The 95,867-nt window shown below is 34.1% G+C and carries 80 protein-coding genes, 1 tRNA gene and 4 pseudogenes; 49 read left to right on the forward strand and 36 right to left on the reverse strand.

The window, feature by feature from the left end:
• Together tnpC and BMW37_RS08500 are read left to right on the forward strand one after the other, a co-directional pair.
• The coding region (tnpC, locus tag BMW37_RS08495; RefSeq protein ID WP_143047621.1) for an IS66 family transposase at positions 1-671 on the forward strand (671 nt) is incomplete at its 5' end.
• Positions 672-1,178: 507 nt separating this feature from the next.
• Positions 1,179-1,544 (forward strand): MGMT family protein, encoded by a 366-nt coding sequence (locus BMW37_RS08500; protein ID WP_093319696.1) that lies wholly within the window; start codon positions 1,179-1,181, stop codon positions 1,542-1,544.
• Between the two features lie 156 nt (positions 1,545-1,700).
• Here the strand turns inward: BMW37_RS08500 and rpmE are convergent, their stop codons facing one another.
• The 8 genes from rpmE to recQ form a co-directional block, all read right to left on the reverse strand.
• Positions 1,701-1,916 carry a 50S ribosomal protein L31 gene (gene rpmE, locus BMW37_RS08505; RefSeq protein WP_093319699.1) on the reverse strand — a complete coding sequence of 72 codons (216 nt, stop codon included), beginning with the start codon at positions 1,914-1,916 and terminating at the stop codon, positions 1,701-1,703.
• A gap of 293 nt (positions 1,917-2,209) precedes the next feature.
• Entirely contained in the window at positions 2,210-3,142 is a 933-nt protein-coding gene (gene xerA, locus BMW37_RS08510; RefSeq protein ID WP_218139492.1) for a site-specific tyrosine recombinase/integron integrase, read from the reverse strand.
• Between the two features lie 16 nt (positions 3,143-3,158).
• Positions 3,159-3,962 carry a DUF484 family protein gene (locus BMW37_RS08515; RefSeq protein ID WP_093319704.1) on the reverse strand — a complete coding sequence of 268 codons (804 nt, stop codon included), beginning with the start codon at positions 3,960-3,962 and terminating at the stop codon, positions 3,159-3,161.
• Between the two features lie 109 nt (positions 3,963-4,071).
• Positions 4,072-4,869: a Cof-type HAD-IIB family hydrolase gene (locus BMW37_RS08520; protein WP_093319707.1), complete on the reverse strand. Its 798-nt coding sequence runs from the start codon at positions 4,867-4,869 to the stop codon at positions 4,072-4,074.
• 57 nt (positions 4,870-4,926) lie between these two features.
• Complete coding sequence (locus BMW37_RS08525) at positions 4,927-5,910, reverse strand: alpha/beta fold hydrolase (RefSeq protein ID WP_093319711.1); 984 nt, start codon at positions 5,908-5,910, stop codon at positions 4,927-4,929.
• Positions 5,911-5,985: 75 nt separating this feature from the next.
• The gene (locus BMW37_RS08530) at positions 5,986-6,774 is read right to left on the reverse strand and encodes a LysE family transporter (RefSeq protein WP_093319713.1); all 789 of its coding nucleotides are present in this window, start codon (positions 6,772-6,774) and stop codon (positions 5,986-5,988) included.
• A gap of 16 nt (positions 6,775-6,790) precedes the next feature.
• Positions 6,791-7,330, reverse strand: coding sequence for a lipid IV(A) palmitoyltransferase PagP (gene pagP / locus BMW37_RS08535; protein ID WP_093319887.1), 540 nt, complete (start codon positions 7,328-7,330; stop codon positions 6,791-6,793).
• A gap of 246 nt (positions 7,331-7,576) precedes the next feature.
• The gene (gene recQ, locus BMW37_RS08540) at positions 7,577-9,415 is read right to left on the reverse strand and encodes a DNA helicase RecQ (protein WP_245711050.1); all 1,839 of its coding nucleotides are present in this window, start codon (positions 9,413-9,415) and stop codon (positions 7,577-7,579) included.
• A 330-nt stretch (positions 9,416-9,745) separates the two neighbouring features.
• Here recQ and BMW37_RS08545 point away from each other — a divergent pair, with 330 nt between their 5' ends.
• The 3 genes from BMW37_RS08545 (at position 9,746) to BMW37_RS08555 (ending at position 12,627) form a co-directional block, all read left to right on the forward strand.
• Complete coding sequence (locus BMW37_RS08545) at positions 9,746-10,840, forward strand: hypothetical protein (protein ID WP_093319718.1); 1,095 nt, start codon at positions 9,746-9,748, stop codon at positions 10,838-10,840.
• A 109-nt stretch (positions 10,841-10,949) separates the two neighbouring features.
• Positions 10,950-12,479 (forward strand): cryptochrome/photolyase family protein, encoded by a 1,530-nt coding sequence (locus BMW37_RS08550; RefSeq protein ID WP_093319720.1) that lies wholly within the window; start codon positions 10,950-10,952, stop codon positions 12,477-12,479.
• A gap of 10 nt (positions 12,480-12,489) precedes the next feature.
• Positions 12,490-12,627, forward strand: coding sequence for a DUF2256 domain-containing protein (locus BMW37_RS08555; RefSeq protein ID WP_093319723.1), 138 nt, complete (start codon positions 12,490-12,492; stop codon positions 12,625-12,627).
• 129 nt (positions 12,628-12,756) lie between these two features.
• Here BMW37_RS08555 and pyrD read toward each other — a convergent pair whose 3' ends face one another.
• Entirely contained in the window at positions 12,757-13,776 is a 1,020-nt protein-coding gene (gene pyrD, locus BMW37_RS08560; RefSeq protein WP_093319725.1) for a quinone-dependent dihydroorotate dehydrogenase, read from the reverse strand.
• A 182-nt stretch (positions 13,777-13,958) separates the two neighbouring features.
• On the reverse strand, positions 13,959-14,168 hold the full coding sequence (cspE, locus tag BMW37_RS08565) for a transcription antiterminator/RNA stability regulator CspE (protein WP_093319728.1): 210 nt from the start codon (positions 14,166-14,168) through the stop codon (positions 13,959-13,961).
• Positions 14,169-14,802: 634 nt separating this feature from the next.
• Between cspE and BMW37_RS08570 the strand changes: the two genes are divergently transcribed.
• The 7 genes from BMW37_RS08570 to BMW37_RS08600 all read left to right on the forward strand — a co-directional run bounded on the left by BMW37_RS08570 (position 14,803) and on the right by BMW37_RS08600 (position 24,509).
• Complete coding sequence (locus BMW37_RS08570; protein ID WP_218139494.1) at positions 14,803-16,182, forward strand: MATE family efflux transporter; 1,380 nt, start codon at positions 14,803-14,805, stop codon at positions 16,180-16,182.
• A gap of 75 nt (positions 16,183-16,257) precedes the next feature.
• Complete coding sequence (locus BMW37_RS08575; RefSeq protein WP_093319730.1) at positions 16,258-16,905, forward strand: YchE family NAAT transporter; 648 nt, start codon at positions 16,258-16,260, stop codon at positions 16,903-16,905.
• 35 nt (positions 16,906-16,940) lie between these two features.
• The gene (locus BMW37_RS08580; protein ID WP_093319733.1) at positions 16,941-18,473 is read left to right on the forward strand and encodes an ABC transporter permease/substrate-binding protein; all 1,533 of its coding nucleotides are present in this window, start codon (positions 16,941-16,943) and stop codon (positions 18,471-18,473) included.
• On the forward strand, positions 18,470-19,129 hold the full coding sequence (locus BMW37_RS08585; protein WP_093319735.1) for an ATP-binding cassette domain-containing protein: 660 nt from the start codon (positions 18,470-18,472) through the stop codon (positions 19,127-19,129). The genes BMW37_RS08580 and BMW37_RS08585 overlap by 4 nt, the downstream gene beginning before the upstream one ends.
• 72 nt (positions 19,130-19,201) lie before the next feature.
• Positions 19,202-20,440: an exonuclease SbcCD subunit D C-terminal domain-containing protein gene (locus tag BMW37_RS08590; protein WP_093319738.1), complete on the forward strand. Its 1,239-nt coding sequence runs from the start codon at positions 19,202-19,204 to the stop codon at positions 20,438-20,440.
• A 28-nt stretch (positions 20,441-20,468) separates the two neighbouring features.
• Entirely contained in the window at positions 20,469-21,083 is a 615-nt protein-coding gene (locus tag BMW37_RS08595) for a YcxB family protein (RefSeq protein ID WP_143047622.1), read from the forward strand.
• 180 nt (positions 21,084-21,263) lie between these two features.
• Complete coding sequence (locus BMW37_RS08600; protein ID WP_093319743.1) at positions 21,264-24,509, forward strand: AAA family ATPase; 3,246 nt, start codon at positions 21,264-21,266, stop codon at positions 24,507-24,509.
• A 66-nt stretch (positions 24,510-24,575) separates the two neighbouring features.
• On the opposite strand, the gene BMW37_RS08605 is transcribed toward BMW37_RS08600, so the two are convergent.
• The 11 genes and pseudogenes from BMW37_RS08605 to BMW37_RS08655 form a co-directional block, all read right to left on the reverse strand.
• Positions 24,576-25,409 carry a DUF4846 domain-containing protein gene (locus BMW37_RS08605; protein ID WP_093319745.1) on the reverse strand — a complete coding sequence of 278 codons (834 nt, stop codon included), beginning with the start codon at positions 25,407-25,409 and terminating at the stop codon, positions 24,576-24,578.
• Between the two features lie 91 nt (positions 25,410-25,500).
• On the reverse strand, positions 25,501-26,220 hold the full coding sequence (gene ubiG, locus BMW37_RS08610; protein ID WP_093319748.1) for a bifunctional 2-polyprenyl-6-hydroxyphenol methylase/3-demethylubiquinol 3-O-methyltransferase UbiG: 720 nt from the start codon (positions 26,218-26,220) through the stop codon (positions 25,501-25,503).
• A complete protein-coding gene (locus tag BMW37_RS08615; RefSeq protein ID WP_093319750.1) occupies positions 26,217-26,951 on the reverse strand; it encodes an electron transport complex subunit E in 735 nt (244 codons plus the stop codon). Before BMW37_RS08615 ends, ubiG begins: the two co-directional genes overlap by 4 nt.
• 22 nt (positions 26,952-26,973) lie before the next feature.
• Positions 26,974-27,594: an electron transport complex subunit RsxG gene (gene rsxG / locus BMW37_RS08620; protein WP_093319753.1), complete on the reverse strand. Its 621-nt coding sequence runs from the start codon at positions 27,592-27,594 to the stop codon at positions 26,974-26,976.
• A 57-nt stretch (positions 27,595-27,651) separates the two neighbouring features.
• Complete coding sequence (rsxD, locus tag BMW37_RS08625; RefSeq protein ID WP_218139495.1) at positions 27,652-28,686, reverse strand: electron transport complex subunit RsxD; 1,035 nt, start codon at positions 28,684-28,686, stop codon at positions 27,652-27,654.
• 60 nt (positions 28,687-28,746) lie between these two features.
• The gene (rsxC, locus tag BMW37_RS08630; protein ID WP_245711048.1) at positions 28,747-30,975 is read right to left on the reverse strand and encodes an electron transport complex subunit RsxC; all 2,229 of its coding nucleotides are present in this window, start codon (positions 30,973-30,975) and stop codon (positions 28,747-28,749) included.
• Positions 30,976-31,121: 146 nt separating this feature from the next.
• Positions 31,122-31,646 (reverse strand): annotated as a pseudogene (gene rsxB, locus BMW37_RS08635) (electron transport complex subunit RsxB); the annotation flags it as partial.
• A complete protein-coding gene (gene rsxA / locus BMW37_RS08640; RefSeq protein ID WP_093319759.1) occupies positions 31,646-32,227 on the reverse strand; it encodes an electron transport complex subunit RsxA in 582 nt (193 codons plus the stop codon). The gene rsxA and the pseudogene rsxB, both read right to left, overlap by 1 nt.
• Before the next feature lie 153 nt (positions 32,228-32,380).
• A complete protein-coding gene (gene bamD, locus BMW37_RS08645) occupies positions 32,381-33,112 on the reverse strand; it encodes an outer membrane protein assembly factor BamD (protein ID WP_425441777.1) in 732 nt (243 codons plus the stop codon).
• Positions 33,113-33,610: 498 nt separating this feature from the next.
• Positions 33,611-34,591, reverse strand: a complete 981-nt coding sequence (locus tag BMW37_RS08650) for an ABC transporter substrate-binding protein (RefSeq protein ID WP_093319761.1) — start codon at positions 34,589-34,591, stop codon at positions 33,611-33,613.
• Between the two features lie 407 nt (positions 34,592-34,998).
• Positions 34,999-35,976 (reverse strand): ABC transporter substrate-binding protein, encoded by a 978-nt coding sequence (locus BMW37_RS08655; protein WP_093319763.1) that lies wholly within the window; start codon positions 35,974-35,976, stop codon positions 34,999-35,001.
• Positions 35,977-36,233: 257 nt separating this feature from the next.
• Between BMW37_RS08655 and rluC the strand changes: the two genes are divergently transcribed.
• The 3 genes from rluC (at position 36,234) to mdtI (ending at position 38,626) form a co-directional block, all read left to right on the forward strand.
• Positions 36,234-37,205, forward strand: coding sequence for a 23S rRNA pseudouridine(955/2504/2580) synthase RluC (rluC, locus tag BMW37_RS08660; RefSeq protein WP_093319766.1), 972 nt, complete (start codon positions 36,234-36,236; stop codon positions 37,203-37,205).
• Between the two features lie 658 nt (positions 37,206-37,863).
• Positions 37,864-38,205, forward strand: a complete 342-nt coding sequence (mdtJ, locus tag BMW37_RS08665) for a multidrug/spermidine efflux SMR transporter subunit MdtJ (RefSeq protein WP_093319770.1) — start codon at positions 37,864-37,866, stop codon at positions 38,203-38,205.
• Positions 38,206-38,296: 91 nt separating this feature from the next.
• Complete coding sequence (gene mdtI, locus BMW37_RS08670; protein ID WP_093319773.1) at positions 38,297-38,626, forward strand: multidrug/spermidine efflux SMR transporter subunit MdtI; 330 nt, start codon at positions 38,297-38,299, stop codon at positions 38,624-38,626.
• A gap of 119 nt (positions 38,627-38,745) precedes the next feature.
• Here the strand turns inward: mdtI and BMW37_RS08675 are convergent, their stop codons facing one another.
• The 4 genes from BMW37_RS08675 to fae form a co-directional block, all read right to left on the reverse strand.
• Complete coding sequence (locus tag BMW37_RS08675; protein ID WP_093319776.1) at positions 38,746-40,194, reverse strand: NAD-dependent succinate-semialdehyde dehydrogenase; 1,449 nt, start codon at positions 40,192-40,194, stop codon at positions 38,746-38,748.
• Between the two features lie 75 nt (positions 40,195-40,269).
• Positions 40,270-41,277, reverse strand: coding sequence for an aldo/keto reductase (locus BMW37_RS08680; protein ID WP_093319778.1), 1,008 nt, complete (start codon positions 41,275-41,277; stop codon positions 40,270-40,272).
• Positions 41,278-41,406: 129 nt separating this feature from the next.
• The gene (locus tag BMW37_RS08685; protein WP_093319782.1) at positions 41,407-43,014 is read right to left on the reverse strand and encodes a BCCT family transporter; all 1,608 of its coding nucleotides are present in this window, start codon (positions 43,012-43,014) and stop codon (positions 41,407-41,409) included.
• 145 nt (positions 43,015-43,159) lie between these two features.
• Entirely contained in the window at positions 43,160-43,669 is a 510-nt protein-coding gene (gene fae, locus BMW37_RS08690) for a formaldehyde-activating enzyme (protein WP_093319784.1), read from the reverse strand.
• Between the two features lie 442 nt (positions 43,670-44,111).
• Here fae and BMW37_RS08695 point away from each other — a divergent pair, with 442 nt between their 5' ends.
• The 4 genes from BMW37_RS08695 (at position 44,112) to BMW37_RS08710 (ending at position 47,674) form a co-directional block, all read left to right on the forward strand.
• The gene (locus BMW37_RS08695; RefSeq protein ID WP_093319787.1) at positions 44,112-44,891 is read left to right on the forward strand and encodes an IclR family transcriptional regulator; all 780 of its coding nucleotides are present in this window, start codon (positions 44,112-44,114) and stop codon (positions 44,889-44,891) included.
• 312 nt (positions 44,892-45,203) lie between these two features.
• Positions 45,204-45,590, forward strand: coding sequence for a DUF805 domain-containing protein (locus tag BMW37_RS08700; protein ID WP_093319790.1), 387 nt, complete (start codon positions 45,204-45,206; stop codon positions 45,588-45,590).
• Positions 45,591-45,963: 373 nt separating this feature from the next.
• Positions 45,964-46,344, forward strand: coding sequence for a DUF805 domain-containing protein (locus BMW37_RS08705; protein ID WP_093319792.1), 381 nt, complete (start codon positions 45,964-45,966; stop codon positions 46,342-46,344).
• Positions 46,345-46,510: 166 nt separating this feature from the next.
• Positions 46,511-47,674, forward strand: a complete 1,164-nt coding sequence (locus BMW37_RS08710) for an HD domain-containing protein (RefSeq protein WP_093319795.1) — start codon at positions 46,511-46,513, stop codon at positions 47,672-47,674.
• A 214-nt stretch (positions 47,675-47,888) separates the two neighbouring features.
• On the opposite strand, the gene purH is transcribed toward BMW37_RS08710, so the two are convergent.
• The gene (gene purH / locus BMW37_RS08715; protein ID WP_093319797.1) at positions 47,889-49,541 is read right to left on the reverse strand and encodes a bifunctional phosphoribosylaminoimidazolecarboxamide formyltransferase/IMP cyclohydrolase; all 1,653 of its coding nucleotides are present in this window, start codon (positions 49,539-49,541) and stop codon (positions 47,889-47,891) included.
• Positions 49,542-49,567: 26 nt separating this feature from the next.
• Positions 49,568-51,034, reverse strand: coding sequence for a serine-type D-Ala-D-Ala carboxypeptidase (gene dacB / locus BMW37_RS08720; protein WP_425441775.1), 1,467 nt, complete (start codon positions 51,032-51,034; stop codon positions 49,568-49,570).
• Positions 51,035-51,853: 819 nt separating this feature from the next.
• On the opposite strand from dacB, the gene greA reads away from it, so the two are divergent.
• On the forward strand, positions 51,854-52,336 hold the full coding sequence (gene greA, locus BMW37_RS08725) for a transcription elongation factor GreA (RefSeq protein ID WP_093319800.1): 483 nt from the start codon (positions 51,854-51,856) through the stop codon (positions 52,334-52,336).
• Between the two features lie 450 nt (positions 52,337-52,786).
• On the opposite strand, the gene yhbY is transcribed toward greA, so the two are convergent.
• Positions 52,787-53,080, reverse strand: a complete 294-nt coding sequence (gene yhbY / locus BMW37_RS08730) for a ribosome assembly RNA-binding protein YhbY (RefSeq protein ID WP_093319801.1) — start codon at positions 53,078-53,080, stop codon at positions 52,787-52,789.
• A gap of 573 nt (positions 53,081-53,653) precedes the next feature.
• On the opposite strand from yhbY, the gene rlmE reads away from it, so the two are divergent.
• From rlmE to folP, 3 genes are all read left to right on the forward strand, one after another.
• Complete coding sequence (rlmE, locus tag BMW37_RS08735) at positions 53,654-54,280, forward strand: 23S rRNA (uridine(2552)-2'-O)-methyltransferase RlmE (RefSeq protein WP_093319804.1); 627 nt, start codon at positions 53,654-53,656, stop codon at positions 54,278-54,280.
• 170 nt (positions 54,281-54,450) lie between these two features.
• Positions 54,451-56,400, forward strand: coding sequence for an ATP-dependent zinc metalloprotease FtsH (gene ftsH / locus BMW37_RS08740; RefSeq protein WP_093319806.1), 1,950 nt, complete (start codon positions 54,451-54,453; stop codon positions 56,398-56,400).
• A gap of 57 nt (positions 56,401-56,457) precedes the next feature.
• Positions 56,458-57,312, forward strand: coding sequence for a dihydropteroate synthase (gene folP, locus BMW37_RS08745; RefSeq protein WP_245711049.1), 855 nt, complete (start codon positions 56,458-56,460; stop codon positions 57,310-57,312).
• Positions 57,313-57,754: 442 nt separating this feature from the next.
• Here folP and BMW37_RS08750 read toward each other — a convergent pair whose 3' ends face one another.
• Together BMW37_RS08750 and BMW37_RS08755 are read right to left on the reverse strand one after the other, a co-directional pair.
• Positions 57,755-58,432 carry a helix-turn-helix transcriptional regulator gene (locus tag BMW37_RS08750; RefSeq protein ID WP_093319809.1) on the reverse strand — a complete coding sequence of 226 codons (678 nt, stop codon included), beginning with the start codon at positions 58,430-58,432 and terminating at the stop codon, positions 57,755-57,757.
• A 336-nt stretch (positions 58,433-58,768) separates the two neighbouring features.
• Positions 58,769-59,500: a glutathione S-transferase family protein gene (locus tag BMW37_RS08755; RefSeq protein ID WP_093319811.1), complete on the reverse strand. Its 732-nt coding sequence runs from the start codon at positions 59,498-59,500 to the stop codon at positions 58,769-58,771.
• Between the two features lie 369 nt (positions 59,501-59,869).
• Here BMW37_RS08755 and glmM point away from each other — a divergent pair, with 369 nt between their 5' ends.
• The 4 genes from glmM to BMW37_RS08775 all read left to right on the forward strand — a co-directional run bounded on the left by glmM (position 59,870) and on the right by BMW37_RS08775 (position 64,045).
• Positions 59,870-61,207, forward strand: a complete 1,338-nt coding sequence (gene glmM, locus BMW37_RS08760) for a phosphoglucosamine mutase (protein WP_093319813.1) — start codon at positions 59,870-59,872, stop codon at positions 61,205-61,207.
• A gap of 422 nt (positions 61,208-61,629) precedes the next feature.
• A complete protein-coding gene (secG, locus tag BMW37_RS15945; RefSeq protein WP_093319906.1) occupies positions 61,630-62,040 on the forward strand; it encodes a preprotein translocase subunit SecG in 411 nt (136 codons plus the stop codon).
• 443 nt (positions 62,041-62,483) lie between these two features.
• Positions 62,484-62,570, forward strand: a tRNA-Leu gene (locus tag BMW37_RS08770).
• Positions 62,571-62,776: 206 nt separating this feature from the next.
• Positions 62,777-64,045, forward strand: a complete 1,269-nt coding sequence (locus BMW37_RS08775; protein WP_093319815.1) for a tyrosine-type recombinase/integrase — start codon at positions 62,777-62,779, stop codon at positions 64,043-64,045.
• Between the two features lie 17 nt (positions 64,046-64,062).
• Here the strand turns inward: BMW37_RS08775 and BMW37_RS08780 are convergent, their stop codons facing one another.
• The gene (locus tag BMW37_RS08780) at positions 64,063-65,595 is read right to left on the reverse strand and encodes a hypothetical protein (RefSeq protein ID WP_093319816.1); all 1,533 of its coding nucleotides are present in this window, start codon (positions 65,593-65,595) and stop codon (positions 64,063-64,065) included.
• Between the two features lie 440 nt (positions 65,596-66,035).
• On the opposite strand from BMW37_RS08780, the gene BMW37_RS08785 reads away from it, so the two are divergent.
• The 9 genes and pseudogenes from BMW37_RS08785 to BMW37_RS08825 all read left to right on the forward strand — a co-directional run bounded on the left by BMW37_RS08785 (position 66,036) and on the right by BMW37_RS08825 (position 75,084).
• Positions 66,036-66,248 carry a helix-turn-helix transcriptional regulator gene (locus tag BMW37_RS08785; protein ID WP_093319819.1) on the forward strand — a complete coding sequence of 71 codons (213 nt, stop codon included), beginning with the start codon at positions 66,036-66,038 and terminating at the stop codon, positions 66,246-66,248.
• An 87-nt stretch (positions 66,249-66,335) separates the two neighbouring features.
• Positions 66,336-66,560 (forward strand): helix-turn-helix transcriptional regulator, encoded by a 225-nt coding sequence (locus BMW37_RS08790; protein WP_093319822.1) that lies wholly within the window; start codon positions 66,336-66,338, stop codon positions 66,558-66,560.
• An 18-nt stretch (positions 66,561-66,578) separates the two neighbouring features.
• Positions 66,579-67,454 carry a phage recombination protein Bet gene (gene bet / locus BMW37_RS08795; RefSeq protein WP_093319824.1) on the forward strand — a complete coding sequence of 292 codons (876 nt, stop codon included), beginning with the start codon at positions 66,579-66,581 and terminating at the stop codon, positions 67,452-67,454.
• Positions 67,451-68,722, forward strand: coding sequence for a YqaJ viral recombinase family nuclease (locus BMW37_RS08800; protein ID WP_093319827.1), 1,272 nt, complete (start codon positions 67,451-67,453; stop codon positions 68,720-68,722). The genes bet and BMW37_RS08800 overlap by 4 nt, the downstream gene beginning before the upstream one ends.
• A gap of 153 nt (positions 68,723-68,875) precedes the next feature.
• Positions 68,876-69,853 (forward strand): AAA family ATPase, encoded by a 978-nt coding sequence (locus tag BMW37_RS08805; protein WP_093319831.1) that lies wholly within the window; start codon positions 68,876-68,878, stop codon positions 69,851-69,853.
• Between the two features lie 256 nt (positions 69,854-70,109).
• Positions 70,110-70,925: pseudogene (locus BMW37_RS08810) on the forward strand (DUF3150 domain-containing protein); the annotation flags it as partial.
• 368 nt (positions 70,926-71,293) lie between these two features.
• Positions 71,294-73,132 (forward strand): VWA domain-containing protein, encoded by a 1,839-nt coding sequence (locus BMW37_RS08815; RefSeq protein ID WP_093319836.1) that lies wholly within the window; start codon positions 71,294-71,296, stop codon positions 73,130-73,132.
• A 470-nt stretch (positions 73,133-73,602) separates the two neighbouring features.
• Complete coding sequence (locus BMW37_RS08820) at positions 73,603-74,247, forward strand: hypothetical protein (protein ID WP_093319839.1); 645 nt, start codon at positions 73,603-73,605, stop codon at positions 74,245-74,247.
• A 237-nt stretch (positions 74,248-74,484) separates the two neighbouring features.
• On the forward strand, positions 74,485-75,084 hold the full coding sequence (locus BMW37_RS08825) for an EcsC family protein (protein ID WP_093319841.1): 600 nt from the start codon (positions 74,485-74,487) through the stop codon (positions 75,082-75,084).
• Between the two features lie 224 nt (positions 75,085-75,308).
• Here the strand turns inward: BMW37_RS08825 and BMW37_RS08830 are convergent, their stop codons facing one another.
• The 4 genes from BMW37_RS08830 to BMW37_RS08845 all read right to left on the reverse strand — a co-directional run bounded on the left by BMW37_RS08830 (position 75,309) and on the right by BMW37_RS08845 (position 78,537).
• Positions 75,309-75,503, reverse strand: coding sequence for a hypothetical protein (locus BMW37_RS08830; RefSeq protein ID WP_093319844.1), 195 nt, complete (start codon positions 75,501-75,503; stop codon positions 75,309-75,311).
• Positions 75,504-75,755: 252 nt separating this feature from the next.
• Entirely contained in the window at positions 75,756-76,451 is a 696-nt protein-coding gene (locus BMW37_RS08835; protein WP_093319846.1) for a hypothetical protein, read from the reverse strand.
• A gap of 370 nt (positions 76,452-76,821) precedes the next feature.
• Complete coding sequence (locus BMW37_RS08840) at positions 76,822-77,442, reverse strand: hypothetical protein (RefSeq protein ID WP_093319849.1); 621 nt, start codon at positions 77,440-77,442, stop codon at positions 76,822-76,824.
• A gap of 102 nt (positions 77,443-77,544) precedes the next feature.
• Positions 77,545-78,537, reverse strand: coding sequence for a GTPase family protein (locus tag BMW37_RS08845; RefSeq protein ID WP_093319851.1), 993 nt, complete (start codon positions 78,535-78,537; stop codon positions 77,545-77,547).
• A 197-nt stretch (positions 78,538-78,734) separates the two neighbouring features.
• Here BMW37_RS08845 and BMW37_RS08850 point away from each other — a divergent pair, with 197 nt between their 5' ends.
• The 12 genes and pseudogenes from BMW37_RS08850 to BMW37_RS08905 all read left to right on the forward strand — a co-directional run bounded on the left by BMW37_RS08850 (position 78,735) and on the right by BMW37_RS08905 (position 93,564).
• Positions 78,735-78,980, forward strand: a complete 246-nt coding sequence (locus BMW37_RS08850) for a helix-turn-helix domain-containing protein (RefSeq protein WP_093319854.1) — start codon at positions 78,735-78,737, stop codon at positions 78,978-78,980.
• A gap of 1,046 nt (positions 78,981-80,026) precedes the next feature.
• Positions 80,027-80,137: pseudogene (locus BMW37_RS15950) on the forward strand (type I restriction-modification system subunit M N-terminal domain-containing protein); the annotation flags it as partial.
• Between the two features lie 163 nt (positions 80,138-80,300).
• Positions 80,301-83,315 (forward strand): type I restriction endonuclease subunit R, encoded by a 3,015-nt coding sequence (locus BMW37_RS08860; protein ID WP_093319856.1) that lies wholly within the window; start codon positions 80,301-80,303, stop codon positions 83,313-83,315.
• A 213-nt stretch (positions 83,316-83,528) separates the two neighbouring features.
• A complete protein-coding gene (locus BMW37_RS08865) occupies positions 83,529-85,187 on the forward strand; it encodes an HsdM family class I SAM-dependent methyltransferase (protein WP_093319859.1) in 1,659 nt (552 codons plus the stop codon).
• Complete coding sequence (locus BMW37_RS08870) at positions 85,180-86,358, forward strand: restriction endonuclease subunit S (RefSeq protein ID WP_093319861.1); 1,179 nt, start codon at positions 85,180-85,182, stop codon at positions 86,356-86,358. Before BMW37_RS08865 ends, BMW37_RS08870 begins: the two co-directional genes overlap by 8 nt.
• 95 nt (positions 86,359-86,453) lie before the next feature.
• A complete protein-coding gene (locus BMW37_RS08875; protein ID WP_093319864.1) occupies positions 86,454-86,786 on the forward strand; it encodes a YobI family P-loop NTPase in 333 nt (110 codons plus the stop codon).
• A gap of 405 nt (positions 86,787-87,191) precedes the next feature.
• Complete coding sequence (locus BMW37_RS08880) at positions 87,192-87,476, forward strand: hypothetical protein (RefSeq protein WP_093319866.1); 285 nt, start codon at positions 87,192-87,194, stop codon at positions 87,474-87,476.
• Between the two features lie 14 nt (positions 87,477-87,490).
• Positions 87,491-87,760, forward strand: a complete 270-nt coding sequence (locus BMW37_RS08885; protein WP_093319868.1) for a hypothetical protein — start codon at positions 87,491-87,493, stop codon at positions 87,758-87,760.
• 180 nt (positions 87,761-87,940) lie between these two features.
• Positions 87,941-89,173 carry a DUF4297 family anti-phage-associated protein gene (locus BMW37_RS08890; protein WP_093319871.1) on the forward strand — a complete coding sequence of 411 codons (1,233 nt, stop codon included), beginning with the start codon at positions 87,941-87,943 and terminating at the stop codon, positions 89,171-89,173.
• Complete coding sequence (gene herA, locus BMW37_RS08895) at positions 89,170-90,939, forward strand: anti-phage-associated helicase HerA (RefSeq protein ID WP_093319875.1); 1,770 nt, start codon at positions 89,170-89,172, stop codon at positions 90,937-90,939. Before BMW37_RS08890 ends, herA begins: the two co-directional genes overlap by 4 nt.
• A 745-nt stretch (positions 90,940-91,684) precedes the next feature.
• Positions 91,685-92,629 carry a retron St85 family effector protein gene (locus BMW37_RS08900; protein ID WP_093319878.1) on the forward strand — a complete coding sequence of 315 codons (945 nt, stop codon included), beginning with the start codon at positions 91,685-91,687 and terminating at the stop codon, positions 92,627-92,629.
• 5 nt (positions 92,630-92,634) lie between these two features.
• Positions 92,635-93,564 carry a retron St85 family RNA-directed DNA polymerase gene (locus BMW37_RS08905; protein WP_093319881.1) on the forward strand — a complete coding sequence of 310 codons (930 nt, stop codon included), beginning with the start codon at positions 92,635-92,637 and terminating at the stop codon, positions 93,562-93,564.
• A 239-nt stretch (positions 93,565-93,803) separates the two neighbouring features.
• Here the strand turns inward: BMW37_RS08905 and BMW37_RS08910 are convergent, their stop codons facing one another.
• Positions 93,804-94,613, reverse strand: a complete 810-nt coding sequence (locus BMW37_RS08910) for an HNH endonuclease (RefSeq protein WP_093319884.1) — start codon at positions 94,611-94,613, stop codon at positions 93,804-93,806.
• 995 nt (positions 94,614-95,608) lie between these two features.
• Between BMW37_RS08910 and BMW37_RS08915 the strand changes: the two are divergent.
• A pseudogene (locus tag BMW37_RS08915) lies at positions 95,609-95,867 on the forward strand (IS982 family transposase); the annotation flags it as partial.

The following is a 95,867-nucleotide window of genomic DNA, read 5'->3' on the forward strand; positions in this document are numbered from 1 at the left end:
GTGAAGGTAAGCACGCCCAAAATATTTTGAGCACATTTAAGGGCACACTTGTGGTCGATGATTACTCAGGATATAAAGCCTTGTTTGATAAATATGAATCGATTATTGAAGCAGGTTGCTTTACCCATGTCCGCCGTAAGTTTGCTGAAATAGTTAAAGTCGCACCGCATCCATTTGCTCAATATTTCATTAATGAAAGTGCTAAACTTTATCAGATTGAGGATAAATTAAAACTCCTAACACCTGAAGACAGAAAACGGGGACGAAAGAAATTTGCTAAACCCATCCTCAAAAAGTTAAAAACATGGATAATGCACCACTTATCTAAAGCATTGCCCAATACAACTTTTGCTAGAGCATTAAAGCATGCCATTAATCGATGGAAATCTCTAGAAATTTATCTAAACGATGGCAATGTCCCTATCGATAATAACCATATTGAGAGAAACATCAGGCCTATCGCTTTAGGCAGAAAAAACTGGCTATTTGCGGGTTCACTTGCTGCTGGACAACTGATGACTAATATCATGAGTTTACTTGCCACAGCAAGAGCCAATGGTATCGATCCAGAGCAATGGTTAAGAGAAACCTTAGCAGTGTTGCCAACTTGGAAATACAAAGATATAGACAAACTCTTACCGATCAAATCAATTCAAAAAACTGAGAATTAAAGAATCTCAGCCTCAATAATGCCTATTATACTTGACGAAATCGAATAAACGACATGTGTTTGTCGGATGCTTACGTCGATTTAACTAATAAAGCATAATATTTTGCACAATTGCAACAGCATCATAAGTAGAAAGTAAGATATACCAAATGAAAGTCAATAGAATAATCGTTGGTATTACTTAACGCGAAGTTCGACTTTTATTACAACTGAATTAGGTGGTTAATTCTAGACCAATATTAAGTTGGATGAGTCTAAAATCACTCTCAGGATCTTAATTTTAAAAAAGCTAGGCATCGCGTTACCTATATATCAATATTATTATGCTATAAGAAATCTAGATTATCTGATATTCTAATTTTAACGGATGTGAATTGTCTATTGTACTGTTATTAAATGGATAGAGTTACTATACGACATTTGCAAACGTAATTACTATTACCATTATTTAGCACTGAATTTAATGAAAATAATTCATAAATTCACTTATAACAAATGGAATAAAGGCATGGCTAAAACATTTGATAATGAGTATAAAAATATTGTATTGCAAATAATTAGCTCAATACCACAAGGTAAAGTAGCAAGTTATGGAGAAATTGCTAAATTAGCAGGAAAACCAAATGGCGCTAGACAAATTGGGTTTATTCTTAAAAATCTACCTAAAAACACAACCCTACCTTGGTATCGTGTAGTCAATAGCCATGGAAGGATCTCATTAACAGGTGAAAATTATACACGTCAATACACTTATCTAATAAATGAAGGTGTTATTTTTAAAAAATGTCACATGACTACAAAATATCAAAATCATTTTTTGTTAATTGGACTGGCTCATAAATTCACTCCGAAGACTCATCCCCTACTTAGGTAATGACCCTAGTATAATTTTAGTATGTGAATTGTCGAACAGGAAATTTTCGCTAGAGGAGCATTATTTTCTCATTTCAAATAAAAAACCCAAGGATTAGCTTGGGTTTAATCATCTCACAAGCTACCATTCAGTAACTTGCCACTAGTATTGAAGTGTTTAGCCTTTCATACCAGGAATTGAAAAACGTTGTTTAAATTTATCTACACGTCCACCAGAAGCAACATCACGTTGTTTACCAGTATAAAATGGGTGGCACTCGCCACAAACGTCTAGATTCAAATTACGTCCAACCGTAGAACGAATTTTAATTACATTACCACATGAACAGTTAGCAGTAATTTCTTCATATTTAGGGTGTATATCTTTTTTCATGGAAACCTCTTACGAGTCGTACCGCCAAACAATACGAGCAAACGCCCTACTGAATACCATACGCAATAATTAAATTTATACTTACCTTAGTTCGAGCAATGATGCTATGAAAATAAAAGCAAGCAACTAGTTATAACAGTGCATAATACACGATCATACACTGTGCTATTACAGTGCTAGAATAGGTTTTATAAAAATATCATCCATGATACTCAACCTAAACTAGCACTTTGTAATATACGCGGCGCATTATACGCATTTTATTTGATTTTGCTATGCTTCTATGATTTTTTTTACGTTTTTTGCGGATCTTTTTTTGCCCTTGGATGCGCACTATCATATACTGCAGCAAGGTGACTAAAATTGAGGTGCGTATAAACCTGGGTTGTCGATAAATTAGCATGGCCTAATAATTCTTGAACAGCTCTTAAATCTTGGCTAGATTCTAACATATGAGTTGCAAATGAGTGACGTAATCTATGTGGATGAACATGTGACCTGAGCCCTTGGATTTGTGCAAAATTAGCTAACCTCTTTTGTAGAGTCCTTGCGTTAATTTTATTACCAGTCGTACCTATAAATAGCAGATCATCCCCCTTAATTGGAGAGCCTATCCATTTTTTACGGACATCTAACCATTGATTTATTGATTTTAACGCGTAAGAACCAAATGGAACAATTCTTTCTTTATCTCCCTTACCGATTATTCTTAAGCGCATTTCGTCCATATCCAAATCTAGGTATCTTATTTCTAAAACCTCACTTAACCTTAAACCTGAACTATAGAGTAATTCGTAAATAGCCAAATCACGGAATTCTTTTTCATCAAATGATGAGCTTTTAAGCAATTGCTGCATATCATCAGTATTGATATCTTTTGGTAATCTTTTGGGTGTTTTTGGCGCTTTTATTGCTGAAGCTGGATTAACTAATAGTTTGTTAGACTCCACTAGCCAAGCTAAAAATGTTCGAATAATCGTTAACCTTGAAGCGATAGTACTGCTGCTGATATTATTTTTTTTACTCAGCGACATATACTGCTTGATATGGTTACTCGTTAAATCATGCCAATTAAGCACCTCATTTTCAACCAGAAACAAACTAAACAGAGTTAATTGATATTCATATGTACGTATCGTATTTAAACTCGCTTTTTTTGACTCTGCTAAAGAAGCATAGTAAGCACTGAGCTCAGCTGTTAACAATGCAGTAGAATTATTTGTCACATTTAGAACCATTATGTCATTTGATACAGGTTGATTTTAACTCTATCCATTGGCGTAATAATCTCGGAATAATCTGGCTAATTTGGGTCAACAAATCTGTATTCATGTTTGATTGATAGTGGTGGGGATTTGGACTAACAAACATAATTATACCACTTGGAGATTGATGAGTACTTTTGTTAGATATGTTATTATCACTTGTCAACCCATCTGAATGCGATAAACAATTTTGGTCGTCTTTTTCTAAATTGTCAAGTAAAGAGAGTGCAATTGAACCTACCAAGGTTTTATCAGTCAAAATAATATTTAATTCTGTAGGGTTTAATTGCCCTAAAAAATGATTTGAGTGACTAAATCGTTTTATTCTTATACTTTCAAAAGTATTTCTATCTATTCCTAATTGTACCTGTTCAAATGGCGGCTCCGTATGCCAATTATCATCAAATAATCTTACAACAACATGCGACAATCCTAATTTGCGAGCCCATGATGTTAATCTTCTAAAGAAATTATCTAAAGAAGATGCATTTGTTAAAGAAAGCACTAATGTCAGAAGTTGGTTAAAAAGAAACTCATTAGTTGTTGCTCTTTCAAATAAAGCTGTGATCTCTTCTTCAAGCTGGAGTATTCTCTCTCTTTGCCGTTTCATTTGCCATTCAACCAAAGAGACCGTGCCATGAATTGCATGGGGTACTGAAATAGAATCAATCGCCTTTGCATTTCTTATAAAAAAGTTTGGCTGATCAAGCAAATAATTCAATACTAATTCATCATCAAGTTTAAGTGTTTTAGGTTGATATCTAGATTTTTTTTTACTCATTGAGGAACTATCCTTACAACGCAGGTAAAGACCTGTTTATAAATTAAGTATTGCTTATTAAGGTAAGCTATTTACCTACCTGAATAAGCTGAGATTTATAGAAAAATGCTTAATCGAAGTATTCAATAATTTTTTGAATAACAGCGTCCTCAGAATTACTCCCGATAATTTCAAGATGAGGTAATTTAGCAATCAATCTTGGATCAGCATTTTTCATGATATGTCCTTTACCAACAACAGATAACATCTCGACATCATTCATTCCATCGCCAAATGCGATACAATCTGCCAAAGTATATCCTTTTAGTGCTAAGACTTCTTTTAAAGCTGCACCTTTAGAAACACCATTTGCCATTAATTCAAAACAATTTAAAGATGAATGCGCCATACTTAGCATCCCTTTAAAACGCGATTCAATAATAACTTCAACCGGCCTGAGTGATTTAGGATCTTGTGCCGTATAAAAAATCTTGAATATATCCTTTTTATCTACTTTTTCATCTGCATAAATCTCATAACTAAATTTAGAGTCTTTAAAAAAATCTTCCTCTTCATAGATATCTCTATCAACATACCACTTATCGCCAGTATATACATGCGTATAAATATCATCATACCCCTTCGCTACAGATAAAAGCTCGTCAATAAGAGATTCATCTATATTGTGCGCAGCAATTAACTCACCAGCTTTATTATGTACTCTAGCCCCATTTGAAGTAATCATAAAGGCATCAAAACCAAGTCCTTCTCTTATACTATTAACATCTACATGATGCCTACCCGTTGCAAAAATAAACTTAATGTCTTTCGCTACCATACGCTGTAAAGTTTGTCTTGCAAATGGTGTAAGTGTATGTTCATTAGATAAAAGCGTTCCATCTAGATCGGATGCGATAACTGAATACATAATTTTCCTTAATTCACTAATTTTTCCAGAAATTTAAACTTAATATCAGGGTTATGATCAATCTATTTTAAAAAAATTAAAAATATGATCGAGCACAAACACCCTAATATCATCTGATTCCATCAATAATTCATGACGGGCATTTTCCACTAAAATAAACTTAGGCTTAATAGCACATTTTGCAACGAAGGCTTGCTGCGATTCATTACATACTAAAAGTTCATGTTCAGCTTGTAATACTAAACTTGGCATTTGCCATTTATCAGCTTGTGCCTGTAGTGCAAGTGTTGCAGCTTTTGATTCTTTAACCCAATGATAAGTCGGCCCTCCCATTTTAAGTGAGGGAATTTGATTAAGTAAGCTTAAGTTAGCTTCATAACGCACTTTGCTGTGAGTTAAACGATTTAGCGCAAATGGTAAAGCTCGCCATCTACCTGTGCCTAATGCATAATAGTCTCTTATCACAGGATACCGTTCAGCTACATTCAAAATAGTATTTGCCACACCGTCTGGTAGTGGAATATTAATACCGAACATAGGGGCACAAAATGCGGCACGTTTAAACATATTAGGCATCTTTAATATGCTATGGGCTAAAATTCCGCCTCCCATCGAATGAGCTATGGCATACACGTAATTATAGCCATTTGGAAAAATAATATTTTGATAAAATTCAATTAAGTCATCCACATAGTGTCCAAACTGTTCTACATGGCCTCGCTCAGAGTCTTCATGAATTCTATCTGAAAGTCCTTGACCTATATGATCTAAACAATAAACATCGTAACCTTCATGGAAAATGTCATAGATAAGCTCTTTGTATCTTAAATAACTTTCAACTCGGCCAGTAACTAAAAAAATCGCTTTGTTATTACTTTTGTGCCTAATCCTAGCAAATGCAAGTCGATTACCTCTGCTATTATTAAAAGAAAGTTTTTCGACTTTTTCCCAAAAAGGATCTAATATTTCTTTTGAGAAAATCTCAAACTTTTCTTCTCTAGCGCTTTTATAATGTAGGTTATCTGATATTATTTTGCTCATCGCTTACAACTCTTCGCATAAATTAAACGTCTCTCATTTGAATATGGTCACTCAATCATATTAGTATAGACCATATTAGGGTGTTAAAATAGACGAAAATGAGGTTAAATTTAACGACACGATTAAGTGAGAACCAAACCCTGCAAAAAAAAGACCAGCTAAGCCATCAATCCAAACACTTTGCTTTTTATAAAAACGTTGCATTACAGGCAAACCAAATAATAAAGCAACTAATGTAAACCAAAAAAAAGTTTCAATTACGATTAAGAATAATAACTCCCATTTTAATAAAGCATTAACTCTATTCCCTCCATCTAAAAAAGGAGAAAAAACACTTCCAAAATAGATGATTACTTTTGGATTAGATAAGTTAGTCATCAGCCCATAAATAAAAGTATTTCCTTTAATTTCAAGCTTTGGTATATCATCTTGCTCATCGTTAGTACTTGCATATTGTGATGGTATGTTTTCTTCTTCAATGTTTGCAATTCCTAGCCTCTTATTTCTCCGCTGTTTTTTTGCTCTACGCTCTTCTAATCTAGCGAGTCGAATTTTTTCTATACGACTAACACGAATATGACGAATAGGAATCTTTAAAAGTATATATCCAAGCCATAAAAGATACATCCCACCAAGTAATTGGATAACTCTAGGTAACCAGCTAAATTGTTTAAATACAATATCCATCCCAATTAAGGTCAAGCTTGCCCATACCCCTACACCGAAAACTATCCCAAGCACACCTTTCATCGCATCGAATCTAGAGCGACTTGCAGCTGTTTGTGATACAAAAAGAAAATCTGGTCCAGGTGTCATTAATGCAACAAAGTGAACAAGCGCAATCGTAAACAACAATTCAGTCATATTTTTCCTCTATTGACTATTGTCCCGTAGGAATTTGAAATCTTAACCAAGCAAAAAAAACGTTACCATTACCATAAGTGCCAGGTATGTATGTGCCTTGAAAAGAAACTTGTTTATAATTAATTGAGGCAAGAGGTAATGCAACTGGGATAGGTGCATAGTACCAATTATCTCTTGCTGTAACCCCTAGAGTATATCCAACCCCTACTCTCCAGTTATGGTCTTGTGTTAGAGAAAACCGTTTTTCATAACCGTAACCTGCAATTGGTTCTATCTTTGAAAAAGAATCTTTAAAAGCCATAGCATACAGAGATTGCCAAGAATTTTCATCTTCACGTTCAAAGCCAAAGCCTAATCCATATGGGCGCTCATTATACCTATCAGTATCAGCTTTATCATATAAATAACGATTATGCCATGTTATGGCAGGTACATATAATGTTGCATACATAGGCTTACGCCAAATAAGATCAGAATGATCGCCAATTTGGTTAAAAAAAGATTGTGCAGATTTTGTAATTGCAGCATCTAATTGAACTGGAAGCCAAAATCCCATTAAACTTAAAAATATCAGCGTAAATTTAACAGGTATTTGTTTTTTTTTAAATTTAAAATCCCTTAAATAATTTTTACATCCCAGGTTAAGTTTAAAAAATGTATTCATCTTTAAATCCTTTTATGTTTATTCATATCTCATCCTTGAAACATGAATTGTTAAAATATTAATTATTATTTTTAATCACACTCCAATATATCCATTAAGATTATCCGCATCATAAAATATTAAAACCTTAATATTTTTCTATCTACTTAGATGTTTTTTTATTTGACTAATAAGCAAATCGCCATAAAGTGAAAGCTTTGAATCACCAATACCACTAATCTGTCTTAATTCATTTAACGTTGTCGGCATGATATGTGATATTTCAATAAGTGTTTTGTCATTAAGAATCATATATGGTGCACAACCTTGTTCATCAGCAATTTTTTTACGCATATGTTTTAATTTAGCAAACAACGCCTTATCATACGAAACAGACCGGTCATCATATTGATTTTGAGATGCATCCTTTTTATTAAATTTGGTTTTGCTGTTTATAGTTTCAATTGCTAATCTAGGTTTAGCTAAAAACAACTGTTGCTCTGCCCTTAAAATTGGTCTCGATGCTTCTGTTAGCTGCATAGCAAAACTTGAAAATGGATTCTGAACAATGTACCCCTGATGGATAAGTTGTCTCATAACCGAAAGCCAATGTTCATCAGATTCTGTTTTACCGATTCCAAAAACAGTCAATTTATCATGGCCTCTTTCTCTATTTCTGCTAGTAGCTTCTCCTCGTAATATTTCAGAGATATAATTTAAACCAAATCTTTGACCTGTCTTATAAATTGCCGATAGCACTTTTTGCGCATCAACTAACCCATCATACTTTTTAGGTGGAGAGAGACAAATATCACAATTACCACAGGGCTCTTGTCTATTTTCTCCAAAATAATTGAGCAATACGACTCTTCGACAAGTTAAACTTTCTGCAAACGCAGCCATTGCATTTAACTTATGTTTTTCTATAGGTTTAATGTCATCAGGTTTTTCTTCAACTACTTGCCTTAGCCAAACAATATCTCTTGGCTCATAAAACAAAATTGCTTCTGCATTGACACCATCTCTTCCTGCTCTGCCCGTTTCTTGGTAATAGGATTCAATATTACGAGGTATATCGTAATGAACAACAAATCTAACATTAGATTTATTGATCCCCATACCAAAAGCAACTGTAGCCACAACAACTTGTAAATCATCCCGTTGAAAAGCCTCTTGTACAGCAAATCGTTTTTCTAACTCTAAGCCGGCATGATAAAAATCCGCACTGATTCCCTTTTCAGATAATTTACCTGCTATTTCTTCTGTTTTTTTACGACTACCACAATAGACGATCCCATGCTTTCCTTGCTGTTGCTTGATTAATCTAATTAATTGATCTATTGGTTTATTTTTATCTACAACCACATATCGAATATTAGGTCTATCAAAACTACTAATAGAAACAAGTGGATTTTGTAACGCAAGTTTAGTAATAATATCGTTACGAGTCACTTCATCGGCAGTTGCGGTCAATCCCATAATTGGGATCGTGCCGAGCCATGCTTTTAATTGTCCTATTAACCGATATTCAGGTCTAAAATCATGCCCCCATTGAGAAATACAATGCGCTTCATCAACAGCAACGAATGAAATAGGCATTTGTTTTAGCCAAGATAGAAAAAAATCAGACATAAGTCTTTCTGGTGATACATATAAAAGTTTTATTCTTCCCTGCTTACACTCTTGCATGACATTAAATTGTTCTTCTTTTGTCATCGCTGAATTATAACAAGCTGCCTTAACACCATTTATGCGTAGTTGATCAACTTGATCTTTCATCAAAGAAATTAAAGGGGAAACAATTAGTGCAAATCCATCAAGCATTAAAGCAGGGATCTGATAGCAAAGCGATTTGCCACCACCAGTAGGCATAATGACCAGACTATCTTGTTTAGTGATAACGTTTTTAATAATTTCAAATTGGCCTGTTCTAAATTCATTGTAGCCAAATATGCTTGTTAAGATTGATATTGCATGTTTTTTAATTTCTGAATCAATTTCATTTTCGAGAGTGGTTGGACGATTGACAGCTTGTAAATTTTGCACGTTTAAAACTCTATTATGTGTAATGAGTACGATTAGGTTACTACAGAATCTGTGCATATTAACAAATTTTCACCTTCTTTAAAATTAAATTGATCTATAAGTAATCTTTTAAGTAGGAATCAGTTCCTAAATATGACACAATTTACTGCTATCAATCATTAACACACTATCGCGCCTTTAATTTAACTACTCAAAGTAAAGTTAAAGTAAGCTTAGCCGATTATTTGTTAAAGCGGTCAAAAAAAATATTAATTATTGTTTCAATTATAAAAAGGAAATCACATGCAGCCACTAAAACCGACACAGTCTATTGATAACAATGGCGGTTCCAATGGTTCGTCTCAATATGTTAAACCATTTTCGATGGATGATCGCGCGCTTCCTCCATCTCAAAAAAACTTAATAGATCAATTGATTAAGCAATTATCTAGCTTAACCACCCAAAGTAGTGATGAAATTTGGCAACTATTACGAGAACATCTAGGCCTTGCGAGAAATATGACTCTCACATTACAACATTTTTCCGCTGCTGAATTTTTTTTACAGCAAAAAATCCAAACTGCGCAGCAAGGCGGAAGTCAAAATTTATTAGAACAAATAATGAATCAACTTTCACAAGGCAACAATAAAGAAAGAATATTAACGTTTATGCGTTCAAATTTTGGGCATACTGCATTAAGCCTACTTAATGAAAATGAGCTTAACCAAGTACTCGCTCAATTTCCTAAAACACAACCTGGAACAATCCCCCCAAATTCTACACCATTAAATCAAGCGCAAGCAGCCAATTTAGGTGTCATCTCTGGTCAATCAAACCAAGCGGTAACCGCGCCAGCTGCAATACCCTTAAGCTTTGGCGAACAACCTATGCCAGCTGCACAAGTAAATATTATCAATGAACTCATTTCAAAATTAGCAGAACAAATACGTTTACCAGTCAATGATGTTACATCTCAATTAAATCAAATTTTGAAAAATCCTGCGCAAGAACCCTGGCAAAATCAACACTTTTCTACTGCAAGGGATTTCTTACAAATGCGATTAATTGTTACTCAAGAGGCATTTCAACCCCTTAATGCATTAACTAACTTAATGCAACCACTAAGCAAACAGGAGTTAAATTTTATCATTCGATTTAGTGAGCAACAATTTAATGCAAATTTAAACAGCATGATTACGCCTATTCAGGCTGACATGTTAGTTATTGAACTTTTTACAAGACGCGCTCAAGGAAAAAATGCTTGGCAAATCGAAGGAAACGTTACGCCTATTTTTTCAAATCTCTTGCCTGAAATTCAAGCCCTGCTAGATAAGCCATCTTTTATTGGTGGGGTATTTGCGGTTATTTTGTTTATCATATTTATCCTGATGATTTAAAAAAGTAAAATTCAACTATGCCTATAATTGATTCATTTTATTTAATTAGTTTATATGCTTAATTGCCATTAGCCCTCAGAGAAATTTAAATACGGATAAGTGAGGTTATATGCGTTCACTAAGAGTGATACTTGGAGATCAGCTTTCACATTCAATATCATCTCTTAAAGGAATTGACATTGAAAATGATACTGTATTGATGTGCGAAGTTTGGGATGAAGCCACATATGTTAAACATCATAAGAAAAAAATTGCCTTTCTATTCTCTGCAATGCGGCATTTTGCTGAAGAACTTAAAATATTAGGTTATAGTGTTTCATACACTAAGCTAACTGATTCTGATAATCAAGGAAGTTTTAAAGAAGAAGTTCGCCGCGCGCTCTGCTCATCTAATTATGATCAAATAGTCATAACTTTTCCTGGTGAGTATAGAGTGTTAAAAGATATACAAACTTGGTCAAGTGAATTTGGAATTAATGTTTCTATACTTGAAGATGACCGTTTTTTATGTCCTTTAGATGAATTTAATCAGTGGGCAGCTAACAGAAAGCAGCTTGTAATGGAGTATTTTTACAGGGCTATGCGTCAAAAATACCAAATTTTGTTAATAGATAATAAACCTATTGGTGATAAATGGAATTTTGATACAGATAATAGAAAAGTCCCATCTCCTTCAATTAAGATTCCAAACAAAACTATTTTCGAACCTGATTTAATTACACAAGAAGTCATTTCGTTAGTGGACGCTAGATTCTCAAAACATTTTGGTTCTTTAGATTCATTCCACTTTGCGGTTACCCGTAAAGATGCACTTGGCGTATTAAATGAATTCATTACACAACGACTTTCACAATTTGGTGATTATCAAGATGCTATGATTGAGGGAGAGCCTTGGCTTTTCCATTCGCATATTAGTTTTTATTTAAACTGCGGTCTTTTATTGCCTAAAGAATGTATCAATGCAGCTTTAGAAGCTTATCATTTAGGTTTCGCTGCTTTGCACTCGGTAGAAGGGTTTATACGTCAAATTTTAGGCTGGCGTGAGTACATAAGAGGTATCTATTGGCTTTATATGCCTGAATATGCAGAAGCAAACTTTTTTAAATCGACTCGTAAATTACCCGATTTTTATTGGTCTGCAAATACATCGATGAATTGCCTTCATCAATGTATTAAAGAGACACAGCAAAATGCTTATGCTCATCATATTCAAAGATTGATGGTGCTTGGAAATTTTGCCCTACTTGCAGGCATTGATCCAAAAGATGTAAATGAATGGTTTTTAATTGTCTATGCTGATGCCTATGAATGGGTTGAACTACCAAATGTTACCGGTATGATTTTATTTGCTGATGGAGGTATAGTCGGGAGTAAACCTTATGCAGCAGGTGGAAGTTATATCAATAAGATGTCAAATTATTGTAAACGCTGCCAATATAATGTCAAACTTAAAACAGGAAAAGATGCCTGTCCATTTAATTATTTATACTGGAACTTTCTAATGATAAATGAGTCTAAACTAAAACATAATCATAGATTATCAATGATTTACAGCACGCTAAATAAAATGGATGATAATGCAAAATCCCTAATAAAAGAAAGCTCTGTTAATTTTTTAGACAATTTAATAAGTTACTAAAAATAAGCATATGAAAAAAAATCAGCTACCAACAAAAATTTGTCCTGTATGTAATAGACCATTTACATGGCGAAAAAAGTGGGAAAGAGATTGGGATAACGTTATTTATTGCTCAAAAAAATGTTTAACCTTACGAAAAAAACAATGAGTCCTATTTAATAGTAGACTTAAAAATTTAACAAGTAAGCCATTGATTAAATTTTATTATATTCATTTCATCCAAATTATTTTCTCACCACAACCATTAAAATAGATTATGATGAGCTATGATTGTGACTTAGATCGATTTGACTAGCTCTCTTACTAATTTGGGTCCTTTATATATGAACCCACTATATAGCTGTAAAACTGAAGCCCCTGCTTGCAATTTTTCTCGAGCACTCACTAAACTGTCTATACCTCCTACACCAATTATCGGAAGCTTACCACTCAAAGCCTTATTGAGTGTTCTTATAACTTCTGTACTCGATAACTGAACAGGTCTACCACTCAGACCACCCTGCTCAGTAGAATGCTCTAGTCCTTGGATTAACGACCTATCTAATGTCGTATTGGTTGCTATCACACCATCAATTTGATGCCTGACGAGTGAATCAGCAATTTGATGTATTTCATCTAATGACAAATCGGGCGCTATTTTGACTGCTATAGGTACGTATTTTTTATGCTCATTGACTAAACTTGCTTGCTCCAGTTTAAGAGCAGAAAGCAGATCATCTAACGCATCACCATATTGAAGTGTTCTTAAATCTGGAGTATTTGGAGAGGAAATATTGACAGTAATATAGCTTGCATGAACATACGCTTTTTTCAAACAGTGTAGATAATCATCTTTACCATTTTCAACTGGTGTATCTTTATTTTTACCAATATTAATCCCTAAAACACCTTTAAAGTCACTTATTTTCACATTTTCAATTAAATTATCAATTCCGTGATTATTAAATCCCATACGGTTTATAATTCCTTCAGCTGGTCTTACCCTAAACAATCTTGGTTTAGGATTGCCTTCCTGAGCCCTTGGGGTAACTGTACCGATTTCAATAGAACCAAATCCCATCGCAGCAAAAGCTTGGATACATTCTCCATTTTTATCTAATCCAGCCGCAAGCCCAATTGGATTTGGAAACGTGATTCCCATACAAGTAATAGGTTTTTTAGGGAGCTCTCGAATAGGAGAATAAAAATAAGGAAGAATGGGTAATCTTTGAATATGACTTAACCCTTTTAATGTGTATTCATGTACTTTTTCAGCGTCTTGAGTAAAAAGTATCTTGCGTAGGAGGGGATAAAACATAATTGCCTCATTAAATGAAATTTAGACACAAAAAAACTGCTAGTAAAAACCAGATTTTAATCTAATTTTTAGCAAGCAGTTGAAAAATATTTCATTCTAATGATTTACTTCAATTTTGAACGCAATCAGGACTTACGTTTCAAGACTTAGTTCAAGTATTGATTAAATCTATAGGAATTGAATTATAGCGATGTCACGTTAGCCGCAGATGGACCTTTAGGACCTTCAGCAACTTCAAATTCTACGTTTTGACCTTCAGCTAATGTTTTAAAACCATCAGTCATGATAGCTGAAAAATGTACGAATACATCTTTGCTTCCATCTTCTGGAGTAATAAAACCAAAACCTTTAGATTCGTTAAACCACTTAACTTGACCTTTAATCTTTGCCATGATGCAAAATACCTTATTTAAAGCTTAAAAAAAATCTTGAATTCAAAATGATAACAAGTATTCATAGTGATAAACAAGCGAACAATGATGAGGAGTCAATGTGGCAAGCGTGATTTTAAACCGAGGAATAAAAAAACTGGCTTGAAGAGGAGGTTAAACTAAACGCGTAACAATCTACTTCATATTAATGCCTACAAAACTGGAGTTTCACTATTAAAGTGCCCCTCACCGGATGTATTTATCACATAATCTAGGAAATATAGCAACATATTTTCGATTTATTTATCAATAAATAAGATACAGATCACACTATCAATTAAATATGCGTTTAAATATCAATAAATTATGAAAAATGCTAATTTTAAGTTTTTTTCAATGATTGCCAAAATTTACCAAAAATTCAGCTTAAATATCAATTCCTCTTCTCTTCACATTAATATTTTTTTACACATAGCAAAATTTGAAGCTATCGTCTTAATCTGCAATCTGTAATCTGTAATCTGTAATAATATTCTCAAAAAAATCTATTACGTTTTTTAACTTGCACTATCATGACGAGCCGTTACAATGAATGAAAACTAATCTAAATGAAATCATTTCACTCATTTTAAACGTCTCAGGTTAATCAAACACTATGCCAACTCCACAGCATCAGAGTACTAATATTATCAAGCTCAGATTGCCATTTAAGCTCTTTTTACTATTTCTATTACCTATGCTAGTAAGTAACTTTCTGCAAGGTTTATCTGGTACTTTGAATAATATATTTGTTTCTAAACTAATTGGAGATGAAGCTTTTGCTTCAACATCTGTATTTTTTCCTGTTATTTTTCTAATGATATCTATAGTAATTGGCCTAGGTGCTGGTGGCTCAATACTAGTAGGTCAAGCGTGGGGAGCTGGTGACTCAACTAAAGTAAAATCAATTACTGGGACAACCCTAACCGTTAATTTTATCATTGGAATACTTTTTGCACTAATAGGATTTTTGATACTTGACGTTCTTTTAGAAATGCTCAAAACACCTGAAAATATTATCGATCAAACTAGGCAATATGCCTATATCATGCTTTTAAATATACCTTGCATTTTTATTTTTATCTGTTTCACTTCTTTATTACGTGGTGCTGGGGATTCTATGACGCCACTTTTAGCGCTCATCGTAAGTACTGTACTAGGTGCCTTTTTGACTCCTATGTTCATTTTAGGTCTTTTTGGTATTCCTAAATTGGGGATCATAAGCCCTGCCCTGGCACTACTGTGCTCAAATTTGATTACGATGGCGTTGCTTATTGTTTATTTGAACAAAATTGGACATACATTAGCGTTTAACAAACAGTTTTTTAAATACCTAAGACCCAATATGCAATTAATTAAGTTAGTTCTAAAGATATCAATACCAATGACAGTGCAAATGATAACTATCGCTTTATCAGAGCTATTAATTATACGCTTTATTAATGAGTATGGTTCTGATGCAACAACCTCATATGGCGCATTAATCCAAATAATAGGCTATGTCCAATTCCCGGCGATTTCTATTGCCATTACTGTATCTATTTTAGGTGCTCAAGCTATAGGAAGAGGCAATTTAGCGCTCCTAACTAAAATTATGCAGACTGGTCTTTGGGTAAATCTTCTTCTTACAGGTGGATTAATTTTACTGATTACATTATTCTCATCTACAATAATTAAGTTATTTATTGCAGATGAACAGACAATTCTAATGACTCAGTATCTACTTAATATTTCTTTATGGGGCATGATAATATTTGGATTTGCAAGAGTGTTTAGTGCAATCATGCAAGCTAGCGGTGTTGTATTTATTCCAACATTAATTACAATTCTCAGCATCTTGTTAATCTTATTACCTGCAGCATGGATATTAAGTCCTCTTATAGGGTTACAAGGCATTTGGATTGCCTATCCAATTACTTTTATAGTGCTATTAGGCTTACAATTTAGTTATTATTGGTTTGTTTGGCGACATAAAACAATCAAGAGACTAGTTTAAGTTTCTGGATGATTATAAACTTTTCACTCCCTTAGCCGATATAACAATATTTTGTCATGATAGCGAGCCAATTTTATGAATGAAGCCATTACTCTTTTCACTGTCCTAATGAAGTTTTTTATTAGTTTATTCGCTGTGGTCAATCCAGTTGGAATATTACCTGTTTTCATTAGTATGACCACATACCAAAGTCAAATTGCTCGCCAAAAAATCAGTATTACAGCAAATGTCTCTGTCGGAATCATTTTGTTTTCTTCTCTAATATTAGGGGAATCTATTCTTAGACTTTTTGGCATATCTTTAGATTCATTTAGAATAGCAGGCGGCATTTTGATTATGACTATTGCTATGACAATGATAAGCGGTAAACTGGGAGAAGAAAAACAAAATAAACAAGAACTTGCTGAGAACGCACTAAAAGAAAATATTGGTGTTGTGCCTCTAGCCTTACCTTTAATGGCTGGACCTGGTGCAATTAGCTCTACAATTGTATGGACTACTCGTTATAATAGCTGGGCTCACTTAATTGGATTTACAATTGCAATTGTCTTATTTTCATTTTGCTGTTGGCTACTATTTAGAGCTGCCCCCTACTTTGTAAAAGTACTTGGTCAAACAGGTATTAATGTCATTACCCGTATTATGGGATTACTGTTAATGGCGCTCGGAGTAGAATTTATTGTTAATGGACTCAAGGCTCTTTTCCCTGGACTACTCGCTTAGTTTCATTGATTATCACTATTAGAGAAAGTTATTTTATGCATAATTTGTTGTCAGCGTTTAAAGAAAACTGGAAGCTAATTCTTGAGCTCACGTTACAGCACCTCTGGATAAGCAATATTGCAATTATTTCAGCTATATTAATAGGAATTATCATTGGGATAGGATTAACCCAATTTAAGCTGATTAAAGGTCCTGTGCTTGCAATAGTTAAAATGCTCTACACCATTCCTTCTATTGCTATGTTTGGATTCTTGCTACCTTTTTTTGACGTAGGTAACCAGACTGCTATCATCGCGTTAATTATTTACGCCCTATTGCCTATGATAATGAATACCGTAGCAGGTATTGAAGGCATCCCTAAACATATAATTGATTGTGCTAAAGCAATCGGAAGTTCACGGTTGCAAATATTATATCGCATTGAAATTCCATTAGCTTTACCTGTCATTCTAAGCGGTATTAGGACAATGGTTGTGATGACCATTGCCTTAACAGGGATTGCCACATTTATCGGTGCTGGCGGATTAGGTGTGATGATCTATAGGGGCATTACCACCAACAATATTTACCTAACATTATTAGGAAGCATTGCTGTTGCCTTACTAGCTTTTGTGGTAGATGGATTCTTTCGTTTACTTGAATGGCAGTTAACTAAACGTAGACCCTTTATTGCTAAACGATACTTAATTGCCATAGCCACTAGCTTTATTTTGATACTGACACTCATCATCGGGTTAAATCAGCAAGATAAAAATGCTGATATTAAAATTGCAACAAAACCAATGACAGAGCAATTTATTTTAGGTCAAATGCTTAAATTAATGATCGAACAAGATTCTAAGCTCAGTGTAGTACTAAGCCAAGGTATAGGAGGTGGAACATCTAACATACACCCCGCATTAGTCGATGGGCAATTTGACCTTTACCCTGAATATACAGGTACTGCATGGAATGCAGTTCTTAAAAATGAGTCGTTATATCAAGAAACGCAATTTGATGAACTTGATACTAACTACAAAAAATCTTTTGGTCTGTCTTGGCTTGGTATGTACGGTTTTAACAATACGTATGGACTTGCGATTAGAAAATCTTTGGCCGATGAGTTGAATATAAAAACGTATAGTGATTTAGCCAAACATTCCTCTCAATTAATCTTTGCAGCTGAATATGATTTTTTTGAAAGACAAGATGGATACCAAGCATTAAAAGATACTTATGGTATGACATTTAAGGAAATGATTGATATGGATATTGGACTTAAATACCAAGCAATAAATCAGAACAAAGTTGATGTAATTAATATTTTTACAACCGATGGGCAACTAAGTAAAAGTCAAGTCGTAGTGTTAGAAGATGATAGAAAATTATATCCTTCTTATAAAGCTGGTAACATCATACGATCAAAAACTTTAAGCGAACATCCAGAGCTCAAATCAATCCTAGCAAAATTTGACAACCTGATTACTGAAGATGATATGGCAGCATTAAACTACGCAGTAGAAGTTGATAAACGCTCACCTAAAAGTGTTGCTGAAACATTTTTAAAAGCAAAAGGACTATTGAAATGACCTTAATTGAATTTAAAAACATTTATAAAGCGCATGGGGATAAAATTTTATTTGAAAATTTATCTTTTAAAATAGAAAAAGGTGATTTTGTCACGCTAACGGGAACTTCAGGCGATGGTAAAACAACCCTACTTCGCATGATAAATGGTATGGAAAAACCTGATCAAGGCGAAATACACATTAATTATCAATCTATAGAAAAGCAAGATATTCTTCATTTGCGCCGTAATATTGGTTATGCCATTCAAGGCAGCGGTTTATTCCCCCATATGTCTGTTGAAGATAATATTTTATATGTCCCTTCACTTTCAAAAAAATGGACTATAGCTGAACAACAATCACGATTATTGACATTGTTAGATATCGTGTCACTAGATGATTCGTTATTAAAACGCTATCCTGACGAGCTATCTGGTGGACAACAACAGCGTGTGGGTATAGCTAGGGCGCTTGCTGCAGAACCTGAGATTTTGCTTATGGATGAACCTTTTGGAGCGCTTGATAGTTTCACTCGCACACAGCTTCAAGACTCAATTAAGCAAATACATTCAAAACTAGGTATTACAATTATATTTGTTACACATGATGAGCTAGAAGCACAAAAGTTAGCAACAAGACAATTATTACTCAAACAAGGGGAAATTTGGATTAATTAATCTGTTTTTAGTTTCAACAAACATCGATAAGCTAAATCCCTAATAATAATTCTTTATCATGGAAACATTTAAATGAAATTTCTTCATACTTCAGACTGGCATCTTGGCCGAACATTATATGGCAAAAAGCGCTACGAAGAATTTGAAGCATTTTTGAATTGGCTTGCCGATAAAATCGACCATGAAAAAGTTGATGTTTTACTGATTGCAGGCGATGTATTTGATACCACTACACCAAGTAATCAAGCTCAGTCACTTTACTACCACTTTTTGTGTAAGATTAGTCAATCAAATTGCAAGCATGTCGTTATCATTGCAGGTAATCACGACTCCCCTACCTTTCTAACCGCCCCAAAACAAATACTTGCCATGTTAAATGTGCATATCGTTGGGATGAAATCAGACAATATTGCAGATGAAGTGATTACACTTTTTGATAATAATATACCACAAGCTATCATCTGTGCGGTTCCTTATCTCAGAGATAAAGATATCAGAACTCTTGAACCTGGCGAATCGATTGATGAAAAAAATAATAAGCTTGTAAAAGGTTTAAGGGATCACTACCACTCTGTTTGTGAGCATGCTGAATCAATCAAGGCGAGCTTTCCTGAACCAATTCAATCGACAATACCTATTATTGGTATGGGTCATTTATTTGCATCGGGTGGTAAAACTGCTGAGGGGGATGGCGTACGAGAGTTATATGTTGGTTCACTTGCCCATGTAGGCGCTGATATATTCCCTTCTGCTTTAGATTATGTTGCATTAGGCCACTTGCATATACCTCAATTAGTTTCACAAATAGAACATATTCGTTATAGCGGTTCACCTATTGCTATGGGATTTGGCGAAGCTGGTCAGCAAAAACACGTTATTATCGTTAATTTTAAAGCTAATAAGTCAAACATAGAGACAATCGAGGTACCTATTTTCCAGCCTTTGGTCAGAATTAAAGGAGATTTGGATATAATTGAAGCAAGATTACATCAACTGGTTGCAGAAAACAGCTCTGCTTGGTTGGAAATAGAATATAGTGGTAAATCAATCATTGCAGATTTACGCGTTCATCTAGATGAACTTATATCAGGTAGCATGCTTGAAATAAGACGTATTAAAAATAGGTTAATTTTCGACAGTATTTTGCAACAAGAGAAAATTGATGAGAGTTTAGAGGATTTAAGCGAATTAGATGTGTTCTACCGCTGTTTAGACGCAAATAATGTTCTAGAGTCAGAACGGGAAGAACTCGTTGCACTCTATCAACATACGCTCAAATCGTTAAATGAATATGATGTTAATCAAGAATGAAAAATTATTTAATTTAGGTATAAAAATCATGGAACCACTTATTAATAATACAAAAGAAAGAATCCTGACTATGGATGATTACATGGATGCGATTACATTGTTTAATAAAGGGCTTAAGCGAACACCTTTATCTCGTATTTTAAAATTAACCTATATCTATCTTTTTATCGTGTTTATTATGATAGGTTCAAGAGTTTTAAAACAATTCCATGACATTTCCTTCGATATTATCAAAGTGCAATTACCTAGTTTTTTATTAAACGTTCTGATAGATGATTTAGTTATTTTTATCGTATTAGGGGTATTTTTTGTATTTTTCTTAAATATATGGCTAAACAGAGTTTTAATCAATACTCGAAAACGCCAATATGCCGAATTTGTAGCCTATCCACTATTATCGGCAAATTGTTGTATTTCTTTTAATGAAAAATTAGTTTTCATACATTCAGTAAATAACTCTTATACCCGGACCACCTTTTGGTCAGAACTCACATTTGTTTTTAAAAATAAAAATATGGCATTACTTGGTATAAGTAAAAGCTACTATTTGATTGTTCCACTTGATTGGTTTGATACAAAAGAGCTAGAAGAACAGTTTATTCATTACAGTAAAGCTGCCAACAACTGGAAAGAAATAACTTAACTAAGTCACCAAATTTGGTAAAAGATAAATTCCACCTTCAAATAAATGTATCAATCTATACTCTAGCTGTTAATTCTCATCACCATTATGAGTCTAGGTTTTATGGCTAAATTGCCAAACAAAAAATACTATATACATAAAGAGGTTATCAACCCCTCTTTATGTTAAAAAAATAAAGATATGAAAATAAGACAACTCAGACTAAAAAATTTAAATTCACTCTTTGGTGAATGGGAAATTGATTTTACCGATACTCAATACCTAGCGAATGGTATTTTTGCCATTACAGGTGCAACAGGGGCAGGTAAATCAACTATATTGGATGCTATTTGTCTTGCGCTGTATGGTGCAACACCAAGATTAGGGAGAATTACCAAAAGTAGTAATGAAATCATGTCTAGGCAAACCGGTGAATGTTACGCTGAAGTAGTATTTGAATCACAAGCTGGTGTTTTTTTATGCCATTTTGAACAAAGACGAGCAAAAAAATTAGCCAGTGGTAACTTACAAGAGCCTGAACATCAAATCGCATACTTAGATGGCACCCTAATTGAGAATAAAAAAAGTCTTGTTCTTGATGTTATAGTAGAAAAAACAGGAATGGATTTTGAAAGATTTACCCGCTCTATGTTATTAGCTCAAGGTGCATTTGATAGCTTTCTAAAAGCCTCATTAGATGATAAGTCTAAAATTTTAGAACAGATTACGGGTATGGAAATTTATAGTGATATATCTAAATTAGTATTTGAACAGCACAAAGTAGCAAAAAACGATTATGAAGCATTAAAACAATCCACCAGTCACCTACAAATATTAAGTGAAGATATTCTAAGTGAGCTTACTGATCGGAAAAAAATCCTCATAAGTAAAGACTCAGAGTTAAATAATGCCATTTATCAAATACAACAACATCTTAATTGGCATAATGATATCGCACAGTCATTGACGCTCATCAATTCATTTAAACAAATTAAAAAACAATTGTTAGATGATAACGAACGGTTCAATCAAAAACGCATACAGCTAGTTGCAGCAAATAGAGCAGAGCAATTAGAGAGATATTGGTCACCAATTGAAGCACTATCATCAACATTAAAAGAAGAAGAGTCATTACACTTAAAATTGCAAGCAGCAATTCCCTCTTTAAATACGCAATTATCAAATGATTTAACCCTTTTTGAAAACGCAAGCTTAAAATTAAAAGAGTTAAATATCTCATATGAGAGTATGATGCCTGCAATCAATCAAACAAAAATTCTTGATAAAGAAATCCTCTTTCAATCTCAATCGCTTAATGAGCTAGAATCTGAACATGTTATTCTTAAAAATAAGCTTAATAACTTATTAGAAGAAATTAAAGAGCAAGAAGTTCAAAAGCAAAAGACAGAGCTTGATTTAAGTCATGCTCATGAATATATGAGCCAATATGGGAAAGTTGATGCAAGGTTAATGACTTCTTTAAGTGGCCTAATTCAAAGAATTCATCAACTAGATAAAGCGCATGCTGAAATGGAAAAACTTGTATTAGCGCTTATTCAATCACAATCAAGACGTGTTTCTCATGATAAAAAGATTGCTGTACAACTTGAGCTACATGCTGGACTTAATAAAAAGATTAAAGTGTTCGAAACCAAGTTGCTCGACCAACAAAATGAATCTAAAGCACTACTTAAAGATAGATCTTTAAATGAATATCGTTTAGAAAAAGAATATTATATTAAAGAACGTGCTTATATTGACCGTATAGCAAGCCTAGAGACACAACGGGGCTTGCTAGAGGATAATACTCCATGTCCATTATGTGGTTCTCTAGAGCATCCTTATTCAATTGAAAAAATACCTGAAGCCAGAGAAATTGATGGGAAAATCATTGCAATAACTGAACTCATCACGCAAATTGAAGCACTTGATCAAGCAAAAAAAATCACTGAAGCTGAACTAGCATTACTCAAGCAAAGTGTTTCTATTGAGGAAGGTAAAATCCATACTCTAAACATTGAGCTCAAACATGAAATAGATAACATGTCGACTTTAAGACTTAAAGAAGAGGAATTGAAATTATTAACTGAACAAGAAATCCACTTACTCAATCTAGAACTTATAGAGTATTCCCTGAAGTATGAGCCCTACAAGAGTCAACATTTAATTGCACAATTAACCCAAAAGCAAGAGCGATATTCAAAACATTCCGAGACATTATCAAAAGGTGCAGCAATACTTCAAGATATTGAAACTAAGATTTTGAAATTAAATACTGTCCAAGATAGTACTCAAGTACACATTACAGGGTTGACCCAAAAAATTGTTCAAAGCCAATCGCAACTCCAGCACTCAAAAAATGAGCGTTCAGCTTTATTAGGTTCAAATGACCCTATTCAATTAGAGGATTCATTTAATCTCAAGCTAAAAAATGCGCAAGCTACTGCTGATTCTCTTACTGATAGACTGAATCAAGCCAAAATAAACCTGGCTAGTAAGCAGCAAGAATTATCCCTTTTAGAACAGCGCATAAACAAAAGCAAAGAACAGCTCGCAACTGATAAATCATCATTTATAGCCCAATGCAATACCCTCCAATTTGCAACAATTGAAGATTTTTTAAATGCAAGATTAACGTCTTCAGAGTTAGAAAGATTAAGTACCCAAGCAAAGGAACTAGATGATGAATTATTAAGAATCACTAGTCAAATTGACTCTGCAACCACTCAACATCAATTGTTGCTTTCAAAATATATTGATATAGAGAGCAAAGAAGTATTGGAACAATTATTAGCACAGAAGGAAGGTGAATTAAATCAACTTAAAATTGATCTCAATTCAATCACATTTCAACTAGAAAAAAATGAACAGACTAAACTCGCATTAAGTGAGCTCACAACAAAAATTATACAGTCTAGACAAATTGCATTAAAACATGAAAAATTGAATAATTTGATTGGTTCATCTGATGGTAAAAAATTTAGAAGCTTTGCACAAGGGCTAACATTTGAAATCATGGTGCGTCACGCAAATAAACAATTACAAAAAATGAGTGACAGATATCTATTACAACGTGATTCATATAATCCTTTGTCTTTAAATATTATCGATAATTATCAAGCCGGTGAAATCCGTTCAATTAAAAATCTTTCTGGTGGTGAGTCATTTATTGTAAGTTTAGCACTCGCGCTTGGATTATCTAAAATGTCGAGCCAAACTATACGCGTTGATTCGTTATTTTTAGATGAAGGCTTTGGTACATTAGATGAAGAAGCTTTAGATACTGCCTTAGATGCCCTGTCCACATTACAGAAAGAAAATAAATTAATTGGGATTATTTCTCACGTGCCAGCATTAAAAAATCGCATATCAACACAAATTACAATTGATGCCCAAAATGGTGGCAGAAGTACTTTAGCAGGCCCTAGTTGCGTTCGATTAAGTTAATTTAAGTGGCCTCTAAAAGTAAACTATGGGAGCTAAAATATGCATTCAATGTCTAGTCCAATAACTTTATCTGTGTTTACTTGAGAATCTTTTTAAATCAGTCCAATTGAATGTCCAATCTGGCGTTACCAACTTATCGGTACGCCCAACTTGATACCAAGGACTCATAGACTGATTAGTTGGATTTTTTACAATATGGATACTTTGTGCAGGCATATAGCTTTGTGCAAGTAATATTGCTGTTTGAGCATCATTTCTGGCAAGATCAACAACAATAACAGCGTGCCCTGGTGAGCCTGGTTGAATAAATACATCACCTATTTCAATATCACTCGCATCTACCTGAATTAATTCATTAGCCAATGATATGGTACCTGCATAAGTAAAGACTAAGTCAAGATATCGACGAAAAGAATCATAAGAGTCATCTTTTTGTGTCGCACCTTTTTTCCACCAAGTTTTATTTCCTTTAATGCCTAATCTTGCGCCATTCTTCCAAGAAAGATAATCAGCATTAAATCCATTGGTTAAATTAAAATGAATTTCATCAAACCGTTTTTCTTCAAATAAATATTCAGCTCGTAATCTTATTACTGCATCTGCACACTGTTGTAAGTCACGTGTTCCAACATCAATATCAATTACGGCAGCATGTGCTGAATTAGGTTTTATTTTTCCATTAAAAAATAAAACTTCTGCTTCATTAGATTTCAGGCTCATTGTTTGCAAATAATGACCAAAGGAACTATCATCTTCATTAACACGCTCAAATCCAACAGGAGGGCTGATCCTAGTTGCTATTGTATCTGAGAAACCATAAGGGATAATAATCAAGTAAAAAACCAAACACATTACCAACCGCTGATATGTAACAGGTAGTAAAGATTTATATAGAGCCATTTATCACACCTAGAGCAATGATAATTAATATTTATGAGTAACAGTGATACTGAAGATAATTAAAATATGTCTTTAACTCATCACTATACTACTATTTTGGTTTAATACAGCACAACATATAATTAACATCAACATTATCACCAAGGTAAAAACTATCTTTAAGAGGATTATAGTGAAGGCCTATCATATTTTTAGCATATAAAGGAGTCGCATCAATATAGCTCATCAACTCTGAGGGTTTAATGCATTTTTTAATATCATGGGTACCCTTCGGAACCCACTGCAATATATATTCTGCAGCTATAATAGCGCCTAAAAATGCTTTTATAGTACGGTTGATTGTTGAAAAATAAACTAATCCACCAGGTTTTACCATTTTTGCACATGCCTGAACCACTGAAGCAGGATTAGGAACATGTTCAAGCATTTCCATACACGTTACGATATCAAATTTTTCAAAGTTTTCTTCTGCAAATGACTCTGCAGTAATTTGCTGATAATCAATCTCCAACTGGCTTTCTAGTGCATGTAATCTTGCAACCTCTAATGGCTCTAAGCCCATATCAATACCAGTAACAAAAGCGCCCTGCCTAGCCATGCTTTCTGCTAAAATTCCCCCTCCACACCCTACATCCACAATGCGTTTCTCAAATAAACCATTCGCATGCTCAGCAATATAGCCTAATCTAAGAGGATTAATTCTATGAAGAGGTTTAAACTCCCCATTTACATCCCACCATCTTGATGCAATGGATGCAAATTTTTCAATCTCCTTTGGATCGACATTCATTTTATTATGTGTAGGTGTCATACAGTCTCCTTTAGAGATTCAGCCGAAACAGTGGTACCATGTGTATCACTTACAAGATTATCAGTATTGTTTTCATTACTTTTTTTCACAAACCATACATTATCTATTTGATATTTAATCGCAAGTAAAAGGGATAACCCTAAAAAAGCACCAGGTGGGAGTATTGCAAGTAAAAAAGGCGTATCTAGATTGAAAACAATTACCTCTAAATTGCTTGCAAAGGATCCTAGTAGTAAGTCAGCACCTTGAAAAAGTGTCCCTGACCCTAGTATTTCTCTTAAAGATCCTAATAAAAACAAAGCAAAGGTACTTCCTAACCCCATAGCTAACCCATCAAAAACAGAGTATACAATACTATTTTTCGATGCAAATGCTTCTGCTCGCCCAATAATAATACAATTTGTGACGATTAAAGGGATAAAAATACCTAGAGTATGGTAGAGGGTAAACATATAAGCATTCATGAGTAATTGCACGCAACTAACAACAGAAGCAATAATCATGACATAAATTGGAATCCTAATTTCATTTGGGATGAAATTTCTCATCAATGATATGCTAAAATTTGTTAACACTAGTACCAAGGTTGTCGCTAAGCCAAGGCCTAAGGCATTTGTTGCCGTATTTGACACAGCTAATAAAGGACATAATCCAAGTAATTGGACTAAAGATGAGTTATTTTTCCATAAGCCCTGTGACCATATCGATATAATAGAAGTTAATGATGACATCTGTCTCTCCTTAATTATGCGGCTAATAGCCACAAGTTGGCAAATTGGATAAATCAGAGGGTAAAGATTGTATAACTAGCGTAGCCCGTTTCACTGCGTTAACTACCGCTCGCGGGGTTATCGTTGCCCCTGCAAATTGATCAAATTGACCTCCATCCGCTTTTACAGCCCAACTAGGATCGTCACTACCTTTAACCTGTAGCCCTGTGAATTTTGTGATCCAATTTGAGATCCTAAGCTCAATTTTATCTCCTAGCCCCGGCGTTTCTCTGTGTTCTAATGTTCTCACTCCCAACACAGTACCATCAATTTTAGCCGCAACTAATAAGCGGATTGCACCAGAATAACCATCAGGAGCGGTTGCTTCAATTACGGCAGCAATACGCTTACCATCTTGTATAACACTATAAACAGGTTTAGCCATTTTACCTAATCTATCATCAGTATACTGCACACAAGTAGAAAGTAATCGTGGTGATTGCATTTCTTTTGGCAATACCTCAGATAAAAGAGATAACCGTTCCTGATGCGTCTGTGCCAAGATTGTGTCTTTTGTTAGTTGATAGACAATAGCTGTTGCCGCAGTAGTTAAAGCAGCAAAGATTGCTAAAGTAATCGCATGCTTCCTAATCAATTCAAACATATATCAGCTCTATTTATATCGATAATTTTCAAATTAGACGTCTATTTTTGCAATTTTCTAATGCCCATATACTCTTGGTTTTGTAACATAATCAATCAAGGGTACACATAGGTTTGCAAACAATACTGAAAATGCAATTGCATCGGGATAATTTCCAAATGTACGAATCAACCAAACTAATAATGCTATGATTAACGCGTAAATTATCTGACCTTTAGGTGTAGTAGATGCAGACACAGGATCTGTCAGGATAAAAAAAGCACCTAACATTGTTGCACCTGAAAATAGGTGAAATAAAACAGGTGGCATGCTATCTGGTGCAAATGAAGACGCCGCAAAACTTATTATTATCAGTCCAAATATAAAATAAAATGGCAATTGCCAACGAATTACCCTTAGCATGATTAGAAATATTCCACCAGCTAAAAAAGCTAAATTCACTTGCTGCCAGCCCTCACCTGCAAAAGTTTTGATTTCTAATAAGTTTAAGATATCAATTGTCATCATGCCGGCTTTAAATGATTCTTTAAATTTATCTAATGGGGTCGCTTGCGTAATCCCATCCATAGAAAAGCTTGACAAATCAATGATATTGAAAATAACTCTAGCACTATCCACTAAACTTAGTTGAACAGTTGTAAAAACATTTGGGTTAATCCATTGTGTCATCTGGACTGGAAATGAGATTAATAAGACAACATAACCTACCATAGCAGGATTAAAAATATTATGCCCTAGTCCACCATATAATTGTTTGGTAACTACAATGGCAAAGAAAACACCGATTGTAATAACCCACCATGGAGCATAGGTTGGTATGCTAATTGCTAGTAAGACTGCTGTTACAATAGCAGAGCCATCTAATAATGGGGTTAAACTTTTTTTTCTAAAAAACAAAAATATCCCTTCAAATAATACAGCTAGAGAAATAGCAAAAATAATTTGAATGATATTTCCTAAACCAAAATAATGAGATTGAATCGCAATACCTGGTATCAATGCAATTAAAACCCAAATCATAATTTGGGGACTTGACCATTTACCGGTTTTATCGTTTGGCTTAAGCAGCCGAGTGAAAAAATATAATCCCATTTTGCACAACCACCTTGTGACACTGTCACATATTAATTTATCTTTTTTATTATTTTTAACTTAATTTGCATCTGTTGATTTCGATTTTCTTGCCTTTGCTCTAGCTAAAGCTGCCTCTATTGCAAGTTCTTTAGCAGTTTTAATGTCACTATTTGCCTTATCATCAATATTTTGTGTATTAATATGTTCACTTTGTTTTAATTCATCTCTTTCAGATAATTGATTATTGACTATTTCGGCATTAATTGTTCTTTTAGCTTTAGCCCGTTCAATTGCTTCTTGAACTTTTGCCTTGCGTGGATCAATTTCAACTTTGGACGGTACTTCAGTTTCAAAGTCTCCACCTAGATTTGAACTATTTCTTGTAGCAGAATCATCCAAAATTGATGAATTCAGTGGAGCATTATCTATAGCGGCTTTATGAGTTCGCTTAGCCTTTGCCCTTTCTAAAGCAGCAGCGACTGCAAGCTTTCTTGGGTCTACAATTTCCATTTTTTCGGGCAACATTTTTCCTTCATCAAGTGTTGCAATGTTTCCTTGTAGAGGATCCTCAGACCTAGGCGTTATGTCTTTATTATTTAGCTGTGTTTTTTTTGCTCTAGCCCTTTCGATTGCAGCTTGCACTTTATTTTGACGTTCATCAACCTGGCTTGCCTGAATGTTATTGTCAATTTCACCGCCTATAGAAGGAGCTTCATTCAGAGTTCCAATTTGTTTTTCTACTGTCTTCTTCGCTTTAACTCTCGCTATTGCTGCCTCTATTGCAGATTTATCTTTTTCATTAATCTCAGTACTAATTTGCTTATGACGTGCCTCTCTAGCTATTTTTTCAGCTTCTAACCTAGCAAGCTTAGTTTCATAGCGCGCTTTAGCTTCTGCAGCTAATTTTTCCTCTGCATCCGTTTTTCTTATCAACTGCTTTTCAATTTTGTAGTAATGAACAAGAGGAATATGGCTTGGGCAAACATATTCACAAGCACCACATTCAATACAATCAAATAAATTATATTCTTTTGATTTATCATGCTCACGTCCTTGCGCATACCAAAATAATTGCTGAGGTAATAATTGAGCAGGACAAACAGCTGCACATTCACCGCATCGAATACAGGGTTGTTCTTTTTTCACCTCACCTATTTCAAGAGAACTACGTGCTAAAAGGCAATTAGTCGTTTTAACAACGCTACTAAGTAAATTGATTGGATAGCCCATCATAGGCCCGCCCATAATTATCGGTAACTGCTCATGTTTATCAAAATCATAATAGACCTGTTTCAATAAAGATTTAATAGGCGTACCTATACGAACCCAATAATTAGCAGGCTCTATAAAATTCTGGCCAGCTAACGTCACAACCCTCTCAATTAAAGGCTCTCTATCAACAATCGCCCTTTTGATTGCAAAAAGCGTTCCTACATTCAGCATTGATATGCCTATATCGCTTGCATGCTTACCTGAAGGTATTTCTTTACCTGTTAATAAAGTAACAAGCTGTTTTGCGCCTCCTGATGGATATTTTGTAGGTATTACGATTACTTTTGTTGCTAATCGGATAAGATCTATACGTGTATTTTCAAGTGCACTCTCAAGTGAGCTGATCGCCTCTGGTTTATTATCCTCTATACCAATTAAGATTAATTTTGGATGCAAGATCTTCCTCACGATATCAAGACCGCGTATGAGTTCTTCCGAGTGTTCACGCATCAATCTATCATCGGCACTGATAAAAGGTTCGCACTCAGCTGCATTGATAATTAAAGTATCTATCTCAATGCCATCTTGTTGATGATTTAATTTAATAGCTGTAGGAAACCCTGCCCCACCTAATCCAACTATGCCCTTTAGATGGATCTGCTCTACAATTTCTTCTGGCTTTGCAGTCAAATAATTAAATTCATCATAAGCGTATGGTTTGTCTTGTTTATCACTTTCAAGTAGGATTGCTAAGGTTTCCTCACTAAAATAAGTTGCACTAGGTTGTTTAACTATACCTTTGATGATTCCTGAAGTCGGTGCATGGATTGGAACTTGATTACCTAAACCAACCGTTAAAGGTTCACCTTTAAGCACATGCTGTCCTGCTTGAACGATGATTTCAGATTCATTACCTATGTGCTGGCTTAAAGGAATGCTATAGAAGTCAACTAATGGCAATCTTTTAATCTCATGTAAATTTGCAGGCGATTTATTCTCTGGAGGATGTACTCCACCATGAAAATCTGCAATCATTTTGCCTGATTTTTGTTTACGATTGATTTTATATTCGTTGAGTGTCTTAAATAAAAACATTATTGACAACCCTCATTAGTATTTTGAGAATTGTTATTGACTTGATTGTTCGTATCATCATCCGTTAAAGGCTTTGTGATGATTTCATCAATAGAAATTGCCGCTAGACTTTTAAATTTAAGCGCACGCAATTCTTCTTTTGTTATCATGGTAATACAATTGGTAGGGCATGGAGCTACGCACAGGTCGCATCCTGTGCAGGCATCCGTAATGACAGTGTGCATTGCGCGAGTTGCTCCTACGATAGCATCAACAGGGCAAACTTGTATGCATTTAACGCAGCCTATACAATTATCTTCATCAATATAAGCAACCTTTTTAACTGGTTCAGCTACTGCACCTTCTCCTATCGGTTGCGGGTCTACCCCTAATAATTCCGCTATTTTTAACATAACTTGCTCGCCACCTGGGGCACATTTATTGATTGCCTCGCCTTGCTCACCAACCGCTTGTGCATAGGGTTTACAACCAGGATAGCCACATTGAGCGCATTGACTTTGTGGAAGCAGTGCATCAATTTTATCAACGATAGGATCACCAGTAACAAAAAAACGTTTCGCGGCATATCCTAAAATAGCACCACAAACTAACGCTAAAAAGGATAATGCAATAATTGCGATTGCTAAATTTTCGACAAAAAAAGTGAAGAGCACATTCAGCTGTATATTCATTAAAATTTGACCAAACCTGTAAAACCCATAAATGCAAGTGACATCAAGCCAGCTGTAACTAGAGCTATAGATGAACCTTTAAAGGCGGCAGGCACATCTGATATTGCTATACGCTCTCTAATTGCAGCAAATAAAATCATAACTAAAGAGAAACCAACAGCAGCAGAAAAACCAAACACTGCAGACTCTAAAAATGTATGCATCTGTGTAATATTGAGCAAAGCCACACCCAAAACTGCACAATTAGTTGTGATTAATGGCAAAAATATCCCTAATACCCGATACAATACTGGACTTGTTTTTTTAACCATCATTTCAGTAAACTGAACAATAACAGCAATAATTAATATAAACGCAAAAGTCCTAAGATAGGCTAAGTCAAATGGAATTAAAATATAGTATTCAAGAGCCCAAGAACTAATCGATGCCATCGTTAAAACAAATGTCGTTGCAAACCCCATACCAACTGCACTAGAAAACTTTTTAGATACTCCCATGAAAGGACAGAGTCCTAAAAATTTAATCAATACAAAGTTGTTAACTAAGACTGTTGAGATAAATAGTAGTAGGTAATGAGTCATTTTTGATTACTCGATTGGCTGTTCGTTGTATCAAGTTAGGATTTATAAACTATCAACATAATGTTTATAATAATTTAACTTTGAATATAATCGAAATAAAAAAGGATTAGCGCTGTTATCCATTGCTAATCCTCTTCTTCAGTTTAAAAATAATTAAATTGGATTAGCATCCCTAAGCGCTGCTGCTTTATCAGCTTGCTCATTTAAATTAAGCTGTCTATATGCGTTTTCAAGTAAAGCAAGTGCTTTACGTGTTGATTCGGTATCAGGATAATCTTTCAACATTTGTTCAACTCTATTTACTACAGCAACATACGCACCACGTTTATGATAATATTCTACTACTGATAACTGATGGCGAGCTACTCTTTCTTTAAGAGCAACCATGCGTTTATAGCTATCTGCAGCAAATTCACTTTCAGGGAACTCATAGACTAAGCGATTAAAATCAGCAAATGCTGCTTTTGCATGTTTTGGGTCTCTATCTGATCTATCAACCCATAACCAACGCTGAAGAGTATTATCATCAAGAGCCATGTTTGTTAGTCCCTTGAGGTAAAGGACATAATCTAATTTTGGATGCGTCGGATTTAATCTTTCAAATCGCTCTATAGCAGCTTGTGCTAAAGGATATTCCCCAGACTTATAGTAAGCATAAATTAGATCAATCTGCGTTTGTTGAGAATACTCACCAAATGGATAACGTGTATCTAGCGCTTCTAATTGCTTAATTGCCTCTCGGTAATCTCCCGCTTTAAGTGCTACTTGTGCTTCAGCATAAAGTTCTGATGCAGGCACGTCGGCAACTTCCTCTTTTTTACTTGAACAACCAATCAAAGCTGTACTAACAGCACCAATAATTAAAACAGTACTTATTTTTTTCAAAAAAGTTTTTTTGATCATATCTGGCTCGTTTATTGTGTCCATAAGATAAAGATAACTCATTTTAGTGTCATCAAAATAAATGTAAGAGATTTTTATCTTGGCAAAAATGTTAATCAATACTTATGCTATCGCAATAAGTATAATATACTTGTTTAATATCATTTTCTCTTTCAGTTTAGCATAATTATAAAGCTATTTACAAAAATCATTTTAATCTGATTTAACGTCCCCTCACTCACTATGCTTTTAAGTATTATAAACAGCAAGTTAAGCCCAATCATCCCATAAGCAGAAATCTATTTTCAAGAGCGTAACCTAATTAATTTTAATCTGCAATTAATTAGATTTAGTTGTGGTAAATGAAATCAACAATTGATATATAAGTTGATATATTTTATAGAAAAGATTGATTTATGATGGGATGATATTTATTTCATTTATAAATAATCCATATGGGTTAATGCAACCACTAGCACTAGCATTAACCCAATCTGTGAATTATTCAATAATTTTTGTCGCTCTTGAAAGTAAGTCATCGGAAAGCACAATACCTTGCTCCTGTGCTGCTTTTTTGTTAACAATTAATTCTAATTGGTCAGTACCTTGCACTGCTAGTTCCCCTACTTTCTCTCCGCGAAGGATACGAGCTACCATTTTGCCCGATTGTTTTCCATGCTCGTAATAATTTATACCTAATGAAGCAATGGCACCTCTAGTTACACTATCGGCATCTGCTGCAATTAAGGGTAAATCCATTTGATTACCTATTTTCACTAATGATTCATAGGCTGAAACAACATTATTGTCTGTACTAGTATAAATGACATCAACCTTTCCCACCAAACTTTGTGCTGCAGGCCCAACATCCACACTTCTTGGCGCTGCTACATCGATTAGTGTCATTCCATAATTCGGAAGTAGCTCTCTCATCTTATTGACTACTCCAGCAGAGTTTGCTTCACCAGGATTAAAGACAATACCAACAGTTTTTGCTTCTGGAACAATTTTTTGAATTAATTCTATCTGTTTGTTTATATCTAACTCGTCAGTTACACCAGTAATATTAGTCCCATTAGCATCAAGTGATTTGACTAATTGAGCAGCAACTGGGTCAGTAATTCCTGAAAAAACAATAGGAATATCTTTAGTTACTGATGCTACAGCTTGTGCTGACGGAGTGGCAATAGGCACGATTACATTTGGATTATTCCCTACAAAGTTACGAGCAATTTGTGCTGCTGTGCCTACATTTCCCTGTGCGGATTGATAGTCCCATTTCAAATTTTTACCTTCCTCAAAGCCTTCTAAAGCTAGTTGATCTTTCACACCATCACGGATGCTATTGAGCGCAGGATGATCTACAATTGCTGTTACAGAAACAGAATAAGTCTCAGCCTGAGCTATTGATGAAAATAAAGCCCCAGTGCTTAAAATAGTTAATACCGTAACGTTCAATAATTTTGCCGTAAGTTTAGTCATAAATGCCTCTATCAAGTTAACAGATGAAAATCTAATCCTTGTTAATCCGTATCTAATTTACTTAGATTGTATGTACTAGTGAGCTAGTTTTCAAGTTTTATTTTATTGAATTTGACTTTAACCAATAATAACAATCAAATAGCAGTGAATAAACTTTCATCCCATAACAAAACATATCTATAATTTGAGAATTAAAATTGATATACCCCCTATCTTGACATAGAGGGTTTATTTAAAAGTAATTGCTTTAAAAGCGATTTCAAAAGCAAAAATATTGGTAAACATGGAAGGTAAAATGAGACAAAAAATCAACTAGTCGAGATCAATATAATTTTTAACCTAGAAATATACTCCTCTTGCCTAATTTATGGCAAGAGGAGAAAAAGATAATACAACTCACTCATACATTATTCTAAAACTTGTGCTGCCTCAGCAATCAGTGCATCGGATAATTCAACACCTTGGGCCTTTGCTGCGGTTTTATTGAGAAAAAGTTCTACTTTTTCGCTTGTTTGTGGCGCTATATCCCCTGCTTTTTCACCATTTATTATCCTTACTGCTATCTTGCCTGCTTGATGGCCTAGATCGAAATAATTTACACCTAATGCGGCGATTGCTCCACGTTTCACACTATCTGTGTCAGCAGCTACTAAAGGAATTTTTGCTTCATTCCCTACTTTAACTAAAGACTCATAAGCAGACACTACATTGTTATCAGTGTTAGTGTAAATAACATCGACTTTACCAACTAAGCTTTGAGCTGCTGAAGTAACATCAATAGTTCTTGGCGCGGCAGCTTCAACTAAGCTCATACCATGTTTAGGTAATATATCTTGAAGTTGTTTCACAACAATCGCAGAGTTAGCTTCACTTGGGTTATAGACAATTCCAATGTTTTTTGCATTTGGTACAACTTTTTTAATTAACTCAACTTGTTTTTCTAGTTCCAAGGCATCAGAAACACCAGTTATATTTGTACCTGATGGTTCCCAAGAAGGCACTAACTGTGCTTCAACAGGATCTGTCACAGCAAGAAAAATCAGCGGAACCTCTTTTGTTGCTGCTGCTACTGCCTGTGCTGAGGGTGTGCCTATTGCAACTATTGCATTAGGTTCATTACCGATAAAGTTACGAGCTATTTGAGTAGCAGTCGAAGTATTGTTTTGAGCAGATTGGAACTCCCAAGTTAAATTTTTCTCGGGATCAAATCCTGCTTCTAATAATGCAGCTTTAACACCGTCACGAGCATTATCGAGTGCTGGATGTTCAACAATTGATACAACAGAAACAGCGCTATCCGCCAATGCAGAAAATGTTACAGAGCTTAATGCTAAAGCTATACCTGAAAACAACGTTTTTAAACCTAGGACTTTCAATTTATTCATAACACACCTCTAAATAAAATTAAGATAAAATTATCGCTGCAACAATCTAAGAAATACTGAGTAAATAGCTACGATGAATACTGTATAGATGTTGAAAGATTAAAAAGATAGCGTCACTTTGATTAAACATTTAAACAAAAGTTGACACCAACAAAAGAATTTATGCCATTAAAAACCAATTGCGGTATATAATGTTCGAGACTCTAACAAATTTTAGACTTACTTAACACTTTCACAAGAACTAATAAAGACTATTTATGAATAACGCCCAAAATGTAAACAAAATGATACACAATAGTGTGCAAATGATCGAAATTGACAGCGACCAAGCAGGACAAAGACTCGATAATTTTCTACTTGCCAAGTTAAAAGGCGTACCTAAAAGTTTAGTCTACAGGATCATCAGAAAGGGTGAAGTACGTGTAAATAAAGGTAGGACTAAGCCCGAATACAAAATAATGGAACATGATACCATCCGAATTCCACCGATTCATATGGAAGAAAAATCAACATCTTCAATATCTCAAAATTTAAATAAAGTATCTGAACTTGAAAATCAGATCCTGTTTGAAGATGAACATATTATCATTTTAAATAAACCTTCTGGTCTTGCAGTTCATGGCGGTAGTGGATTGCAATTTGGCGCTATTGAAGCGCTTCGTTCACTAAGACCAACAGCAAAGTTTTTAGAGTTAGTGCATCGCCTCGATAGAGATACTTCTGGTATTTTATTAATTGCCAAAAAACGTTCAGCTTTACGTCATTTACATGAACAGCTGAGAAATAAACAAATGCAAAAGCATTATCTTGCTTTAGTTCGTGGTATTTGGCCATCACACGTAAAAGTGATTGAAGCACCGCTACTTAAAAATATTCTGCAAAGTGGAGAAAGAGTTGTTAAAGTAAGTTCTGATGGAAAACCGTCAGAAACTCGATTCAAAGTAGAAGAGCGCTTTGGATTTGCAACACTGGTGAGGGCAACACCTGTGACAGGTCGTACCCACCAAATTAGAGTCCATACTCTCCATGCTGGGCACCCAATTGCATTAGATCCTAGATATGGTGATTTAGCATTTGATGAGAAAATGCAAGCTTATGGTTTGAAGCGTTTGTTCCTCCATGCTTATCAACTTAAATTTATCCACCCTGCTACTCTCGAGACCATTCAATTTGATGCGCCTTTAGACTGCACATTAAAAACAGTACTAAGTAAACTAAGAGAGAGCTAATTTTTCCCATTTCTTTTTTATACAAATTATTAGTTTAATTTCAATAAATTAAACTAATAATTTTAACTACCAAAATTGTGTAACTTGCAATAAATGACTTTTATTTAAATTTTCTTACACTTTTCACCTTGTATCTTTACAACAAAATACAGATAATGAATAGGTCTTTTATTTACTTATTTAGCATTAATAAAATGAGTAACAAAAAGACATAGCCCGATACTTGATGTATCTGCGAGAGAACAAAGCCATTAAAATAACTGGCTTTGAGTTAAAAGGATTTAACATAACTTTCATGGAGGCTTTTTAATCTGCAACGAAGAGAAGCAAGACCGCAGATAAATCGCATAAATATGTATACCCACATTAGAAGTTTACACTTCATCCCTTTGGATATTATAGTTACCAAATGTTATATTCATTTAAATATAATCAGAGGTTATCTAGCTTTTAAAAAGCATAAAAATATTCTATCTATATTTTCAAGTGAACATCATTGGCGTAATGCACTTTAGTGCTTTTAGCATTTATTGATCCACACAAATTAAAATCTAAACTATTTAAATAGGCTTTATATTCACCTATTTAATTATAGTTTTTAATAATTAAAATATTTATAAATATAATTATGAAGCTACGCTTCTATTTGGAGTAAAAAATGATTTATTGGTTATTTTTATTTTTAGCCATTGTATTTGAAGTAATCGGTACCCTTTCAATGAAATGGGCTAGTGTATCAACTGGATATGCCGGTTATGTTATTATGCTTGTTATGATTGCAATTTCATATATTTTCTTATCTTTTTCAGTTAAAAAAATTGACCTAGGCGTTGCATATGCGCTTTGGGAAGGAATAGGACTACTATTAATCACAACTTTCAGCGTGATTTATTTTGATGAATCTTTAACATTAATAAAAGTAATTGGATTAACAACATTAGTTGCCGGCATTGCATTAATAAAATCAGGCACAGCCAAAGCAAAAAATGAGAACAATTAAAATTATATTTTCCTAATTTAGGATATGTATAAATAATTATAACTAAGAATTATAACTAAATAAAAATTTAAAATATTATTAAGGAGTCATTATGGCTAACGTAGAATTTATACATGTAGCTTGGTTAGTTTTTGCTGTAATTTTGGAAATTACAGCTAATATATTTCTAAAATTATCAGATGGATTTAAACGCTTTGCATATGGGGTAATGTCACTTTTAGCTGTATTAGGGGCATTTACGGCTTTATCGCAAGCAGTAAAAGGCTTTGATCTATCTATAGCTTATGCATTATGGGGTGGCTTTGGTATCGTCGCAACAGTTGCAGCAGGGTGGATTATGTTTGGACAAAAGCTTAATAAGCAAGGCTGGGTTGGTTTAACTTTATTAATTTCTGGTATGATTATTATTAAATTTGCCTAATTTAAGACCCTATAGGATGAAAGTTCATCCTATAGGGTAAATGATAATATCTATATCCCTATCAACTAGTCTAATGGCGTTGGTTATTTATCTCATTTAGCTCAATAAGACAAATTTCTTCAAATGCCCCCCATCAAAACATATTTAATATTTAGATATTCTTCTATACCATATTTAGAACCTTCACGTCCTAAACCCGAATCTTTAATCCCACCAAAAGGGGCTATTTCAGTAGAGAGCATGCCTTCATTCACTGCAATCATGCCACACTCTAAAGCTTCAGCCACTCGCCAAGCCCTTCCTACATCTCTGGTATAAAAATAAGATGAAAGTCCAAAATCTGTGGCATTAGCTTGCTTGATGACATCGTCTTCATCAGTAAAACGATAACACGCCGCGATAGGACCAAATGTTTCTTCTTGGCTCATCTCCATATCGATATGTGCGTCAGCAAGAACAGTTGGCTCAAAATAGGTGCCACCCAAATTAGGTTGTTTTGCTCCAGTCAGTGCACGAGCACCTTTATTAAGAGCATCTTCAACATGACGCTTAACTTTAGCTAATGCCATTTCGTTAATCAGTGGACCTTGCGTGACATTAGGTGTAAAAGCATCTCCCACAATGAGCTTATTAACTTCTGTAGCAAGCCCAGTAACAAATTTTTCATAAACTGAATCATGAATGAAAAATCGATTAACACAAACGCAAGTCTGCCCTGTATTACGAAATTTAGATGCCATTGCACCTGCAATTGCAGCATCAATATCTGCATCGTCAAAAACAATGAATGCAGCATTCCCACCTAATTCAAGTGACATTTTTTTCATTGTCTCAGCACATTGACTATAAAGATACTTACCTGTTTTAGTCGATCCCGTAAATGAAATTTTACGAACACGCTTATCTGATGTAAATACTTGCCCTATTTCAGGAGCATTACCACTTACCACATTAAGCACACCTTCAGGAATACCCGCTTCCTGTGCTAAATGAACTAGAGCATGCGCAGAAAGAGGTGTCTCCTCAGATGGTTTAATCACTGCTGTACATCCTGCAGCTAAAGCAGGGGCTATTTTACGAGTTAACATCGCAAGCGGAAAATTCCATGGAGTGATTGCTGCAATAACACCAACGGGTTGTTTTAACACCATGATTCTTGCATCGCCCTTATGACTTGGTATTACGTCACCATAAATTCTTTTGGCCTCTTCAGCAAACCATTCCACAAAACTTGCTGCATACAACACCTCGCCCATTCCCTCTGATAATGGTTTACCTTGTTCAGTTACCAATAAAGCGGCTAAGGCTGATTGATTTTTAATAATCAGATCAAACCATTTTTTTAGTAAGTTAGATCTCATTTTAGCTGTCATTGCTTGCCAAGATGATAATGCATTTTCAGCACTATCTACTGCAGATTTAGCTTCTGCAGCACCGCAATAAGCGACCTCAGCAACTGTTTGACCATTTGCAGGATTAATGATTGGATAAGTTTTAGCAGTCGTATGCCAAACTCCATTATAATAAGCGCCAGTTTTTAAAATGGCTGAATAATCTATTTGTGACATATTTAAGTTGCCTATTAAAAGTATTGATAAATTAATTCTTACAGTAAATGTTGCGAATAAATAGTTTAAAAGAGCTTAATCTTTAGCTGGTCTAGCATCCCTTGGAATACGTTTACCATCTGTATAATCATTAATAATATCACATGGTGTATAACACCTTTCTATTTCGTATAAATCATCATCACTAAGTTTTGTTTTAAGAGCCATTAATGCACTGTCAAACTGTGCTGTGGTATCTGCCCCAACTAACATCACATCTACGCCTGGTCGATTGAGTACCCACGCCTGTGCAATTTGAGCTGAACTAACACCATGTCGTTTAGCGACTTTTGCAACTGACATTGCAATATCCTTAGAGGTCTGATCACCATACATTTGGTGCGTAAAGAAATCAGTTTGGTTTCTAACTGAGTCAAAAGCACCACTTAACAAACCTCTAGCAAGGGGACTAAAAACAGATACACCAATACCTTGGTCTTGACAAAATGGTATCATCTCACGCTCTTCTTCTCTATAAGCACAGTTAAGCTGTAATTGCATATTAATTGGTTTAACCCAACCATGTTTATCGCATGTATGTAAAATTTTAGCCATTTGCCATGTATACATTGTTGATAAACCTATATACCTAGCCTTGCCACTTCTAACAATTTCATTTAAAGTGTGGCATGTTTCTTCAACAGGTGTATTTATATCAAAATAATGCAGCATAAATATATCAACATAATCACTACCTATTCTGGTTAATGAGCCATGAATAGCATCCATCAAATGTTTTCTTGAATGACCACTATTATTTTTGCCGTTACCGATAGGATAACCAGCTTTAGTCAATATCACTAATTCATCTCTGTTGGCGATGCGCTTTATGACATTGCCAACAACAGTCTCGCCTGCACCTGCAGAATAAAAGTCCGCAAGATCGATAAAGTTGACACCATTATCAAGTGCATGTTTGATAATAGGTTCACTTTGTTTTTCATCAAAAATCCAAGGTTTCCACTCTGGACTTCCCATATTCATAGTACCAAGACAAAGCTTAGACACAACTAAACCTGATTCACCTAAACGTGTATATTCCATATTTTTATCCTATTTCACCAATGAATATAAATTGCTACAAATCCAATTAAAAGGGCAATAATTATGCCAAGTGTTAGTACAATAGATTCACCTGGCAAAATTATATTTAAAGCTACCTATCTAAAATAGTTAAACGTTTTCTTGCTTGGCATGTCTTTTTTCCATAAATTTATGCACTTCAATATCGCGCTTGATTCCAAGCTCTTTAGTTGAATAGATTAACTTAAGCAAGGATGCAATTAAGCCCAAACATAAAATTAAAGCTGGCAATCCGCCTATATAAGCTAATTGCTTAATCCCATTTACGTCTGCAAAAATTAGCATGGTAACAGCAACAACACCTATGCCTAACCCCCACATTACCTTCATACCAATTAATTTTGGTGCAGTACTAGATTCTTCCTCATGCAAACGCTCACCATCTTCACCTTCAAGGCATAAATTTGCCATAGCATCAGTAGTTGAGTCAGCAGCAGTACAATAAGAAAGGAATGTTGCAAAGATAAAACCAAGAACTAAAATGCTAGCGAAAGGCAATTTTTGCATTAAGAAATAAATGACAGCTTCATAGCCATTTTTATCTAAAACTTCTTTTAATGCTCCATTTTCAGTCATATCAAAATAAAGCACACTTCCACTGAAAATACTTGTCCATAGCAATGCAAATAAACTTGGTATAAATAAATTAACGATTAAAAACTCTCTAACTGTATACCCTCTCGCTATTTTACCCAAAAACATTGCAGTCAGAGGCGCCCAAGCCATCCATGATGAAAAGTAAAAAATAGTCCAGCTTCTTGCCCAATCTTCGCCTTCAGATGCACCAGTAATTAATGATTTTTTGAAAAAATTATCCAAATATTCACCTAAGCTCTCTAACCCAAAATTCATGATAAAAAGTGTTGGTCCAAATACAAATATTGCTATTCCTATAGTAAAGAAAACCCACGTATTAATGGTAGAAAGCATCGCTATACCGCGTTTTAAACCACTTACGGAAGAACACGTTACAACCACAGCAATTGCAAGACCAATACCCGTAAGTGCTAAGGCACCCTTTTCAATGCCATAAATTGCAAGCCCTCCCATTATGGCTAATATTCCTGTAGCCATTGAAGATGCCATACTGGCGGAAAAACCAGATAAAGCAATCCCATCTATTACTTGGCCAGTTTTACCATATACTCTATTGCCTAGAATAGGATAAAGCATTGAACCTATTGAGAATGGTTTATTCAAATTGTGATAAACAAGTGTAAATACTAACGCAGGAACACAATATATTGCGTAAGGAGTAAATGACCAGTGCAAGAACATAGTTGACAGAGCAAATCTTGCTGCAGCAGGTGATTCAGCGGTGATGCCAAATGTCTTTGGCGGATAGTAATAATGATAAAGCGGTTCTGCTGCTGACCAAAATAATAATCCAGCTGCAACAGTGGTACATAACGCTATCATTATCCATTTACTTCTAGTTAACATTGGCTTGGCATGTTCACCACCAATTCTGACTAAACCTAATGGAGAGACAAATACTACAACACACAAAACAACACAAATAAATGCGCCAGCACTAAATCCCCAGGAGAAATTATTTAATATCCAATTTACTACTAATTGAGTTTTAGCTGCAAAAGCTTCTCCGTTTGTCAATGACATGACAACAGCAACTAATGTAATTATAAAAGCAGGCCAGAAGGTTAAAGATCGAATTTTGATTTTCATCGGTTTACTCATACATCCCCCACTGCTGATGAAAACATCTCATCAAATTGAATTATATCTAGAAATAGCATCCATATTAATAACCAGTATCCTTTCAATGAACCCTATGTTCATAGTTAAATTCTAAATTTTGATTACGGAAAAATTCCAGGTAGGTTCAACTTTTAGGTTGATAAAATGGATTACCTAATTCATTAAGAGCTAATGCGACATCCTGTTTTATAGGTAAAAAAGCCATAGCTGCAGCTATAGCGGTCTGACAAGCTTTATAATTATTATCAAAAATCTCATCTAAATTATCACAGCTTGGGTTAACCCATGGAGCAACCACAACACACCATTCATCCTCAGCTTCTTTTGGTAATACTCCACTTAGAAGTGCTTCAGTTATGGCTTTTGCAATTCCTGCTTGTGACGCTCCCCATGTCGCATTGCCATGTAATTCACCTGTAATTTCTGCTTTATTAGCATACAAAGTTGCTGGCTTCACAGGTACGCCTTCTTTTATAATTACCATAAATGGACAATGCCCTTGTCTTGGCATAGCAAGAGAATTAACAAATGCCTGACCAACAGGACCATTTCTTGGTCCTAGTATGATGTTAATGTGCGCTGCATTGACACCATTTCCTACAAACCCCTCTCCGATATACATTACTTTATTCATTTTTTTTCCTTATAGTTGAACTAAAGAGTAGAACACAAATTTTTAACAAAATTTTATCTTGTTTTTAATAATTCCATATATGGAATTATATTTCTATATATGGAATTTATTTCTGTGAGAGTGATCTCACCTTTTTCAATTTATGACTATTTTCATGTGATACTGATCTCGCATTTATCCTTATGGCTTGAATTTATTATTCAACTTTTAGTCATTAGGTGAGATATTCATAATTAAGCAACAATGAATCAACACAAATCATAAGATACTGATATAATTTAAATTAATAAAAAATACCGTTTTAAATTAAATTAATTTTTGACACAAAAAATTAATTCAATGTCGGATTTATTCAAATTTGATATAATCTTTTTATTGAATATTTCGACTAGACATATTTAGCGGGATAGTGTTATTAATATTGGAGTGTAATAATTGTTTTATGAAAATTGATGATGATAGATCTAGAGCCCCGGCAGTTGATAGTGCCATAAAAATTCTAGAATTACTTTCTAATAGCAACCATCCATTGACCCTATCTGAAATATGTAGTGAGTTAAAAATTCCTAACTCCACTGGTCATCGGATTATGAATGAACTCCATTCTAAAAATATGGTTGATTATGATGCTACTCGTGTTAAAGCGTATTGTTTAGGCTCTCAAATTTTCATTATGACTTCGGCTGTTTATAATAAACAGCGGCTAATACCCTATTTCCAACCTATTGGTGAACAACTTTCAAAAGAGACTGACTTACCTGTTATCCTTACCATCCCTATTGGAAGTAATGTAGTTGTAATTGCGAAAATTGACACTAATTACTCAAATTTACCACTAATGCACATCGGTAAAACCATTCCTATGCATGCTAGTGCTGCTGGCAAAGCATTTTTATCTATGCAATCACAACGCTATATTGATAACTACTTTAAACAGACAATTTTAGAAGCATGTACAAACTCTACAATTACTCATATTCAAGAACTAAAGCAATCTCTAATAACAAGTGCTGAACTGGGATATGCTTTTGCTGAAAACGAATTCTTAGGCAATTTATACGCAGTTGCGGCTCCTGTAGTAAACATAAAAAATGAAGCGATTGCAGCAATTAGCATATATCAACATGAGAGCCATAACCAAATATTCCACTTACATAATTTAGCAAATACTGTAATAGATGCAGCATCTCAATTATCCCTGTTGATTCAGCATACAGGATAATCAATTCAGCCACTATCGAGCAGCTCACTGTAATTCTTTTTTGATAGTACTCTCATCACATTTATAGCATAAAAAGGGTTGAGTTTATTTTTTTATGCTATATTACAATAATCTAACCACATAATTTATTATAAACTTAACTACCCGTTGAGTTTACTTAACTAGGCTTTTATACTTTTTTAGATTCGTTTCTCATTAAGCAATCTTAATCAGAGCACAATTTTTAATGACATTTTTACTAAAATAAGTTTAGTAAACTTAAAATAAAATGGAATTAAATCATGCTTCATTTCAATAAAGGAGCTTAAGAAAATGAATTATTATATTAATTGTCTCAAGAAGTTCGCCACATTTAAAGGCAGGGCGAGAAGAGCTGAGTTTTGGTACTTTTATCTTTATAATCTAATTATTATAACGAGCTTATATTTATTAGGTGGATTTTTAATCCAGGTAACACAATCCTCACGTTTAATTACTATATTCGATTTCCTAACAATGGGTTATCAAATAATTATGCTACTACCTTCTATTGCAGTTTCGATAAGACGTTTACATGATAGGAACAAAAAAGCTTGGTTTTATTTACTTATATTTATTCCTATTTTAGGTTTTATTGTCTTACTCATTCAATATTGTAAAGAAGGCACAAAAGGCAATAACCAGTTCGGAAAAGATCCTAAAATGGTAAATAATGAATAAAATTAATAGGGTATAATTAGATAATATTGTAGGTTATAAAATAAAGAATTTTGATACTAATCCGTAACTATTAAGTATAAGATATCCAATTTTGAAATTAATTACTTTTTTATCAATTAGTTTAGTCTTTATTTAGTTTAATAAATACAAAAAGCTTAAATGTTAAAGACTAATAAGTAGTTTTTAAGACGATGACTTTTAGCATTTCTTTGTAATTTTTATTGAAAATAACTAATAAATCCATATAATGCACCGGCTTTGCATTTATAATGTAAATGCATTCATAGTTTAGTTAGTGTTTTGTCAATAATCTAACATTTGGCAACAAAAAAATTATTTTTTTACTTATTTTTTGTTTATTTAAGGAACTGCAATGAAATATTTTAAAATGTGTTTATCTAAATACGCAACTTTCCAGGGTCGCGCTCGTCGTTCTGAATTTTGGTTCTTTCAGTTATTTTATATGATATTTTCAATAGGATTACAAGTTATTGCTAGTATTTTAGCTGTTGTAAGTGGTTCTGAAGGTGTAGCTGCATTCTTTGGAATTTTATTAATTGCTTTTTATCTAGCATTGTTTTTACCTTCTTTAAGTGTGCTAGTAAGACGTCTACATGATACTGACAGAAGTGGCTGGTTTGTGTTTATTTCATTTATACCTCTAGTAGGTACTATAATCTTATTAATTTGGTTATGTTCTGAAGGAACACAAGGTGATAACCGTTTTGGTAGCGACCCTAAGCTAGTAAGTTAATCTAGAATAACTATAGAACACAGATTAAACTGGCTTTAAGCCAGTTTTTTTGTTTTAGAATCTATAAATAAGTTATTTGTAGTATCCACTGTACAATCCTGCCATAATTAAATTAAGCTAAAATAGCATTTATATATTTAGTTTTAATTGCCAGGAGAACCAAATTTTGAAACAAGCTCACTCTCTAGATCAACGTTCAATACAGGGAAAAATAAAATGGATAGATATCTTAAATGCTATCCCAAAGCCAAATACGGCACCAAAATGGGAATACTGGGTAGAAACTTACCCTGAATTAAAAGCCTGTAAACATACTGATCAAGACCCAATATATCACGGTGAAGGGGATGTTTGGACTCATACGCAGATGGTAGTTTCATCTATGATAAAAAGCCAATATTATAAACGCTCATCAAATATCAATAGAGCAATTCTATTTTTATCTGCACTTTTACACGATATCGCCAAACCGATTACAACCACCATTGATCCTAAAACTCACCGAATAGGGCATCCAAACCATTCACCAATTGGTGCAATAATGGTTCGTATTTTACTTTCACAACAAGACTTTCCATTTAATATTCGTGAAGAGATCTGTAACCTAATTCATAATCATCAAAAACCATTTTATTTAATGCTACAAAAACATCCCTTGCACACTCTTTATAAATTAAGCTGGGAAGTATCGCTTTCAAACCTTATAGCTCTGGCGCGGGCAGATATCAAAGGTCGAATTAATGAAGACAATCCAATAAATCTGAAGAGATTAAAAAAATTACAAACATTCATTCAACAATCCAATTGTTATCATCAACCAGCGTATTTTAATAATAGCCTATCAAGACGTATATTCGCCTATACAAAAACAGGATTGTTAAGCGATATAGACATTCCCAATAATACATTGCGTGTTACTTTAATATTAAAATTAGCTGACAAATCATCTATTGTTACCCAAATAAAATCGAATGATATTAACAATGTGATTGAATCAACCAGCTTTCAAAATTTGCGCCAAGACCCAAATGCTTCGATTGTAATAAATAGCATGTATACAAAAGCAGAACAGTTTATTAAGCTCAATCAGAATTTTACTTGGATAGTAAATGATTTATCTAAACTAACAAGGCATAAAATTATCACTTGGCTCTATAAATTTAATGTTCACATATCAGTTATTTATGTAGAACCTAATAAAGATACGTTATTAGATATTATTCGCCTTGACAATATCAAATCAGAACTTAACTCACTGATGTCATTAGAGTGGGATGTACCTAAACCTTGGGAATCTGATCAAATTGACTATCATTTTATGGATAGTTAAATGAACAAATTTTAATTATTTCATTTTGCTTATTACTAGTCAGAAATGTTCCAAGCATCATTATTCAGGTTAGAAGTGATTTTTAATACAGTTGTTATTCGTGGAGAAATTTAATCATAATCAAAGCTACAGCAGTTAGTAGTGCTAAATACGATCATGATAAAGGGCGCATATGCGCCCTTTATCATGATTATTATGAATGAGTAGAATTAGTCTAATGCCTAAAATGTCTCATATTAGTAAAGATCATTGCTATACCATGTTCGTTAGCAGCAGCAATTACTTCTTCATCTCGCATAGAACCACCAGGTTGAATTATACAGGTTATACCAACAGCTGCAGCTGCATCTATCCCATCTCTAAATGGGAAAAAAGCATCTGAAGCCATTGCTGATTTAGCAACGTCTAGTCCTTCATCTTGCGCTTTGATACCTGCAATCTTAGCTGAATAAACACGGCTCATCTGCCCTGCTCCAATCCCAATTGTTTGACCATCTTTAGCATAAACTATAGCATTTGATTTTACGAATTTAGCAACTGTCCAGGCAAATAGCGCATCTTGCATCTCTTTTTCAGTTGGTTGTCTTTTAGATACAATTTTTAATTCATCTGCTTCATACAATGCTTCATCTCTTTGTTGGACCAGTAACCCACCATTAACACGTTTAAAATCAAATTTAACTGCATTATTTTGTACAAAGTCAATAGGTTGAAAATCCCCAGTACTCAAAATCCGCACATTAGGTTTTTTACTTAATAAAGATAATGCATTAGGTGCAATACTTGGTGCAATAATAACTTCGACAAATTGTTGGTCAATAATTGCCTGCGCCGTCACAGGATCAAGCTCACGATTAAATGCGATTATGCCCCCAAACGCCGAAGTAGGATCGGTTTGATAGGCTCTTTGATAGGCTTCTAGTAAACTACTACCTATTGCGACACCACATGGATTAGCATGCTTAACAACAACACAAGCAGGTTCTTTGAAACTTTTCACACATTCTAGAGCTGCATCTGTATCTGCTATGTTATTAAAAGAAAGCGCCTTACCTTGATGTTGAATAGCACTACTTACTGTTCCTAATGTGTTGTGATTCACACCAGGCACATCGATATAAAAGGCCGCAAGTTGATGCGCATTTTCACCATAACGCATAATTTGTTTCAGATCTAAATGCAAATTAAGTGTTCTTGGAAATGGTGAGATTTGTTTAGGCTGTTCTTCAATGACTGTTTGTTCAGTTGCAGGTGATTTGACTCTACATCCTAAAAAGTTAGCTATCATACCGTCGTAATGCGCAGTATGCTCAAACGCTTTAACTGCTAATTCAAATCGTGTTTCGATTGATAGACTTTTGTGTTCATTTGAACTTATTTCTGTGATAATGGCTTCATAATCATTAGGATTCACAACTATTGCAACATCTTTATGATTTTTAGCTGCCGCTCTTACCATTGTAGGGCCACCTATATCAATATTTTCTATTGCTTTTGATAAGGTGCAGTCTTGTTTAGAAACTGTTTGAGCGAATGGATATAGATTAACAGCAACTAAATCAATCCCGCCTATAGAATGCATTTGCATTACTTCATCATCAATACCACGACGTCCCAAAATACCACCATGAATTTTAGGATGAAGTGTTTTCACTCTTCCTTCCATCATTTCGGGAAAACCGGTGTAATCAGCTACTTCAATAACGGATATACCATGAAGAGCAAGCAGCTTAGCTGTTCCACCTGTTGAAAGTATTTCCACACCTAAAGAATGCAGGGCTTGAGCAAACTCTAATACACCTTCTTTGTCTGATACACTTAATAAGGCGCGTTTAATTGGTTTAGGTATAGGGGGTGTAGCTGTCATAAAATTATCAACCTCAAGAGTTAAATTTAGTTGTTTTGATATATATCTTTATACAAACGGCTCTCAAATCTCACCAATGGTGCACGTCGATTTTTTTCATCACCTGGTGGAACTGAGTAACCAGTAACAAATTGGACAAAGGCAATTTTCTGGCCACTTGCTGCAGTAATGAAACCTGCCAAGTTATACACTCCTTTTAATGCACCAGTTTTTGCATTCACTTTGCCATTTACTCCGGCGGCATCCAATCCCCCTCTATACGCAAGTGTTCCATCCTTACCAGCCTCAGGTAGCATTGAAATAAAGTTTAATTGCTTATCATTAATTCCAATGAACTGAAGTACATTCATCATCATAGCTGGAGTAATTAAATTATGTCGAGATAATCCAGATCCATCCACGATGATATTATTGGCTAGATCAATATTAGCAGATTGCTTAAGTATTTGTCTAATAGCAAGTTCACCATTACGCCATGTCCCTGAAGTTTTAAATCTGTGTTGGCCAATTGTTCTAAAAACTGTGTCAGCAATCAAGTTATCAGATTTTTTTAGCATTCTTGTCAATAACTCCCTAAGAGGAGCTGATTGATGAATCACTAGCACATTTGTCTCAGGTCGAAGTAAAGTCTGTCGCCTAATCATTCCCTCAAATTGAATTTCAGCTACCGAAAATTCATTTTTAACAATTGCCCCACTATAACTTGCACCATCTTGAATGGAGAACGCTAATGGTAAAGGATCACTTCTTTCAACCATACATCCAGTTAATGAAAAGCGGTTTAACTCACCAGGAATAACATCAAGCTCACAGTAGCTGGCATCTTTAGAACCTTTTTCAAGTACAATTACATTACTTTGTACATTAACAGGATAAAAACTTGCAATATCTACCTTGGCATACTCACCTACTTTATTGGCTTTAATTGTTAAGGAGAAACAATTACGATCAATTATTGCAGCTGAAGGCGGTGCATTGAAACATTGGGTAAGATCATTCCATGGCCAACCTGGCGCTTTATCTTGGCCTGCAAAGGCAGACACATCAATAATTAGATCTCCTGCTATACCTTTAACACCTTGTTTTTTCAGCCCATTAACTAAATTTCGAACATCTTGTCGTGTGAGAGTGGGATCTCCTGTGAAGCGAAGTACAATATCCCCCTCAAGAAAACCCTCTGAGTTGATCGTAGCATTAGTTTCAAATTGTGTTTTAAATACAAAATCTTCACCTAATTCAATTAGTGCAGCAACAGCCGTGATAACTTTTAATGTGCTAGCAGGTAAAGATTGTTGCTCACTATTGAAAGCGTAAATCGGTTCAGTTCCACCAACTTTTTGTACTTTAAGTGTTAAATTTGCACCATCAGGTAGATACTCTTTATAACTATCAATCACAGGGTTATTGGCTATACTCTTAAAACTAGCTCCAAAAAATAGAGCTGATGGCAATATGAAAAACAGTAAAAAGGCAGGATATTTAAAAGGCATCATGAGTTTTTTAGCTTAGAATTAAATTTCGCAGCTCCTTTCGCTTATAAGATTAAATAAAAATCACTCAAAGGCTGCATGGATTAAGAACATTAGTGTTCTTTACCCGTTAGTATATACTTATTCATTGATTTTTTTAAGCCCTAAAATTCATTCTTATTCTATTACATTTAAAAAATTAACCACATAGATAAAAAACCACAACCCATTAATTTAAAAGAATAATATAGACAAATTAATCGTAAAAAAAGAATTCCCCTAAGAGTAATTAAAGTAATATTAGACAATTAGCTCCCAGTACTTGACAATTGTACCGCAATTACCTAGATTAGCCCCTCAAATTTAATAGCTATAATGAAGTTAAAACATAAACACTGATGAATGTAATGATATAGAAGGCTTTTTAGCTAAAGTTAAGCTAATTATATTATCAATTGTAATTAGGCAATCTAAGGCTACTAAATAATTCCTATTTTAAATAGACTAAATTTTATGTCTATAAGCTGTTGTGGCGGGCAATTAAACAAAAAGATGTAAAAATAATCAAAAGCTTAACGAGTTATTGCATAGATAAATTTTAGGTTCTCATCTATGATTAAACAAACATCAGAGCTACTATGTAAACTTGAATAACAAGTTAGAATAAAAGGGATTTAAGGATAATTTCCATCTAATTTGAGTACTCTCTTATGATATTAGTCTTTTATCTACTAAGTTCTCTAACTTGTAATAAGTAAATAAATTCACCACTCTTGCCTAGCAAGAGTAATCATCACTACAAAGTACATAAAATAGTACACCAGTTGATTTAAGAGGTATAAAATGGCTTTAGTTCCAATGACATTACGTGGTGCTCAAAAACTGAGAGATGAACTTGATGAATTAAAAAATGAGCAACGCCCTAAAATTATAAAAGCAATTGCAGAGGCAAGGGCCCACGGGGATTTAAAAGAAAATGCTGAATATCATGCAGCACGTGATCAACAAGGATTTTGTGAAGGTAGAATTCAAGAAATTGAAGCTAAACTATCCAATGCGCAAATTATTGATGTCAGTAAATTAAACCAAGATGGACGGGTTGTTTTCGGAACCACTGTTACCATTTTAAATCTAGACACAGAAGAAGAACAAACATACCAGCTCGTAGGAGATGACGAGGCAGATTTTAAAATTGGTCGTATTTCAGTAAATTCTCCAATTGCACGAGGGCTGATTGGTAAAAGTGAAGGAGATGAAATTACTATACAAACACCTGGCGGTAAAGTGGATGTGGAAATATTAAGTGTAAAATATCTGACAGAGTAAAAATCTGAACATCTCTTATTCGTGTGTGTAATTAAAACAAATCGCTTAGATGCGATAACAGATAGAGTCTAATTACGGTTTTAGTTACGCGCACTATCAAACTAGTTAATCACTAACCATATCAATACACGGATCAAATTTCATATCTAGCATTAGATAATCTTTTGTTTGCTTAAAATAATCAGTATGAAAAAAACAGTTGCGAAAATAGTGAGGTAGATTTAACAAGATAGTAATACTGATTATCTAAAATAAGATCAGTAAATTAAATGGAGTGATTAATGATCCTAAAATAATGACTTAAAAAAATTGGTCGTTAAGATACATTAACAATAGATATAAAATTCACCATGCTAAATAGTACCCTTTATGCAAGTGATTCGCTTGAGCTAGCCACTTGCAAAACGTATCGCATGGAATAAAATCTGCTACAAAAATTAGTTTAGAGTTCTATTTAGGTAGATTAATTTTTTTATCAAGGCTTGCTCGATAGAGAGTGAGAATATTACCAACTAATTGCACCATAATTGCCTTAGATTCAGCAACAATTGCATTAACGATTAATTTTTTTGTATCTCTATCTTCTGCAGAAATACGCACCTTAATCAATTCGTGAAAATCTAAAGAAGCATCAATTTCCGCTAATACTCCTTCAGTTAGTCCATTGTTACCAATCATAACGACAGGCTTAAGTGTGTGAGCTAATCCTTTGAGATGTTGCTTTTGCTTATTATTTAAAGTCATAAAAAATCCAATTGAATAAAATTATCATTTTTTTGTACCTATTATCTAAAAATATTAGGTACAAACATGATTTTTGCTACCTTAGGCTTGAAACCTAAAAGTTTGTCACCATATTAAAGTTAATAGTAGATATCAACTTTACAGCATTATACGCATTCTAGCAGTGCGTTAAATGTTTTTTTAGCGTAAAATGATTTTATCATAGATTAACAAAAATACGATGATAGATTAGAGATTAAATCGCCTTCTTATTTATGTGTCTTATCTAATCACTTTTACCATCCAATTTTGTTTACTAATCAAGAACAAATGAATGATATATTTGTAAGATGGGAGCTCTGTAATGGCAATACAATTTGAGTGTTATACTAATTAAGAATAAAAAATAAATTTTGTTACCTTAAGTTTAATTTCTAAATTTCACTGCATCAGTCATTATCATTCAATATTATTGATCTCTAACCCCAATAATTTAACGTCTATCTGATACAGCTAACAAGGCAAATGAATTCAGTTAAGATTTAAAATATTCACACCATCAAAAATGGTTCATATTTAAAAGGTATTTGATACGTGGCAGGTAAAAAACGCTCAGCAAGTTCAAGTAGGTGGCTTCAAGAACATTTTAGCGATCAATTCGTAAAACAAGCTCAAAAAAAAGGATTACGATCCAGAGCATGGTTTAAACTTGAAGAGATACAACAAACAGATAAAATTTTTAGACAAGGAATTACGGTAGTTGATCTTGGCGCTGCTCCTGGTGGCTGGTCACAGTATGCCGTTTCACAAATTGGTGGTAATGGTAGAGTAATTGCTTGCGATATTTTGCCAATGGACTCAATTGCAGGTGTAGATTTCTTGCAAGGTGATTTTCGTGAGGAAGCAGTGTTAGATGCGTTACTAGAGCGAGTAGGTGAAAAAAAAGTAGATTTAGTTATGTCTGATATGGCACCTAACATGAGTGGTACCCCAGCGGTTGATATTCCAAGGTCGATGTATCTAGTTGAGCTTGCAATCGATATGGCAAAAAAGGTACTTGCACCAAATGGTAATTTACTTGTTAAAGTTTTCCAAGGTGATGGTTTTGATGACATATTAAAAGATATTAGGAGCATGTTCAAAACGGTCAAGGTAAGAAAACCTGATGCATCAAGAGCCCGTTCGAGAGAAGTATATATAGTTGGGCTTGGTAGAAAGTAACAACTAAAAACATTTCATTTTGGAAAAGTAATATTAAAGTGGTAATATTTAATATTAGATGAATGAATGGATTGTCAAATTTAGCGTTTTTGGTTTACTATATATGACAGATAAAAGTATTATTCTGTATTTTTTTATTATTTCACATAACAATATAAGAGGTTAACACCTTGAATGATATATCAAAAAACTTTATTCTTTGGCTAGTCATTGCTGTGATGCTATTTTTGCTTTTACAAGCATTAGGATCATCTAATTCGGGACTAAAAGAAGTTGATTATACAACCTTCATGAGGGAAGTTGCTTCACAGCGCGTCGTTGATGCAAATATTGACGACCGTCAGATTCAATTCAATACACGTAGTGGTGAATCATTTCAAACCTTCATACCTGGTAATGAAGATCCCCAACTGATTGATACCTTACTAGCAGGCAATGTTACTGTATTTGGTGAGCCACCACACAAAAGAAGTATTTGGGTTTCTTTGCTGCTAAATTGGTTTCCATTTTTACTGCTAATCGGTGTTTGGGTATTTTTCATGCGTCAAATGCAAGGCGGTGGTGGTCGTGGTGCGATGTCTTTTGGTAAAAGTAAAGCTAAGATGTTAACCCCCGATCAAATCAAAACAACCTTTGCTGATGTTGCTGGTTGTGATGAAGCAAAAGAAGATGTAAAAGAACTCGTTGATTACCTCAAAGAGCCGGCTCGTTTTCAAGAGCTTGGTGGTAAAATACCTAAAGGTATTTTAATGGTTGGACCTCCCGGTACTGGTAAAACATTACTTGCTCGGGCAATTGCTGGTGAAGCAAAAGTTCCTTTTTTCGCTATATCAGGATCTGATTTCGTTGAAATGTTTGTGGGTGTTGGTGCAGCAAGGGTTCGTGATATGTTTGAACAAGCCAAAAAATCAGCCCCTTGCATCATTTTCATCGATGAGATTGATGCTGTTGGTCGTCATAGAGGATCTGGTCATGGTGGTGGTAATGACGAGCGTGAGCAAACACTCAATCAAATGCTTGTTGAAATGGATGGATTTGAAGATAATAAAGGTATTATAATCATTGCTGCAACGAACCGTCCTGATGTATTAGATAAAGCCCTACTACGTCCTGGTCGTTTTGATAGGGAAGTTAACGTTTCTCTTCCAGATGTCAAAGGTCGTGAACAAATTCTTAAAGTTCACTTGCGCAAAATCCGCTTAGCTGCTGATGTTGATGCAAAAACAATTGCACGTGGCACACCTGGTTATTCTGGCGCTGAACTTGCTAACTTAGTTAATGAAGCTGCTCTATTTGCTGCTCGTAAGCGCAAAAAAATCGTTACGATGGAAGAATTTGAGCTTGCTAAGGATAAAATTAATTTAGGTGCTGAGCGTAGGTCATTAACCATGACTGAGCAAGAAAAAGAGATGACTGCATACCATGAAGCAGGTCATGCTATCATTGGTTCATTAGTGCCTGGCTATTGGGACCTTCATAAAGTTACTATTGTTCCACGTGGCCGTGCACTTGGTGTTGCTCACTTCTTACCTGAAGGAGATGATACTAGCCATACTAAAGAATTCTATCAAAGCCAAATTTCTGTTATGTTTGGTGGGCGAGCTGCTGAAGAAATTATTTATGGTAAGGACAAAGTCACTAGTGGTGCATCATCTGATATCCAATATGCAACAAGTATTGCTAGAAGTATGGTAACACAATGGGGTTTAAGTGAAAAAGTAGGACCTATTTTGACTCTTGAACAAAATTCATTTAGTGGCCAACCTCAAAAAGTTGCGACTTTATCTCCTGAATTATCCAAGTTAATTGATGATGAAATTAAATATTTCATTGATACTAATTATGATAGAGCGGTTGATTTATTGAATGAAAATATTGATGTATTGCATGCAATGAAAGATGCCCTTATGCTGTATGAGACACTAAATGCCTCTCAAGTTAAAGAGCTAATTGCAAGAAAACCTGTAACACCAGTGGATGGCTGGGATGATAATGATACTCCTAGTGGCGATTCGACAAAAGAGTATACAATGCCTGAATCTAAAAATGATACAGATAATCAAGCATCAGATGATAAACCTGTTACACCTAAAGACAATCCATCTGATACTTCGCAATAATTAAAATTTCAATTAACATTAAACCCCGCTTGCGGGGTTTTTTATTAGGGCAATATTATGGCTATGTATAAGCTTACTACTCCAACAAAAACACTAAAATTGGATTATCCCAAAATTATGGGAATATTAAATGTGACACCAGATTCCTTTTCAGACGGAGGAAACTACACGTCGATTGACAAAGCATTATTACAAGTCGAAAATATGATTTTAGCAGGAGTAGATATTATCGATATCGGTGGTGAGTCGACTCGCCCAGGCGCAAATACGGTGAGTGTAGAAGAAGAATTAGAACGAACCATTCCTGTCATAGAAGCAATTCGTACAAGATTTGATATTTGGTTATCAATAGATACATCAAAACCACAAGTAATGACAGAATCGGCTAAAGCTGGTATAGACTTAATTAATGATGTAAGAGCGCTTAGTTTACCTGGAGCGCGGGAGGCAGCAGCTAAAACCCAGCTGCCTATCTGCCTGATGCATCATAAGGGAGAGCCTTCAACAATGCAAAATAACCCTAGCTATGTCAATGTAATTGCCGAAGTGATAGATACCTTACAAGAAGAAATTAAGCTTGCAGAGCATGCAGGAATAACAAGAGATCGTCTATTAATTGATCCAGGGTTTGGATTTGGAAAAAACAATGAACACAACTTTAGATTACTTAATGAATTAGAAGCATTTAGAAAATTCAATCTACCGCTTTTAGTGGGGATGTCAAGAAAAAGAATGATTCAATATGCACTTGAATCGCTTATTCCAAATAATCAAGCATCAGATCGAACACATGGTAGCGTAGGTGCGGCTGTAATTGCAGCAATGAAAGGTGCCCATATAATAAGAGTTCATGATGTAGCACAAACAGCGCAAGCTTTATCCATATTAAAAACAATGAAATCAATTAATTAAACCTATAAAAATAACTAGTTACCTTAGATTATGGCAACTAGTTATTCCAAATCTTTATTTAACAATAGACATCTTCCCCCAGCTAAAGTAAGGGGATTTCTACTGCGCAATTTCAATTACATAAATAATCTAGTCTGAGAAACTAATCCTTTCAGTAATGAATACTTCCATTTAAACAGCATATTCATTTACCTACAGCGTTAAAAAATGGCTTTCAGTGAATTTAAATACAATTCGAACTCTAATCCCCTTCTCTAATTTCAATATTTGAGTTATGCAGTCAGACTTAATATCAATTTAGCATTCGGCTTACCGCATAAAACATAATAAAAAACCATCACCGAATTCATTTTTTAAATCTAATTATTGAGTTAATTAATCACTAATTCAGTTTAATTCTATAAACCAACGAAATCGGATTAACTAAGAACATTTTATTCGATTAACCAAGATTGATAGCAGTTTCATCTTGCCAACGTTTTAATAATTGTAAAGGTGCAATGGGATAAGATTCTAATTCAATAATAGATTCAATGCGATCAATCCGAAAATGTCTAAAATTTTGTCTAAGCTCACACCAAGCAGCTATGACCGCAGAGTCATCAAAAAAGCCTAATGCGCAGGGCCAAATGATTCGAGTTGAAATCTTATCTTTTAAATCTTTATAAACGATTTCGAGTTTAACGCCCAACTGAATGGATTTTCTTACGATTAATAGATTTGGATCGGTAACGGGCTTTTTGAGTACAGTTATACCATGATGGTTTAATTTAATCTTTGAACTAGATGAAATAACAGCGTTAATTTTTGCATGAGCCCGCTTTGCAGAACGAACTAACTCTGGATCAGTACTTTTTACAACCCATTTCAAACCTAATGAAAGAGCCAATAACTCATCATCGTCAAATGTTAAAGGTGGTAAAGTAAACCGTTCAGTGAGTAAATAACCCGTGCCAGGGCTGCCATCAATACACGCTCCTTGAGCTCGAAGGGAATTAATATCCCGATATAAGGTCCTAGTACTTATATTAAGTTCAGATGCTAAATGTTCAGCAGTGACAGCATAACGATGCTCTCTTAATAATTGAAGTAATTCCAATAAACGTTCAGCTCGAGACATAATGAGTTCATTCTTATGTTATCAAATTAAATTAGTATATTTGATTCTATTAATGACAAGTCGTTATCCAATCTGTCGGGTTGAGCATATCATGCCTGCTAAGTGACAACCTATTCCTTATTTTTGGAAAAAGGCCGCATTTATACGATTGCATCATTCAATGTAATCATGATTACCTAAATATGACAGCCTAACTGCTTGCGGCTTATTACATCGTTAATAGATTTGGGTATAAGTATATTGGTAGCCAATATACTTATATTACGATGAACTTAGCTAGCCTGCACTAAAACAAATTTAATCATGATCCTAGTATATCCATTTCTATTTGATAACTTATGAATCAGCGTACGGCTTAAAATGCGCACTATGATTGTTGACCATGCTAAGCATATCTAAAAAAGCTTGACGACTAAGAATTGGTTCTAAATACTGTTCAATTAATGGTGTCAATGCAATGACTGATATTTGTTTAGTGGCAAAGAGTAAATAACTTGAAAAGAGTAAATCAGCCACTGTGAATTGATCGCCACATAGATAACGTGAGGTCTTTTTTAATGCCTGCTCAACAACCATTTCAATATCTTCAAATCTCCCAACTGAGCTCATCCCTGCTGCTCTACCATTAGGCAGGCTATTGGTTGCTTTAGCTATAATGGCATTATCAAACGTCCCTGAAATAAAAAACAACCAGCGATAATAATCAGCTAAATAAGGCGAATCTATAGTTGGTTTTAAATTTTTAGATGGATAAAGCTCAGCTAGGTATGCACATATTGCGCCAGTTTCAGTAATTATTCTATCATTATGTACTAATGTTGGTAATTTTCCTAAAGGATTAATTGCACGAAATTGCTCGGATTTTGTCTCAGTGCTAAAATGCAAATACTGCAGATTATAATTTGCTCTACATTCATTTAACATCCAAAGTACCGTGTTCCCCCTTGAATGAGGATTACTATACAAGAGTAGATTTGAGTGCTCATTAATTTCAGCACCTGAATTTTGTAGTATGGGTTTAATATGAATAATTTCATGTTCGTATTTATTCTCTATATTTTGGTGCATCGTGTTCTCCCAATTTGGTATCACATTAAATGTTAATTATTGAACCTATCAATACAGCTAGCTTCTATGCATCGATATCAATTAACAGTATAAAATATGTAATTACCAAATTTTGTCAGTATGGATATGAACGAATTCAGACAAATAAGTGAATATGTCTTATAATTGGTTCAATTGACAAGTCATGCTTGATTACTACAGGTTTGTTTTACTAAAAAATCGACAATCAGATTACAATTTTTATACTTTGATTTAGCTTCATGTATAATGATGACAGTTATTTTGATGTAAATGTCATAATGCTATTCTGTCATTAATAGCATTACCCCTTTTGTTAATAGATTAACCCCTCACTTTAGAGAGAAGAACATGGCAGATCGTAAATATTTTGGCACGGATGGTGTACGCGGAAAAGTGGGTGACGCCCCTATCACTCCAGATTTTGTTCTTAAATTGGGCTGGGCTGCTGGTAAAGTGTTAGCAAGGCATGGTTCAAAGCAAATCATCATTGGGAAAGATACTAGAATTTCAGGATATATGCTTGAATCAGCACTCGAAGCAGGTTTAGCTGCAGCCGGTATTTCGGTTGCTTTCACAGGCCCGATGCCAACACCAGCAATCGCTTATCTAACAAGAACATTTCGAGCTGAGGCTGGAATTGTTATCTCTGCTTCACATAATCCTTATTATGATAATGGCATTAAGTTTTTCTCTATTGATGGTGAAAAATTACCCGATGCTGTAGAAGAAGCAATAGAAGCGGAACTTGAAAAACCATTAACTTGTGTTGACTCAGCTCTAATAGGCCGCTCGTCAAGAATTAACGATGCTGCAGGCAGATACATTGAATTTTGTAAAGGAACCTTCCCTGCTGAATTAAATCTAAAATCCCTTAAAATCGTCGTGGATTGTGCTAATGGTGCAACATATCATATTGCTCCAAGCGTTATGAAAGAACTGGGTGCTGAAGTCATCAGCATTGGCTGTGAACCTGATGGAATGAATATCAATGAAAAATGTGGTGCAACTGATATTGAAGCCCTGACTGCAAAAGTGCTGAATGAAAAAGCCCATGTTGGTTTAGCGCTTGATGGTGACGGTGACAGAATCATTATGGTAGACCATTTAGGTAATAAAATAGATGGAGATCAAATCAGTTTCATCATAGCCCGTGAAATTTTACGTAGAGGAAAATTACAAGGTGGCGTAGTCGGTACATTAATGAGCAATATGGGACTTGAAATCGCGCTAAAACAACTAGGAATCCCGTTTGAACGAGCTAAAGTTGGTGACCGGTATGTTCTTGAGAAGCTGCAACAAAAAGGCTGGAAAATTGGAGCAGAAAATTCAGGGCACGTTATCTTACTGGATAAAACAACTACAGGCGATGGGATTATTGCAGCCTTACAAGTTTTAAGGGCCATGGTACAAAATAATATGTCTCTTGCTGATTTAGCTAGCGGGATGAAATTATTTCCTCAATTACTACTCAACGTTCGCTTTAATGGTAGTCATAACCCTCTAGAGTCTGATGAAGTAGTTCAGCTTGAAAAAGAAGCTGAAATTGCGCTGGCCGGTAAAGGTCGCGTACTTTTGCGTAAATCAGGAACGGAGCCTTTAATTCGGGTCATGGTCGAGGGTGAAGATGATAAACAAGTTAGCTATTGGGCTCATAAAATTAAGGACGCAGTAGAAGCAGCAGGTTAATGCTCTAAGTAGGTAACATTGCCCTATTTATCCCCTTCTATCTTAAATAAGAATGGCTTTTTAACGGGTGCTTCTATAGCACCCATTTACTTTAAAAATTGCTGAAACCATAAAATTCTTACTTATACTGCTAGCCTATCTAATATTTTACTAATCTAGTTTATCGTTTAAAACCATATTCATTTAATATAACAGCACTGTCTCATATGCTTAAGCCGCATATAAATTTAATCACCTATCTCACAATGATTGTCAGCAAGGAATTTTACTAGCTAATTAGCCTAATCAGCTGATGAAATTCACCTTGCATATTAACCTGTAATTAGTTAATATTGTGCGTTATGTGTAGCTTAAGTGTTACTAATATTCAACATAAACCAAATTCTTTATTAATTTCTTTTTCTAATCTTACAGGTAGATTTATGCAAGCGATACTATTAGTTATATTCTTGTTTGTTGCAATGGCAATTATTGCTCTTGTCTTATTACAACAAGGCAAAGGGTCTGGTATGGGTGCCTCTTTCGGTGCTGGTGCTTCTGCGACATTATTTGGTTCAAGTGGTAGCAGTAACTTTATGTCTCGTACAACAGGAATACTTGTCGCGATATTCTTCATTTTAAGCTTAGTACTTGGAAATTTAAGTAATCGTCAACTTGCACAAGGCCCTACAATTCGTGATTCTGGTGAGTTTGACCCGACTAGCATACAGCAATCAGTTGTGCCAACTACCCCATCTGTTACCTTGCCATCTACAAATGAGGCGGCTCCAGAACAAGCTATTCCAGGAACTGAAACGTCTACACCAACTAATCAGCCTGAAATACCTCAGTAATTTTGATATTATTTCTGCATTAAAGAGGCAGCATTAGCTGCCTTTTTAATGCAGTTTTAAAATACTTAGAATACCATTAAAATAGACGATTTCTCTTTCATTAATAATAAACATATAATTTCAATCTGAATATTTAAAATCAGAGTGTTCAGCATTTTATAATAAATATTTTATAAAATTGTTATATTGCTTATAAATCCTTTTTTCAAATACAAACCTTTATTTTATAACCCTTAGGTATTGTCCATTCTAGACAGTGTTTTTATTTTTTCTTAATGGCGTTCAGCATACAGCACCGAAATGATGAATAATTAACCTGTATTTGGAAGAAAATTAAGCAATCAAACATGGTCACTTTAAATAAAGTTGAATTTTATCACTTTAAATATTACAATTACCCTATTGAATTAGTTTTTATATATTTAAGATTCAAAGTCAAAAATGCCGAGGTGGTGGAATTGGTAGACACGCTACCTTGAGGTGGTAGTGCCCATTAGGGCTTACGGGTTCAAGTCCCGTCTTCGGTACCAATTGACTAAAAACACAAATCAAGCCGCTATGTAAAGCGGCTTTTTTTATGCCTTTAATAATAAAAAATCAATAACTTAAGCTAGTTTTGTGTATTTTTTAATCACCAATAGTCAACTGAGTTCAACCCACATCAAGCACTTGAAGTTGGTACAAATGATGGTATATTGAGTTCCATAACTTTTATACCAACACATTTGAGGTAACTATGGCACTGACTGAACTTAAGATTAAAAACGTTAAACCTGAAGAGAAGCAATTTAAGCTCACTGATGGTGAAGGGATGCATTTACTAGTACATCCGAATGGTTCTAAATACTGGCGATTACAATACCGTTTTGATGGGAAACAAAAGATGTTAGCCCTTGGAACATACCCAGATGTTTCACTAGCTAAAGCAAGAGAACTAAGAGCAGAATACCGTAAATATCTAAAAGAAGGCATTGATCCTGCCCTTATTAAAGCTAATGGTGGCAAACCAATAGATAAAGATGATATACCAACAGAAATCATCAAATTCAAAGATGTCGCCGTTGAATGGCATAAATCTAATAATACATGGAGTGATTATCATCGCAAAAGAGTATTAAGTAGCCTAGAAGCAAATATATTCCCAAGCATAGGCGATAGTGATATCAGAAAACTAACCACTCGCGATTTATGGCTACCAATTAAAGCCGTTGAAAACTCAGGCAGAATTGAAGTTGCACAACGTATGCTTCAAAGAATTAAGTCTATCATGCGTTTTGCTGTCCAAACAGGGATTTTAACCTATAATCCATCTCATGACCTTACTGGTGCAGTAGCCCCACAAAAAGTTAAACACCGCCCTGCTCTACCTTTAGAAAAATTACCAGAGTTACTAGCCAGAATAGATAACTATCAAGGTAAGTTGCTGACTAAATTAGCAGTAAAGCTTTCATTATTGATTTTTATTCGTTCGAGTGAACTTAGATTTGCTAGATGGGAAGAAATTGATTTTGATAAAGCGATCTGGACGATACCCGCTGAGCGTGAAGCATTAGATGGTGTTAAATACTCATCTAGAGGCTCAAAAATGCGCACGCCACATCTAGTCCCACTGAGCCGTCAGGCAATAGAAATATTGCGTGAGATACAGGAAATTAGCGGGGATAAACCTATTATCTTCATAGGAGATCGTGACTCTACAAAAGTCATGAGTGAAGGAACCGTTAATAAAGCACTAGCTCGCATGGGGTATGACACTAAAACAGAGGTTTGTGGACATGGATTTAGAACTATGGCTTGTAGTTCATTAATTGAATCGGGGAAATGGTCTAGGGATGCGGTAGAACGCCAAATGAGCCATCAAGAGCGTAATGGCGTTAGGGCTGCCTACATTCATAAGGCTGAGCATATTAATGAACGTAGGCTAATGATGCAATGGTGGGCAGATTTTTTGGATGCTAATACCAAAGAAACTACAGCACCATTTGATTTTCATGTTACAAGTTGAAGATATTCAGCAAAACATTAATTATTTAGCCTTAAATATGTATTATCTATTATAGGGCTTAAACAAAAATCAAATTCTGATTTATATTCAATTACATACTTTTTAAAAGGAGTACTACCATGCTCAATCGGCACATAGTACAGTTCTTTTCCTAGTATTGTAAATATTGGTTGAGAAATTTTTTTTAACTCATTAAATTGTCTATCATATTTAACTATATTTTTAGCTGCCTCACCTGATTTTTTTTTAATCACTCTTATTTTCTTTTGATTGATTATCTCATTAAAAAGCTTACTGAATACTTCTTTATTATTTATTATCCTATAATCCTTACTCATAAATTTTCTAAGCAGCGAAAGTTGTTTTTTTAATATTGAAATAAACTCATTAGAATTAATACTATATGTCAAGCTAGCAATTACTGCCTTCATCTTTTCATTTATAGCATTAACATCTTCAATTCTAATTGCCATAGTAATCCTGATTAGAAATAAAAATGACAAGGATTCAATAAAGAATGCATCAAATTCAGCTTTTAAAATAAAATCATTAACCAAATGAAAATAGTTACCATTATTGAAACATGCAATTTCAGTTAAAGGGAGATATTCGGCCTTATAGTTTTTTAAATTAAACTTATTGCTCATTTCATAAATTGAAATTCGATATGCTACTAATAAAAAAAAGTCATTATCAAAATTATCTTTGAATACTATTCTTTTAAAGTTTTCTGTTATACATACATTACTAGTATTTTTAAGAATCGAATATCGTTCTTTTAAGCAATCACCAAATTCAAAATTCATGTACATACATGACTCATTATTTATGATCTCATTGCAAGTTTTTAATATCTTATTCGGTAGAATATTAGCTGTTCTAGGATCAACAACTATATTAATATAGCTATAGATTCCTCTTTTACAACTAATATTTTGAGTCATTTCTATCATGTGTGATACTTTGCGCTCAAGTATGATTGAGTCTAGCTTTAATAAGAAATACCCTAGTACAAAGTCTTGGTAATCAATAATAATCAAACGTGAGATCAATTTTCGATAGTCTTCGCATTCTCGTTTAACTTGTAACCATAGTGATGTTGTAAATAGTTTACTATAATATTCACCAACCTCTACTTGAGAAAAAAAGTCATTAACATCTTGGTTTTTAACTAATTTATTAACTAGATAGTCTACATCCAATAACGAATTCTTATTTTTAAGATGTCGTTCAATTACAGTAACATGGTTAGGTAACTTAGCTAAATCACTTAATTCTAAACAACTTATACGCAAATGTTTTTTAGTTACGAATGAACCTTTTTTAGGCACATTAACTCTAACTACAGGTATTGTTTCAGCATAGTCGGATGGGATTTCATGCTCACGCCCTTTCTTTTTCAGGTATCTATAATAGCATTTCTTACAAATTCCCATTCTCCTAGCTTCATCAGATTCAGTGAAACACTTATTAGCGCATCTATTTCTACAGACGGGCTTTTTTCTCTTTTCTCTCCTGTGTGTTTTTTGAACTAATCCAGTTTCATTCATTTTGTAATGTTCTCAATCAGTGGCTTAATAAATTTTGTTGTTACTTTAAACGCATTCTTCACCTAACAAAATATAACATCTGTTATTATGTTATACAAGTATTTAACGTGGGCCAAATGTAAGATAAAAAACCTTAAAAATTTCCGAAAAAAATTTCCCAACCCCTGAAAACATTGAGTTACAAGCTAGTTTATGCCGAATTTATTCAACTGATATTCACATACCTATAGCAATAGAAATTGTAGTGATTGATATGCTACCGATACAAATTACCATGACTAAGATCCACTTTAACGGCCATGAAGTAATCGTTACACACAATACCATAACTCGGATTGATTCTCAATTCATCCAACACATTTACTGGTAGCGTGTAAAAAAATACGGCAACCGCCTTTAGTGTGAACCAAATTCTTATCACACGCTGAAGGATACATGACATGCATAACTTACACATTGACATTAATACCGACCAACTCGTTGACATGAAATTCATTACCGCTTTTACTGGTTTAACCGATAAATGGTTTTATAAGTTAATTCAAGATGGGGAATTTCCGAAACCAATTAAAATGGGGAGATCATCTCGATGGTTAAAAAGTGAAGTGGAAGGTTGGCTAATCGAAAAAATTAACAAATCCCGTCACCCTTAATTCCCTTCTCAATCTAAGTATCTCAACTGCAATTTTTTATATACCTATAACATCCAAGTGAACATAATTAAACTATGGAGGTTACTAATGGAGCAAACACAATTAAATAATTTAGCTAATACCAAATTGGTAGATATGAAATTCATCACTCATAAAACTGGCCTTACTGATAAATGGTTTTATAAGTTAATACAACTGAACCAATTCCCAAAGCCTATTAAATTAGGCCGCTCATCAAGATGGCTAGAAAGTGATTTCAATAATTGGCTGCTAGATAAAATAAACAAATCAAAATCGCAATCATCTTACTAAATAATTAAGGAGTTAATGATGGAGAGTAAAAATATAATAAATCGCTTTGCTGAAAAAATGAATATTGATGCAAATAATGTTTTTGGAATATTAAAAGCCACGGCATTTAAACAGCGTGATGGCAATGAACCTAGCAATGAACAAATGATGGCTTTATTATTAGTAGCACATCAATATGGGCTAAATCCATTTACTAAGGAAATATTTGCTTTTCCTGATAAGCAGGCTGGGATAATACCTGTTGTGGGTGTTGATGGGTGGTCTCGTATTATTAATCATCACGACCAATTTGATGGGATGGAATTTATTCAGGCTGATAATTATTTAAGTTACCCTGATGCAAAAGCTTGTCCTGAATGGATACAGTGTATTATTTATCGTAAGGATAGAAGTCATCCAATTAAAGTAATTGAATATTTAGATGAGGTCTATCGTTTGCCATTTGAATCAAAAAACAATGGTGGTTATAAGATTTTATCAGCGTGGCAATCGCATACCAAACGAATGTTGAGGCATAAAGCGATGATTCAGTGCGCACGCCTAGCGTTTGGCTTTGTTGGGATTTATGATAATGATGAAGCTGAAAATATCATTGCAGGTGGGCAAACTACAACGATTATTGATATCGGAGCAATTGATATGAATAAAATATCAGATAGGACTAAACAATTAACTAAAAAGTTAGTTGATAGAGCCATATCTACACAAGCATGGGAGAGTGCCATGAATTATTGTCAGGAACAATTTAGTGGGGTTGAAAGGCGATATGTTGAATTAACACTCATTAAAGCTAGAGAAAATAATGTGGTTAAACTTGCTCACCCAGATGGCAATTCAACTGTTATTGAATCCAACACATCTAATTCGCATGAGGAAATTAAGGAGGGTCAATGAAAATTATAGATATCAAACCGCGCACAGCTGATTGGCATCAATGGCGGTCTGAAGGTATCGGGGCATCGGAATCCAGCGTCATTCTATCTGAATCTCCTTATAAAACACCTTGGCAATTATGGGCTGAAAAATGTGGTTTTATCTTTCCAGAACCATTAGATAACAACCCAAATGTCCAAAGAGGGATTCGACTTGAACCTATCGCAAGAGCATACCTCGAAGAAAAATTTCAAGAATTACTTTTGCCTTTATGTGCGCAATCAGATAACTACCCCTTTATACGTGCAAGCTTTGATGGGATAAATTCTAAAGGTGAACCCGTTGAAATTAAATGCCCTTCTCAAACGGTATTTGAAGAAGTTCAGCATTTAGGTATCAATAGTCCTACCTATCTACATTACATGATACAGGTGCAACACCAATTACTGGTATCAGATAGTAAAAGTGGCTGGTTAATATTTTACAGCCAAGATACTAAAGCAAATATAGAGACTCTTTCATTTAAAATAACACGTGATGAAGAAATAATCGCTAAAATCATTACTGCTGCTCAATCATTTTGGGATTTAGTTCAAACACAAAAGCCCCCTATAAAATGTCCTAATAGAGATACGTATATTCCCGAAGGTGAAGATAAAGTTGTTTGGCAATCACTTGCTTCTAAATATCACCAATTTGCGAAGCAAGCTCATGAACTTAATCTTCAACTTGATGAAGTAAAGAGCGAGATCTCAAATCTAGAAAAATCATTTCTTCCATTGATGCACAATTTTGCTTATGCTGAATATGCAGGGGTTAAAATTGTACGTTACTGGTCACAGGGTCAGGTGGATTATTCAAAATTACTTGTCGATTTAGGACATCAAGTGACTACTTCACAACTTAATCACTATCGTAAAATGCCAATTGAGAAAATCAGGTTTACAAGCACCAATTTCAACTCACAAGCAAACTTAAATGAATCAAAGCAAAGTGTAGTCCCCTCTCTTTCCAATGCCAAAGATGAAATGGAAAAAGTACATATTTTGGCTGAAAATATTCAAAAGGAGACAAAGACCAAAAGACGCAAAGCAAAATCGACCTCAAAACATGAGAACACTATTAATAATACACCGAGTAACAAAGGCACTGATCTAATTAACATTGCTAATGATGTCCTTCCTAATCAGGAGGTGACATCATTAGCAACGAAAGATCTGTCTAACACTCATAATTTAGATCATGCATTAGTAGAACGACAAACACCCACTTCTTCATATTATTTCTAATAAAGTTCAACTCAAAATTCGTCTATCACAACCCCATCTCATAATCATCAGCTTAGTGTGTAAAAACGTTATCAGGTTAACTGGATTAATCATTCATATTTTAGTGTTAATTACAATTACTTAAATTATACCAAAATTTTTAGGAGCAAAATCATGGCAAATACAAATCAATCAAACACCACGAAGTTTAAAATTGCAGAAACGTTCAACGTTGAAGCGCCACCTGAATTGCTGGTCGAAGCATTTGCTACCGATAATACAGATCCAGCCATTCCAAAGTTAGATAAAGACTATATCTTCCGTAAAGAAGAATTACGGGATGTACTCGCTTATCTATCTCACCCAGACGGTGATGGTATGTACATAACTGGGCCTACTGGATCAGGAAAAACAAGCCTTATTTGTCAAGTCGCGGCAAGACTTAACTGGCCAGTACAACAAGTCAACGCACATGGGCGTCTGGAACTAAGCGACTTAATAGGTTACCTATCACTTATCAATGGCAATATGGTTTTTGTAGAAGGAGCATTAACCAAGGCTGTCCGTAACGGACATATACTTATTATTAACGAAATGGATTTAGCTGAACCTTCTGAATTAGCAGGGCTTAATGATTTACTTGAAGGAGCCCCATTAATGTTGTCGCAAAAAGATGGTGAAATCATCTATCCTCATCCAAAATTCAGGTTCATCGCAACTGGTAATAGTGCTGGTAGTGGAGATACGTCAGGACTATACCAAGGTGTTATGCAGCAAAATCTTGCATTTATGGATAGATTTAGGATGCTTGAAGTTAATTATCCTGATCCTAATATTGAAATAGATATACTTGCAAAAATTGCACCAGAACTGCCTGAACTATTTAGATCTAATATGGTAAAAATCGCCAACGATATTAGAAGACTTTTTATTGGTAGTCATAATGCAAGCGCTGAATTGAGCATCACCTTATCTACTCGTACGCTCATTCGCTGGGCAAAATTAACCATTGCATTCAAGGGCGCACCGAATGCTTTAGAATATGCCTTAACAAGATCTCTAACAGCTAGAGCCGTGCCTGAACAACGTGAAGCCATTCACCGTATTGCAGCTGATACATTTGGGGAAGTTTGGACAAACTCACCGTCTTAATCCCAACACCAAATATCTCACTTACACTTTAAAAATTAACTGTGAACATTGTTGTAATGTTTAAGCCTGCCTTTTTAATTAAATCTAAAGTCAATTCATAACGTTCCATACCTTAAACCATTTGGGAAGTTCAAGTCATTTATGACCCTATGTACTTAAATGTAATCCCTTACATTTGAATTAATGACTACGTCTGATGGCATTTAGATCATGCATCATTAAACACAGTTAACACTAACACAAAAGGAAACTTATTATGAGTATTAAACATCTTGAAAAATTAGTCATTTGCCATATTGATTGCTCTATTTGGAGTGGTCGTAAGAAACTTCGCCCAGAAGATTTTCGTCTTCCTGATGGTTCTCAATTACCACCTAGTGAAGTAGCCAGTCTTGGTAGTAAAAAAATCTGCGATCCTGAGGCACTTAATCACTTTGAGCGTTTGAAAAAAGAGGCTCAACGCCAATGTGAACTTGTCGGTGTCAAATTTCTAGGTGGATATGCTATTCCTGAAAATTTAATTAATAGCATTACCCCAGAGCTTGACCGAATAGGACAAGAGTTTATGCACCATAAGCATCTCTTTCTTGCCAATTACGATAGTGTGACAAAAGGCTGGGTAGAAAAACACCCTAATTTTGCTGAGGCAATAACTAGGGCAATCTCGCCTATACAAGACGTACAGGAACGATTTCAATTTAATTACACCTTGTACAGAATGAAACCTGCTAAACAAAAAATCGCACTGGAAAATAAGGTTGCGGGTATGGGACAAACTTTGTTTAGTGAAATTGCTCGTGATGCGAATGAATTATTTAGGCTATCAATTGCAGGTAAAGATCAATTAAGTCAAAGAGCTATAAACCCTTTAAAACGTATTCATAATAAACTGAATGGATTGTCATTTTTGGATAACCGAGTGCAGCCTGTTGTTGATACTTTAGCAAATTTATTAAATCGCTTTCCAACAATAGGTGCGGTTACAGGTGGATTATTTCATGAAACCGTCTCTACAATTTTAATGTTAACCGATCCTGATAAACTAAAAATGCACGCTGAAACTTATCTCAATCCAAATAGTACAAGCAAATCAGATACCATATCCACTACCCCATCAACATCAACCCAAAAAGGAGATCTCGTGAACAATCCCCCCATTACCACACAAACAAAAGTAGCAACCAAAAGAACACAAGAGCAACCTTTTGGAAATAGTCAATCTAAGTCTGATAATGAAAACAATTCAATAGAACAAAAACAGACACAGTCACTCACTAATAAGAAACCACATTCACACTATTTTTGATCTTAGATGAATGTATCTGAATTAGCTAAGACTAGCTGTTTTACCGATGTTAATTTTAACCAATAGGTCAACTTTTATGTTGGCCTATTTTTTTTGAAATAACTTATCTAAACCTATATTAAAAAGGAATTTTTATGAAAGAACCGATTAAAAATGCACTACCTATTGTTGCAGCTGCTTACGGAGAAAAATTTGGTATTCATGTCCTTTTCCAAGGTAAGCAAGCTAAAACAGATGGTAAAACAATCATACTGCCAGTTGCTGAACTTAATTCACCAGAAGATAAGGCCGTTATGTGGGGTTACCTTGCACACGAAGCGGCTCATATCCGTTATACTGATTTTAATGTTGTAGCAAACATTAATCATCCAATTAAACATGCGTTACTAAATATCGTTGAGGATATCCGAATAGAACTTTGTTTAGCTAAAGCTTACCCTGGTACGCTAAATACCATCAATGCAGTCATCACTTACTTAATTGCAAATAAAGAAATTCGTTACCCTAAACAAGATACGCCTGTGAATCTTTTACAGATGATGTGTCTACTGACACTTCGGTTACATTGCCTAAAACAAAAAGCATTAACTGAAATTCAGCAACAAGTAAAAACATCCATGGATAAAATATTCCCTCTATCATTTAATCAATTTTTATCCAAACACTTTGAAGAAGTCCCCCACTTAACATCAACACAAGATGCGCTCAATTGGGTGAACATATTGCTGTTAAATGTCATGAACTTACCTGATTTAATGGCTTATGATGATCGTTCTGAAGACCATAAGACTAATAAGACACCTACTGATCCTCAGCTACAATCAAAAGAACAATCGGTGCCTTCAAGTGAATCTCATTCAAAGCAGAACCATAGCAAGCAGAATTCTAACCTTGGTAAAAATCAACAATCAGAAACCAACATAATAGGAGATAGGACATCCGTTGAGAATAATCGTAAAAGTAGTGAGGCAACTTGTGACTTAAATAATTCTGTTCAGAATTCAACTCAAATGTATTCTGACTCAGGCAAAGATAATAAGAGCCAAAGTACTACACGCATAGCACTCGAAAAGATTGCTTCATCAATTATCAATGCTGATCAAAAGGATATACAAGAGGATCTATTCAGTAGAGCCGCAAATAAACTCAATAAAATGGCAAAAAATTCTGAAAAACGGACTATTATTGATATTGGACGAGTTGAAATTGCTAAAGCGCATAATGGGTTAACAGAATTAAGCCAACTCAAATTAGCACAAAAAGAATCCTCGCTATTACGTATCAGATTAAGAAATTGGCTTGTTGCATTGCAACAGACAAAACCTGCCCCTAAGCAAAAAGGGCAGCACTTAATTCCAAGGCGTATTGGACTATCACAAGCTGGAGAAACTCGTATTTTTGAACAACATATCAATAAAATTGCACCAAATGCAGACATACACTTGCTAGTAGATAGATCCTCTTCAATGAATCGTACCACCACTGTTAATCAAACAATCAGTCGATATTGTGATATTGCGAATCAAGCTGCATTATCCTTAGCACTTGCACTAGAAGGTATTGTTGGAATAAGTCTGGCTGTAACGTATTTTGGGAAAGCAGGTAATCACCCTGCGCTCACAACTGTTTTACGTCCAAATGAACTAGTCACGCCTAATGCAAGTAAATTTTATCAACATGCTAATGGCAATACCCCTATGGCAGAGGGCATTTGGTTTGCAGTACATGACCTACTCAAACTTAAAGGTAAACGCAAAATTATTATTATCATTACAGATGGTAAACCCTCTAGTACTGAACAGACAATGGAGGTGATTAAGACTTGTATTGACAATAATTTTGAATTGATAGGTATAGGAATACGGGAGGATTATGTTAAAACATTATTCAATAGAAGCATTGTTATTGATGATCCAAGTCGTTTAAAAGATTCACTTTTTAGTCTACTGCAAAGTACTCTACAAAAATACTAGACCGAGCGTATTGCATAAGACAGGTCGTGAAAGTAATTTATTACTGACATGGCCTGCTTAGCAAAGTGACGATATTACAAATTCTTTTACCTAAAATTTTAAACTGTCGTTAGATGTCAATACAGTCACGTTTGAAAATCTTTTATTTTTTATTCTTAAATCATAAGGTTCAGACTGCTGAAAAATGAGCATTTAAACTGATGACGATAGTTACTGATAACAACCCCAAAAGTTTGAATTTAGGTTATTAATGTTATTTATTATCTACCCCATTTTCAATTTCAATTTTTAATCATCAATTTACCCACTATTTCCATCAGAATTTTAGTTACTCATGTTAACTCAATGAACATGAGTGTAATGACTAAAACACTATGATTTAGATCCTTAAAGTAGATCTACTTTTGTTCAAGGTTAAATATTACCAAGCTTAACTATCAAATGGATAATTAATCTACAAGGAGAAAAAAATGATTAATCACAACTTAAATATCGATGTTACTACATACTTAAAGCTATTTAACCATGTTAATTTACTACAACTTAAATATTCAAAATTATTACCAGTAAGGATGGACTTTAGCTTTAACAAAGGCTCTAGCCTTGGTCAACAAAGAAACAGTGATTTTATTTTTAGAGAAATGTATGCATTAATGCAATATTTATTGGAGGATGAGGTAATTGTTGCTTATCAATGGGTTCCTGAATATGCAATTGATACAGGACTTCATTATCATAGTGTGATGTATATCAATGCGCACCGTTTTGTAAGTGCGCATATCGCTTGTACTAGAGCTATTGAAATTTGGCATTACATTACAGGTGGTGAAGGAAGGCATTTTGACTGTGACTTAGAAAGATATCGTTATAAAAGACCCTTAACTATGTTGCATTATTCAAAAGCGAGTGAATATCAAACGCTACTCTATGCAATCAGCTACTTAGCAAAAAAAGACCAAAAATTCTTAAATTTGAACCATGAACCTTTTGTTGTTTTAAGTGATGTTCCAGAACCCTCCTTAAGAGGTAGACCAAGGGCTAATAGAAATGCTAATTTACATAGTTATTTGCCAGTATCCATCAGTCAACATTTGGCTCATTCAAAATCATTTTGAGCGCTTTGATAGTAGTCTTGGCTATTCAGTAGGATTGTAATAGCGTAATGATTTAATCTTACTGGTTTGTTAATCGTATAAAATCACATATTGGCAATATGTTCTCAATTGAAATTCTTCGTTCTAATTTTCCAGTTTGGTAAATCGAATAATACTTAGACCTATATCACTGTAGAGGTAGTCTTATCAGTGTATGGCATGTTCTACCAGTAAAATTTAACCAAAGGAGAATATATTATGTCGAGTACCAATCAGCAATTTAGTGAATTATTAGATTATTTATTTGATAAAGCAAAAGACGGATTAGGTGCATTTGAATCTGCATCAGTTTTAGCTCAATCATATAGGAATGATTACAATAACATCAATGATGCTATTGAAGCTTTAATTCGCAATGAAACGTGGAAAGCCACTTGTTCTGGTTTTATCTCTGGTTTAGGGGGATGGTTTACCTCCATCGTCCTATTACCTACAAACTTGGTCAGTGTATTGTTTATTCAAATTCGTTTAGTAGCAACTATCGCAATACTAAAAGGACACGATATTACTAGCTTTAATACTAAATGGATCATACTTGGCTGTCTGTGTGGGAACTTATTAAGCAGTTTACTGAAAAACAAATCAATAAGTTTGTTTGCAGGCAAAGTGGGCGTTGTTGCAATTAACAATCTAAATAAACTTGTAATTAAACAGCTATCTACCAAGCTAATAGTTCAATCAACTAGTAGCTTTACTAAGTTTATACCAATCTTAGGTGGTGTTATCAGTGGAGGGATGGATTACTATGCTACCAAAGGGATTGGTGAAACAGCAGTAACGATTTTTAGTGGCAGGTAATTTTTTACTCAACGTCTGTACAGTCACAATTTAAATTGTAGAGGTGAATGCCTAACGCATGATTGGGATTGGCAATCATCCTCTTATTGAAATTATTATCAGGTTAGTTTAAGTTAACATAAACAGTATGGCTAAAAGAGTCAACACAAAAAAGTTAAACGCCTTGAGGCTACAGATTACAATTCTCTATTCATTACCTCAATGACTATTGAGTGAATTTAGTATCAAATACCGTCCTTATCGGAGTTTTCTGAAACACTGTTATGTAGGTCGCTAATATCATTTAAATTAGCACGTGTCGAAAAATCAGTATTCACAAAGGAATCGATATCAAAGTTATTATCATCAATATCTTTAGGTGATTGTTTGCCCGTTGCGCTTGTTGTAGGCTTTACATACTGAAAAGTAGTTTTACTCATAAGCACCTCAATTTAATTTTGTGTGATAAGACTAAAGCTGATAAAGTCAAATAAACCTTAGTGTTTGCTTACTTTTTGGGGTATCAAATTGGTTAACGAAATTCTAGAATGCATCATTATTTGAACTAAAATTACAGGGTTATAAGGAGTCGACCAATTAGATCACCATTAGGTGATCTTTCTAGATGGATGTTTATTTTTTAGCCCTTCTCTTTTACTTACTGAAAATAAGAGCCCGACACCATGGCTACATTATAAACCGTTACATTCATCCCAATTATACCAATTTTTCATGATGACTGATAACCCTGTGGTCTCTATGAAATCAACATGATTAACAACAATAAAATCATTCTTACTAACACTTGTAAGTGCTTTATACAGGCGTTCGATATTCTGCCATTGCTCAAAAGTATTATAGTCAATCCCACTAATATTTACATTTTCAGGCCACTGCCCGTTGATAGTAATCGATGGCCCTGATTCTTTTACCATTGGGCACCAAATTTGAAATTCACCTGTTTGAAAAACAGCTTTGATTGTCTCCTGATTAGGTTGACTCCATAGTGTCTGATTGCTTTCTTCAATAACTTCTCCCAAGCATGATTTGTCATAATCAAGTTTGGACATTATTTCAGGTAGATTATCAGCTTTAACTACATAACTACCGAATTTTAAAGTATCACTAGGTTTGGCTTGTGATAATAATTTCCAAGGCTTAGCTAAGTTTGACAAACTATGTTCAACTCCATTAATTGCCACAATTGGATAATTGAATTCGCCATTTGAAATTGATGGGCCTTCTGTGTAATTGCAAGTAATATAAACTTTGGTATTAATATCATTATTCATAATAGTTAATCCATTGTTTTGCGGTATCATTTCCCATTGTGCTGAAGCACTTAGGGAAATTAGTCCAAGTGTAACAACTGATATGCGTTTAATCATTTGATTGTCCTAAATTGAAGTGAGCTAAACTAAGATTAGCTAATTAACGATTTTATTATTTACAAAACAGAAACAACACTTGTATCTGGTTGGCATTGATTTCATAATTTGTGGCAGTATTTAACTATCTGTATTTTTTTACCGAGTATAAATGTAATACTTGACCTAAGCGCCATTTGCTATCTGAGGTTAGATTACAGAATTTCAACCCAAGATATTGATAATTAAAAATTAGTTTATTTAAAAATGAATGGGATTTCAATAAATCTGTGTTGAATGATACGACTCACATAACCCATAAAGTTATAAAATCATTTTATAAAATCTTTACAACACCATATCATTTTCATCCCCGCAACACTTGAAAATATTACTGTTCCCAACGAGAATACCTAGGATCTGCACTACTAGATTGCGCTAAAAATGCAAGCTCCTCTTTCGTAAAAAAGATTTCAGCATTCACTAATCCAATAGATTCAGCGGTAATTTTTGACAATGAGCGTCTAATATTAGCTCTGTCATCTTTATCATAGGTAACGCCTAATTTATCTCCACCATCTACATGGTAAACTTTATAACCAAATTCAGTATATTTCCAAGTGACAGGTTGACCATCTTTATCCTTCATGGAAAAAGTTACATCAGCAGTACAATTGTGAACATTCGTTGCATCATCTTCAATCAACCAAGTAACGACATTGTCAAATTTCAAATCAATCGTATCCGTTTGTGCTAAGTACAATTCATTTACATCGTGGCCTAATTTTCGGTTGAATCCACCTTTTTTAAGCCGATCTTCACTGTTCAAAAACCTTGCATAATACGTATCAGGATCATTACTTAAAATCCATTGAGCATTAACGCCTTTCGTTAATGCTCTGTGAAGCAATTCAGGCAATTGTTCACTATTACATCTAACTAGCTCTTCTTTTTTACAGCCTGAAATAATCATTGTGGTAGCTATAATTGTACAGATTGTTACTAACTTCATATTCACTCCAATCATGGTTAAAAAAAGAATTTCATTAAGACAGTCATAGCGTGTAGTTCAAAACACACGCTATGACTGAACATTTTTCGTTTATTAATCAAATTACCAAAATTTAAATTTAGACAAGGCTTGACTGATGATTTTGCCACTTAAAGCACCTAACAATGGCTTAACATAAGGTTCGGCTTCTTCCCAAATATCACCTGCAAACTCCTTAATATGATCCCAAAACCCTTTATCAGCTTTTTTCTGAGTCTCTTCAGTTATATTTTCGTCAGCTGCTTCACGTGTGAATGATTTCTTTTTCTTATTAGGTAATACTTCAACAATCCTAGTAACTAAACTACTTAAGTTATAATTTTTATAGTCACCAGTTTCTTCATCAAGAACAATGGCTACACTGATAACATCTTCGAGTGCCACATCGAATTCAGCGACAACCCTTTCTTTAACGCTATTGATATTTATTATCTGTTTTTCATTTGGCTGCATCTTTTCAAAGCAAAATTTTGAACTTGGATTGACTTTATCTGATTGAGTTAATGCAAAAACTATTGGGCAAGATTTGAGTTCACATGTTAGTTCTTTATATGCATCAATCGCTTGTTTCCATGCTCTTGAATCGGCTTTAATAGCCCAAATCAAAATATCGAATTCAGGAATATGCTTTTTATATAAATCAACATATTCATCGTGCCATTCTGGGCTCTCACCTATGCCAGGTAAATCTGTGATTTCAAATTTGCCCTTATCGGTCTGTATCAATTTAGTTTGGGCTTCACGGGTACACCCTTGACCACCACCTGATGTGGGGAATACTTCCCTGCCAAATAAAGCATTGCAAAGACTTGATTTACCTATACCAGAGTCACCTACTATCCCAATCTTTGGTGTATAAGAGAAAGTTGATTTGACTTCTTCTAATATTTTCCAAATTCCTGCATTTGTAGAATTTTCACGCTTATTCATCAACTCTTCAAACAACTTATCAAAAAAACTATCACCGCTACTTTTACTACTCACTTCATCTTTCATATCTTCGCCTTCTTGTTTGAATGGAAGCTCGTCTTTTGAATCATTTAGTTTAAATTTCATTTTATCCTCACATAAAAATTTTTGATTATTAAATTAACTGTATTACAAACTTCTAACATAACACTCTTCTGATAGTATTACCTTCTGATTTATAGTCAGTACCCACTTGCTAGTTATTACATTAATTTACTATACATCATTAACAATACGCCGTAAATGACGTAGATTAATTTTATCGACTAGATAATGATTTCGCCATGAAAAGAATATCAGCAAATCACGATTCAGACGGTGTATTAGTTCTCCTTGGCAATGCCGTCCGTAACAGACGAAAAGAACTTAAAATTAGCCAAGAAGAACTTGCCGCCCTAGCTGGTATAGAGCGCGCGCATATGGGTAGAATTGAACGCGGTGAGCGTAACGTCACTATTCTTAATGTCATCAAAATCGCAAATGCCTTTAAATGCAGGCCTTCAGAATTACTAGCTGATGCAGATTTGTGACGTCGTCACGTTTGAATACTATTTAAGATATAAACAAACTCACTCATAACGCTAAGTCAAGGAAGCTGCTTAGCTAATTGATAGTATAGTCAACCATGACGACAAATAATGTCACCAGCATGATAGATTTGTAAATTACGATTTATTAAGTACTTAGATAAGAATTGCAAAGTAAAAAACGACTCTAGCAACGTTATGAACCAATACGGCACTGAAACTACAACAAAACCTCACCTTCAAGCTATCACCATTAATTAACAAAATTCCCAATTATAGTGCGCAAATTTTTGGCAAAAAGATTTACTTTATCAAGTAAACACATAATTACATTTTTCCAATTTCGTGATAGGATATCGGGTAATTATAGTAGTCATCAGTGAAGCGGTTAAAAGCAGTTCTTTCTGAAGCTAATTTCGCCTAAATTTGTAAAACAAATCAAACAAACTTCTAGTTAGTTATGCGGTAGCTTTTCCTGAATAATACCTAGGCTGTTGTTAAGCAAAGCTGTCACTGAATGAATTCAACTTATATACCCCATGAAACGTTGTTTAGCTTATTCGTGTTAGTCAATTTTTATTAGTTAGTGTTGATGAAATATTCTTGATTGCCTTGTTAGAGAAATTGCTAGTATCTATACTTTCTAGTACAGTTCAAAGATTCAAAAACGTATTAATAAATAGCATATAAGTTGTAAGCTTTAGATTCGCTATTGCTAAATTTGCGTTCTAAGAAAAAATTTTGGGGTTAACAAATCATAACTATGGTATTTATGCAATTTTATTATCTTTGGGTAATCATCTGTATTTTTAAATACTTTTACGTGATTTGATTTTATGACGCGACAAAAAATACCAAGGGTAGTAATCAATAAGCGTAAAACACATGATGATTAGATAAATCACGCATAAATTCCAAACAACTACGTGACTTGTTTCAGGTGTATGTAGGGCTAGAAAGATATTTTAAAGTTAAATTAAATCTAATTTAGTAACAGGATAGGAAAAATTATGACGAGCACACAACAACGAGCTGAACTTTAGCGCCAAATTTGGCAAATCGCCAATGATGTTCGAGGCTCTTTAGATGGTTTGGATTTTAAACAGTATGTATTAGGGATGCTGTTTTATCGGTTTATCAGTGAGAACTTTGCGATCTATTGCAGGTGGCTATGAGGCTTGTGAATATGCAAAGATGAATGATAAGGATATTGCAGAACACGTTCGCGAGATTGGCATTAATGAAAAAGGCTACTTTATGTATCCCAGCCAACTTTTTGTCAATGTTGCACTTATTATGTTATACCAGCGGTGAAACCTATTTATGAAATTTAATGAAGATTCTCGTGTGAAAATCCCGACTATTTTGCATCTGATGCGTTTAGGCTATCAATATCTCTCTTTATCCGAACAAACTTGGGATTTAGATACCAACATCTTCCCTGAATTGTTTACGACGGCAATTAGCAAACTCAATCCAGAATTATCCTCTGATGAAATTACACGTCAGCTCGAATCCCTCAAAAGCTTGCTCAATTATGAAGATCTGGGTGAAGCCTTTTATAAAAAGATCACGGAACGCGGAACAATAAAACTGATTGATTTTGAAAACTTTCACCGTAATAGTTTGCACGTTGTTACTGAATTACCCTGCAAAAATGGTGATGATGAATTTCGCCCAGATATCACGCTGTTAGTAAATGGATTACCGCTTGTCTTTATTGAAGTGAAAAAACCGAATAATCGTGACGGGATTATTGCGGAGCATGAACGCATTAATACGCGCTTTAGCAATAAAAGGTTTAGACGTTTTGCCAATATCACACAGTTGATGATCTTCTCAAACAATATGGAATATGACGACGGCGATCCTGAACCGATACAAGGTGCATTTTATGCAACCAGCGCATATAGCAATCTGACTTTTAATTACTTCCGAGAAGAAGAACAGTTCGATCTCACTGCTATTTTGAAATCCATTTCAGATGAAAATGAGCTACGCGTACTAAAAGACAATAATCTTGAAGTGATCCGACACAATCCTGAGTTCCTGACCAATAAAGAACCGCATAGGCCGACTAATCGTATTTGTACCTCGTTATTAAGCCCTGATCGTCTAGCATTTGTTTTACGTTACGCACTGGTTTACGTCAGAGAAACGTTTGGTGTACAAAAACATGTCATGCGTTACCCGCAAATCTTTGCGACTAAAGCGATTGAACGCACGCTCAATAATGATGTTCGCAAAGGAATTATTTGGCATACACAAGGCAGCGGTAAAACCGCACTGACGTTTTATAACGTACGTTATTTGACAGATTATTTTCAGCAACGAAACATTATTCCGAAATTCTATTTTATTGTGGATAGAATCGATCTGCTTGAACAAGCGCAGAGAGAATTTACCGCGCGCGGATTACGTGTTCATGTTGTGGATTCTCGCGAAGCGTTTACCAAAGATATTAAATCCACTCAAGTGATTCATAATGATGCAGGCGCGATAGAGATTACGGTCGTTAATATCCAAAAATTTGCTGATGATCCCCATGTCGTTCAGTCAACCGATTACAATTTGAGTTTACAGCGCATCTATTTTTTAGATGAAGTCCACCGCAGTTATAACCCCAAAGGCAGTTTTCTAGCCAATCTCAGTGAATCAGACAAAAACGCAATCAAAATTGGCTTAACTGGCACGCCATTACTGGGCGATGAATACAATTCACGTTCACTGTTTGGTGATTACATACATAAATACTATTACAACGCTTCGATTGCGGATGGCTACACGCTTCGTTTGATTCGTGAAGAGATTTCAACCCAATATAAACTGCAATTACAGCAGGCTTTGCAAGATGCTGAAGTGAAAATGGGCGATGTGGATAAGCGGAAGATTTACGCACACCCTAGTTTTGTTACCCCGATGCTTGACTATATATTGGATGATTTTGTGAAAAGTCGGCAAACACTCAATGATAATTCGATTGGTGCAATGGTGATTTGTGACAGTGCCGATCAAGCCAAACAGATGTTTGAGATATTCAACGATAAAAAGGCATCAACTGTCCAACGAATCAAATCGGGCGCGTTAATTTTGCATGATATAGGCTCGAAACAGGAACGTAAACATTGGGTTGAAGAGTTTAAAGCTGGCAAAATTGATATTTTGTTTGTCTATAACATGCTGTTAACAGGGTTTGATGCAAAACGCCTGAAAAAACTCTATCTTGGCAGAGTGATCCGCAATCATGGTTTATTACAAGCCTTAACACGCGTGAACCGCACTTACAAAGATTTCCGTTATGGTTATGTCGTCGATTTTGCGGATATTCGTAAAGAGTTTGATGAAACCAACAAAGCCTATTTTGACGAGTTGCAATCTGAATTAGGCGATGAATTTGAACACTATTCCAGTTTATTCAAATCATCTGAAGAGATTGCACAAGAGATCGAACAGATCAAGGATATGCTCTTTCGGTTTAATACCGAAAATATGGAAGAGTTCTCCGAACAGATTAATCAAATTGCTGATCGCACAACAATTATTGCCCTCAAAAAAGTGCTGGCTGATGCAAGAAGTCTCTACAATATTATTCGAACACAAGGTCACTATGAATTTCTAGGCGATTTAGATTTCAAACGTTTAAATATCTTGTATCGCGAAACCAGTAATCATCTTGAATTGTTAAATTTAAAAGAGAATATCGAAAACGGTAATGAGACCGCTAATTTACTGAATCGTGCCTTAGAGGATGTGATTTTCAAGTTTGAAAAAATTAACGAAGAAGAGTTAGTTATCGCAGATGAACTGAAGAATACCTTAAGACAGACTCGTGAAGCACTACAACGAAATATTGATCAAGACGATCCGAAGTTTCTGACCCTAAAAGAAGAACTTGAACGTATCTTTAAAAATCGTAAATTAAGCGAAATCTCCCAAGGTGCTATGAAAGAGAATATTATTCTGCTCAATAAAATTCACGAGCAAGTAAAAGTCCTCAATCGTGAGAATGAAATGCTACGCAAGAAGTATCAAGGTGATGAAAAGTACACCCGAATCCATAAACGTTTACAAGAACGCCATACGCAAGTTGGCGGTATTACTGATTCAGAGCGTAAGATAGCGGAAGCATTGTTAGGTATCAAAAATGAGATTGATGAGAAAGTGCTCAATAACACTGAAATTATTAATAATGAAAGCTATTTCGAACGCCAAGTTAGGCCAGTGATGTTCACCCATTTTGAAGATAACCAGAAGATTGATTTAACCGCCGAAAGCGCAAAATATATTAATCATTTAGTGGTCACTGAATATTTAAAACAATACGGTGCGTATACGTAACACTGGAGATTTTGCAAGAAAGCAGAAGATCTATCACTGAATTTCATATTGGTTGCTGTAGGTTGCGTTAGCGAAGCGTAATGCAACAATCCAAGGTTATTTGAGGTAATTGAAATTGCTTATGACCGAATTTCTCACTAGAATAAACAGTGTGAGAGTGATTGACAATTTAAATTAAACATATTTTAAAACACAAGAAAAAAGGAAAGTCGTTTGAACCAGTTAGCCAGTACCGTAAAACCCGAACAAGATTTTAAAGAAAAGACGACTAAGTTAATTGATAGCTTAAAGGCCATTTGTGCTAACTTTGGATTAGGCAATGATGGCAATGAGTTTAAGATCATTACGCAGCTATTTTTGTATAAATTTTTAAATGATAAATTCGCGGCAGAAGCGAAAAAACAGTTCCCAGACGTGACGAACGCTAAAGAGTGGGAAGCCAAAATTGATTCATTAAGCGATGCCGAATTTGAAAAAATGACCATGCGGATGAATCCTAATACCGCAACATTAAAACCGATTCATTTTATAAGTACGCTTTATCAACTGCAAAACACAGAAAATTTTGCTCAACGTTTTGATGACACCTTGGCAGATATCGCAGCAATTAACCAAGATGTGTTCGCAGTCAAAACCGATGGTGGCGCTAAAATTGTGTTATTTGATCGATTAAGTGAATACATTGCCGATCCCACCAAACGTGACGAATTTTGTAAGGCCGCGATCAATAAGTTAATTGATTTTAGTTTTGAGCATATCTTCGAACAGAAGTTTGATTTTTATGCCATGATTTTTGAATACTTAATCAAAGATTACAACAGCAATTCTGGTGGTAAATACGCCGAATATTTTACTCCTCACGCTGTGGCAAGAATTATGGCTGAAATTCTCGTTCCAAAATCCGTTCGTGGTGAAATCCGTAATGCAACCTGTTACGATCCCTCCGCAGGTTCAGGCACCTTATTGATGAACGTGGCACACGCAATTGGTGAAGATCGTTGCACGATTTTCACGCAAGATATTTCCCAAAAATCGTCTAATCTATTGCGCTTAAATTTGATTCTAAATAATTTGGTACATTCCATTCCGAATGTAATCCAAGGTAATACCTTATTACATCCTTTTCATCGTGATGGCAACACATGGAAGCAGTTCGATTATATCGTTTCCAATCCACCCTTTAAGTTAGATTTCAGCGATATTCATAAATCGTTAGAAGCCAAAGCGTACCAAACACGATTTTTTGCAGGCGTACCCAAAGTACCTAAATCCAAAAAAGACAGCATGGCGATTTATCAGCTCTTTTTGCAACATATTATCGTTTCCCTCAAACCTACTGGCAAAGCCGCCATCGTTGTGCCAACGGGTTTTATTACCGCACAATCAGGAATTGATCGCAGTATTCGCGAACATTTAGTTAATAATAAGATATTAGCTGGCGTGGTTTCGATGCCGTCTAATATCTTCGCTACAACGGGAACAAATGTATCAATTTTGTTTATTGATGCGTCTAATAAGTCGGATGTGGTATTAATTGATGCCTCAAATTTAGGGGAAAAAGTCAAAGAAGGTAAAAACCAAAAGACCGTACTTTCCGATGACGAGGAACAACAAATTATTAATGCGTTTAATCAAAAGACTGCGATTGAAGATTTTTCCGTTGTCGTCAGCTACGAAGAGATCGCTGCTAAAAACTACAGCCTTAGCGCAGGTCAATATTTTGATGTCAAAATCGAATATGTCGATATTACCCCCGAAGAGTTCCAACAAAAGATGCAAACATTCACCCAAAATCTCGATGACCTTTTTAGTCAATCACACGAACTAGAAGCAGAGATTAAAAAACAATTGGCGGGGTTGAGGTATGAGTAGTTTAGAGATTTGTGAATTAGGAGATTTAATTGAATTTCAGAGAGGTTATGATTTACCTAAATCATCGTTTATACAAGGAAAATATCCAGTTCAATCTTCTAATGGAATTTTGGGTTACCACAATGAATATAAAGTTAAAGGTCCAGGAATCACAATAGGACGAAGTGGTACAGTTGGGATACCACATCTCATAAAGAAAAATTTTTTCCCTCACAATACTGTTTTATTTATAAAAGACTTTAAAGGCAATGATATTGATTATATTTACTATCTTCTTAAGAGTTTGAATCTTATTGAAATGAAGACTGGTTCTGGCGTGCCCACAATGAATAGAAATCATCTGCACCCATTAAAAATCAAAGCAATAAGAAAATTAGAAGAGCAACGTAGCATTGCTTGGGTTTTATCATTGCTAGATCAAAAAATTGAACTCAATAATAAAATCAATAAAGAACTTGAAACTATGGCAAAAACACTTTATGACTATTGGTTTGTACAATTTGATTTCCCTGATGAAAACGGTAAACCCTATAAATCTTCTGGCGGCAAAATGGAATATAACTCAATCCTAAAAAGAGAGATTCCGTTAGGTTGGGAGGTTAAAAAAATTAAAGATATTGCAAAAACGGCTTCGGGCGGAACTCCTTTAAGTTCTAAATCCGAATACTATCAAGGCGGAAATATTCCTTGGATTAATAGTGGGGAAGTAAATTCTTCTTTTATTATTTCCACAAAAAACTATATCACTGATCTTGGATTAAACAATTCTAATGCAAAAATATTTGATAAAAATACTATTTTAATCGCAATGTATGGTGCTACCGCTGGTAAAGTGAGCTTCATTGATTTTCCTGCAAGTACTAATCAAGCAATTTGTGCTATTAATCCACACGAAAAAGAATTTCAGATATATTTAAAAATTCATTTAGAAAAACTATATAAATATCTTGTGAACTTGAGTTCTGGTTCAGCTAGAGATAATTTATCACAAGAAAAAATAAATTCTATTGATGTGATATGTCCAAATAAAAACATAATATCTGAGTTTAATAATCTTTGCCAAAATTTGATGATTAGTATTTTAATTAACATGAAGCAAAACAAAAAGCTAAACCAAACACGAGATTGGCTATTGCCAATGTTGATGAATGGGCAGGTTAAAATTGATTAAGCAATACTCAGGTGATAAAATTTAATTTGAGACATTCTAAGAGCATTCAAGTGATATAAGTGCTGTAATATAAAATTTAAACATGGTTGAATTATATGCAAAACAACACAAATTTTTTATTTTTAGCGCCTAAAGATGATTTAGGCAAGAGTATTTATACTGAATCTTTAGACTTTGCACTAAAAGAGCGTAATGTAAAAAATATCGTAGTTACTGGGAGTTATGGTTCAGGTAAAAGCTCAATAATTCATGCTTATATTAAAAATAAAGAGTGTGCTTTAAAAAATGTTGTTTTAGTTTCTTTAGCTAGTTTTAATACTAAACAAAAACATAAAGTTGACAATAAAATACAGGAAAATGAAAAAAATGAAATTTTCAGCACTTTTAATAGTACCGGACAGGTAAATAAATATTTAGATAATTTATAAAAAGATGTATTAAATGATGATGAAATCCTAGAGAACAAAATTGAAGTAAATATTTTACAACAAATAATTTCTAGTGTTCCTAAAAGAAACTTACCACTATCTAAAATATCCAGAATAGATGCAAGTAGTTGGTGTAATAAAATATATTGAATATTAACACTATTAACAACGTTGTTATTTATACTCTTAAACCATACCCTTACCCATAAGTATCATTTTCGAAATAGATTGAATATTTATTATTAATACATGATTGATTTTTGCACTAAAATAGCCTTGCTACATAGTATTACTAACCAGTCTTTTTCTTAATTTAATTACCCAAATATCATTTCATTACCTTTGTATATTTAAAAACAATAACTTAAACCCAACGCGAAAGCAAATAAACTTGTGGATAAGGATATGAACTATAGTGCTGGCACTCAAAGATCTTATTTGCACACACAATTCCCTAAATTGACCATCCCAGTTACTTTTCAGACTAGATTTCTAAAAGATCATTATGAATATTGCCAAGCCACGGGTTCTGAATTTCTAGATTTTCGTGAGGCAGCTAATCGATTTAGTGGAAATAAATTTGCATTTGATGAAGCAGGTAAGGCTGCTTTGTCTAATATTTCAATTAGTGCACAACTTTATGACGTAATACTTACTGATGAAGTTCAAGATTTTCACCAAGCTTTTTGAGGATCTATTATAAGATGCTAAAATCACCTAAGAGAATAGATTATGCTTATGATGAGCGACAAAATCTTTCAGGAACCTCACTACCACCTCCAGAAGAGATATTTGGTAATGATAATAGTAAATCATTAATAACTTTTGAGAATGATAGAAGACGTGAGTTTATCTTACAGAAATATTATCGAAACTCTCGTCCAGTTTTAATTACTGCTCAAAGTCTTGGTTTCGGTATTTATATAGACATTCCTCAGAATAATGGTACTGGCCTAGTCCAAATGTTTGATTAAGCAGCACTATGGGAAAAAATTTGATATAATGTCAGAAGTGGTAAATTAACAAAAGGGGAACCAGTGGCTATGGATGCACAATAACGAAAGCTCACGGAAATGCTACCTAAATTTAAATTAACAAACTCTCTATTTTTAAACAGAGTTAAAAATGGAGGCATAACATAATCAGGACTACTAGTGAAAGATCGCAGTGCCCATTCTACGATAAAAGGTTATTTTTATCAATTTGATAAAACAATATTAAAGTTGCTTGAAGCAGCAGCTGATGATACTATTGTGGTTGAAGGAATTGAGGATATAGATATTATAGATGAAAATTCAAGTACTTTTATACAGTGTAAATACTATGAATCTACAAAATACAACCATTCGATAATTAAAACATCTGTAATACAAATGCTTACACATTTCCTTGCATCTAGTTATAATATTGATAAAATATTAAATTATAATATTTATGGTTACTTCAAGGAAGGCCAGCATAAACTACCATCCATTTTGACTATTGATTTTTTTAAAAAAAACTTTTTAACTTATAAAGAAAATGGATTAGAAAATAAAATTCACGAAAAATTACAAATACATGATTATCAGTTGACTGATTTTCTCAATCGATTTAATATTAATATTTACGCACTATCTTACGAAGAGCAACAGAAAAAAATAGAAGAGCTCTTAGTGAGCAAAATTCCCGAATGCACTCCTATTGATGCAAGATTATTTTATTACCCAAATGCAATCAATACGATACAGAAATTAGCGACTCACCCCAATAAAAAATCTCGAACTATTACAAATAAGGTTTTTATTAATTCAATAAATAGTAAAGATGTAATTTTTAACAATTGGTTAAAGATAAAATTTGGTGAAGAATATTATGCAAAGTATTTATTCAAAAAATATTTCAAACCTAATGGAACAAAAATGAATAAATTTTCTAGATTTTTTATATTTGATTTTTCTAATAGCACTAGCCCAGAAAAAATTTCTAGTACTCTTTATAAAATAGGTCATTACTTTTCTCATAAAGAACATAGAAACACACCACAAGACGATCGATTTTGCCCTTACATATTAATTAGAGGAATTAAGGAATATGATTTAATTGCAATAAAGCAAAATCTTTATAAACAAAACTTTCTGTTTAATGATGGATATCCTTTTAAAGGTTCAGAATTTTCGGTTAAATCAATCACCATGGCTCCTACTGCAGATCAACTTTGGAAAATTAAATTTATCCCTTCTGAAGATTATTTATTATCAACAATTAATGCTATTTCTGACTCAGCGGTCGAAATATATGATTTCTATGAAAATGCTCCATTAGATACAAATTATACTAAAGGGCGTACGCACTATAAAATACAAACTATTAATCCATTTTTAATCGAAGAGATTATTAAATCATGAATAATTTTAACTCTAGTAACGCAGAAGTTATTGCTGTTTTCCCTAATATGATAAGAATTTCTGTGAATGACATTTTAAAATTCTCGGATGGTAAAAGCATAAATGTTGGATCATATTTGAGAATTACTGATATAGAACATTGTGCCCTTATCGCAATAATTGAAAACTTCAGCATAGAGGCCATTGATAATAAGAGAAAATATATCATAGAAGCACTACCGCTTGGCATCATAGAAGATGGTGTATTTATCCGTGGAGGTGATACATTAACTATTCCACCGACTGGAGTTGAATTAGCTTCAGAAACCGAAATAAAAAAAATATTTGAAGAATCCGTACACAATATTAATAAATTTGAATTCAGCACGCTTTTATCCAATCCAAGAATTAATGTTCCTGTAAATGGGGATCGTTTTTTTAATAAGCACTTAGCGGTAGTTGGTTCAACAGGTTCAGGCAAATCTCATACGATAACAAAGATCATTCAATCTGCTATTGATTCTAAAGCTGAAAAAAATACTTTAAATAATTCCCACATCGTTATTTTTGATCTCCACTCAGAATATCTATCCGCCTTTCCAAAAGCAAATTTATTAAATTCTAATAACTTAGTTCTACCTTATTGGCTTTTAAATAGCGAAGAACTTGAAGAAATATTATTGGATACGGGTGAACGTGATAACTATAATCAATCAGCTATTTTTAGAATGTTAGTTACAGAAAATAAAAAGCTAAAAAACCCAAATGCTAAACTTGTTTATTACGATAGCCCTTTATATTTTGATATTAATGAAGTGCTTAATGCGCTTTACAATATTAAAAATGAAACTGTGAATGCTAAAAATGAGAATAGATATATGATTATAGATGAATCATATGAAATTGCCACCGATGGTAAGGTAGTGCATACTGATGGACTTGAACTCAGCCAAAAACAACGAATTGATAAATATTTTCAGAGTAGGCTAGACTTTTATCCTACTAAATCTCAACATATCACTTCAGGTAGTTATGCTGATAAATCACTGGACAAATTTATCTCTAGATTTGAGTCGAAAATAAATCAAGACAGACTAGATTTTCTTTTCGGACCAGCAATAAAATCTGCCACTTTTGAGTCGACATTACAAAATTTGCTTGGATATTTAGAAGAAAAATCAAATGTTACTATAATAGATTTAAGCGGTGTGCCTTTCGAAGTTCTTAGTATTACGGTCTCGTTAATATCTCGTTTGCTATTTGAATATGGTTATATTTATAAAGTAATTAGAACAAAGGCTGGAGAACAATTTAACACTGATACTCCACTTCTTTTGGTATATGAAGAAGCTCATCAATATGTCCCCAAAAGTGATCTTGTTAAATTTAGAGCTTCAAAATTATCTATTGAACGTATAGCTAAGGAAGGTAGAAAGTACGGTGTAACACTATTACTATCAAGCCAAAGACCGTCTGAAATTTCTGAAACAATATTTTCACAATGTAGCACATTTCTTGCTATGCGCCTTACAAATCCAACAGATCAAAATTATGTTTCACGCCTACTACCAGATACTTTAGGTAATCTAACAGCAAAATTGCCAACGTTAGGTGCAGGTGAAGCTTTACTAATTGGTGAAGCGGTAATAATGCCTTCTCTTATAAAAATCAAACGCTGTCATCCAGAGCCATCATCCAACGACATCCCTTATTTTCAATTATGGAAAAACAAGTGGAAAAATATTGATTTTGGAACCCTGACTAAGGCTTGGCTTAAAGAATCGTAATTGATTGTGCATTTGAACCATTTTAGTGATTAATGTCACGTAAAACTTTGATATATTGTTATAAGATTTATGTGTATTACTCCGTCTGATTTTAAGTTATCTGATAATATTTTCGAAACAAAATTACTTTTTTTATGTAAATCCCTAAAAAACCAACCGTAGTAATATTTCATTGTGAATGATTCTATGTTGTTAAATTTTTTAATATTATAAGAGAGCTTTGCATAAGTATATAAATTATCATCACATAGAAAAAGTGGTGTAAATCCATACTCAAAAGCTGTTATTTTGCATATATTTTGTTTATTTTTGAACCACAACCTGATTGCTAAATATGCGAGTTAAAAATTCTTACAGAAATCCAAAGGTATCTATAAGACGTTACTAAAATTAACTAATCAAAAACAATACTATTATACATATTTTTGCTTTACTTTTAGAATACAGGAGGTACTTAAACTGAAAAATATATCTTAATTTTTTTGTCATACCTCTTGTCTATTAACTCATTTCTCATTATAATGGATTCTAACCTTTTAGCGAATATGAAGTAAGCTTTGTTACTTCTTGTCAGGCGTTTCGCCAGACTAAATCTTATTGATTTTATTTAGCTTGCGTTGGAGCTGTTTTGCCTATCCTTCGCTAGCTTCGGATAGGCAAAACAGCTCCAACGCTATCCTAAAGTAAAAGGTTCTTAATTTAATCGTTATATCAATCCTTTATATAAGATCCAACCTCTATCAAAATGTCTAAAAATTATGAAGAATGCTTAATTGATATTTATGAACTCTTCGACTATACAAAGTTTACCGTTTTACATGATGAGCATAAAATTTTTTTATGTGGTGGACTCGTTAGGGATATAGGTAGCCCGCAAACAAGTTTTAGAGGAGTTTTTCATCAAAAATATAGTAATAATAGCGTAAACTTTATTCTTGCTGAGGAATTCAAGGATTATGATACCATTGGAAAATATAAAGACTTATTTGTTTTTGAAAATGATATAGCTCACTTTTCATCACTTATATTAATTTTTTTAGAAAGTCCTGGTTCTTTAGTTGAACTTGGTTTATTCTGTGCGAATAAAGCTTTTTATAAAAAAATTGTTGTGATTATACCCACCATGCATTATTCAAATCAAAACTCATTCATTTGTTTAGGGCCCCTCCAATTTCTCAAAGGCATAAATCCTGATTCAGTTTTAACTTTTCCTTGGAATATCAAAAAAAATGAATTACCTGATGATCATATCATAACTACTTTTCAAGATGATTTTAATCTTATTTTAGCTAAACTACCTAAAACAACTAATTTTGATAAAAATAATAATGCCCACTTGTGTATTTTAATCTATGAAATAATATCTTTAGGCTCTCCAATATCAATTTCTGAAATAGAATTATCGATCATGGCCTTAAAGTTAGATATAGAAACAAATAAACTATATAATTTTCTCTATTTACTTAAAAAATTTAGATATATAGATAATCACTATTACAGCTCAACAACTTATTACTACCCACTTAAGAAAACCAATAATCTAATTAAATTTGGCACAGGATCAAATGGTACTAAGTATGATAGAGTAAAATTAACAGTAAGGCTAAAAATGACATATACAGATAAAAAAACTGATTCTCAAAGAAAAAGATACACTGTTGCTAATAATATCAATCAAAGCCAAAGTTAACTAAAATGAACATAGAAAAATATTTAAGTGAAAATTTATCAATAAACATATCTGCGTTGCATTCATTTTCCAGGACAGCACCACATCGCTATAAAGTTTATTCAATACCAAAGCGTAATTCAAAAGGTGAGAGAATAATTGCTCACCCATCTAAAGAATTAAAATTCATTCAAAAAATGATAATAAAAAAATTAACAGATATTCTTCCTCTTCACGAATCAGTAATCTCTTATAGAAAAAAAAAGAGCATTGTAAACAACGTCATACCGCACTTAAACTCTTCATTTCTTTTAAAGATTGACCTAAAAGATTTCTTCCCTTCTATTGAACCTGACTTATTTTTCGAACAGTGCAAATTATTAGATATCCATTTTTCTGATAATGACAAAAAACTTCTGACTGGCTTTTTATTTTGGCGTAACAGGAAATCCTCAAAACTCCAGCTTAGCATTGGAGCACCAAGTTCACCATTAATCTCAAACTTTATATTATACCGTTTTGACGATCGCATTACTAAATTATGCGCATCTTATAATGTTAATTATACCCGTTATGCAGATGACTTATCTTTTTCCACCATTAGTAATAGCATTTTGTTAAAACTATCAGAAGAAATTTCTGCTATGTTACAAGAAATTTTTCAAGGTAGATTTTTAATTAATCATGAAAAAACTATTTTTTCATCTAAGGCATCAAATCGACATATAACAGGGATAACTATTACAAATAGTGGAGAAATGAGCTTAGGAAGAAATTTTAAACGCAATATATCTGCTTGCATTCACAAATTCACTTTAAATCAGCTCCCCCAGGAAGAATTGCTCAAATTAAAAGGACATCTGTCATTTTTTAAACATGTAGAACCCTATTTTATTTTGAGAATGGAATCAAAATATGGCAAACATATACTGGATAAAATTCGCAAATCGCAATAAAATAAGTGGAATAATCACATGTTGGTATATTTGTTGGTATAACCCTAAAAACCATTATTAAAAACATTAAAATGAATCTGTTAAATATACTTCAAGTCCCGTCTTCGTACCAATTGACTAAAAACACAAATCAGGCCGCTAAGTAAAGCTTTTTTATGCATTTAACAATCTAAACCAAAAACTTAAGCTAATTTTGTAATGTAATACCTCTATTTTTAACTAAAATTAAAAATAGAAAATTATTTCTTATAGATTACAGTTCTGTGGTAATTCATATAATCTTTTTGTTTATTATTTAGATCAATGTGGAAATTAGTTGCACCTAATAATAAAAATAATTGTTCGTTAGTCAATAATTTGGATTTTAATAGCTCACCATTTGTGCCAAAGGAAATATATCCTGTATCAAATAATGAATCAGCGTTTGCTGTTAAGAGTAAACCATTGTCAACGTCTAATTTCTCATAGTTATCAGAATCTCTCCAAGGTTTTATGTGAGAGGCCCTAAGGACAGTTTCAAATGCAATTCCTGTTAAACAACATTTACCCCCCCATTTTTTTAATAAATTTGCACGAAACGAACCTTGCCCAATTCTAGCTTTTATAAGACTTTCTTTTTCAGTTATCGAGAGTTTGCTATTTTCAATCTTAGAAGCCTCAATATCATTAATTAAGCTATCAGCTTCATTTAAAACCAAAAATTTTCTATCATTTTTATTAGCAACAATGCCTAGACTTTTACAATAATCAAAAAAGTAGTTATCTATTAAATTATTTTTTTTATCAATTTTGTTTAATACGGAGATTATTTTAAAATTTGTTTTTCTTCCATCTAATTCATTTCTTATAGGGATATATATGCTTAACTTATTATTTTTATATCCTACGAATTTTGATGGGGAAAATTGCAACCGGCTATTATATGTACTAACTACGAATGAATGTCCTTTTTTTACTAAATCTATAGCATCTTCATTACCAGCTAATATCTGTTTTTGTAATTCTTTAATATTTACTTTTAAATCTTCATATGTATCAATTAATTTCATTCAAACTATCTCCTAAAAAATTTATTACTCGCTCTCTAATTATATAATAAGAGAGCTTTGAATTAGTGTTAAATCTATCATTTGGTAAATCAAAAATCTATTTTGTTAAAGATAGGTTTTTGAAAAAATTTTTTAACGTTTTTTTGGCCTTTTTTTGGAAAAAAATTTGATTCTTCCTCTTTTTAACGAAAAATGCCAGCATTTCTTCCCTTTTTGACACTTAAGCCAAAATTTAGGCGTAGTCAGCCTGTGATTGTTCTAATTCTTTTTTTAATTGTGGTCGCTCTTTTGAGATTTAATGCTATGCAACGCATGGAAAAGCTTAAAGCATTTCTCTTTAGGCTTTTATATCTAGCTTGCCCCATCCCTAGATGCATTTTACTTAGCCCATAGATACTTTCTACTCGGCTTCTTATTCCCTACAGACTCGGTTAAATGCCTTGTCTTCTGTTGTTAACGGTTTATTGCGATAGGCTCGCTTTAATATTTATTTTCAATACCTTTCGATTCTAGTTGTTTTGCTGTTTTCTTGCTTGAATAAGCACTATCAGCATAAACCTATACTTCATTACCTGTCAGTAATTCCTCAAAGACTTGTAAATCATGTAATTTATCTGTGCTAACGACTACTTGAATCAAAAAGTCCATCTTCATCTCAGGCAATATGGCCTTTAAAACAATAGAACGTTTTCATTTTGCCGTCTGAGCCTATTTTCACATTATAACTTGCGTCCTTATCTTGTGTATTTTTCCATGTTTTGTTTTTAATAGGGCTATTGTTCAGTGCTTTTATCACTGTCGCATCTATGATACTGACCGAACCTTTCTGTACTGTTATAGATTGCTCGGCAAGTTATTGATTGATACTATCGAATATCACATTGATTAAATTCGCCTTATGTAACGCGATGCTCGACTTTTTTGTTGCATAATTTGGAGGGAGATGGCATAACTTACAACTAATTAAGAGACGAATCAAAATTAGGAGTAAAATCATGCCATCATTAGTAGATTATATCATCTATACTTTTATTAAAATAGACGATAGCTTAAATAAAATACTGGAAGAATACGATAGACCTCTTAGAGCAAGAGGGTTCAAGCCAAAGCTTTCAGATAGCGAAGTCATTACAATGGAGCTCATTGGTGAATTATTTGGCATTGATAGTACGGTAGGGATTTGGAGATACTTTAACAAGCATTGGACTCACTTATTTCCAAATCTCTCTTCCCGTAGTCAATTTGCCAAACAGT

The organism is Thorsellia anophelis DSM 18579, from assembly GCF_900111395.1.
GTDB lineage: Bacteria > Pseudomonadota > Gammaproteobacteria > Enterobacterales > Thorselliaceae > Thorsellia > Thorsellia anophelis.

Excerpts from the sequence above, each read along its gene's own strand:
- BMW37_RS08500 (WP_093319696.1), top strand. The coding sequence starts at position 1,179 with ATGGCTAAAACATTTGATAATGAGTATAAAAATATTGTATTGCAAATA.
- rpmE (WP_093319699.1), bottom strand. The coding sequence starts at position 1,916 with ATGAAAAAAGATATACACCCTAAATATGAAGAAATTACTGCTAACTGT.
- BMW37_RS08515 (WP_093319704.1), bottom strand. The coding sequence starts at position 3,962 with ATGAGTAAAAAAAAATCTAGATATCAACCTAAAACACTTAAACTTGAT.
- BMW37_RS08520 (WP_093319707.1), bottom strand. The coding sequence starts at position 4,869 with ATGTATTCAGTTATCGCATCCGATCTAGATGGAACGCTTTTATCTAAT.
- BMW37_RS08525 (WP_093319711.1), bottom strand. The coding sequence starts at position 5,910 with ATGAGCAAAATAATATCAGATAACCTACATTATAAAAGCGCTAGAGAA.
- BMW37_RS08530 (WP_093319713.1), bottom strand. The coding sequence starts at position 6,774 with ATGACTGAATTGTTGTTTACGATTGCGCTTGTTCACTTTGTTGCATTA.
- pagP (WP_093319887.1), bottom strand. The coding sequence starts at position 7,330 with ATGGGATTTTGGCTTCCAGTTCAATTAGATGCTGCAATTACAAAATCT.
- BMW37_RS08545 (WP_093319718.1), top strand. The coding sequence starts at position 9,746 with ATGCAGCCACTAAAACCGACACAGTCTATTGATAACAATGGCGGTTCC.
- BMW37_RS08550 (WP_093319720.1), top strand. The coding sequence starts at position 10,950 with ATGCGTTCACTAAGAGTGATACTTGGAGATCAGCTTTCACATTCAATA.
- BMW37_RS08555 (WP_093319723.1), top strand. The coding sequence starts at position 12,490 with ATGAAAAAAAATCAGCTACCAACAAAAATTTGTCCTGTATGTAATAGA.
- pyrD (WP_093319725.1), bottom strand. The coding sequence starts at position 13,776 with ATGTTTTATCCCCTCCTACGCAAGATACTTTTTACTCAAGACGCTGAA.
- cspE (WP_093319728.1), bottom strand. The coding sequence starts at position 14,168 with ATGGCAAAGATTAAAGGTCAAGTTAAGTGGTTTAACGAATCTAAAGGT.
- BMW37_RS08570 (WP_218139494.1), top strand. The coding sequence starts at position 14,803 with ATGCCAACTCCACAGCATCAGAGTACTAATATTATCAAGCTCAGATTG.
- BMW37_RS08575 (WP_093319730.1), top strand. The coding sequence starts at position 16,258 with ATGAATGAAGCCATTACTCTTTTCACTGTCCTAATGAAGTTTTTTATT.
- BMW37_RS08580 (WP_093319733.1), top strand. The coding sequence starts at position 16,941 with ATGCATAATTTGTTGTCAGCGTTTAAAGAAAACTGGAAGCTAATTCTT.
- BMW37_RS08585 (WP_093319735.1), top strand. The coding sequence starts at position 18,470 with ATGACCTTAATTGAATTTAAAAACATTTATAAAGCGCATGGGGATAAA.
- BMW37_RS08590 (WP_093319738.1), top strand. The coding sequence starts at position 19,202 with ATGAAATTTCTTCATACTTCAGACTGGCATCTTGGCCGAACATTATAT.
- BMW37_RS08595 (WP_143047622.1), top strand. The coding sequence starts at position 20,469 with ATGGAACCACTTATTAATAATACAAAAGAAAGAATCCTGACTATGGAT.
- BMW37_RS08600 (WP_093319743.1), top strand. The coding sequence starts at position 21,264 with ATGAAAATAAGACAACTCAGACTAAAAAATTTAAATTCACTCTTTGGT.
- BMW37_RS08605 (WP_093319745.1), bottom strand. The coding sequence starts at position 25,409 with ATGGCTCTATATAAATCTTTACTACCTGTTACATATCAGCGGTTGGTA.
- ubiG (WP_093319748.1), bottom strand. The coding sequence starts at position 26,220 with ATGACACCTACACATAATAAAATGAATGTCGATCCAAAGGAGATTGAA.
- BMW37_RS08615 (WP_093319750.1), bottom strand. The coding sequence starts at position 26,951 with ATGTCATCATTAACTTCTATTATATCGATATGGTCACAGGGCTTATGG.
- rsxG (WP_093319753.1), bottom strand. The coding sequence starts at position 27,594 with ATGTTTGAATTGATTAGGAAGCATGCGATTACTTTAGCAATCTTTGCT.
- rsxD (WP_218139495.1), bottom strand. The coding sequence starts at position 28,686 with ATGGGATTATATTTTTTCACTCGGCTGCTTAAGCCAAACGATAAAACC.
- rsxC (WP_245711048.1), bottom strand. The coding sequence starts at position 30,975 with ATGTTTTTATTTAAGACACTCAACGAATATAAAATCAATCGTAAACAA.
- rsxA (WP_093319759.1), bottom strand. The coding sequence starts at position 32,227 with ATGACTCATTACCTACTACTATTTATCTCAACAGTCTTAGTTAACAAC.
- BMW37_RS08650 (WP_093319761.1), bottom strand. The coding sequence starts at position 34,591 with ATGACTAAACTTACGGCAAAATTATTGAACGTTACGGTATTAACTATT.
- BMW37_RS08655 (WP_093319763.1), bottom strand. The coding sequence starts at position 35,976 with ATGAATAAATTGAAAGTCCTAGGTTTAAAAACGTTGTTTTCAGGTATA.
- rluC (WP_093319766.1), top strand. The coding sequence starts at position 36,234 with ATGAATAACGCCCAAAATGTAAACAAAATGATACACAATAGTGTGCAA.
- mdtJ (WP_093319770.1), top strand. The coding sequence starts at position 37,864 with ATGATTTATTGGTTATTTTTATTTTTAGCCATTGTATTTGAAGTAATC.
- mdtI (WP_093319773.1), top strand. The coding sequence starts at position 38,297 with ATGGCTAACGTAGAATTTATACATGTAGCTTGGTTAGTTTTTGCTGTA.
- BMW37_RS08675 (WP_093319776.1), bottom strand. The coding sequence starts at position 40,194 with ATGTCACAAATAGATTATTCAGCCATTTTAAAAACTGGCGCTTATTAT.
- BMW37_RS08680 (WP_093319778.1), bottom strand. The coding sequence starts at position 41,277 with ATGGAATATACACGTTTAGGTGAATCAGGTTTAGTTGTGTCTAAGCTT.
- BMW37_RS08685 (WP_093319782.1), bottom strand. The coding sequence starts at position 43,014 with ATGAGTAAACCGATGAAAATCAAAATTCGATCTTTAACCTTCTGGCCT.
- fae (WP_093319784.1), bottom strand. The coding sequence starts at position 43,669 with ATGAATAAAGTAATGTATATCGGAGAGGGGTTTGTAGGAAATGGTGTC.
- BMW37_RS08695 (WP_093319787.1), top strand. The coding sequence starts at position 44,112 with ATGAAAATTGATGATGATAGATCTAGAGCCCCGGCAGTTGATAGTGCC.
- BMW37_RS08700 (WP_093319790.1), top strand. The coding sequence starts at position 45,204 with ATGAATTATTATATTAATTGTCTCAAGAAGTTCGCCACATTTAAAGGC.
- BMW37_RS08705 (WP_093319792.1), top strand. The coding sequence starts at position 45,964 with ATGAAATATTTTAAAATGTGTTTATCTAAATACGCAACTTTCCAGGGT.
- purH (WP_093319797.1), bottom strand. The coding sequence starts at position 49,541 with ATGACAGCTACACCCCCTATACCTAAACCAATTAAACGCGCCTTATTA.
- dacB (WP_425441775.1), bottom strand. The coding sequence starts at position 51,034 with ATGATGCCTTTTAAATATCCTGCCTTTTTACTGTTTTTCATATTGCCA.
- greA (WP_093319800.1), top strand. The coding sequence starts at position 51,854 with ATGGCTTTAGTTCCAATGACATTACGTGGTGCTCAAAAACTGAGAGAT.
- yhbY (WP_093319801.1), bottom strand. The coding sequence starts at position 53,080 with ATGACTTTAAATAATAAGCAAAAGCAACATCTCAAAGGATTAGCTCAC.
- folP (WP_245711049.1), top strand. The coding sequence starts at position 56,458 with ATGGCTATGTATAAGCTTACTACTCCAACAAAAACACTAAAATTGGAT.
- BMW37_RS08750 (WP_093319809.1), bottom strand. The coding sequence starts at position 58,432 with ATGTCTCGAGCTGAACGTTTATTGGAATTACTTCAATTATTAAGAGAG.
- BMW37_RS08755 (WP_093319811.1), bottom strand. The coding sequence starts at position 59,500 with ATGCACCAAAATATAGAGAATAAATACGAACATGAAATTATTCATATT.
- glmM (WP_093319813.1), top strand. The coding sequence starts at position 59,870 with ATGGCAGATCGTAAATATTTTGGCACGGATGGTGTACGCGGAAAAGTG.
- secG (WP_093319906.1), top strand. The coding sequence starts at position 61,630 with ATGCAAGCGATACTATTAGTTATATTCTTGTTTGTTGCAATGGCAATT.
- BMW37_RS08775 (WP_093319815.1), top strand. The coding sequence starts at position 62,777 with ATGGCACTGACTGAACTTAAGATTAAAAACGTTAAACCTGAAGAGAAG.
- BMW37_RS08780 (WP_093319816.1), bottom strand. The coding sequence starts at position 65,595 with ATGAATGAAACTGGATTAGTTCAAAAAACACACAGGAGAGAAAAGAGA.
- BMW37_RS08785 (WP_093319819.1), top strand. The coding sequence starts at position 66,036 with ATGCATAACTTACACATTGACATTAATACCGACCAACTCGTTGACATG.
- BMW37_RS08790 (WP_093319822.1), top strand. The coding sequence starts at position 66,336 with ATGGAGCAAACACAATTAAATAATTTAGCTAATACCAAATTGGTAGAT.
- bet (WP_093319824.1), top strand. The coding sequence starts at position 66,579 with ATGGAGAGTAAAAATATAATAAATCGCTTTGCTGAAAAAATGAATATT.
- BMW37_RS08800 (WP_093319827.1), top strand. The coding sequence starts at position 67,451 with ATGAAAATTATAGATATCAAACCGCGCACAGCTGATTGGCATCAATGG.
- BMW37_RS08805 (WP_093319831.1), top strand. The coding sequence starts at position 68,876 with ATGGCAAATACAAATCAATCAAACACCACGAAGTTTAAAATTGCAGAA.
- BMW37_RS08815 (WP_093319836.1), top strand. The coding sequence starts at position 71,294 with ATGAAAGAACCGATTAAAAATGCACTACCTATTGTTGCAGCTGCTTAC.
- BMW37_RS08820 (WP_093319839.1), top strand. The coding sequence starts at position 73,603 with ATGATTAATCACAACTTAAATATCGATGTTACTACATACTTAAAGCTA.
- BMW37_RS08825 (WP_093319841.1), top strand. The coding sequence starts at position 74,485 with ATGTCGAGTACCAATCAGCAATTTAGTGAATTATTAGATTATTTATTT.
- BMW37_RS08830 (WP_093319844.1), bottom strand. The coding sequence starts at position 75,503 with ATGAGTAAAACTACTTTTCAGTATGTAAAGCCTACAACAAGCGCAACG.
- BMW37_RS08835 (WP_093319846.1), bottom strand. The coding sequence starts at position 76,451 with ATGATTAAACGCATATCAGTTGTTACACTTGGACTAATTTCCCTAAGT.
- BMW37_RS08840 (WP_093319849.1), bottom strand. The coding sequence starts at position 77,442 with ATGAAGTTAGTAACAATCTGTACAATTATAGCTACCACAATGATTATT.
- BMW37_RS08845 (WP_093319851.1), bottom strand. The coding sequence starts at position 78,537 with ATGAAATTTAAACTAAATGATTCAAAAGACGAGCTTCCATTCAAACAA.
- BMW37_RS08850 (WP_093319854.1), top strand. The coding sequence starts at position 78,735 with ATGAAAAGAATATCAGCAAATCACGATTCAGACGGTGTATTAGTTCTC.
- BMW37_RS08860 (WP_093319856.1), top strand. The coding sequence starts at position 80,301 with ATGAAATTTAATGAAGATTCTCGTGTGAAAATCCCGACTATTTTGCAT.
- BMW37_RS08870 (WP_093319861.1), top strand. The coding sequence starts at position 85,180 with ATGAGTAGTTTAGAGATTTGTGAATTAGGAGATTTAATTGAATTTCAG.
- BMW37_RS08875 (WP_093319864.1), top strand. The coding sequence starts at position 86,454 with ATGCAAAACAACACAAATTTTTTATTTTTAGCGCCTAAAGATGATTTA.
- BMW37_RS08880 (WP_093319866.1), top strand. The coding sequence starts at position 87,192 with ATGAACTATAGTGCTGGCACTCAAAGATCTTATTTGCACACACAATTC.
- BMW37_RS08885 (WP_093319868.1), top strand. The coding sequence starts at position 87,491 with ATGCTAAAATCACCTAAGAGAATAGATTATGCTTATGATGAGCGACAA.
- herA (WP_093319875.1), top strand. The coding sequence starts at position 89,170 with ATGAATAATTTTAACTCTAGTAACGCAGAAGTTATTGCTGTTTTCCCT.
- BMW37_RS08900 (WP_093319878.1), top strand. The coding sequence starts at position 91,685 with ATGTCTAAAAATTATGAAGAATGCTTAATTGATATTTATGAACTCTTC.
- BMW37_RS08905 (WP_093319881.1), top strand. The coding sequence starts at position 92,635 with ATGAACATAGAAAAATATTTAAGTGAAAATTTATCAATAAACATATCT.
- BMW37_RS08910 (WP_093319884.1), bottom strand. The coding sequence starts at position 94,613 with ATGAAATTAATTGATACATATGAAGATTTAAAAGTAAATATTAAAGAA.